An 88605-nucleotide genomic window follows, 5' to 3' on the forward strand; every position below is an offset into this window, starting at 1 on the left:
TCCCCGGGGCCCCGCACCCCTGTCTTACAGCCGGTTTACGCGCGTACGGGGCAGGATGGACACGCACAGTCAGTGCTCAGATCTTCAGTGGTCCGGCTCCGGACCACGGCTCAACGGGAAGGATCCACGCCGTGCGCGTACTCGTCGTCGAGGACGAGCAGCTGCTCGCCGATGCGGTGGCCACCGGACTGCGCCGGGAGGCCATGGCCGTCGACGTCGTGTACGACGGCGCCGCGGCCCTGGAGCGCATCGGGGTGAACGACTACGACGTCGTCGTCCTCGACCGCGACCTCCCCCTCGTCCACGGCGACGACGTCTGCCGCAAGATCGTCGAACTCGGCATGCCCACCCGCGTCCTGATGCTCACCGCCTCCGGGGACGTCAGTGACCGCGTCGAGGGCCTCGAACTGGGCGCGGACGACTACCTGCCCAAGCCCTTCGCCTTCACCGAGCTCACCGCGCGCGTGCGCGCCCTCGGCCGCCGTACGAGCGTGCCCCTGCCGCCCGTCCTGGAGCGGGCCGGCATCAAGCTCGACCCCAACCGGCGCGAGGTCTTCCGGGACGGCCGGGAGGTCCAGCTCGCCCCGAAGGAGTTCGCCGTCCTGGAGGTCCTCATGCGCAGCGAGGGCGCCGTCGTCTCGGCCGAGCAGCTTCTGGAGAAGGCCTGGGACGAGAACACCGACCCCTTCACCAACGTCGTCCGGGTCACCGTCATGACCCTGCGCCGCAAGCTCGGCGAGCCGCCGGTCATCGTGACCGTCCCCGGCTCCGGGTACCGGATCTGACGCGATGCCCACCACGTCAGCGCCCCACCCCCAGGCGCCCCCGAAGCCGACCTGGGACCCCCGGGACCCGGTCCGGCCCCTGCTGCGCCCGACCATCCGGATACGGCTCACCCTGCTCTACGGCGGCATGTTCCTGATCGCGGGCATCCTGCTGCTCTCGATCATCTACCTGTTCACCGCGCAGGCCCTCACCGACAGCGCGGCCCAGCTGCCCTTCAAGATCGTCAAGGGCGAGGTCCAGCCCACCACCTCCTGGTGCGAGCTGCCGAACACCGGCACCGGGGAGCAGTTCAACAACGCGGTCTCGGTCTGCCTCCGGCACCAGAGCGACCTGGCCCTGGACGACCTGCTGCGCCGCTCCCTCTTCGCCCTGCTCGGCCTCAGCATCATCGCCTTCGCCTTCGGCTACGCCATGGCGGGCCGGGTGCTGTCCCCGCTCGGCCGGATCACCCGGACCGCCCGCCAGGTGGCCGGCTCCGACCTGTCCCGGCGGATCGAGCTCGACGGCCCCGACGACGAGCTCAAGGAGCTCGCCGACACCTTCGACGAGATGCTGGACCGCCTGGAGCGGGCCTTCACCGCCCAGCAGCGGTTCGTCGCGAACGCCTCGCACGAGCTGCGGACCCCGCTCGCGATCAACCGCACCCTCCTGGAGGTCCACCTCTCCGACCCGGGGGCGCCCGTCGAGCTCCAGCAGCTCGGCAAGACCCTGCTCGCCACCAACGAACGCAGCGAGCAGCTCGTCGAGGGCCTGCTGCTGCTCGCCCGGAGCGACAACCAGATCATCGAGCGCAAGCCCGTCGACCTCGCCGAGGTCGCCGAGCGCGGCGTCGACCAGGTGCACGCCGAGGCGGCGGCCAAGGGCGTCGAGATCCGGGGCGAGCGGGAACCCGCGGTCGTCCAGGGCAACGGCGTCCTGCTGGAGCGGATCGCCCTGAACCTGCTCCAGAACGCCGTCCGGTACAACGTGGCCGAGGGAGGATGGGTGGAGGTGACCACGGCCACCGAGCACGGCCAGGCCGTCCTGGTCGTCTCGAACACGGGTCCCGTGGTCCCCGCGTACGAGATCGACAACCTCTTCGAGCCGTTCCGGCGCCTCCGCCAGGAGCGCACCGGCAGCGACAAGGGCGTCGGCCTCGGCCTGTCGATCGCGCGGTCCGTGGCCCGGGCGCACGGCGGCCGTATCATCGCGGAACCCCGCGAGGGCGGAGGTCTCGTGATGCGCGTCACTCTGCCGATCTGACACACTGCACGAGCCGACCCGGTTCCGTTCGCTTTGCGCGGAATTCCGAAGGCCCGCTCCTGAGGCGCTCATGTGTGATCGATCACAGGGGAGGGTGTCCGGGCATCCACTCTCCGTAACGGGGAAATCCCCGCGAAAACCCGGAAAAGTCCGGGTTTCCCGGGCCTGGAATGACGGGAAGTACACGGGGTGGCGCCTGTGAGGCGCGCCCCCAGGACCGTGTACGGTCCGGTTCGCCACCCGAAGCCGATCACTCGCGAGAGACCGGAACGGGTGTCGATTGAGTAACAGACCTTGATGTGAGGCAAAATCTCCGCCTCAGGTCGGGCACAAGTCCGACCTCTCACGCGTTACGTGCGCTGGAGACACCGCAACCACCCAGAGGGGGAGAGCGACATGGCAACGGACTACGACACCCCACGCAAGACCGACGACGACGTCGATTCGGACAGCCTTGAGGAACTGAAGGCCCGCCGGAACGACAAGTCGACCTCGACCGTCGACGTCGACGAGTTCGAGGCCGCCGAAGGCCTGGAGCTTCCCGGCGCCGACCTCTCGAACGAGGAGCTGGCCGTCCGGGTCCTGCCCAAGCAGGCCGACGAGTTCACCTGCATGAGCTGCTTCCTCGTGCACCACCGAAGCCAGCTGGCCAGGGAGAAGAACGGTCAGCCCATCTGCCGCGACTGCGACTGAGACCCTCGGTCGTGGCAGGCGACACACCGTCCCGGAAGCGGCGTCTACGGCTCCCTGGGAGCCCTTGGACGCACAAGGGCGGCTCGGGCCCGGCGGAGGGCGCCCAAGAGGCACCTGAGGCCGAGCAGACCGCCTCCCCGCCCTCCCTCGGCGGACGTGACGACGAGCGAGGCCTCCCGGCCTCGCTCGAGGTGGTCACCGAGCCGGACCCGGCGCACCCGCCGGCGGCGCGGGGAGCGGGGCGGCTCGACGTGCCGGACGAGACGGAGGACGACGAGACCCGGCGGGACGGACGCCTCGGCGCCGTCAAGCGGCTCGCCAACCCCACGCGCGCCCGGCTGGACAGGATCAGGATCGACTCCGAGCGGATCGACAACGTCCGGCGCGGCGTCACGCAGGGCGTCCGCAAGGGCGTGAAGCGCGGCGGAGACAGCGCCAGGGCCGGCATCGGACATCTGGCCGACCGCCTGATCGACCTCGCCCCGCGGATCCCCGTCCGCGATCTGGCGACCCTGCGCAAGCAGTTTCCCGGGCTCGGCCCGGAGGAGCTCGCCGACAAGCTCGTCACGGGCGCGGCGAACGCGAGCTCGACCGTCGGCGCCGGCGTCGGCGCCGCCGCCATGCTCCCCGTGCCCCCGGCCATGCCGGCGGAACTCGCGGCCGAGATCACCGGCGTCGCCGCCGTGGAACTCAAACTCATCGCCGAACTGCACGAGGTCTACGGACTGCGGCCGCCCGGCCGCCTCACCCAGCGTTCGGCGGCCTATCTGACCTCCTGGGCCGAGGAGCGGGGCATCGACCCCACCAAGCCCACCACGGTCAACGCGGCGCTCGGCGGACAGCTCAAGCGCGAACTGCGTCAGCAGATCATGAAGCGCATGGTGCGCAACCTGCCGAACCTCACCCCCTTCATGGTGGGCGCGGCGGTCGGCGCGGTCATGAACCGCCGCGACACCAAGAAGCTCGCGGCCCACATCCGCAAGGACCTGCGGGACCGCCAGGTCCCCTGGGACTCCCTCCGTGACCTGCCCCCGCTGGAGCAGCCGGAGAACCCCAAGGAGATCGGCTTCTAGCCTCCAGGACCCCGGACCCCGCCGCACGGCGCGGTCCGGACCCCGCGCCGGAGCCCGGCCCGAGGGGGCCGCCCCCTCAGCCCCGGGCGTCGGCGCGCTCGGCGTCCAGGGCCGCCACCAGCGCCTCCGGCTCACGGCTGGAGAGGTACACGTACGGGGTCGGGTCCGACGGGTCGACGACCTCGATCCGCACCGCCCGGGTCACATAGCCGCGCATCACCATGTACGCGCGCGGGTCCGCCTTGTGCGTGCGCCACGCGCGCGCCTCCTCCGCGTCCAGCGCCTCGGCCGCCCCCAGCGCCGAGACGGGGATCCGCGCGTCRCCCGCCACCAGCGAACCGGCCACCACCCGGATCCGGGCGGAGCCGTACGAGGAGACCGCCGCACCGGCCAGCACCGCCGCCACGATCAGACCGCCCAGCATCGGGACCGTGCCCAGCGGGAACATGATCAGCCCGCCGGAGAGCCCGAGCAGTCCGGCGATCAGCCACCAGGACCGGGGCGCCGTCAGCCGCTCGTCGAAACGCGGCGCGGCGGAGGGCGCGGGAGAAGGGGCGGGGGACGGCGCGGAAGGCTGCATGCGTCCAAGCTTGGCACGGCGCGACCCGCGCCCATCCGCGCGGGTAAGGTCTGCGGCTGTGACTGGAACATCTGCCGCCCTCACCCCGCCGGCCGACGCCATACCGCCGGTACGCCACCCCGACGCGCCGGCCCCTGGCGAGCTGCTCGGTGCCCACTACGAGCACTGCTTCGGGTGCGGCGGCGGGCAGCCCCACGGCCTCCACCTGGAGGCGCGCGCGGGCGAGGGCGTGACCGTCACCGCCGAGTTCACGGTGACCCCCGACCACCAGGGCGCCCCCGGCCTCGCGCACGGCGGCGTCCTCGCCACCGCGCTCGACGAGACCCTCGGCTCCCTGAACTGGCTGCTGCGGGTCATCGCCGTGACCGGACGGCTGGAGACCGACTTCGTCCGGCCCGTCCCGGTGGGCACCGTGCTCCACCTGGAGGCCGCCGTCACCGCCGTCCGCGGCCGCAAGATCTACTCGACCGCCGTCGGCCGGATCGGCGGGCCCGAGGGCCCCGTCGCCGTCCGCGCCGAGGCACTCTTCATAGAGGTCAAGGTCGACCACTTCATCGACAACGGCCGCCCGGAGGAGATCCAGGCCGCCATGTCCGACCCCGACCAGGTCCGGCGCGCCCGCGCCTTCGAGGTGAACCCCTGATGAGCAACCCTGTCGACGTACTGATCCGGCGCGTGGACCCGGACGTGCCGCTGCCGGCCTACGGCCACCCCGGCGACGCCGGGGCGGACCTGGTCACCACCGAGGCCGCCGTCCTGGCCCCCGGGGAACGCGCCGTGCTCCCCACCGGGATCTCGATCGCCCTCCCGGACGGGTACGCGGCCTTCGTGCACCCGCGCTCCGGACTGGCCGCCCGCTGCGGACTGGCGCTCGTGAATGCCCCGGGGACCGTGGATGCCGGGTACCGTGGAGAGATCAAGGTGATCGTGGTCAATCTCGACCCGCGCGAGACCGTGCGGTTCGAACGATTCGACCGGATCGCCCAACTTGTCGTCCAACAGGTCGAGAAGGTGCGCTTCCACGAGGTGGCGGAGCTTCCCGGCTCGGCGCGGGCCGAGGGGGGCTTCGGGTCCACCGGCGGTCATGCCGCCGTGGACGGCACGACGGGTGGGAATCGATACGCTTCGGTCGTATCCGACCGGGAAGGACAGTGACGTGTTCGGACGTCGCAAGAAGAGCGGTGCCGCAGAGGACGCGGCGGGCGAGGCCGAGCAGGTCGTCGACGCGGTGGACGGCGAGGACGCGGACGACGCGGCCCCGCGCCGTGTGAACCTTCCGCCGGCGCCCCGGCCCGACGGACCCTGGGACATCTCCGAGGTCTCCAAGCCCGAGGACGGCCGTGTCGACCTGGGCGGCGTCTTCGTCCCCGGGGTCGAGGGCATGGAGCTGCGGGTGGAGGTGGCGGGCGACGCGATCGTCGCGGCCACCGTCGTCCTCCGCGACAGCGCCGTACAGCTGCAGGCCTTCGCCGCCCCCAAGAACGAGGGCATCTGGGGCGAGGTCCGCGACGAGATCGCCACGGGCATCGTGCAGCAGGGCGGGGTCATCGACGAGGTCGAGGGCCCGCTGGGCTGGGAGCTGCGCGCGCAGGTCCCCGTGCAGCTGCCCGACGGCAACCGCGGTGTGCAGCTGGTCCGCTTCGTGGGGGTCGACGGCCCCCGCTGGTTCCTGCGCGGAGTGATCTCCGGGCAGGGCGCGGTCCAGCCCGAGGCGGCCGGCCTGCTGGAGCAGATCGTCCGGGACACCGTGGTCGTCCGCGGTGACGGCCCGATGGCCCCCCGCGACCCGATCGTCCTCAAGCTGCCCAACGACGCGCAGATGGTGCCGGACGGCGTGCAGCAGGAGGAGCAGGAGAACTCCCGCTTCTCCGGCGGCATGGGCCAGCTCCAGCGCGGTCCGGAGATCTCCGAGATCCGCTGACACCCCCTGCCTGAACCGATGGGCCGCCCCCGTACCCCGTACGGAGAGCGGCCCATCGGCCGTCCTCCCCGGGTTCCGCCCGAGGGCCCTGGCCCCGGGGCCCGGCCCCGGACCATACTGGCGGGGCACAAGGCCGACGAGGGGGAGCACAGGGTGAGTGAGAGCAGCACGCGGTCCGCGACGGCCGTCGCCGAGGACCCGGCCGGTCCGCCGATGGTCCGGGTGACGGACCTGCGCCGGTCGTACGGCACCGGCGACGCGGCCGTCCACGCCCTGCGCGGGGTCTCCTTCGACATCCCGCGCGGCGAGCTCGTCGCCCTCAAGGGCCGCTCCGGCTCCGGCAAGACGACCCTCCTCAACCTGGTCGGCGGCCTGGACAGCGCGGACGGCGGCTCGATCGTCATCGACGGCGTCGACCTCTCCACCCTCGGCGAGGACGGCCTCCTGGAGCTGCGCCGCGACCGGATCGGTTTCATCTTCCAGTCCTTCGGCCTCCTCCCGATCCTCTCCGCCGCCGAGAACGTCGGCGTCCCCCTGCGGCTGCGGAAGGCCGACCCCGCGGAACGCGAGGAGCGGGTGGCCCTCCTCCTCGGCCTGGTGGGCCTCGCCGACCACGCCGACCAGCGGCCCGGCGAGCTCTCCGGAGGACAGCAGCAGCGCGTGGCCATCGCCCGCGCCCTCGCCAACCGGCCGGCCCTGCTCATCGCCGACGAACCCACCGGGCAGCTGGACCAGGAGACCGGGCTCGCCGTCATGCAGCTGCTGCGCGCGGTGGTGCGCAGCGAGGGCTGCACCGCCCTGGTCGCCACCCACGACCCGCAGCTCCTGGGCCTGGCCGACCGGGTCCTGGAACTGAGCGACGGCGAGATCACCGAGCACTGACGCGGCCCGGCCGGCCGCACCCCCGCGGGCCGGCGCGGTCCCGCCATCAGAAACACGTCAAGACCGCCCCGGCGTACTCCCCGCGTACGGAATGTCCGATTGGCTGGACGTATGGTCGTGCCATGGGACGCGGCAAGCTACGGATCTACCTCGGCGCTGCGCCGGGCGTCGGCAAGACCTACGCGATGCTCTCCGAGGGCCACCGCCGGGTGGAGCGCGGCACGGACTGCGTCGTCGCGTTCGTCGAGCACCACGGGAGGCCGCGCACCGAGGTCATGCTGCACGGCCTGGAGCAGGTGCCGCGCCGCACCCTGGAGTACCGGGGGACCGCCTTCACCGAGATGGACGTCGACGCCCTCCTGGAGCGCCGCCCCGCCGTCGCCCTCGTCGACGAACTCGCCCACACCAACGTGCCGGGCTCCCGCAACCGCAAGCGCTGGCAGGACGTCGCCGAACTCCTCGCGGCCGGCATCGACGTCATATCCACCGTCAACATCCAGCACCTGGAGTCGCTGGGCGACGTCGTCGAGGCGATCACCGGCGTACGGCAGCGGGAGACCGTCCCCGACGAGGTGGTGCGCCGCGCCGACCAGATCGAACTGGTCGACATGTCCCCGGAGGCCCTGCGCCGCCGGATGGCCCACGGCAACGTCTACACCTCGGACAAGGTCGACGCGGCCCTGTCCAACTACTTCCGCCCCGGCAACCTCACCGCCCTGCGCGAGCTGGCCCTCCTCTGGACCGCCGACCGGGTCGACGAGTACCTCCAGCAGTACCGCGGCGAGCACAACATCCGCTCGACCTGGCAGGCCCGCGAGCGGATCGTCGTCGGCCTGACCGGCGGACCCGAGGGCCGCACCCTCATACGGCGCGCCACCCGGCTCGCCGAGAAGGGGGCCGGCGGCGAGGTCCTCGCCGTCTACATCGCCCGCAGCGACGGCCTGACCGCCGCCTCGCCCAAGGAGCTGGCCGTCCAGCGCACCCTGGTCGAGGACCTCGGGGGCACGTTCCACCACGTCATCGGCGACGACATCCCCTCGGCCCTCCTGGAGTTCGCCCGCGGGGTCAACGCCACCCAGATCGTCCTCGGCTCCAGCCGGCGCCGCTCCTGGCAGTACGTGCTCGGCCCCGGCGTCGGCCAGACCGTGGCCCGCGAATCCGGGCCCGACCTCGACGTCCACATCGTCACCCACGGCGAGGTCGCGAAGGGCCGCGGCCTCCCGGTGACCCGCGGCGCCCGGCTCGGCCGCTCCCGGATCCTCGGCGGCTGGGTCGTCGGCGTCGCCGGACCCGTGCTGCTCGCCCTGCTCCTCACCCATGTCGAGGCCGACCTCGGCCTCGCCAACGACATGCTGCTCTTCCTCGCCCTGACCGTCGCGGCCGCCCTGCTCGGCGGGTTCCTGCCCGCGCTCGCCTCCGCCGCGGCCGGCTCCCTCCTCCTCAACTGGTTCTTCACCCCGCCCGTCCACCGGCTGACCGTCGCCGACCCCAAGAACATCGTGGCGATCGCCGTCTTCCTCGGCGTCGCCATGTCGGTGGCCTCCGTGGTCGACCTGGCCGCCCGGCGCACCCACCAGGCCGCCCGGCTGCGCGCCGAGTCGGAGGTGCTCTCCTACCTCGCCGGCAGCGTGCTGCGCGGCGAGACCAGCCTCGACGCCCTCCTCGAGCGGGTCCGGGAGACCTTCTCCATGGAGTCCGTCGCCCTCCTCGAACGGGCGGACGGCATCGAGCCCTGGACCCGCGCCGCGAGCGTCGGCCCCCACCCGGCGGCCCGGCCCGAGGAGGCGGACGTGGACATGCCGGTCGGCGACCATCTCGCCCTCGCCCTGTCCGGCCGGGTGCTGCCCGCCGAGGACCGGCGCGTCCTCGGCGCCTTCGCCGCCCAGGCCGCCGTCGTCCTCGACCGGCAGCGCCTCGTGGGCGAGGCCGAGGACGCCCGCAAGCAGGCCGAGGGCAACAAGATCCGCACCTCCCTGCTCGCCGCCGTCAGCCACGACCTGCGGACCCCGCTCGCCGGCATCAAGGCCTCCGTCTCCTCCCTGCGCTCCGACGACGTGGAGTGGTCCGCGCAGGACCGCGCCGAGTTCCTGGAGGGCATCGAGGCCGGCGCCGACCGGCTCGACCACCTCGTCGGCAACCTCCTCGACATGTCCCGCCTCCAGACCGGCACCGTCACCCCGCTGATCCGGACCGTCGACCTCGACGAGGTCGTCCCGATGGCCCTCGGGGGAGTGCCCGACGGCAGCGCCGAGCTCGACATCCCCGAGAGCCTGCCCATGGTCGAGGTCGACAAGGGTCTCCTTGAGCGGGCCGTCGCCAACATCGTCGAGAACGCCGTCAAGTACAGCCCCGAGGGCACCCCGGTGGCGGTCGCCGCCAGCACCCTCGGCGACCGGGTCGAGCTCCGCGTCGTGGACCGCGGCCCCGGCGTCCCCGACGAGGCCAAGGACGGCATCTTCGAGCCCTTCCAGCGCTTCGGCGACGCCCCGCGCGGGTCGGGCGTCGGCCTCGGCCTCGCGGTCGCCCGCGGCTTCGTCGAGGCCATGGGCGGGACGCTCGGCGCGGAGGACACCCCGGGCGGCGGCCTCACGATGGTGCTCACCCTCCGGGCGGCGCGGGGCGGACCGCCGACGCCGGCCGCCGACCTCCCGGCGCACGCCGTGACCTGAGCCCGACGATCTGATCCGGCCCCCCACTCCCGTACTGTCCTGCCCCCGCCCGCACGGGCGACCGAAGAAGGAAGGCCCCCCTCCATGACCCGGGTTCTCGTGGTCGACGACGAGCCGCAGATCGTCCGTGCCCTGGTGATCAACCTCAGGGCACGGAAGTACGAGGTCGACGCCGCGGCCGACGGCGCCACCGCCCTCCGGCTCGCCGCCGAACGCCACCCCGACGTCGTGGTCCTCGACCTCGGCCTCCCCGACATGGACGGCGTCGAGGTCATCCGGGGCCTGCGCGGCTGGACCCGGGTGCCGATCCTGGTCCTCTCGGCCCGGCAGACCTCCGACGAGAAGGTCGAGGCGCTCGACGCCGGCGCCGACGACTACGTCACCAAGCCCTTCGGCATGGACGAGCTGCTCGCCCGGCTGCGCGCCGCCGTCCGCCGCGCCGAGCCCGTCGGCGGCGCCGACGACGGGGTCGTGGTCGTGGAGACCGCCGGCTTCACCGTCGACCTCGCCGCCAAGAAGGTCCACCGCGACGGCCGGGACGTCCGGCTCACCCCCACCGAGTGGCACCTCCTGGAGGTCCTCGTCCGCAACAGCGGACGCCTGGTCAGCCAGAAGCAGCTGCTCCAGGAGGTCTGGGGACCCTCGTACGGCACGGAGACCAACTACCTCCGCGTGTACATGGCGCAGCTCCGCCGCAAGCTGGAGAGCGACCCCTCGCACCCCCGCCACTTCGTCACCGAACCGGGCATGGGCTACCGCTTCGAACGCTGAATCGGCGCCCCCTCGGGGGCAGGTCCCCGCGACGGCGGTGGCCGGTACGCTTTCTGTATGAGTGCTGCACCGCGTACAGAGAAGCCGGCCGGCAGGTTCCGCCGGATGCTCGACCGGCTCTCCTCCTCCGCCGAGGACCTGGAGTCGGAGGAGCTCCAGGAGGACGCCGAGGCGACGGGGTGCACGCGCATCTGCGACTGCTCCGACCGCCAGATAGTCAAGGTGACTGGTACCTTGCGCACGGTCACGCTGCGTCCCCGCGCCGGCGTGCCCGCGCTGGAGGCCGAACTCTTCGACGGCACGGCACCGCTCGACGTCGTGTGGCTCGGCAGGCGCTCCATCGTGGGCATCGAACCGGGCCGCAAGCTGATCGCGTCCGGCCGGATCTCCATGAGCCACGGCCGGCGGGTCCTCTTCAACCCCAAATACGAGCTCCGACCGCTCGGACAGGAGTAGCCGGTGACGTCCCTCGACAAGCCGACCACCACGGACCAGGACGCCCGAGCCTCGAAGGAGGTCACCGAGGCGGCGCTGTTCGAGGCGTTCGGCGGCCTGCGGGGCATGATCGAGACGGTCGTGCCGGGCCTGCTGTTCGTCACGATCTTCACGATCAACAAGAACCTGCAGATCTCGGCGATCGCCGCGCTGGCGGTCTCGCTGGTCCTGGTCGCCGTCCGGCTGATCCGCCGCGACACCGTCAAGCACGCCTTCAGCGGGGTCTTCGGTGTCGCCTTCGGTGTCGTCTTCGCGATGATGACGGGCAACGCCAAGGACTTCTACCTGCCGGGCATGCTGTACACCCTGGGCCTGGCCCTCGCGTACATCGTCACCGCCGCCGCCGGGGTCCCGCTGATCGGCCTGATCCTCGGCCCGGTCTTCAAGGAGAACCTCTCCTGGCGCACCCGCAACCCGGGCCGCAAGAAGGCGTACACCAAGGCCAGCTGGGCCTGGGGCCTGATCCTGCTCGGCAAGTGCGCGATCCTCTTCCCGCTGTACTGGTGGGCCGACCCGACCAAGTTCGGCTGGGTCTCGGTGGCGCTCAAGATCCCGCCGTTCCTGCTCGCGGTCTACCTCACCTGGGTCTTCCTCGCGAAGGCTCCGCCGCCGATCGACGTCTTCGCCGAGATGGAGGCCGAGGAGCGCGCCGAGAAGGAGCGCAAGGCGGCCGCGCAGGGCCACCCGGAGGCCTGAGACGCCACACGAGAGGGCCCGGACCTGACGAACAGGTCCGGGCCCTCTCGTACGCCCTCCGGGGCCGTACAGGAAGCCCCTCAGGAGCCCCTCAGGACTCCGTCGGCTCGCGGCGGACCTGGAGCAGGTCCTCCAGCTGCTCCTCGCGGGCCTGCGCGGCCACGAACAGCAGCTCGTCGCCGGCCTCCAGCGTCTCCTCGGGGCTCGGCGTCAGCACCCGGGACCCGCGGATGATCGTCACCAGCGAGGTGTCCTGCGGCCAGGCCACGTCCCCGACCGAGGTGCCGGCGACCGCCGACTCCGGCGGCAGCGTCAGCTCGACCAGGTTCGCGTCGCCGTGGCTGAAGCGCAGCAGCCGGACCAGGTCGCCGACGCTCACCGCCTCCTCGACCAGGGCGGACATCAGCCGCGGCGTCGAGACGGCCACGTCCACGCCCCAGGCCTCGTTGAACAGCCACTCGTTCTTCGGGTTGTTCACCCGGGCCACGACCCGCGGCACGCCGTACTCGGTCTTGGCGAGCAGCGAGACGACCAGGTTCACCTTGTCGTCGCCGGTCGCCGCGATCACCACGTTGCAACGCTGGAGCGCCGCCTCGTCGAGCGAGGTGATCTCGCAGGCGTCCGCCAGCAGCCACTCGGCCTGCGGCACCCGCTCCACCGAGATCGCGGTCGGCGCCTTGTCGACCAGCAGGACCTCGTGCCCGTTCTCCAGCAGCTCGCCCGCGATGGAACGGCCCACCGCGCCCGCGCCCGCAATTGCGACACGCATCAGTGACCGCCCTCCTCGGGACCCTCGGCGAAGGCCTCCTCGACCTGGGCGATCTCGTCCGTACGCATCATCACGTGCACCAGGTCGCCCTCCTGGAGCACCGTCTGGGAGGTGGGCAGAATCGCTTCGCCCAGCCGGGTGAGGAACGCGACACGAACGCCGGTCTCCTCCTGGAGGCGGCTCACCTTGTGGCCGATCCAGGCCGGGGTGGTGTGCACCTCCGCGAGCTGCACCCCGCCGCTCGGGTCCCGCCACAGCGGCTCCGCGCCCGAGGGCAGCAGCCGCCGCAGCATCTGGTCGGCGGTCCACCGGACCGTCGCGACCGTCGGGATGCCCAGACGCTGGTAGACCTCGGCGCGACGCGGGTCGTAGATCCGCGCCGCCACGTTCTCGATGCCGAACATCTCGCGCGCGACCCGCGCGGCGATGATGTTGGAGTTGTCGCCGCTGCTCACCGCGGCGAAGGCGCCCGCGTCCTCGATGCCGGCCTCACGCAGCGTGTCCTGGTCGAAGCCCACACCGGTGACGCGCCGACCGCCGAAACCCGACCCCAGGCGGCGGAAGGCCGTCGGGTCCTGGTCCACCACCGCGACGGTGTGCCCCTGCTGCTCCAGGGTCTGCGCGAGAGCGGCTCCCACTCGCCCGCAGCCCATGATGACGATGTGCACGTCCCCTTACCCCGCACTCCTGATCGCCCTGCTGACCTGCGAAAACACCCTGCTCACAACTTTCCTCACCCGATGCGCCCGGGTCGCGGCGGGCGACACCCTGCCGGGTCACCCGGTCCGAGCTTATGCGGCAACGCTGGCCGGGACCGCATCCGAGCTGGTACTGAGGGAGATTCGGTGCGGATCGGGGGTGCCGGTGCGCATGGCTGTTTTCGAACGCTTACGATCCTCTGCGTGTCCAAACTGACCGACCTTCCCAAACGGATCCTGATCGGGCGGGCCCTGCGCAGCGACAAGCTCGGAGAGACCCTGCTCTCCAAGCGGATCGCGCTCCCCGTCTTCGCCTCCGACCCGCTGTCCTCGGTGGCGTACGCACCCGGCGAGGTGCTGCTCGTTCTCTCCGTGGCCGGACTGTCGGCCTACCACTTCAGCCCGTGGATCGCCCTCGCGGTCGTCGTCCTGATGTTCACGGTCGTCGCCTCGTACCGGCAGAACGTCCACGCCTACCCGAGCGGCGGCGGCGACTACGAGGTCGCCAACACCAACCTCGGACCGAAGGCCGGACTCACCGTGGCGAGCGCCCTGCTCGTCGACTACGTCCTCACCGTCGCCGTCTCGATCTCCTCCGGCATCGAGAACCTCGGCTCGGCGATCCCCTTCGTCGTCGAGCACAAGGTGGCCTGCGCGGTCGGCGTCATCGTGCTGCTCACCGTGATGAACCTGCGCGGCGTGAAGGAGTCGGGCTCGCTCTTCGCGATCCCGACGTACGTCTTCGTCGCCGGCGTCTTCCTCATGATCGCCTGGGGCGCGTACAAGGGCATCGTCCTCGACGAGACCATGCGGGCCCCCACCGCCGACTACGAGATCAAGCCGGAGCACCAGGGCCTCGCCGGGTTCGCGCTGGTCTTCCTGCTGCTGCGCGCCTTCTCCTCCGGCTGCGCCGCCCTCACCGGCGTCGAGGCCATCTCCAACGGCGTCCCCGCCTTCCGCAAGCCGAAGTCGAAGAACGCCGCCACCACGCTCGCCCTGATGGGCGGCCTGGCCGTCACCATGTTCTGCGGCATCATCTTCCTGGCCATGGCCACCGACGTACGGATGGCCGAGAAGCCCGCCGAGGAACTCCTGAACAACGGCGTCCCGGTCGGCGCGGGCTACGTCCAGGACCCGGTGATCTCCCAGGTAGCGGCCGCCGTCTTCGGCGACGGAACGTTCTTCTTCGTCGTCCTCGCCGCCGCCACCGCGCTCGTCCTCTTCCTGGCCGCCAACACCGCGTACAACGGCTTCCCGCTCCTCGGCTCGATCCTCGCCCAGGACCGCTACCTGCCGCGCCAGCTGCACACCCGCGGCGACCGCCTCACCTTCTCCAACGGCATCGTGCTCCTCGCCGGCGCCGCCGCCCTGCTCGTCTGGATCTACGGGGCCGACTCGACCAAGCTGATCCAGCTGTACATCGTCGGCGTCTTCGTCTCCTTCACGCTCAGCCAGACCGGCATGGTCCGGCACTGGAACCGCCACCTGGCCTCGGAGCGGGACCCGGCCAAGCGCCGCCACATGATCCGCTCCCGCGCGATCAACGCCTTCGGCGCCTTCTTCACCGGCCTCGTCCTCGTCGTCGTCCTCGCCACCAAGTTCACCCACGGCGCCTGGGTGGCCCTGCTGGGCATGGTGATCTTCTACGGCGTGATGAGCGCGATCCGCCGGCACTACGACTCGGTGTCCGAGGAGATCGCCGCCGCCGAGGAACGCCCCGACGAGTACGTACGCCCGTCCCGGGTCCGCTCCATCGTCCTCGTCTCCAAGCTCCACAAGCCGACGCTCCGCGCCCTGGCCTACGCCAAGCTCATGCACGCCAACGAGCTGGAGGCGCTGACCGTCAACGTCGACGCGGTCGAGACCAAGGCGCTCCGGGAGGAGTGGGAACGGCGGGGCATCAACGTCCCGCTCAAGATCCTCGACTCGCCGTACCGCGAGATCACCCGGCCGGTGATCGAGTACGTCAAGAGCATCCGCCGCGAGAGCCCCCGCGACGCCGTCTCCGTCTACATCCCGGAGTACGTCGTCGGGCACTGGTACGAGCACCTGCTCCACAACCAGTCCGCGCTGCGTCTCAAGGGCCGGCTGCTCTTCACCCCGGGCGTCATGGTCACCTCGGTCCCGTACCAGCTCCGCTCCTCCGAGGCCGCGAAGAACCGGGCCAGGAAGCGCCAGGAGTGGAACGCGCCGGGCTCGGTCCGCCGCGGTCCGGTGGAGAAGGGCCAGAAGGAACCGGCCGCGAAGAACAACTAGACTGGTGGGCTGCCGTGCAAACGGCGGCCCACGGTCGTTCCCCCCGTTCCTCCCCCTTGGAGTCTCCCCGCCATGCAGAACAGCCCTGTTTCGTCGTTGGTCGGGGAAGAGTACGAGGTCGAGGTCGGTCCGGTCGCGCACGGCGGCCACTGCATCGCCCGCACCGAGGCCGGTCGCGTCCTCTTCGTCCGGCACGCGCTGCCCGGCGAGCGGGTCGTCGCCCGCGTCACCGAGGGTGAGGAGACCTCCCGCTTCCTGCGCGCCGACGCGGTCACGATCCTCGACCCCTCCAAGGACCGCGTCGAGGCGCCCTGTCCCTTCGCCGGCCCCGGCAAGTGCGGCGGCTGCGACTGGCAGCACGCCAAGCCCGGTGCCCAGCGCCGCCTCAAGGGCGAGGTCATCGCGGAGCAGCTGCTCCGCCTCGCGGGCCTCACCCCGGAGGAGGCCGGCTGGGACGGCACGGTCATGCCGGCCGAGGGCGACAAGCTCCCGCAGGGCGAGGTCCCGCAGTGGCGGACCCGCGTCCAGTACGCGATCGACGCCGACGGCCACGCGGGCCTGCGCAAGCACCGCTCGCACGACGTCGAGGTCATCGACCACTGCATGATCGCGGCGCCGGGCGTCTCGGAACTGGGCATCGAGAAGCGGGACTGGGAGAACATGGCCTCGGTCGAGGCCATCGCCGCCTCCGGCTCGAACGACCGCCAGGTCGTCCTCACCCCGAAGCCCGGCGGCCGGCTGCCCCTGGTGGAGCTGGACAAGCCGGTCTCCGTCCTCCGCGTCGACGAGAAGGACGGCGGAGTCCACCGCGTCCACGGCCGCGCCTTCGTCCGCGAGCGCGCCGACGAGCGCACCTACCGCGTCGGCAACGGCGGCTTCTGGCAGGTCCACCCGAAGGCCGCCCAGACCCTCATGCTGGCCGTCATGCAGGGCCTGACCCCCCGCAAGGGCGAGACGGCCCTCGACCTCTACTGCGGCGTCGGCCTCTTCGCGGGCGCCATCGCCGACCGCGTCGGCGACCAGGGCGCGGTCCTCGGCATCGAGTCCGGCAAGCGCGCGGTGGAGGACGCCCGCCACAACCTGGCCGGCTTCCCGCGCGTGCGCGTGGAACAGGGCAAGGTCGAATCGGTCCTCCCGCGCACGGGCATCACGGAGGTCGACCTCATCGTCCTGGACCCGCCGCGCGCGGGCGCGGGCAAGCAGACGGTCCACCACCTGGCAACCCTGGGCGCCCGCCGCATCGCCTACGTGGCCTGCGACCCGGCGGCCCTGGCCCGAGACCTGGCGTACTTCGCGGAACGGGGCTACAAGGTCCGGACGCTGAGGGCGTTCGACCTGTTCCCGATGACGCACCACGTGGAGTGCGTGGCGATTCTGGAGCCGGTGAAGAAGGACGCCTGACCTGGGGTTTTACAGATGGTCGGGCCGCTCGACCTGTTTCCGGTTGTGCAACGGTTCGAGCGGACAGCCTGTCCATTAGAGGAGGTCTGACCTGCGACTTCACGCTGCAGCGGTGACCGGGCCGGCAGCGGTGTCATCCACTTCTCGGAATGTTGACGCTCAGATGACGCTCGTCCTGCGGGGTTTTCATCCCGGAGAGGCACCCATCGCAGGCTCATTTTCCGTGAGCGTGTGACTGCCATCAACGCGGCGGACGTCTTGTGGCGGAGATGCCGCAGGTGGCGGCAGGCCAATGCGTCAGCGCGTGGCCACGACCCACGGCCCTGCCTTCGGTAAGCGGCGTTCGATCACCGCCCGTAGCCCGGCGCGGACCTTAGCGACTTCATCGAGTCCCGGGACACCTCCAGCGCGATCAGCCTGACGTCGCATCGAATAGCGACAGCGGTTCCCGGTCGTCTTGCGGCTCAGGGACGTGGCGCAGTCCAGGGGCTGCGCCGATGTCCGGGTCGGCATCGGCCGTGGCATCCGCGGCTCACGGCGAGTGGGGGGCGCGGCGGTTCCGGAGGAGCGACTGCCCCGGGATGGTGAGCTCGTCGAAGTACGGGGTCAGAGCTGGGTCGTCGCCTGGGTGGACCCCGCCCGGCCTCCGACGGCCGCGCCGCGACGCTCATCCACCTCCAGCCCGTCGCCGACGGACGGTTCGGCGACACCCTCTCCGTCATTTGGGAGGTCGAGCCTGGCCGACACGTCCTTGACATCGGCTGGAACGAGGCCGCCGAACGCAACGTTGTCCGCGCTTTCGCCTCTCTCCTGCGCCGCCGATTCTTCGAGTACGACGAGTCCGAGACCCTGGTTGGGCTGCTGAAGAAGAACCTCGACGCGGGCGATGAGGTCACCGAGGCCCTCGGTATCCAGGTCCGCCAGGCCGTTGAGTAACTGGTGTACGCCCGGTGCTACTCGGCCCGCTTCCTGCGAACCGAGTTGAAGGCGCGGGTGAGTGCCGCCGCTGCCTCTCGTCGGCGGCGGTGGTCCTTGGGTTTCCGCTCCTCCACACGGCGTCTGCCGGATATCGTTCCTGCATGATGTTTGGGGGGAACGAGCGCACCGGCGTGTCACCTGATGTCACTCATGACGCCGTGGTCGTGGTGCCGGGGATCATGGGCAGTGCGCTGCGCGACACCGTCACAGGGCACTCGGTGTGGGGTCTGCGTGATCCTCGGTGGCTGGGTGCCTGGCTGCGTGACGACGGGACGCACCCGTTGCACATGGACGAGGACGAGCGGTCCGGCAAGTACGGCCGGGTGGAAGCCACCGGGCTGCTGCGCTTTCCCGTCTGGGCGCCGTTCCTGAAAGGGCTCGAGCCCTACAGCGCCCTGCTCGCCGCCATCGAGCGGACGGTCGCTGACCCGAAGGCCGTACTCGAGTTCCCGTACGACTGGCGGCTACCCGTCGCCGTCAACGGCGCACTGCTGGCGGAAGCCGCCCATCGTCACCTGATCCGGTGGCGCGCCAGTGAGGAGCACGATCGGGCACGCCGTCGGCATCCGGACGGGCGCGAGGCCCGCCTGGTGTTCGTCGCCCATTCCATGGGCGGCCTGGTCACCCGGGCCGCCTTCGCCCACGCCGTGTCCCAGGGCAGCGACCTGGCCCCTGACACCAGAGCCGTGGTCACCCTCGGCACGCCGTTCCTTGGTTCGGTCAAGGCGGCCGTCATCCTCAACGGCGACCGCTCCGGCCGTCTGCCCGCCCGGCTGCGACGCCGGATGCAGGCCCTGTCGGCGACACTGCCCGGCGTGCACGACCTGCTGCCGGACTACCGCTGCGTCGACGCGGGGACTGACGTGCACCGCCTGGGCCCGGCCGACGTGGCAGCCTTGGGTGGTGACGTAGAACTCGCCCGTGAGGCCCAATTGTTCCAGCAACGCATGCGTGAACGGGCGCCCGCCCTCCAAGGGCACCGCGCGCTCGTCGGCGTGGCCCAGCCGACGGCGCAGAGTCTGCGTCTCGACGCTGGGGTGGTGCACAAGCAGTACGTCGCGTTCGAGCGTAACGGAGACGGTGAACTGGCCCGCGACGGTGACCGCATCCCCATCCGCCGTGACCGGGCAGGCGACGGCACCGTCTACCGGGACGCGGCCCACCTCGCCGCGAACGAGCCTGTAGGACTCCCGTTGCAGCATGGCGGCCTGGCCAAGGACAGCGCCGCCGTCGAATATGTGCGAGCCGTGCTCACCGAGTACGACCACAACCGTGGTCCCGCACTGGGTGACGGTCACATCGGCCTGGATGTTCCCGACTATGTCGTGGCAGGTCGCCCTTGGTTGCTGCGGGTGCGTTCCGCGCCGGACTCGGGGCGGCCTGCGAACGCTGGGACGCGATGCACCGTCCACAACGCGGCAACCGATCAGCAGATTGCCAGGGCGGGCCTCCACCGAATCGATGGTGAACTCGGCGCCCAAGTCACCCTGCCCGCACCCGGTCTGTACCGGATCAAGGCCAAATCCGGAGGCAACTCACCCGTCACACAGCTCGTCCTGGCAGTCGATCCCAAGGATGACTGAGACGCGGCCGATGGTGACTGTTTCGGACAGCGGGAACGCCTCGGGGGCGCTGCAGTTCTTTCCGGTCGACATCGGTGTGTATGTTCACCATGACCATCTGGAGACGGAGCCGGAGGTGGCGGCCGTTGCCGCGCTGCTGGAACCGTTCGGTGCTCGCGTCGACCCCTGGGCAGTCCCCGCGGAGAAACGAGACGTCGGCGCTGTAAAGCAACGACTTGAAGAGTGGTCGGCCTCCCACGTCACTGGTGACACAGTCCTGTACTGGGTCGGTCATGGGTGGAGCAACGGGGGTCCCACGACGTTGCTCGCCCACGCCCTCAGCCCCGCGGAACTGACTCAGAACGGCATCGGGCCCGAGGACCTGCTGCAGTCCCTCAAAGCGCGGCAGTGTCAGGTCGACGCCGGCTGGGCCATCGTGATCATCGATGCGTGCTCCTCCAGTGACTTCGTGGATCGGATGCAGTCCAAGGCTCTGGATGACAAGGAAGCGCGCGACTACCTGCTGATTGCGACGGCCGCGGAGGGGAGCACCGTCCTCGGCGCTTTCCGGAGGGTACTGAACACCGTTCTGACGAGCACCTTCCGCACCGAGGACACGATCGACTTCTACGACCTCGCCAGAGAGCTCCAGCGGAACCTGAGCGGCTGTTCTGTCCACCTGCGTCCGGGTGACGGTGGTGCCGCTCTGCGCCGCGCCGTGCCCACGCTGGCGGGCCGCATGCAGGCGTCCCTGGACACCGTGACCGACATCGAGAAGGTCCTCGACAACCTCACGGACGACGAGCGTCTCCACTTCATCCCCAAGGCCAGTGGTGCCGAACTGGGGGAACAGAACTGGTACTTCGAAGGCCGTGAGGAAGAGCGCCGCCGGATCCTCGCATGGCTCGACAGCGCGGAAGGAGGGATGCTCGTCGTCACCGGAGCGGCGGGGTCGGGTAAGTCGGCGCTTCTGGGGCACATCGTGGTGCACTCCCGTCGTGAGCTCGCCGATATTCTGATTGAGCATCAGAAGCTCGGCCCCCTTCCCGAGGGCAGCGTCCCTCCCTACGACGTCTTCGACTCGGTCCTTCACCTGACGGGGGCGACGCCCCGGACTGTGGTGCAGCGTATTGCGGACTCGGCCGGGCTCGGCATTCCGCCCGACGCGGCGATCGGCGAACAGTGTGCCTGGCTGGTCGAGCGCTTTCGCGCGGTCGGCAGAGGCGCCGGCGAACAGCTCTCCAGGGCCGACGCCGACGTCCGCTTCACGCTACTGGCGGACGCGCTCGACGAGGCGCACCTACCTCTGCTGATCGCGGAACGGATACTCAGCCCCCTGGCGGACCTGGACGGTGTGCGCGTCGTTGTTGGCACGCGCCGGTCCACGGCCGAAGGACCCGATCTGCCGGCATTCGACGACGCGGACCTCATGGAGGCACTGGGAACGGATCGGAACGGCAACCGCGAGACACTGAGCGTCGTCCGCGACCCCGCGGCCATGCGCCAGTACATACGCAATCGACTGCACGCGGCACGGGCCCGGTTGGGCGTCGAGCCCTCACAGATCGACAGGACTGCGGAAGCCCTCAGTGATCTTGACCGGGAATTCCTCTACGGTCGTCTTGCTGTGCACGAAATCATCAGTACCCCTGACCTGGCCGCTGACCCGACCCCCCTGCTCGCGTGCGACCACCGACAGCTCTTCGCCCGGGCCGTCGAGCGGTTGAGTGAAAAGATCCCCTGTAATCGCCTCCTCCTCGAAGCGCTCGCTCTGACACAGGGGCGCGGCCTGCCCATCGCCGACGGCGTCTGGGCAGGCATCGCTACGGCCCTCGCCGACAGCCCTGACATTGCCGTCACCGATGACGACATCACAGAGCTGACGGACACAGCCGCGCCGTACCTCATGTTGGACACGGAATCGGGCCAGAGCGTGTACCGCCTGGCGCACCGGACATTCTCCGAGCACTTCACCCGGACGGTTCCGCCTTCTGCGCACGACGACCGGCACCGCCGTATCACCGAGTACCTGGTGGAACCCCCGAGCCCGGTGCTGGACCAACGACCCAACCCCTATGTCGTGAACCATCTGCCCACCCATGCCGGTCTTGCCGGGCCGGACGGATGGCAGGTCCTTGCGGACCGCCCCCAACTGCTCGACCGGCTGAGCCCCTCGGCGGTCGTCGCCAGCGTCATGCTCAGAGCCCTCGGGCGGTTCGAGCTTCCTCCCCCGGTGGCCGGAGTCCTGTTCGCATGGGAGCAACTCGCCACCGTGGACTCCCGGGACCGGCGAGGATTGCGGGAGCTCGCGAGTCTTCGCTGCACGCAGGAGAGCGTCGTGCAGCGCTTCGGCAGGAGAACTTCCGACCCTGATTCGGCCTGGTCCGTGCGCTGGGGACAACTGAAAGGCCACGCACCGCACTTGCGTCTTACCGGTCACAGGGGCTCGGTCCAGACCGTCGTGGCGTTCACGGACGCCTCAGGGAGAGTGCTGCTGGCGTCGGGCAGTGACGACGGGACGGTACGGTTCTGGGACCCGGCGCGGGGGGAAGCCGTGGGGGACCCGGTGACGCTGCACGACGCCGCCGTCCAGTCGATCGAGGCGTTCACGGGCCCGAAGGGGCGGACGCTGCTGGCCACCGGGGGAGCGGACGGCACGGTACGCATCTGGGACCCCATCAGGGGAGAGGCAGTGGGGGAGCCGCTGACCGCTCACGACGACTGGGTCCACTCCGTGGCGGCGTTCGAGGACGCCAACAAGCAGACGCTGCTTGCCACGGGAGGCGGAGACGGGACGCTGCGCGTCTGGGAGCCGCTGACTGGCAGGGAGCTGGCGGTGGGAGGCTTGGACGAGCCCGGGACGGAGTGGGACCCGGACACCGGCCGGGAAACCGATGTGCTCGTGGGGACCGGTCACGATGGCGACGTCTACTCGGTGGTGGCGTTCGGCAGTCTGGACGACCAGGACAGGCATGTGCTCCTGGCCACCGCGGGCAACGACGGGACGCTACGGATTTGGAACCCGGTCACCGGGGAGGAAATCACTGATCCCCTGACCGGTCACGAAGGAGCCGTCTTCTCCGTCGCGGCATTCGTGGGGCGGGAAGGGCAGACACTGCTGGCTTCCGGGGGTGAGGACGGGACGATACGGATCTGGGATCCGGATACCGGCAGGCAGACCAGGGAGCCTCTCACCGGTCACATGGAACCAGTCCTCGCGGTGGGAACGCTGGTCGAGTCAGGCGAGGACGGTGTACGGACGCTACTCGTCACTGCCGGAGCGGACAACAGTGTCCGACTATGGGATCCGGCCGGCGGCCAGCCGGTGACAGCTCTTCTGGCAGGCCACGAGGACTGGGTGAGGGCCGTGACGCCGGTGCCGCCCTTGTCCGGTGCGTACCCACTGCTGGCTACCAGCGGCGACGACCACACCCTACGGATCTGGGCACCGCTCAGCGGCCGACTGGCAGGTGTGCCCTTTCACGACGCCGCGACGACCACGCGGGCGCTGACGTCCTTCACCGGCGAAGAGGAACAGACGCTGATTGCCGCTGTGGGCGCCGACGCGGTGCTGCGGGTGTTCGACCCGGCCGAGGGCGAGCAGGTCGATGTGCTGCCGACCGAACGCGACGGAGACGTCCTCGCGGTAACCGCGGTCCGAGTCGACCGTGGCGATGGCAAAAGGCTCGCTTTCGCCACGGGTGGTGAGGATGGGGTGGTGCGGTTGTGGGATTTGGGTACTGGCGAGAAGGCCGGCGAGTTGGTGACGGATCACGCCGGTGGGGTGCAGGCGCTGTCGGCGTTCGTCGGGTTCGGCGGGCGGTCCTTCCTGGCCACGGGTGGTGAGGACGGGGTGGTGCGGTTGTGGGATCCGGGTACCGGCGAGAAGACCGGCGAGTTGGTGACGGATCACGCCGGTGGCATACGGGCCTTGTCCGCGTTCGTCGGACTCGGCGGGCAGTCTCTCCTGGCCACGGCGGGCGCGGACGGGGTCGCACGACGGTGGAACGTCATGACAGGCGAGGCCGTGGGGAAGTCGATCACCCATCCAGACCTGACCGCCATTGAGTCGTATCGGCTCCCGGACCACGAAGCCATGCTCGTCACGGGCGACAACAATGGAACCGTCCGCTTCTGGAACTCCGAGACAGGAGCAGAGGCGCTGAGTATCCCCCTGGGCCTTCCCGTGCACGACGTCGCCTTCGTCGACGGCGACTTGGCCCTCGCCACAACGGAAGGCCTCGTGCAAGTGAGCCTCGAAGCGGGATCGAACCTCACGGGCAAGCCCTGAACCGAGTGAGCACCGCCGGGTAGGCAGATATCTGGAAGCGAGGCTGCTCGTCACCGGCGGCACTGCTCCGCAGAGGGCCGCCGAAAACATCCGGACATTACGGCGCCGGGGAATTCTTGCACCGCTGTCCTGATGATTTCGCCTGCCTTGCAGCGCTGTTGTGGCCGCTTTCCCTGCTTGGCGGCACTGGGCCGGAGCAAGTGCGCGGACGAGTCTGGCAGCCGAATATCGGATACCAGACACAGGTGCGGTCACTGGTCTGAAAGAAGGGGCCGAAGATGGTGTCTCAGACCTTCCCGGTATCCTCGACAGCCCGGCCCGCCAGCCCCGCCGACTACGCTCCCCTCGCCCACCTTGCCATCCCCAACACCATCTCTACCGGCAGGTGATGCGCGCCTTCCTCGTGGTCGAAGAGCGGTTCGCGGTCCACCGGAGGGCTGTCCGCCGGTTTGAACGGCAGGGATGGTGTGCGCATCGCCACGTTCCCAGGGCGGTGCGTTCCCTGGCGCTGCACGCCCCCCACTAGCGAGCAGCGGCGGTGAAGACGGCCGAGGCGCTGGGAAGGGCGGGTTCTTCCGCCGCTACACGGCGCAGTGCCGTCGTCGATGTCGTGACGCTCGTTTGACCCTGGAGCTGGTGAAGGAGAACGCCTGGGCTGGGGTTTCCCGGATGAACGGGCCAGTCGGAACTCAGTTCACCGTTTGGCGGGGTTGGGGTTGCAGGGGCTCGAGCTGCTAGAAACGCGCTTCAGCTCCTCGGTGTACAGATATGGGCCTCGGGAGCCGAGCGGCAGGTTGATCGATTCGGGCGTCAAGATCTACATCCGGAGCCATTCGGCATTCGTTCCAGAACCCCATGGAGGAACGGACTGGGATGCCCGTGCCAGGAAACCCGGAGCGCTTCACGTGCCCGGGTGCAGGCGACGAAGAGCAGGCTCAATTCGCTCAGCAGATCCTCGCGATGCTGCTGAGCATCCACCTCCTCCGCTGTCACCGCGCTGCGCATCGGTACGACACCGTCGTTCACGCCGACCACGGCCATGCATCGGAATTCGAGGCCCTTCATCCGGTGCATGGTGCCGATTCGGACGCCGTCACCGGGTCCCGACGACGTGCTGCCGAGCACGGTCGCCGGGAGGCCGGCCCGCTCCAGGCCCTGAGCGATGTCCTTGCCCAGTTGAACGAACCGCACGGCGACGCCGATCTCGTGCGGCGAGACATCGGCCTGGGTCCATTCCTCGATCTGTGCCACCAGGTCGGCGATCTCCTCGGGCTTGGAGCCGGCGCCACTGGTCCGCGGAGGCGCCCCGTGGAATGCCGACCGATAGCCGTCGAATGAATCGTCGCCTCCGTCCATGTCGTCCACCCGCTCGCCGGTCAGCAAGTTGGTGGACCAGACGAGGATCTCCTTCGTGGTCCGGTAGTTGATACGCAGCCGAGTGGACCGGCCGGTCACCGAAATATCGAGGCTTCGCAGCGACACCTTGTTGCCGTAGATCCGCTGATGGGCGTCGCCGGCGATGAACAGGTCGTCCGGGCCGGGCGGGACCAAGGCCCTCAGCAATCGCCACTGGGCGGGATGGAGATCCTGGGCTTCGTCGATCACCACGTGGCGGAACGCGTGCTCCGCACGCCGTTCCGCCAGGAGCCGAGCGGCCTCGGCGCACACCTGGAGGAACGTCCATTCGCCTGCCTGTCGCAGCTCCTGCGTGAACGCCTCGACGGCCCGCCATACCTGGGCTCGCTTCAGCGGGCCGAGGGGAGTGCCCCGTCCGGTTCGGGATGCCTTGAGGTATGCCTCGGGACAACGCAGGTCCTGGGCGAGGATGACGTGCCGCCACTCCTGGTCGAGGAAGGCGTCGGCGAAGTCGATACCGAGTCGGTGTGCGATGCGGGACCAGCGTGCCGTGATCTCCTTCTGCCCTGTGACGAGCGAGAGCGGGGCACCGCGATCCTCCCGTACGAGTTGATGGGCGAGCGCGTCCACGTTGACGACGCGGATCTTTGCCCGCAACTCCACCTCCGGAATCAGCAGTTCGAGGCTGCTCCGGAGATCGGCCGCAAGATCCCGGGTGTACGTGGTGAGCAGGATCGACTCGTCCGGCGAGCCTGCCGGAAGCTGCCTTGCGAGATGCAGGGCACGATGCAGCGCGACCACGGTCTTGCCGGTGCCAGGGCCGCCGGCGATCCGGGCCGGTCCCTTGAACGACGGCCGGTATGCCACCTTCCGCTGGCTGGGGTGCAGGAACACCCGCCACGCGTCGAAGGGGCGCGACAGGATGTCCATCAGCTCGTCAGGTCCGGAGACGAGGGCGATCCTGCCCTGCGAGCGGGCCATGGCGGCAGAGAGCTCGTCCTGGCCGGCCGGAGAGTCCGATTGATCACGGTTCTCTGCCGTAGCGGTGTGCTGAGACGTACGGGCTGTGGGCTGTTCCAGCTGTACGAGCACGACCTCGCGCCAGACGTCCTCGGGTTCCATTCCGGCAGCGAGGCCTGCCAGTACGTCGTACTGCTGTTCCGGCAGGATCTTGTGCAGGGCGTCGAGATGAGCCTCGTCGCTGAGATGGCGAACGAGGGGGAGGAGGTCGGGGTCGATCCCGAGTCGGATCATCTCCTTGTCGGCGACATGCGCGAACAGCCTCTTGGAATCCTTCGGGGCGATCGCCCGGACGCCAGCGGTCGCCCGCTCCAGTGCGACATCGTTGCGCAACTCGATGCCCCGCGTGGCGGAGTTGACGGTCGCCCGGTGCTTGACGGCCCAGGCGATGGCATCGTCGTGAGGCATGACCTTGAGGAGCAGAAAGCTGTCTCCCGACTCCGGGGCCAGGACCACTCCCCGCATGAACTGGTTGATGCGGATGGTGCGGATACGAGGGTCCCGCGCCTTCTCCAGCTTCTCCAGGTGGAGCCCTGCATGCCGGTGCTCCTGGAACTTGTCGAAGACTTCCTCGACGCGCTTTTGGACCGGTTTCTCCAGCTTGGCGAATTCCCTGAGGAAGTCCTTGTGGATTCCCAGCGTCGCCATGCGTCGCCCCCAGTCGTGCGGTCCGTCGATTCTTCCGATCACCGTACCTGGATGGGGAAGAATGGCGGGTCGGCGTGGGCAACTTGGTGTGAGGGGGCGTTCGTGCAGGCTCGGGAGATCACGTTCAGCAAGCTGGTTCAGGGGGAGATGCAGTTCCAAGTACCTCTCTACCAGCGCACGTACAGCTGGCAGCGAGAGCAGCTGCGGCAGCTCTGGGACGACGTGCAGGAGCTCGTCGAGGACCAGCTGGAGAACCGTCCACCGGCCGCTCACTTCCTGGGATCGGTCGTGCTGGCCCCGGAGCGGGTCGTCGCCGGCGGGATGCAGCGCTGGCTCGTCGTCGACGGACAGCAGCGGCTCACCACCCTTATGCTGGCCTTCACCGCGCTGCGAGATCACTGGCGGGCGCGGGGATCCGACAAGAAGGCCGCTCGCATCCACGACCTGCTGCTGGTCAACGGCTACCAGGACGGTGACGACCACTTCCGGCTGCTGCCGACGCAGGCGGACCGCGCGGCCTTCACCGCATGCGTCCAGTCCCTCCCGAAGGCGGGAGGTTCGGGCAATATCGGATCCGCCTACCTGTTTTTCCTCGGAGCGCTGACCGAGGGCGAGGAGAGCGCCGGAGAGCAATGGACCGACGCCGTCGAGACGGTACTCGGCAACTTTCTCTCGATTGTCGCGATCACGGCAGCCGAGGGCGACAACGTCTACCGGATCTTCGAGTCGATCAACAACACCGGTGTCGGCCTGAGCCAGAGCGATCTGCTGCGCAACTACCTCTTCATGTACCTGCCGACCCGGGGCGAGGCGGTCTACCGCGACCTGTGGCTGCCCATGCAGGAGCTGCTCGGCCCGGACAACCTGGAACTGCTCGTCTGGCTCGACCTGGTGGTCGCCGGCAACAGTCGCGCCAAGCAGAGCGACATCTACCGCGACCAGAAGAAGCGGCTGGAGCGCCTGACCCACGACGAATCGGCGCTCCACGCCGAAATCGTCCTGCTCTCCGAGCGGGCCGGCCGGCTCATGCGGATCCTGGAACCCCAGCGAGAGACGGATCCCCGACTCCGAGAGGCTCTGGAGCGGCTGTCCAGGTGGGGAGGCCAGACCCACTACCCGCTGGCGCTTCACCTGCTCGACCTGGTTGACGCCGATCGTGCCACGGCGGCCGAGGCAGCCGAAGCGCTGTCCTACGCCGAGAGCTACATGGTGCGGCGTCTGCTCGCGGGTCTGTCCACCACCGGCACCAATCGCGTGTTCATGGAGATCCCCAAGGAGCTGGACAAGGACGGCTCGCCCGCCGAGGCCGTACGGCGGTTCCTGTCGAGGAACAAGACGGGCGCGCGCGCCTGGCCGGGCGATGATGCCGTCCGCGAGGCGGTCCGAACCCGGCCCTTCTACAAGACCGGCCGCAGCAATCAGCGTTTCCAAGTGCTCCGCCGCCTTGAGGAGAGCTATAGCGCGAGTGAGCCGGTCGACTACGCAAAGGCCCGGCTCACCGTGGAGCACGTAATGCCCCAGCGCCCCGCGCAGCAGTGGTACGACCTGCTGGCGGAAGAGGCTGAGGACGGCGAGAGTCCCGACGAGCTGCACGCCCTGCTCGTCCACACGCTGGGTAACCTCACGCTGTCCGGGGACAACGCCCGGTTGTCCAACCACCCCTTCCACCGCAAGCAGGAGATCCTCGACTCCAGCGCCCTGCGGATGAACCAGCGCATCGCGGCACAGGGGCGCTGGGGCAGGGCGGAGATCCTGGCCCGCGCCGACGAATTGGTGGAGCGGGCGACCCAGCTGTGGCCCGGGCCCATCGAGGAACTTGTCCAGGCGGACGACGAATGGGCCGGCTGGAAGGAACTGCGCGAAGCCCTCCTGGCGATGCCGTCGGGGACCTGGACCACGTACGGTGACCTCGCGGCCCTTATTGGAACCCATGCCATTTCGGTGGGCAACCATGTGGGAACCAAACCCGGTCTCCACGGTGCCTACCGCGTCCTGACGGCCGACGGCCGGATCTCGGCCGGCTTCAGCTGGACCGACGACCAGCACTCGGGCGATCCCCGGGTCCTCCTGGAAGCCGAGGGGATCGCTTTCGACGCCTCGGGCCGGGCCAGCCGCTCCCACCGCCTGACCACCGCGGACCTGGGAACCCTGCTGGGTAGGGACGCTTCCGACGAGTCGGCTCCCACGCGCGAGGCGGAGGACGACCAGCAGTCGGCCGCCGCCCGCTTCGAATCCCAGCTCAGGGACAACCAGACGCCCCAGACCGTGGACGGGGTGCTGAGCGCACTCCGCTTCTGGGAGCTGCAGGGTGGCTACCGCGCGTACGGCCGGGCGAACGAGACCAGCTGTTTTCCCACCGTCGAGGTGGGCATGCCACTTGCCGTGCGCACGCTGTGGCCCCTGGCCCTCTACCCGGAGACGGGTACGGTCGAGGTCGTCTTCCAACACCTGAAGCGCCGCGCACCCTTCGACGACGAGCCGCTGCGACGCGAGCTGTTGACCCGTCTGAACACGATCGAGGGCATCGACTTGGCCGAGGCGAAACTGGACCTGCGTCCCTCGTTCCCCCTTGAGGTCTTCGCAGGCCGCAGCGAGGAACTGAGCGCGGTCCTGGAGTGGTTCGTGCATACGATCGCCCTCGCCGAGGCCCGCCGGCCGCTGGACGAAGGGACCGAACCGGTCTGACGCAGGCAGACACCGTCCCCTCGGGGTTTCGCGCGCCTACGGATACAGCGGTCTCAGCACTCCCCGCCGCTGAAGTTCCCGTATGTGCTCGGCAGCCCTCTGAGGGGCGGTGCCACCCGTGACCAACACCCCCGCTTCCAGGTTCCTGCGGACACCTGACTCCGTCAGGTTCGCACTGCCCAGGAGCAGCACGCGCCGGTCGGCCACCGCCAGCTTGGCGTGCTGCCGAGCCTGGCGGTGGTCGCGCCGCTTGGGGTCCCAGTGCCACAACCGTACGCCGGGCACGGCCGCGAACGCCTCGGCCGGCTCCGGCCCGCCGAGCAGGCCCGCGGCTCCCGCCTTGGTCTCGACCACGACATGGACGTCGACGCCCCGCGCGATGGCCGCCCGCAGCGCGACGGCGAGCGGTTCATAGGGACGGGCCGAGTACGTCATGGCCAGCAGTTCCCGCTCGGCCCGGCCGACGACCTCGGCGAGGACCCGTGCGGTCGGCCGAACCGGCACGCCCGGTGTGGCGGGCCCGCTCCAGACCGTACTGACGTGAGCCTCGTCAGGCTGCCCCGCCAGCCCGGCGACGAAGCCCCGCAGATAGGCCGCGGCCTCCGGATAGGGGATGCGCTCCCGCCGTACCGACGCGTACACCTCCCGTATCGCCTCGCTCGCACGCGGATCCTGGACCGCGAGGAGCGCATGCTCCATTCCGCGCCCGCGGGCCAGTACTCCCGCCAGGTCCTTGGTGCGCGAGGATCCGAGGACCGCCGCGACCGCGTGCGCCGCGGCCTCGAACTCCTCGCGACTCACGGCCTCAGACCCACCGGCGTCAGGACCTGGTCCGTCTCGTCGCCCAGCGGGACGATGAAGCGGCGGTCGAGGAAGCGATTGCCGCGTTCACAGGTCGTCTCGGAGACGAACAGGCAGACGTGGCAGGCGGCTCCGTGGAGATAGTCGGCCGGATCGCGCGGCAGCCTCTCGGCGCACAGCGGATCGGAGGAACAGCGGGACGCGTCCCTCAGAGCCCGGCGCATGATCCGCTCGAAGTGCGGTTCCTCGGCGAGGGAGACGAGACCTCCCAGGGTGCCTTCGGAGTCCGGTACGGCCGTGTAGATGAGGATTCCGGTCGTCGGGCGTTCCTCGTCCCCGGCGTAGATGCGCTCGGCCAGGCTGGCCGAGCTGTAGCCGCATTCCAGGGCGATGGTCCGGATCAGGAGATGCGAGAGCGAGTGCAGGGCGATGTACCGCTCCCCGGGCCAGCCCCGCATGGGGTCAAACGAGCCCTGCAACCGGTCCGACTTGCGGTTGGTGCGGAAGCGGGCGAACGCCTCGCGGTGCGCCTGCATCGCGGGCGACTTGCTCATGCGCTCCTCCCACTCGGCCATCAGGTCCTCCCGCACCCGCAGGAAGATCCCCTCGCCCCGTACCTCGCTCGCGGGGACCCAGTTCTGGGACGTGCGGTCCAGGCGTACTCGTGTGGCGATCTCCGGCGCCTCCGGGTCCGGGGCGTCGAGCCTAGTGAACCCGATCAGCGCACGAGCCTCCCTCAGCCGCTGTACCTGCCGTACGTCCGCGAAGAGGTCGGTCAGGGCATCGGGCACCGGCATCGCTTCGAGGGCGAAGTCATCGGTGGCATCGGGCATGGGGGACGAGGACAGGACGGTCCATTCAGGGCTGAGCAGATCCGGCGGGGCAGCCGCTTCCGCCTGGGGTGTGTTCCCCTCCAACCGGTCCCTGTGGGCCTGGACGGCGGCGATGAAGGCTTCGGCGTCGTACCCCCTGAGATACGCGAACGAGGGGGTGGCGGCGAAGGCGTCGAAGACCACGCGTGAGGTGACCCCTTGCACTTCGACCCAGCGCTCCTCGACGAGTTCGCTGAGGTTGCCGTTCCTGCTCGGCGGGAGGGCAAGCGCGCTGAGTGTCATGGGGAACCACTGGTTGGACGCGCCCGCCACCATGAGGGTCGGCTCCTTGTCGCACCCGTCGCTCTGGTACGAACCGAGATGCGGGTGACGACCGCGGCACTGGGGCAGGTTGCGCCGGCCCCGGTCTCCCATCGCGTCGCGGATATTGCGCTTCTCACCGCAGGCGACGCACTCCAGGGTCACGTTGGCCGCCTGGTTGCCGCCGTGGTCCTTCATGCGGAGCAGAGGCCTGGGCATCTTCACGCAGTCGTTGCCGTGATGGACGAAGGGCGCGTACGGGAACTCGTCCAGGTGTCCGTCGGTGCAGACGAGCGTGAAGCGGGCCGCGACCGCGAGCGGCTTGCCGGGCTTGCAGTCGTGGACGAACTTCGCCTCGTGCGGAGTGCGCGGATTGTTGTTGACGAAGGTGAAGGCCTCCGCGTCGATGGGCGCCAGGATGTTGCAGGCCGTGCACCGGAGCCACTGCGGGAAGGGCGTCACCGGTACACCCACACCCTGCGCTGCCCGGTCCTTGGGTGAGCTGTCCGCACCCTCCATCCACGGGGCCGAGCGCAGCTCCTCGACCCGAGCGGCACCGTACAGCTGGAGCGAGCGGTTGACGGCAGTACGGAGCCTGGGCTCGTCGATCACGTAGTCCGTCAGGCCGCCGTGGCTCCAGGATTCGAGGCCCTTGACCAGGACGGAGAAGTTCGGCAGGTCGATCAGTGAGCCGACCCCCGCCGTGTACATCAGGTGGCTGGGGCGTGCTGCGCCGACGCGGCGGAAGTAGTTGGTGCTCATCGTCGTCCCTTTCCTGCCGCGCCGGAGGCGGCGTCCCCGTATTCGTCGGCGTCGACGGGTGCCGCCGTGTCGCCTGCGTCCTCGTCCCCGGCTGGTGTGAACCTCCAGTCGGGTCCACTGTGCGTGGCCTGGTCCACGAAGTTCCCGCTGCCGGCCAGCAGCAGGTTGAGCTCGTTCTCGGTCTCGCGCATCGACATGGGCACGGTGAGCTCGTCCCAGCGCGAGCCGTCGGCCCGGTGGAGCAGTCCGGTGACGAGGCTGGTCTTCTTCTTCTCCCTCCGGTAGCCGAGCACACCGCCGCGCTCACGCTGCTCGGCCCAGGAGTCCTTCAACGCCCTGATCCGCTCGGCGAGATAGCGCTGGGCGGTCGCTCCGCCCACCCGGTCGGCCCGGTCAAGCAGCCGCGCCTCGACTTCGGCGGCGATCGGCCCGTCCAGGTCGATGCTTTGGGCGTCGGTGTTGCGCGAGTGCTCGTGGGTGGCCTGGCGCAGTGCCGCGATGTACGTCGGCGCGGTACCCCGGTCGAGGGCACGACGGGTGAAAGGCGTGACGGAAAGGGCTTCGACCTGCCGGTAGAACGTGGCGTGGTAGTGACCGAAGTCCTCGAAGTGCGCCAGGTCCCGGGGGCGGGACCAGTTGTACAGGGTGACGACCAGGCCGGGGCGGCGGGCGTCACGGCCGACGCGCGAGGACGCCTGGATGTACTCGGCGGTGTTCTTCGGCTGACCGACGACGAGCATCAGGCCGAAACGCGAGACGTCCACGCCGACCTGGAGCATCGAGGTGGCGAGCACGACATCGACGGCCTGCCGCTGCAAAGGCGTCAGCTTGACCCTGGGTTCGCGCTTCTCCTTGCGTGCCACCGCATACTCCATGAAGAGGGCCCTGCGGCGCAGCGAAGTGTCCCGCTCGGGGTCGAAGGCGGTCTCCAGACGCTTGAGCGTGGCTCCGATGTCGGCGGACGAGATCCGTGACGTCAGCTCCTGGATGTTCAGCATCCCCGACTTGGTGACGATCCGGTCGGAGATCGTCCTGTGTCCCTTGCGACCGCCGTTCACCCGCACCCGGGTGGCGATGTCGTCGTCCATGTAGCGGCGCATGCCGGCGAGTTCGCGTGTGGCGTTGAAGTAGCCGACCAGCGTCATGTACGGATCGGCCGCCGCACCGTGCTCGTCGAAGAGCTGCTGCGCGCCGAGCAGCATGATCTCGGCGACCCGGATCTCGGCCGCCTTCAGGCGCGTGCCGTGCGCGCACACACCGAGGTAGCGACGGCCGGGGTCGGAACGGCTCAGCTCGACCTGCCGGGAGAAGAAGGTGTCGCCGACGTCCAGGACCTGGGGCGGGAAGACCGCGACCTGGCGGGCGAACACTCCCCGTACCTGGTCGGCCGCCCTCTTCGTCGTCGCAGTGGAGGCGACGATCTTCGGACCGACCTCGTGGCGGCGTCCGGTCTTGTCCGTGAACGACCAACTGCACAACTGGTCCACGGCGGCCTCGAAGAGTCCGACCGTCGTGCCCAGGGCCCCCGAGATCAGGTGCAGCTCGTCCTGGATGATCAGGTCCGGCGGGCGCAGCCGGGTGACGGGACGAGCGGCCACCGCTTCCAGCTTTCCCTTCTTCGTGTGCCTGCTGCGGCAGTCGGTCCGCTCGTCCAGGTCGGCATGGCGGTATCCGTGCCGCGCGCACCAGTCGGTGACGCGCCCGAAGAGAAGCCCCGCGTATCCGTTCCACGGCAGCTGCGCCAGCTTGTCCACGGTGGCGATGACCATCGCGGGGGCAAGCCGGTAGATCTCCTCGTCGACGGTGATCACCGGGATGCCCTCGCTGAACCCCTCGACGTTACGCGAGCCGAGCCGGGAGAAGGGGCAACGGCTCTCACCCTCGCCCCGCGGGCAGTAGAGCAGCACGCGGCGCCGGTCCGCGTCGTACTCCATGTTCGAGTGGGCGGTCAGACCTTCGCCGCACCACGGGCAGCTGAGTACCTGGATCACCCGCGCGTGCTTGTCGCTGGAGCTCTCCTTGGCGCCGGCGATCTGCTCCTGTGCCTCGGAGAACCAGTTCGGCGACACGGAGTTGCCGACCCACAGGCCAATACGGAACGGGGTGATGCCCCACCGTGCGTCCCGAGTGAACTCCTCGCGCCGCAGCACCTCGCAGGCACTGACGAGAGCGGCCGCCCGCTGGAACTGCTGGGCCGTCAGCAGACGCAGCGTGTAGCGCATGAGGACGCCGACACCGTCGCTGCCGTCCCGCGCCTCCGATCCGCTGCCCACCACGCCCTGAAGGCGGCGCAGCGCGAAGGTGTACGCGGCGAGGCCCAGATAGGCCTCGGTCTTGCCGCCACCGGTCGGGAAGAACAGCAGATCGACAAGGGCCTCGCGCCCAGTGCCGCGGTGCGGATGGCCAGGCTGGGTCAGCGAGGCCAGGTTGAGCAGGACGAACGCCAACTGGAAGGGGCGCCAACTGGCCGCTTCCTTGCCCCTGCCCCATACCTCGTCGTACGCCTGCTGGTACGTGACACCCTCCTGCCCGGTCCGAAGTCCGGCGATGGCCGTGTTGCGCCGCTGGAGGGCCATCGCCCGATTGGCGAACCGGAAGGCTTCGAGGGCGTCCTTGTCGGCGCTGAGCGCGTCGATGCCGAAGGCGATGCGGTGGCAGACCTCCTCTGCTTGGTCGATCGCGGTCTCGGCGGCGATCCGCAGGTCCTCGGGAAGGCCCTGTGCCTTCTGGCGCTGCTCCTCCAGCCACCTGCTGTAGCCGTCGGCGAGCGGGGCGAGAACCTCGGTCAGCTCCTTACGGCGCTCGGGCACGGCCAGGGCGGCCAGTTCGTCCATGCCGAGTTCGAGCCCGTCGAGGAGCGGCTGCTCGGCGGCGGTGGGCGCCGAGGTGGCCGGGACGTCGTAGGCCGGGAGCCAGGTGGTCTCCAGGCGGTGTGCCCGCCGCTCACCCTTGCGTACGTGTACCTGTACGGCGACGTTACGGCCGACCGCGTGCCGCAGGCTGTCCCGGTAGAGCAGCCGCAGCCGCCGCTCCTCCGCGTCCTCGGAGCCGTCGGCCGTGGTGGGGTCGAGCGGATCGTCGATGGGCAGGAAGACAGCGGCCCGCTCGTCGGGGAACGCCGTCACGGTGAGAGCGGCCTGGAACAGCCACTGGGTGTCCCGGCGATCGGTGTCGCCTTCGCGCAGCCGGTTGATCAGTGCGACCTCCACGACGCGCAGGTCCTCGCCGCCTTCGCCCGTGGCACGCTCGCGCACCTGGACGTCGAGGAGGATGCCCGAGGACTCGTCCCCTTCCAGGACGCGGCTCTGGTCACCGGTCCGCGCCACATGGACGTCGCTCTCGTGCTTGACGGGTTCCCGTCCCCAGACCTGCGCGGGGCGCCCGTCGTCGGTGAGTCCGCTGGTCTGCGAGTACCGTCCCCAGGTCGCCGCGACGGTCAGCGCGCCGACGGAGGCCGGGACGACGAAGGAGAGCCCCATGGAGGAGGCCCAGATCCGCCCGGAAGCCTGCGGAGTGAGCCGGTCTTCCAGGCCGGCCTCTTCCTTGCCGTCGTCGCTTCCGGGCTCGACGTCGGCGAGATGGGCGGCGTTGCGGGCGATCTGGGTCGCGGTATCGCTGCTCTCCGGGCGGGGCCCGAGCATGCCGACCAGGTAACGGTCGCGTGGTCCGGCCGAGCGGTGGGGGAGTTCCTCGGTGACCCCGTCCCACGGGCCGAGCAGGTCGTCACGGATGTACTTCACCAGGCCGTCGCGCACGTCATACGAATCACCGGGGAGGAATGTCTGCGGTACCTCGTCGAGGGGGTGCGGCACGCCAGGGGTGGCGGCGGCGGGCTGGGACGGCATGTGACGGGGCCCTTTCGTGCGAGGGGAGCCAACTGGACGAGGCTACCTGTGCGTGGCGCGATGCGACGGATGAAGGGAGGATGTCATGCGTTGACTGTGTTCACAATGACAGCTGCCTGTGGTGGGGAAGTTGAGACGTGACGGCTTCTCAGAAGAGGGTGTCCTCGCGGGGGAAGAGCCCGTCGTCGAACAGCCCCTCCTCTACTGGCTCCTCCGTGGGTGGCGTGATGCCGGGCTCCGGGGCGAGAAGCTCCGCCAGCTTGCGCAGGTCGCCACCCGTCATGGCGTCCAGCTGACGCAGTGCCTTGTCCCGCATGGCGAGGCGCAGAGCTGGGGGCAGGGGAACGCTGACCATGCGCAGCATGCGGAAGGTCTCTGTCGCATCGCACACCAGGAAGCCGAGCTGTGCACGCCCGGCGCGCGAGAGGATCAGCAGCTCGCACATCTGGCGTGCGTCGTCCTCGTCGTAGCGGAACCTCATGTGGAGGCTCTGTGCGTCAGGGTCATGGGCGGGGAACCCGACGAGCATGTCGTTGGGGTCGTCGAGGGTGCGATGCCCGATCCTTACCTGACCGTCGTGCTTGAACCGCAGGACCGCCGCCGACTCCAGGCCGGCCTCGGCCACGTACAGCCACCACGGCTGCGAACCGACCGTACAGGTCCAGCCGAGCTGCCCGGCCTTCGAGAGCACCTCGCCCACCCTGCCCATCCACTCCGGAACGATGGCGCGGGGTCGTTCGGCGGGCCTGAGGGGCGCGTAGTCCTCCTCCGTGAAGACAGGAGTCGGCAGAGCCGTGACCCCCGGCGTGCACCAGATCTCCGAGAACGTGCGCATGTACGCCTCGCATCGCGCGTCCTCGGCCGAACCGAGATCGAGATGTGCGAGCTCCAGTGGAGTGAGGCCCGCGATGAACTCGTCCTCCAGCCAGCGGAGATACGCTCGCCCCGTGTCGCGCATCGACTCGGCGGCAGCCTGAAGTTCCGGGGGGAAACCGCCTCCGCCAGCCGCCTTCAAGTTTCCCTCGATCACCGTGGTGAGTGAGGTGGCAAGCGTCCGCTCCCCGTGGATGGTTCGCAGATGGGGTGCGTCGGCCAGCTCGGCCGCGCACTCGGCGGCGAATGCGTCGATCTCCTCGGCCAGTCCGTCCATCCGAGCGAGCAGCATCCGGGCGAGGTCCACCTCCTGGTCGTGCGTGTTCGCCTCCAGGAATGCGAAGTACCCGCACCAGTCGTCGTCGCCTGGCCCGTCGGTGGGCATCAGGCCGCGCCGCCAGATGCCGTCGTTGTCCAAGGACCACCGCTCGCGCAACTCCTGATGTACCCGCGGCCATCCCACTTCCTCGGCCCTGGTCCGAGCCCAGTACGCGAGAAACCCCTCAGAGACGGGCTCCAGCCACCACGACCGCAGGATGGGGAGGGTCGGCTCCCGCAGTGCGAGCCACAACTCCTCGATCTCTCCCACCCGCTCCGGCTCCTGGGTCGTGCGAGTCCCCGCCAGGCGTACGAGATCCCCCGCGACGAAGGCGATCTCCCGGCGTGCCACGTCGGCATGTGCGACGCGGGTGAGGAAGGTCGCGGCGACGAGGTCGCGGGGGCCGAGGTCGTAGGGGAGGGAGCGGTGCACATCCGGGGAGAGATGGGCCAGGAGATCTGACAGATGTGAGGCCGCGTCCTTGAACCAGGCGTGGCGAAGGGAGTGGAATTCGGTGGAGTACCCCGTGGTGGCCATGCGTAGACTCTAGGTGTGTTGACTCAGTTCACACAAGGCCGCTGGATGCTTAGAGGATGACATGCTGTTGATGGCGAGGGTGAGCCGTCTCGTCCAAGTCACACCCCACCCGTCGGGACACCTCGGCCCAGACTGTCTTGATGTAGGGGGCACGCGCTTCACAGCCCCACTGGTCGGCGAAGGCGTCGACGAGGAGGAGGCCGCGACCGGTGACGGCATGCTCGGGTGGTCGCGCAGGGGCATCGCCGGAAGCCTGTCGGGGCGGGTGTCGCTGACTTCGACACGGAGGTGATCGGTGGAGCGGAGTAGCCGCACGGCGAAGTCCCTGCCGGGACTCCGGCCGTGGGTGATCGCGTTGGCGGAGAGTTCCGCGGTGATGGCGACGAGCGCGGCGGAGGTGGGGTCCGTGGGGGCGAGTCCCCAGTCGTCCAGCTGCCGCTCGACGAGGAGGCGGGCGAGACGCGCGCCGCGCCGGGTGGAGCTGAGTTGGACTCTGAAGTGGGTGGCGGGGGCGGCGATTTCTGACTTCATGGTGTAACCGTCCTGTCACGCCCATACGCTGACCAGGTCGGATGGACGTACCCGAGCACGCTGTACGGGTCGGGTACGGGTTTGTACGGGGCGTCGGCCGTTACCGGGGCGGGGCGTACCGCGTTCAACTGGGAACTGTATGGCGGTACGTGGGCGCATCGGGGTGTGGTGGTGCATGGGCGAGGGGCAGCTGGCAGGACAGGGGAAGAAGCGGACGGGGGAGGAGGAGTATCCGGCGATCTGGGTTGCGTACGGGAAGCTCGTGAAGCTGTTCCGTCGGAGGGCCAACCTGACGCAGCAAGGCCTCGCGGACGCGACCGGTTACTCGTATGAGCAGGTGGCATCGATCGAGCAGGGGCGACGGCCGGCGAAGGCGGCGTTCACGGAGGCGGCGGAGCGGATGCTGGAGGCGGGGGGAGTGCTCCGGGAGCTCCAGGAGGAGGTGGACCGGGCCAAACTGCCAAAATTCTTCCAGGACTTCGCGCTGATCGAGACGGAGGCGGTGAGTCGGTTCGCTTATGACCCGTTGGTGGTGCCGGGGTTGTTGCAGACGCCGGAGTATGCGAAGGCGCTGTTCTCCGCGCATTGCCCTCCCCTGGACGAGGAGACCATCGAGCTGCACACAGAGGCCCGACTGAACCGGCAGCGGCTCCTCACCAGAGCACCGATCGTGCAGCTGTCGTTCATCATCGGCCAGGCGACGCTCGTCAACCCGATGGGTGACGAAGCGCTGATGCGGTCTCAGCTGGAGCACTTGCTCAAGATTGGTGCGATGCGCAACGTCGAGCTGCAAGTGATGCCGGAGGCTCCTGGGTACCACCCGGGTCTCAACGGAGCGTTCGTCCTCCTGGAGACCCTCGAACACCGCCACTTCGGCTACATCGAGGCCCAGGAGGTCGGCATCGTGATCAGTGACCCAGCAAAGGTCAGCGCCTTCGGTCTGCGATATGGCAAGCTGCGCTCGCAGGCCCTCAACGTCGAAGAGTCTGCGCGTCTCGTCGAACGGCTTGCAGGAGCAGCATGAAAATGGAGCGGGCTACCGAACACGACGGACTGCTGAACTGGCGCAAGAGCAGCTACAGCGGATCGGGCGGTGGCGACTGCGTCGAGGTTGGCGTCACGTCGGCCGAGATCCACGTACGGGACTCGAAGAACCCGGCAGGCCCCAGGCTCACGCTCGCACCCACCACGTGGACCACGTTCCTGGGGTATGCCGGGGCGCAGCCGCTCAACTGACCGACTCCGCGGGAGGTACCAGGCGGGGTGGCATGGGGCGGGGAGGAGTCGCGTGTGCCGCGTAGGCCCGCTCCTGCTCTCGATGCCAGATGGCCTTGAGCGCCTGGTCGGTCTGTGGCACGGCGAGTCCCAACTCGTTGAGGATTTTGCGGAAGAACAGCACAGGTCCGCCCGCAGGTGCCGTGACGAGGGCCGAGAGCAAGGGGCCGTCCGGGCCTGCGTTGCGGTCCACGGACACCAGCCTCATGCGCAGAGTGGCGTCTGGAAGAGTTATGCCACCTTCGAGGTCGAGGAGGTGGACCGTCTCGCCGCGAGACGCCGCCCTGAGTAGTTGGCGGGTCAGCCGTGCTTCCGATGTCGACGTGTCGGTCGAAGCCGCCGGCGCAGATGAGAACTTGGTGGGGATGGGGGCCGTCTTCTCTGCCTTCGGGACAGTCGACTTCTGCGCGTCCTGATGGCGCGTGAGGAACTCTGATCCGGCGATATCTGTACGAGCAGCGGTGAGGGCGTTCTCCAGAGAGCTGACGTGATGTTCGCGGCTCTGGGCAGCAGCTCGCGCCCTGGCGGGGACGCGTTGCATAGGCAGAGTGCCGAGCCATGCCTCGGCTCCACGGATCGACCGGTTGACCCGCTTCCGAACCGATTTGGTGAGGCGCGATCGCACTTCTCTGAGCTGGGCGATCAGTTCGCTCATTCGTGCATCGGTCCGGGCATGCTGCTTGGGCTCGCTTCGCCGCACCGGTGTGAGCACCTGGACGGACTTCCGAGGGCCCGGGGTTTTGGTGAGCAGATGCCTTTGAGCGGGGGCCAGATTCAGGCGCGCCCCCATGGCTCGGGCCGGCTGCCCGTACGCGGCGTAGGCGCGATCCCGTTCGACCACGGCCCACTGCCGGATCTGGGAGGAACCCTTCGCGTAGGGGACGCCGAGGCGATCGAGGATGTCCCCGAGGTACGGAAGCGGTTTGGTGCCCTCACGGAGTAGGGCGGATCTGACCGGAACGTACTCGGACAACGGCGAATCCACTTCCACGAGCAGATCACGGCGATCGGCGGCGGAGAGTTCCGCCGCGTCGAATCCGATCTGTTTGGCGAGAGCTTCCCAGGTCGTGGTGGCACCCAGCCGGGCGCGCTCCGCGAGCGCATCACGCAGCCGAACCACCAGGTCGTCCTTGGTGAGGACCGTCGGCTTGGCTGGGCGCTGCTGCATGCGAGCAGGCTCGGGCGGGGATACCTGTGCCTCGGTCGGCTGCTTGGGCTGAGACGGCGGGCGCGTGGCCGGTACAGGTGCGGTGCCTGCCATCGGGGGCGGAACCCAGAGGCCGGTGCGCTGGGCCTCGTTGACGTTCAGGCGGACATAGCGGTCGGTGTGCACCGCCCAGCCGCCGCCTTCGGTGACCAGCATGTGAGCCGAGTAGGCGGCGCGGTAGACGTGGTCAGCGGGCGGTGGGTCCGTATCTCCGGGGAGAGAGAGCAGGGCGCGGACGACGGGGCTGTCGACCGGCTTGACGTCGGCCACGATGAGGTGCCGATCGTCGTCGACAAAGGGCGAGTTGGTGGGGGCCGAGGCCTCCGGGACGGGTACGAAGATCACCCCTCCCGCGAGTGGGAAGGTGAACGGCTTCGGACGAGGCTGCGATATGCGGATCGACTCGACGCGTGGGGTGATCAGGCCGGTCGGCGTCAGCTTGCACTCTTCGAGCGGGGTCCACTCGACCGTCCGGTCCTGTGTCTCGGCGCCGATGTGGACGCGACGCTCACCGCCGACGGTTTCGAGACGGACGCGGAGGCAGAAGCCGTGCCGGCCGACGAGTTCGCGGGTGACGGGGGTGTCGGGGCCGAAGACCCAGTCGAGGTCGTCCACGCCCTCCTCGGCCAGGTCGTCGGCGGAACGCCGCCAGGCGCGGTAGTCGAGGTTGCCGAGCTGGAATCGGAGCCTGCGACGGGCTCCGGGCAGGTCGACATCGACGGCGTCGCCGGGGCCGGTACCGAGGTCCCGGGTTTTGACCCTGCCACGTACCTGCTGCCTGCTGAGCAGGTGTTGTACGCCGCGCTTGATGAAGAGGTGGTCAGCGCTGGATTCGCCGTTCGCGGTGCGGTGGCAGACGGCGTTGGGGTGGTGGGCGAAGTGGCATACCTTGTTGGTGTAGCGACGGTCGCTTAACTCGCCTCCACAGCCACCCAGTTGTGTGCCGCACCAGTAGCTGTAGGTGGGGTGGGCTCTGCGCCACAGGTCCAGCTCGTGGGCGGCCATCGGAAGGATGACCGGGTGGTCGGAGTCCTTGTGACGGATGACGCCGGTCTGTACGAGCCGGTGATCGTGTCCGTACGGCGACATGAGACCTCGCGGTGAGGGTCGGCGCGGTGCGCGTGGGGTCGTCAGGTACGCCCGTCTCCGTACCGGGGCGTTTCGCCATCGGTACGGAGACGGGTTGTGCGCTGTGCGGAGGGGCGTCGCTCTAGAAGAGGCTTCCCTCGGGCCGGAAGAGTCCGTCGTCCTCGAAGTCGACCCTAGTGGTCTTCCGTGACTGCTCCGCCTTCTTGCGGTGTGCCTCGGGAGAGGGCGGGGGCATGTCCGGGTGCTTCTTGGGCTTCTTGTGCAGCCCGAGGAACACCTCGTCGGCGTAGGCCTGGTGGTTGAGCTGACGGAGCCGGTCGATGATCTCGGTACGGGCGAGGAGGCCGATGGTGTAGCGGGTGCCCTGATCGGTTTCGTGGAACCCGTGGTCGAGGGGGACGGTCACGTGGGTCGGGTCGGCGGCCGGCGTGGCTCCGGTCTCGTCCAGGAGGTCGTGCCACTCGTAGGCCTCGACGGTGGCCTTGTCGACCTCCTCGTGGATACGGCGGAGTTCGACGATGTCGGCATCTTGGCAGGTCGCGTCGTGGACGAGGTTGTAGGTGGCGGTCAGGCCGATGTTGCGGCGAATCATGAGCTCGCGGCGAAACTCGTCGAGATGGCTACCGGCTGTGCGCATCCTTCCGGTGAGGTTAGGAGTCGGGAAAGCCTCAAAGCCAGAGGAAATCGAATAGTTGGTCCGAGTTTCCAGCGTTGATGAATACTCGATGACCCACCAGAGATGGGGGGAGCTACTCAACGCTGCGAGCATCGCACGGTCTTCGGATGCGACAATGACAAGCATCTGGTCGAACACGTGCCGGGTCGGCATCATGACGGGTAGAGCGTACTTGCTGATCCTCGGGATGGAGATGCAGTTGCTGATCTTGCCGAGCTTATTCGTTAGAGCCGGTCTCTTTTCGGCATACTGCCACCAGTGATCGCGGTATACTTTTCGATTGTTTTGTTCGCGCTCTGGTTTGACGAGATCTACGACGCGCTGGAAAGGTTGCTTGTATTCGGCGGCGCGCGAGGAGGGCCAGTCGTGGAAGTTGATGATCCATCGACCAGAGTCGAGTGTGGGGATATTTACTAGATCCTGACCGCCTACGTAGGGGTAGAGCACGTCCGAATTTCGCCCATCGGTGGCAATCCATGCGCGAGCTTCGGCTTCAGTTACTACGAAGCCAAGACCGACGATGTTGCTTCCCTGGAAGCATTGGTTGCGGTTTGATTCGAGCGACTCGACCCATCGAAGCTCCCGAGTGCCGGGGTTGAGTGCTGGCGTAATGCCATTCGCTACCTTTGTGCCGTCCAAAACAACCTCAGCAAAGTCGCTGATCGGCGATTTAGTTGCCCAGATTGCGCAATATTCAAGCGCTGCGGAATTTGACTTCCAGGGTGCGCTCTTGATGGCCCGATAAATGGTCACGCCCGCAGCGTGTAGTTGGTCGAGGCCAACGCTGCGCGATTCGCCTTGTGCGAGCGTATTCGTCGCTACCAATCCGGATTTTCCGTGTTTGCTGGTCAGTGTGTGAGTGCGTAGCTGAAAATAGGCTACTAGATCCGCACTACCCCGCTTGCCCCATGCAAGGTAATCCACCATGTACTCGCGATAAGCCTCGCCCATCGCGCCGGTCAGCTTCTGTCCACCCAAGAACGGAGGATTCCCCACCACCGCATCAAACCCACCCCTCTCCGCAAACACCTCCGGAAATTCCAGCGGCCAATGTACCGGCACCCTCCGCAGCCCGCCCTCCGGCAGCTCGCTCGCTAGCCACTCCGCCGCCTGCTTCCGCGCCTCCGTCACCACCACTGACTCATCCGCAACCGCCGCCGGCACCACGTCTCGAGCCAGTCGCGCCGCCGTCGGGAACAGGTCCCTGACCCGCTCGCCGCCCTCGTCCTCGTACCAGGCCACCCGGCCTGACGCGCAAGTCGCCAGTGCCGCGCCCGCGATCAGGTCGCCGACCAGCCTCAGCTTCGCCGTCTTATCGCGGACGCCCCGCAACAGTTCGCGCTTCTGGGCCAGTTCCTCTGGGCTGTCGCCCAGCTCCGTGATGGCGTGCCGAGCAGCAACCACCTCCGCCACCAGCGTCTCCGTGTCTGCCTCCGCGCCCAGCAGGTCGCCCTTCGCCACGTCCAGGTGGACCGCCGTCAGCTGGTCCATCGACGAGACGCCAAGCAACGAGTCTCCCGCCACCAGACGGTCGTCCAGGAACGTGAACGGGCGCTCCGGGTCCATCGAGACCAGCCACAGCGACAGCTTGGCCATCTCCACGGCCATGGGGTTGATGTCCACCCCGTACAGGCAGTGCTCGATGATCTGGCGGCGCGCCTCCACGACCACCGGGTCGGACTCCGCGTCCACCGACGTCACGGTGTCGACGCCCCGACCGGCGGCCCGGTACGTCACCGCGTCCTCGCGCTCCTCGCGCGCCCACGCTTCGATGAGGCGGTCGGCGAGGTACCGGCACGCCGCGACCAGGAACGCCGCCGAGCCCATCGCGATGTCCGCGACCTTCAGGTCCAGGATCTCGCTCGCGGACTTCGGGACCCAGGCCGACTCGTCCGCCGTCTGGAGCGGGCCCGGCTCGTACACCAGGGGCTCCAGCGCGTGCCGGACGACCTCCTCCGCCAGCGACCGCGGGGTGTAGTGCGTGCCGGTGTTCTTCCGGAGTGAGGACTCCGTGACGAACAGTGAACCCGCCCTGATCACCACCGGGAGGTCTCGCAGATCCCTCCGCAGCAGTCCGAAGAACGGCAGCAGCCGCTCCGTGAGCCCCGCGTCCCGTGAAGCAGCCTGGATTAGCCGCCGTGCCTCCGCGTCGGACTCGCCCTTCGCGCCCTTTGCCGGGGACAGCAGCTTCTCCAGCCTTGTCGCGTTCGCCGGCGGCTTGGGGTCCTTCCACTGCTCGAAGATCTTCTTCGCCAGCGTCTTGACGTTGCCGTTCGACTGCGCCGCAAGGGACTCCAGCTCCCGCAGCGGCACTTCGTGTTCCATGCCCGCGGGGCCGATCAGGCCCACCATGGTCTCGACGGCGCGCTCGCCGTCGTACGAGAGCAGGCCCTCGTACACGTAACCGATCTGCTCGACGTCGAGCGCGCGGAAGCTGAGCGTTCGGGTCTCGCGCTGCTTGCCCGTGCCGACGCGGACTTCCTGGACGGATTGGAGCATGTGCAGGACCGTGCGGTCGTCGATCGGCAGGAGCCCGGACTGGGACTCCAGCCAGGGGTACGTGCTCGGGTCGAAGATCGAGCCGTCGTACGCCGGCAGGACGAGCTCCGGGTGCTTGACGCCGCCGTGCACCGCGTGGAACAGCGCGATGAGCCGGTGCCAGGCCGCCGTCGTGTGCTCCAGGGACGCCTCGCCCTCGGCGTCCGCCCGTGCCTTCAGCTCAGCCCGTAGGAAGCGGGCCGAATAGGACTTCGCGTACACCTCGTTGTCCGCCGGAAGGAGCCCTCGTTCCTCGGCGAAGAGGAGGAAGACGACGCGCATCATCACCGCGACCGCGCCCCGGTAGACCTCGCTCGCTGCGACGCCGTCGGCGCGCAGGCCGGGTGCGCCGTTCTCCATCGTCCGGGCGTCGGCACGGCCGATCGCGTCGACCAGGAGCTCGACCGCCTGACGGACCTGGACGCCCAGGGCGTCGGTGACCTCGTCGCCCGCGTCCAGGCTCTTCCTCAGCAGGCCGACGAGGGTCTCGGACTCCTCGTACTCGAAGAAGCGCCGGCGGCGCAGCAGGGAGACGAAGGCGCGGACGACGTTCCGATCGGCGGCCGCGTTCCAGTCGATGGAGTCGAAGACGGCCGTGGTCGTGACGCCGCCGATCGGCGCCCAGACCAGGCACCACCAGCGGCCGTCGGTGAGTAGGCCGAGCGGGATGTCGTGGTGGCGGAGGAGGCGGGCCAGGCGGTCGGCCGGACTGGCCGCCCAGTCGCCGCCCCAGTTCGCACGCGCTGTGGGGGCGGTGCCGCTCGGCACGGTCATGCCGAGCACACGGACCCGCTTGGCGGCCGTGGTCGCATCCGGTTCGGCGGCGAGGTCCGCGCCGGGCTCGACCAGGGCGAAGTCGGCGCGCAGACGGGCGCCGTGCTCGGGGACGTCCAGCGTGAAGCGGTCCAGGACCAGGTCCGGTACGTCCTCGCCCTCCCCCTGCCGCAGGGCCAGCGCGTCGCCCCATTCAAGGAGCGAGCGCAGGATGTACGCGACCCACTCGTCCCGGCCTGCCGCGGTGTTGGTCTGCCAGTCGGCGTGCTGGGCGCGCAGACGGGCGCGCTCGTCCTTGTCGAGGGCGTCGAGCTGGGGCCAGGTGTGGAGCAGTACCGGCATCGTCAGGAAGGGGCCCGAGACCTCGGTGAGGTCGAGCCACTCCTGGTGCTGGGAGCGGCCGTCGAGCGCCTTGGCCCGGGCGGCGGCGAGTCCTCGGGAGGCGGCGGGGCGGGGGCTCATCGGCGGGCTTCCTTTGCGGGGATCACGAAGACGACGGCGACGGGGAAGAGGTGGGAGCGCGGCTCGTGGTAGCGGGCGGCGATGGTGGCGCGCTCACGCTCCCGCTCGGCAGACAGGGACTCGATACGCGCCTGCCAGCGTTCGCGGTCCTCGCGGTACTGGCGCTGCTCGGCGGTGGACACCTCGCGGGTGCCGAAGAGCGCGATCTGCTCGTTGTCGTCGTCGCCCTCCTCCTTGAGCTTGGCGCGCAGGGTGGCCTCGAAGCGGTCGAGGGTGGCCTGGATGCGGGCCTCCTCCTCGGCGCGGCGGCTGTCGAGGGCGTTCTCCAGCGAGGCGCGCCGCTCGCGGGCGCGGGCGGCCAGAGAGTCGTACAGCGGGTCCTTCAGTTTGGACCAGGCACCGGTGAGCTCCTGGCGCAGGGCGGGCGCGGCCTCGGTGCCGTCGGTGAGGGCGCGACCCAGGGCGGCACCTTGGGCGCCGACGGAGTCCCAGCGGCGGAAGCGACCCGTGTCGCCGAACCAGCCGCCTGCGTAGAGGATCTCCTCGTGCAGGCGGGTGCCGTCCGCGCCGACGAGGACGTACCGCGCGTAGGCCGAGACGAGCGTCGTCTGAAGAGCGGGGTCGTCGCTGACAACGGCCGCGACGCGGTGCAGGCCGACGCTGTCCGCGTTCCAGACCGCGGCGGTGAGCAGCCGGGTGGAGAGCGCGACCAGTGGGTGCTTCAGGTGGGCGAGCACGATGTCGTCACGACCGAGCGCGGCGATCTGCGGGTCGAAGGTGACGGGGCGCTGCTCGGCAGGGCGCAGCTTGTGGGCCAGGCCCCGGGTGGCGCGCTCCCACGTGCCGGACAGCGGCGGCACGTCGTACAGGCCGCCCTCGAAGTCCACGCTGTGGTGGGGAGCGAGGGGCTGCTGGTGGTCGAGCGCGAGCGCGGTGTCGACGACGCGCTTGATGTTGGCCGGGGTCAGGCCGAGGGTGTCGACCGTCTCCTGGTACTGGTCGGCGAGACGCTTGGCCTGCGCGGTCACGTTCTGCTCGGCGGCGATGTCGCCGCCGGTCTTGCGGCCGGCGATCTGCCTCGGCTTCGCGTTCTCGATGTCCACGGGCATCTGGTCGCCGGTCATGCGCCGTTGTACGGCCTCGGCGATGACGGCGTTGACCGAGCCGAGGTCCTGTTCCATCTTGGCGACCTTGCGGGCGACGCGGGAGAGGAACTCGAGGTCGGCCTCGTAGGAGCCGGCCTTGGCCTTCTCCCAGCCGGCGCCGATGAAATGGGTGATCTCCGGATCCGTGCGCTGGCCCCAGCGGTCGATCCGGCCGATGCGCTGCTCCAGCTTGTTGGGGTTGAACGGGATGTCGTAGTTGAATAGCCGGTGGCAGTGGTTCTGGAGGTCGATGCCCTCGCTGGCCGCGTCGGTCGCCAGCAGGATGCGGACCTTGCCTTCCTCGGTGGCCGGATGGGCCTGGAAGCCGAGCCGGATCTCCTCGCGCTCCTCGGCGTTCAGCCCGCCGTGCAGCACGGCGACCCGCCCGCCGTCGGTGAGCTGATGCTGCTGGAGCAGGCTGAACAGCCACTTCTGGGTGTCGCGGTACTCGGTGAAGACCACGACCCGCTCGTTGAGCCAGTGCTGGTCGGGGCGGCAGATCGCCTTGAGCTCATTGATCAGCGCGTCGGCCTTGGAGTCGGCGGCGGCCTCGTGCATGAGAGCCCAGCGCTCCATCTCCCGCAGCAGCGTCAGCTCGTCCCCGTCCTCCTGCGGCGTCAGGCTGGTGGAGCGGGTGAGGGCCGCGTCCTCGGCGTCGGCCAGGCCGAGGTCGTCCAGGTCGGCGGCGAGGTCGGCGAACTCTTCCAGCCACTCGGGGACTTCGGCGGCGGCGGAACGCGTGCGGCCGTGTGTGTCGTCCAGGTGGGAGAGGTACACCTTGACGGTGTGCAGGAAGGCGGCGGGGGAGGAGAAGAGGCGCTTCTTCAGCAGCAGCGTGACGAGGTCGGCGGCACGGCGGCCACCGCGCGCCTTCGGGGCCATACGACGCTTGCGCAGGTCGGCGAAGCTGCCGAGCAGGCCGTGGATCTCCCGTTCCAACTCGGTGTATTCAACGGGGAGCTCGTGGGTCTGGCGGATACGGAAGCGCTGTGTACCGTCGGGGTTGGTGACGTTGACCTTCAGACGGCGTACGACCGTCTCGTCCCGGGACTGCTTGTCGGGTTCGACACCCCGGGCGAACTTCTGGTTGTCGATGAGTTCGAGCAGCGCGGTGTACGACTCCGGGTAGCCATTGTGCGGGGTCGCGGAGAGGAACAGCCGGTGCTCGAAGTGCGGCACCAGGCGCCGGATCAGCTTGGTCTGCTGGGAGTCGACCGCATACACCTGTTTGGGTGCGGCCGGTGCGACATGGTGAGCCTCGTCCAGGACGAGAAGGTCGAAGAAGCGGCGCTGCTGGGACCCGTCCTCCTGGTTCTCCTCCCGGGCCGGGACCACTTCGTCCAGTAGCCGCTGCGCCTTCGGACCGCGCAGCCAGGGGAGCGAGATGATGGTGAGCGGGTGGACCCGGAACGGATTGGCCGCCGTGCCGTGGGTCCGGCGCAGCCGTGCGCAGTGCTCGGAGTCGACGATGGTGAAGGTGAGACCGAACTTGTCCTGCAGCTCGTCCCGCCACTTCAGGGTGAGGCCCGCCGGGCAGACCACCATGACCCGGTGCGCCCTGCCGCGCAGCAGCAGCTCCTGCACGACGAGACCGGCCTCGATGGTCTTGCCGAGACCGACATCGTCGGCGAGGAGAAGGTTGACACGCGGTGCGCCGACAGCACGGGAGACGGGTTCGAGCTGGTACGGCTCGACAGCGACGCCCGAGCGGAAGGGCGCTTGGAGGGTCTTGACGTCGGCGGAGGCGACCGCCGACCAGCGGACGGCGTCGAGGAAGGCGGCGAGACGCGAGGGCGGGTCGAACTGGCAGGCGGAGGCATCGGGCAGCGAGCCCCGGTCCAGGACCCTGCGCCCTGGCTCGACCTCCCATATGACGGAGAGCGTGTCCCCGAAGCGGCCGTCGGCCACCGACTGGAGGTGGACCAGAGTGGCGGCCCGCCCACCTTCGGCGGGCGCCGCATCGACACCGGCGACGACCCAGCTCTGGCCGCGCACCTCGACCAGCTCGCCCTCCTGGGGCAGCTGCTCCGATGCGTCCGTGCCGCGATCCCGCCGGGCCGCCTGCGTCATGCTGTGCCTTCTCTCTGTGACGGGGCCGCGCCCTCGCATACGGCATCGACTTTACGCAATTCAGGACACGGAACGGGAAGCCGCCGTGGGCGGTATGTTAACCGAGGGATTCTGTTGTGAACATAGTTCACGCGTGATGGCTCGGATCGGGACTACGTGGAGCGCCGCTCGAAGCGATCGAGTCGTCCGAGGAGCGCCGCGGTCCTGGCGTGCCGGGGATCCGTGCGTGGCAGGACGCGCTGCTGGTCGGCGTCCAAGCCGGTCAGCTGGGCCTGAGCGCTCTCGATCTGGCCCCCGCGGGCGGTGAGCGCGGCGATCTCGTACCGGGTGTCGAAGACGGCCCGGTCCATCGGCCCGAAGACATGTTGCTGGACGGGGAGCAGTGCCTCGTACTCGTGCCGCGCCTCAGGAGTGCGGCCGAGTTCCGAGAGGCATCGGGCTGCGCCCGCGCGACACGCAAGGACATCCCGGTCTGTTGCCGGACGGTGCTGACGCAGGGCGCCCCCGAGGCTGAAGAACACCTCGTACGCGGTCGTGAACTCCTCGGACTCGATCAGCAGCGCGGCGTAGGTGAGACGCAAGGGCAGCACCTCGGTGTCGTCGAGCCGTCGGCGCGTACCGCAGAGGTGTTTCTCCAGGAGGGCCGCGGCGGCGACATGCTCCCCCCGCGCCGCCAGCGCGCGGACCTCTTCGGAGAGGGACGCCGCCGACTGTGCGCCTTCCGCACCCGACGCGGACCGCGTCTGCGAGCTCGCGGGGGCGGGGCGGTCTGCCGACGGCGTGCGCGGGCCGGGGATCGTCTGTGGCTCCAGCCAGGTGCGAGCCACTTCCCGTACTTCCCGTACCGAGGGGCGATCCGCGGGGTCCTTGGCGAGCAGTCGCATGACGAGGTCGGCGAACTCGGACGGCAGGTCCGCTCGGTGCTCGGTGACGGGAGCGGGCTTGTCGTGCATGTGTTTGAGGAGCAGGGCGAGCGGCACGCCACCCTGCAACTCGAAAGGCGGCTTCCCCGCCAGGATCTCGTACAGCACGCAGCCGAGGGCGTACAGGTCACTCCGTGCGGTTGCCGGCTTGCCCAGTCCCTGTTCGGGCGAGATGAACCCCGGCGTACCGAGGAGATCGTTCGTCCCGGTGAGCCGTGGCGCGTCGGGATCGTCCTGCCGGGCGGCGGCGATGCCGAAATCGAGAACCTTCAGCGTCCCCTTGTCTGTCAGCATCAGATTCGACGGCTTCAGGTCACGATGGATGACAGGGATCTGATGTGCTTCGGCGAGCACCTCCACCGTCTGCACCGCGACGCTCGCGGCCAGCGTCACCGGGAACGGGCCGTGCTCCTTGAGGCGGTCGGCCAGGGTCTGGCCATGGACGAGTTCCATGGCGATGTACAGAGCGTCACTCTCGTGCCTGCCCGTGTCGTGGATCACGGGTACACCCGGGTGCCCGAGGCGGGCAAGGAGGTCCGCTTCCTGCTCGAAGCGCCGCTCCAGTCGGCTACTGCCTCCGCCGGTGCCGTCCAGGCGCAGCAGCTTCACCGCGACGAGCCGATTGAGCCGGAGGTCCTTCGCCTCCCAGACTTCGCCCATGCCTCCCCGGCCGATGCGTCGGATCAGCTCGAAGCGTTCCTGGATGACTCGTCTCACACGCTCCCCCGGCCCCTGAATTGCGTTTGCCCCCGCTGGGTGCTCAGCATCCTCTCACCGCACCAGGGCGACGGAACGATCGTGCGTCGGAATCCGTCACACCGGATACGGTCCCTGGGGCAGGACGAAGGGGCGCCGCGGATCCTCGGGGCCGAAACTGCGCAGTGTGGCGGGCCCGGCGGCCGGGGTGGGCAGCCAGGGGCCCAGGGTGCCGTACACGTCGGCTGCCGATTCCGGCCGTTCCGTGCGCTCCTTCGCGAGCAGGGCGAAAAGCAAGGCCTGGAGCTCGTTCGGCACCTCCACTCCGTACTCGCCGAGAGCCGGCGGGGCCTCGTACAGGTGCCCGCTGACGACGGCCAGAGGGGACGTGGAGGGGAACGGCGGCATACCCGAGAGTAGATGGTGCAGCAGGCAGCCGACGCTGTAGAGGTCGCTGCGGGCGTCGAGTGGTGCGCCGTTCCCGGAGATCAGCTCGGGGGAGGCGTACAGGAGATTTCCCGGATGCTCGCCCGTGGCTGTCAGTCGCGAGCCGTCATCCACCACCAGCTTCACCAGGCCGAAGTCCAGGACCTTCACCACGCCGTCGCGGCGGATCATGACATTCTCCGGCTTGAGGTCCCGATGGATGAGGCCGGCGGCGTGTGCCACCGAGAGACCCGCGCAGATCTGCGCGCATACGGCCGCCGCCGAGGCCACGTCGAGGCGCTCGCGTTCATCCAGGACCATGCCGAGGGTCGCACCGTCCACGAGCTGCATCACGAGCCAGTGGAGCTCGCCCGTCATGGCGGCGTCGTAGACGGTCGCCACGTTTGCGCTGTCGAGTGCGGCAGCGGCCTTGGCCTCCCGCTCGAAGCGTCTACGGAACCGGTCGAGGTCTTCCTCGCTCGTGAGATCGTCCGTGGTGACCGTCTTGACGGCGACAGGGCGCTCCAGGTGAAGATCGTGTCCCTGCCACACGCGCCCCATGCTCCCGCGGCCGAGTGGACGGTCCAGCCGGTAGCGATTGCCGACTACGGTGCCATGGCCGATGGCGCGCATGACCCTTCCTTCCCGAGCCCAGGTCGTGGGGTGTGTGGGGCGATCGTACGGGGGCAAAGGCTTGGTGAATGAGCGGTGCGCACCTGTGAACAAAGTCAACGGGCGTAGTAGCCTGACGGTGGGGTGCGTGGGTGGTGGCCTGTTTTCGTGCTCCGGAGTGCCGATGATCCGGCTTTGAACCGTATATACGCTGGGAGACCGGATGACCTCATCACGCGCTGTGCCAGTGACCTTGGCCGAAATCGCGCGACTCGCGGGGGTGGGGCGCGCTGCTGTGAGTAACTGGCGGCGGCGGCACGAGTCGTTTCCCACGCGGATCGGTGGCACGGACGGGAGCCCGCAGTTCTCCTTGACCGAGATCGAGGCATGGCTGCGGGACAACAACAAGCTGAGGAAGTCCGCAGGTCGCGACTGGCTGTGGCCGCAGTTCGAGGCACTGGGTAACCGCGACGAGACGGGGCTTGCGATCGCGGCCGCCGGATGGTTGCTGAGCGGACGCGGTACGGGCAAGGGCGCCGAGTACCCCTCCGAACTTCCGGCCGCGGCACGGAAACTGGTTGCGGAGACACTGGAGCTCGGACGGAGCGAGGGCCCTAGCGAGACCTTCGAGTTTCTGCTGCGGCGCTGGCTCGACGTACATGTGCGCCAGATCAGCACGACTCCCGAACCGCTGGCCGCGATCATGGCCGACCTCGCTCTACGCTTCCGGGTCAGGCAGGGTGACGGGACGGACAACGGCCTGGTCACGGTCCTCGACCCCGCCTGCGGCACCGGACATCTGCTGGTCGCAGCCGCGGGACACCCCGGGGTGGTTCCGCTCGGCTGCGACAAGGACCCGGTGCTCGCAGCCCTTGCGGACGCTCGCCTCGCGCTCGCATCGCCCTCGGCACAGGGAGCGCCGAACCCCGAGGTCAGAAGCGGCGACTCCCTCCGTGCCGACCCCTTCGCGGGCACTCGTGCGGACGTGGTGCTCTGCAACCCTCCGTTCAACGAACGTGACTGGGGCTACGAAGAACTGGCCACGGATGCTCGATGGGCACACGGAATGCCGCCACGCACCGAGCCTGAACTCGCCTGGGTCCAGCACTGTCTCTCCCAGTTGCGCCCTGGAGGGGTTGCCGTCCTGCTCCTCCCGCCGGCCGTGGCGAACCGCAGAGCGGGACGCAGAATCCGAGGATCACTTCTTCGTACGGGGGCGCTCCGGGCCGTTGTGGCGCTGCCGCCCGGGTGTGCGGCGCCACACAGCGTCTCGCTGCAGCTCTGGGTGCTGCGACTGCCCACGGCCGGAGCCGAACCGCAGGGCCCCGGTGAGCTGCTCCTCGCCGATGGCGCCGCGCGCTTCCCCCGAGCCTCGGCAAGGGACTCCGGGCCGGACTGGGAGGCACTCGGCTCCTTCGTCCGAGCCGCTGTTGACGCCGCGGGGAGCGTCGCGACGGACAGCGGGGCAGCCGCCCGGCCGGAGTACGTCAGCAGCGTGCCCGTCATCGATCTGCTCGACGACGAGGTCGACCTCACACCCGGCCGTCATGTGGCTTCGGGGGCCTTGGGTTCCGCTCCTCCGCTCGGCGAATCCTGGAACGAATTCAGCGGACTGGTCTCCGATCTCGGTGTCACGGGCGGGCGCCTGGCAGCGCTGACTCTGTCGGACGCTGAGGAAGGCGCCCAGCCCACGACAACCGTGGGCGAGCTCGCCCGGGCCGGCGCGCTCACACTCAGGGCAGGCCAGCAGCCGACGAGCGGAACGGTGATCGACAGTCGGCCGGACGAGGGCGGGGTAGCGCTGCTCACCATCCCCGACCTGCTTCTCGACGGTGAGCCCGGCAGCTGGCTGAGCCATTCGGATGCCGAGGTGGAGGGAGCGGTCATCGTGGAGCGGGGGGATGTCGTGGTCGCGGGTGTGGCCAGGGCGTTCTCCGCTTGGGTGCATCAAGGCGACGCCATGGCGCTCGGGCCCCAGCTGCACGCGCTGCGCGTGCACCCGGAAAAGCTCGACGCCTGGTTCCTCGCCGGGTCGCTGCGGGCACCTGCCAATGCCCGGCAGGCGGGTACACACGCGTCGAGCTCCTCACGAGTCGATGTGCGCAGGTTGCAAGTGCGCCAGGTCTCGTTGGAAGAACAGCAGGTCTACAGCGAGGCGTTCAAGCAGGTGGTCTCGTTCGAGAGGCTCGTCACGCGGCTGAGTTCCCTCGGTGTCGGTCTCGTGCGTGGCCTCAGCGATGAGCTGGCGGCGGGGCGGTTGTCGCGTAAGGCGTGACGAAGCTGCTGGCCCGCGCGGCAGCGAGGGAGTGTCGGTGTAGGCGGGCGCAGGCCGGGTGCGGCCGGCACGCTACTCCTGAGGGATGTCGGGCCCGGCGAGCCGTTCGGTGAGATCGAGGTCGACCTCGCGCCGCACCTCCTCCACTTGCGCGGCCAGCGGCGCAGGCAGCCCTGCCGCCAGGTACCCCGCCTCCTCGACCACCCTGATCGCCGCCTCGATCTCGCCGAACGCGAGACGGCATTCGGCGACGCGGAGTCGCAGAACGGTCTGATCGGCCCGCTCCCGCGGCCCCTCACCGCGGGCCAGATCGTCGGCGATGGACTCGTAGAGATGCGCCGCGCCGCCACAGTCGCCGGCGATCCGCAGCCCATCGGCGGCCAGGTCCCAGACCCGGCGGACAAGGGGGCGCCGGGCGCCCCACTCCTGCCGGGCCCGGGGGGCGAGCTGTGCAAGGCGTCGCACGGCCTCGTCCGGGTCACCCTCCTGAATCTCCTGCTCGGCCGCATCGCAGAGCCGCTCGACGGCACGTACGTCCAGCCATTCGTCGTCTGCTTCGAAGACGGTCGGAACGGGCTGAGGAGTCGTCGCCGATGGCCCATCGCCCGGTTGGTTCTTCGGAAGACGAAACGGGGCCGTGGGGTCGTAGCGCAGCCGGGGGCGCGGTTCAGGTGAGCCAGGACGAGGTGTCAACGGGCTCAGGACATTGAGTACTTCGTCGATTGCAGGCCGCTGCTCGGGATCCTTGGCCAACATGCGGAGCAGCAGATCGTCGAGGGCATCGGGGATTCCGGCCGCGTAAGTGCTCGGCGGCAGTGGATCCTTGTGCAGATGCTGCTCGATCAGCCCCTTCTCCTCGCCGAGGATGAAGGGGGCGCGGCCTGCGAACAGTTCGTAGCAGACGCAGCCGAAGGAGTAGATGTCCGTGCGCGTGGTGGGCTCTCTCTCCAAGATCTGTTCGGGAGCCTGGTAACCGCGGCTTCCGAGCGTCGAGCCGTGCCTCGTGTAGTGAGTGACGCCGACGCCGATCGGCTTCGCGATGCCGAAGTCGAGGAGGACGACAACCCCTTCGTCGGAGACCATGATGTTGTGGGGCTTCAGATCCCGGTGTACGACGGGCAGTGTGTGCGCGCAGGCCAGGGCGTCCGCTGCCTGCGCGGCGACGGCGGTGGCCACGGTCAGGGCGAGCGGGCCGTTCTCCGCGAGGAACTTGTGAAGGGTCACCCCGGGGACCAGGCGCATGGCGAGATACGGCATGCCGTCGTGCGAGCCCCGGTCGTACAGCTCGGGGATCCCCTGGTGGGCCAACTGGGCGAGGAGGTTCGCCTCGCGGCGGAACCGGGCGCGGAGCATGTCGAGTTCGGCCAGCCGCTCGTGAGTGTCGAGCTGATGGAGGTCCTCGGTGTCCGGACGGAGAAACTTGACCGCGGCATCCCGCCCGGTCCGAAGGTCATGGGCGCGCCAGACCTGGGCCATGCCGCCCTTGCCGATCGCGGCGACGAGCCTGAAGCGCCCGCCGACGGTCTGTCCTGTCCGGATCTCCTGTGAGCCCATGTCCACCGTTGCGCCCCTCCGTACGCCTGCACTGCCTGGCGCACGCCAGCGTAGCGTGAAGTCGACCAATGATGGTCCGTGTGTGGACTTAGTTCACAGCTCCATGTCATGCTGGTGACGTGCTCAGGGCCTTGATGTGGCCGAGTGCATCCTGTCCGCGCTGCCCTCAGCAGGGGGAACCATGGAGAATCCGCCCGGGACCATCGGCCCCGGCTGGTTGATCAAGGTGAGCTCCAGGACGGCCCGTCCTGATCCCGGGGCCTGTCCGACCCATCTGCGCACCGCTGTCAGGCCATTGGTCGCCGCCGAACCGCCGGCGCCGTTCCGGCGGGCACCGCGTGAGGACTTCGCGCCCGGTCCGCTGTTCGCGGCCCTCGATCTGTGGGAGCAGGACGGCTGGCCGATCGGGCGGGTGCTCGATGAACTGCGCGGTATTCGCGGCGCCTTCCGTGGCCGAAGTGCGCCTGCGCATCCCTCCTTGATGGCCTGGACTGTTCAGGCGTTCGAGCGGTATGCAGCGGCCCGCGGTGAGGAGCAGGCCGCCGCGCGAGCGGCGGGTCTCCCGCCGACCGTACCCGTGCGGCTGGGATGGACGGCGCGTTCCAAGAAGAAGGACGCTCCGGACGCGCGCGGGGGTCAGCAGTACGAGCACACGGCATGGGGTCGCCAGTACGCTTCGGCGGACGGCTTCGTACGGGACCTGTGGATCCCCAGTCTCGGCCGGGCCAAGGCGGACCGGGCCGCTGCGGAGAAGGCGGCCATCGCGCATGTGATGGCCAACGGCGCGCCGACTCCGCGTCGCCGTCGTGGAGACACGCCGCCGAAGGATGCCACCGCCAATACGCGGCTGCCCGAGAGAGTGCGCGTCTTCGACTTCGGCTGTGCCGACGGCAGTGTCACCCCGCTGCTCGACTGGCACCGCACCGAAGTCCAGAACCGGTTCATGGCCGATGCGGCGCCCGCGTTCGTCGCCGCTGCGACCGGTGCCGGCACCCGGCCGGGCGCGAGCTGCGTCGACTGCAAGGCCATCAGCGGGTGCGCCGCACTGCACCGGACTCCGAGGCTTTGGGGCGCTGCTTCCACGGCGCCCATGCGCGGTCGCCGGTCCGTCTCGGCCTGGGACCTGCGTCTGCACGGCGAGTGCCCGGCCCAGTACCACCTGGTGCGGCAGTTGCATCTGAACGACCTGTCAGCGGAGAACGACGGCGCTCGCCGAGGCCGGGCCGTGGACACCTGGCTCAATCAGCGACACGCGGATCGTCCGGTACGAGGATGCCGCGACCTGCCGATCCCCGACGCCTCTTCGCTGCCCGCCGCCCACCCTCTGGAGGGCCCGCTCGCGCACGTGGCCGTGCGGATGCTGACGGAACATCGCGTGCTGTGCCCCTTGAACGGGATCGGGTCGAACGAACAGGTGCTGGTTCAGCACCGGGTGACCGCGTACGTACCCGAGCTCGACGTCGTCGTCTTGGCCGTACCAGACCTGCTCTACACCCGGCGAGGAGACTGGATCTGGCGGGAGACGAAGACCGCGTCCAGCCCTGTGTGGGAAGGCCGTTCACTGCTGCGGTCCTATCCCCAGCTCGCGCTGGCGGTGCTGCTGTTCTCGGCGGGCGCCCTGGATGCTGATCCGCGACGTTCCTGGGTGGAGTTCGAGCACCTGAGGGAGGGGCGCGGGGAGAGCCGTCTAGAGCGTATCGACCCCAGTCAACCGGTGGTTGTCGCCGAAGCCAGGGAGATCATTGCCGATCTCGCACAGCCTCTTCTGGACGACGCCTCGTACGAGCCCACGACCGGTCGACACTGCCACGGCTGCCAGGCGCGTACGTGGTGCAAGCCGGGCACCGCGTACGTCGCCGAGCACCCGCAAGGCGTCGGCCGCCACCCGGACGCCGCCGAGGCCGACCACTTCGCCGACCGGGGGAGCATTCATGCCTGAGCAGCCGCCGGTGCCGGATTGGCTCCTGCACCGCGATGTGGTGCTCCTGCGTGCGGTCGCCACTGCCGTCGTTCGCCTGGACGGGGTCACTCGTCTCGACTCGTTCTCGCTTCCCTACCCGGCTGAGGCACAGCGGGCCCTCGACGGGCTGGTGCTGGCGTGCCTTCTCAGTGGGGCACGGCCACCCTCGGGGATTCCGGAGCTGATGCGCTGGTGCCGGGCAAGACCACTGGGCAGCTGGCCCCTCGACCGGCTTCCCGAGGGGCTGTTCGCCGCCGAGGACCGTCTGATCGACGAGGACTCGGGACGGCCGACCCAGCTCTGCGACGAGCTCGCCGTCAAGATGCTCGGAGACAGCGCCGGACGCCAGTACGACAGGGTCGTCATCCAGGAGGCCATGCGTGCCTGTCGCGATGCCTCGTCCCCCGAGTCGTACACCGCCTTCCGTCGACTGCTGGTCACCCGCCCCGTTCTGACCGAGTCGGACTGGCTCGACATCGGCGCCGACCTCTATCTCGATCCGGTGAGGTTTCTCATCGACGAGATCTACGGCCCCGTGCCGGCCGGATCTCGCCGGGACGGCCTCCACCTCACGTGCGGGAGGTGTCTGACGTTGCTCACCCCGGTGGCCGGAGGCGGCTGGTGGTGTGAACGCGACCAGTGCCGGTTTCAGGGAGTCCCGCCCCACGGTCGAGTCCTGCCAGCCGCCGATGTGGGGGACATTCGGCAACTCCGCAGACCGCTGCGCCAGTTCGTTACAGGACCCGGACGGGCCGAGGCCGATCTGGAACAGGAACTTCGAGGCCTCGGGCTCGCCGTGGAGATGTGGCCGGGCTTCGACGCGTACGACCTCCGGGTCACCTTCCCCGACGGTCATGTGTGGGCGATCGACGTGAAGGACTGGGCGCATCCGGGCCTTCTGGGCAGGTCGGCCAAGGCCGTGCGACCCGACCCGCCCTACGACGAAGCCTGCTGGGTCGTGCCGCGCTTCCGGGTGCGGACACGGCGCGACTACCTGGATGTATTCGCACGAGAGCGTGCCCCGCAGGCCGGTGGCCTCAGGCTGCTGTCGGACGACGAGCTGGTGAGGACCGCTCGCGCTCGACTTCGCGGCGAGCGCGGGGCCACCGCACGGATCACGCCGCAGATCACGGAAACGAATGGAGCGAAGGATGCGTGACCGCAGCAGCTGGTACAAGCAGCTTGCCCGCGATCTGAGCCCCTGGCCCGAGGAGCACGCCGCCACGAAGCCCGCGATGCTCTGCCAGGTCGAACTGGGACTGCGCCTCCTTGAGAACCTTCAACCCGGGCGCGACGCCGCCGGAGTATGGGTACTCCTCGGCGGGTACCCCTTCGCCCAGGCCGCCGGGCTCGTCACCGGCCCCGACGACCGCGTGGCGCTGACCGCTGCGCGCCACCTGCTGTGGCCGATGCGGCGGCGGCGGATGTGGGAGCAGAGCCTGGAGGCGTACCTGGAGCTGCCGGAGCGGCTGCGGGCCTACCGGGTTCCGCCGGGCGGCGGCCCGGCCCGCAGGGTGATCCCGCCAGCGGCTTCCCACCGTTTCGCCGTGTACGACGCTGCGCTCGGCAGCTTGCCCGAGTTCTCCACGAACCCGCTTCCGCAGGCCGAGGCGGGCACCTACCGGTTCATGGACCGGCGCAGGTATTCCTCTGTCACGGTGCCGGCGGAGCTTGTGCTGGAACCGGCACCAGGACACGATCTCCGCGCCGGGAGACCCGGGCCGTCCGGCCCGATCGAGATTCCGCTCACCGAACTCGCAGCAACCGCCGAGTGGATGGATGAGGAGGAGCGCCGACGCACTCTCGCACCGGGCAACTGGGCGAATCGGCTGGACAGATTGGAGCTCGATACCCGTACTGCCGGGGGGGTGGAGTTCGCGAAGGCCGACGCGCTTCCGCTCGATCAGCTGACTCATCTCGTCGGCATGGTCGGGGCCGGGAAGTCGACGCTCATGACGCTGATCGCCGTATGGGCTTACCACCGTAAGCTGCGCATCACGCTGGTTGTAGGTGACGTCGCCGAACAGCTCACGCTGACCGAGTTGTTCCGTGGCTTCGGGCTCCGGGCCGCGCTCGTGCAGGGCGGCACCACCCGTCAACAGCACACCCAGCGCCTCCACCGTCGGATGGCCGCACGGGGCAAGCACTCCCTGCTTGCTCACACCGACCGGGCCTTCGCTCACCTCAGCACGGCCTGCCCCCTGGATGCGTTGCGTGGTCTGGAGGCGCCCGAGCCGCTTCGCCATGCCGACGCACCCTGTGGCGCACTGCATCCCGCACATCAGCGGACGGCGGTGCCGGAAGAGGCCGCCGCCGCGCGGGCGACCCGGGAGCTGGAGCGAGCTCGTGGCCTACGGCCCCATGACCGAGGCACTGAGACGCCGGAGGACGAGGAGCTGCGAGACCCCCATGCCTGCCCGGTCTGGAGCGCCTGCCCCCGTCACTCGGCGGCACGCGATCTCGTGGACGCGCTCATCTGGGTGGCCAACCCGGCGAGCCTCGTGCAGACGGCGGTGCCCAGGCAGCTCAACGCGGAGCGCCTGCGCTATATGGAGCTCGCCTGTCTGCGGAGCGACATCATGATCGTGGACGAGGCCGACCGGGTTCAGATGCAGCTCGACCAGATGTTCGCCCCCTCGGCCACCCTGGTCACCACAGGACCGGAATCCTGGCTTGATCAACTACAGACACACGAGATCGCGGAGCTGGCGCGACAGGGCCGGCTGCAACTGTCGGACAGGGACGTCGAACGATGGTCCGCGGCACTCGACGTGGTCGGCTCCGCTGCCGACCGGCTGTACGCCATGCTCATCGGGGACGAGCGCCTGCGGGACTGGGTTCAGATCGACTACTTCAGTGCCTGGACCCTTCAGGAGAAGCTGCTCCACGCCTGGTACCCGCTCCACAGAGCACCCTCGGATGGGGACTTCGAAGCCGATCAAGGCATCGAGGACGAGGACGAACTCTTCGAGGACGAAGAGGGTCTCGGCTCGCGCACGGCCGAAGCCGAGTCCGCCGCCGACGAACCATGGGCGGCCCGCCGTGACGAGGTGACCAAGCTGTTCGATGTCTTCCGCGACGATCCCCTCGGCGATCGCGGACCTCATGGAACGGTCGCGGACGGCCTGGCCCACCTTGCCCACGACCTCCTGCACACCCTCAACGAGAAGCTCACACGCAGGCGGGTGCGTGTACTCCTCGACCGCCTCCTTGAGGGGGCTCCGACGCCGGCTCAGCGTTCCATGCCGCGGCCCCCGGAAGGAAGGACTCCCGACCCTGAGCAGATCCCCTTCAGCGAGGAGTGGCTCGAGCTCAACGCGTTGAGACTGGAATTCACGCTCGTTCTGGCGGCCCTCCACCAGCGCCTGGACCGTGTGACCTTCCTTTGGCCCCAGGTGGAAGCGGCGCTCCGGCTCGACGCGGGCGGGCACGAACTCACCAGACGCCCGCCTCTCGACTACGCTCCCCTCCTGCCCGAGGCGCCGATGGGCAACGTGCTCGGCTTCCAGTACCTGCTGGACGAGCGGGGACGCGCCCCCGACCGTGAGGGACGTCGCACGGGCACGCTGCGCTTCTTCCGGTGCGCCGGCGTAGGCCGCGAGCTGCTGTTGTCTCTGCCCCAACTCGGCGCCGATCCCGGACGGCACAGGTCTGGCCCCCACGTTCTGCTGATGTCCGGCACCAGCTGGGCGGGCACATCGACCCGCGCCCATGTCCTCGCACCCGTCCAGGCGGTGCTCAAGCCCCAGCCGCAGGCGCTGGACTCCATCCGCAGGACAGTGTTCCGAACCGAGTTCCTGTACGACGACGCCGGGCAGCCGATTCGCCTCTCGGGGCAGGACCCCGAGAAGCGCCCCGACGTCCTGCGGCTTCTCGTCCACAAGCTTGCTCGCCCGGGCCGGGATGGCAGCCCCAGTCCCCTCCAGCACGAACTCGCTCAGATCGCCGACGAGCGTCGGCGGCGGGCACTCCTGCTCGTCGGGAGCTACCGGGAAGCATCGTCGACGGCCGATCTTCTGGACGAGATCCCCAGGTGGCGTGGCCGGGTGCGCGTGCTCGCTGCTGACGATGCCGAACTCGATGCCGCCATCAACGGCGAGGTCCCAGCCGGAACCCCGGCCACCGGGGCCGGAGCGGTGCGCCGCGGAGATCTGGCGTCCTTCGCCGACGACCCTGAAGCCGAACTCCTCGTGGCGCCCCTCCTCGCTGTCGAGCGAGGCCACAACATTCTGACGGTCCCACAACGGCCGGGCGAGGAACGAGTCGCCGCATTCGGAACGGTGTTCTTCCTGGTTCGCCCGCACCCGCGTCCGGACGACCTTTCCCTCGCGGTTTTCGCGATCAACGACTGGGCCACCCGCTTCGTTCGTGACCAACCGGGCCTTGCCCAGGGCACCTTCAGCGAGCTGGTGGGCAAGGCGGACGATCTCGATGAAGCGGGGGGCGCCTTCCGGACGACCGCGCGCGGAGTGTGGCGACATCTGCTGTCGCGGCCCTACATCTACTCGATGCTGTCCGACGCCGAGAAGAGGTCCTTCGCCTGGGACCAACTGGTCACCATTTGGCAGGTCATCGGGCGACTGGTGCGTGGCGGTGTACCCGCTCGGGTCGTCTTCGTCGACGCGGCCTTCGCGCCCCGGCTCGCCGCGTCACGAGCCCGCGCGACGTCATCAGGCCGCCGCCCGCGATGGCACAAGGATCCCGGGCTCCTCGTAGCGCTGCGCGGTGTGCTGGCTCCCTACTTCAGCGCGGACCGTGCCCACCAGGTGTTCCCTGACCCTGCTGACCCCTCGCTGGTCAGGCTGCTCTATCGCCCGTTGTACGAGGCGTTGTGCGGCATCGAAACCGACTGCTGAACCGAATCCCCGACCCCGAAGCCACGACAGCATTTGGAGAACCGACATGTACCAGAGCATTCGGCGCGCCGCGTTCCATCTCGCCGAGGGCGCCGCACCGTGGACCGCAGACTTCCGCGCGCTCCGGTTTCCCGAGCACTGGCATGAGGGGCTCCTCGAACTGCACAACCATGGACGCACGGAGGAGGGGCAGCACAAGAACATTCCCACCCGGCGCCTGGACGCTGTACTGCAGACCCTCGCGCCCGACGTGATCGTGAGACCGCGCCCACGGCCGCCCGTCGGGGACGGCCCCATGCCCGCCGAGGATTTCTGGATGTACCTGCCTGCCGATGTCTCGGACCCCCTGCCCCCCGACACGCTCGGGAAGCTCCTGGACGCCTGGCTGCGGACCCTGGGCCCCAGGGAAGCGGCCGAGGACCCGAAGTTCCGTTCCCGCCTGCTTGATTGCAGTGCTGAGCTGAAGCGGAACCTCCCGGGGTGGGAAGCGGTTCCGGGAGTGGATCTGCTGAATACCCGTGCGACATCAGGTGGAACTGCGGCGCCCGAGGCCAGGCAGTTCCAACTGGCCACCGATGCACTGGCGCGTCGCATCCTTGCTCTCGACCCCTATCCGTTCGACGGCGGCGAGCTGCGTTTCCGGGCCCTGTCCCGAGGCCCCCGTGATCAAGGGGCAGAGCTGATGTCCCAACCGCTGCAACGCACCATCAAGCGCCAGGACTGGTGGTTCTCCATCGTCCTCAACATCTCCTTGCACACCACCCCGTTCGATCCCCGGCCCCGGCTTCACCTGCACTGGGGTGTACGCCGCTGGGCCACGCACACCAGGTCCGACAACGGGCGCCTGCCTCTTCCGTACCGCGAGGCCACCACCGTCTACCTCCGGCCCAAGATTCCCTGGCTGCCCGGAGCGCCGGCCACCCAGCGATATGCCCTGGCCCGTCTGAAGCGGGATCGCGCCACCGACACCTACTCGTGGGTCGGGAACGACCCGGCGGGCATCCTGCACAGGCTCAGCGTTGCCGGGCATTTTCCTGACCCGGACCAACTCCTCAAGGATCCGAGCGTGTGGATCGGCGACGGTACCGGTGTCAGGGCTGCCGTGGTCCACAGCGCGCGCATGGGCGTCCACGAGGTCGGCCGTGGCATCATGCCTAACCAGACGGCCGAGCTGACCGCATGGGCGGAACAGGCTCTGCCCGAGGGGGTGGCACGTATCCCTGACCTGTTCCGTGGCCGGGGCAAGGGCATCGGTGCTCCTGAGAACCGTCGGCCGAAACCCAAGGACACGGAGAAGAAGGCGGAGGAACTGCGAGCTGCCCATGCCCGGCGGACTGCGCTCGCTGCCTTGTCCCGCCTCACGGGACTCGCCACCGAGCGGGACGGTCTGCCAGTGGTGGAAGCCAGACTCTTGTGGCAGACAGCAGAGCTGCGGCGTGAGGCCGTGGAGGCATTCGCCGGTGTCCTTGGTCTGGACGGTGATGGGGGAGTGAGTGGAGCGGCGGCGGTGGACCAGGCGTTCGACGACGCGCGGCCGGGTGCACCTGTGGTCCTGGAATGGCAGACGCCAGAGCTCGTACTGAGACTGCGCTGCCTTCCCCTGGTCGATGGGCTCGGCGACCGTCTGGCCTTCGACACAGCCGTCAAGGGCAAAGGAGCCCGAATTGCCGCTGCCGTCACGGTGCGGCGTCGCGACCTCCGCGAGTGGGTGAGGGGAGACGGCGCCGATCCGTCCTGCCCCGGACTAGCTCTGGTCGAGATCGCACACCGCAGCACCTTCCGACCGAGAGAGACGGATCCCAAGTTCGCCATCCGGCTCGGGTGCGCCGACGCGGGGTTGCTCACCCAGTTCGTCGTCACCCCATCCACGGACCGGCAGATCAAGAACGCCGACAATCTGGAGCACCGTGCCCAAAATGCGTGGCTCGACGGACTGCGCCAACTCGGCGTTCGCGTTCTGCCCCAGCACACGCTGGGCGGTGACCTCCCGGAGGGACTGCAGTACGCCGCGGTGTGGATGGTCAAGCGCCGTAAGGACGGTCCCACCCGGCTGCCGAAGCATCTTCCGGTTGCGGTGCGCGTTACTCCGATTCCTGCGACGCAAGGGCTCGCGGTCGTTCGCGGCTGGGACGACGACGCCTGTGACTGGATTCCCTATCCCCGTTTTCTCCTGGGGCTGGTGAGGAAGGCGGAGATCGATACGGATGCGTACACCGATCCTGATCCGATCATCCCCGGTCAGCGCGATGTCACGAGTACCAACGGGACTCCCGTCACGGTCAAGCAGTGGCGCACCAATCTGGCGGAGCAGCGTCGAGAGACCGCGAGCTTTCTTCAACGCATGCTGCACTCATTGCGGGGAGATCCCACGGTGCTCATCACCCATGCCCAGAACAGCAGGCTTCACTGGCCCTGGCTGCAAGACGGTCAGACAGTCCGTGACCTTCTCAAGACGGGTCACGCGCCGGCCGCGCGCTTCGACAACGAGCTCCGCCTCGTGCGAGTACGAGGACGAGGCGGCCGGGAGACCGCGCAGTGGTGGGGCTTGGCTGCGCCGGGCAAGCCCCATGGTCAGCCGGCCGGCTTCTGGGCGGAAGTGGTGGGCGACGGTGAGCGGCGGTCACCACACGAAAGGGTCTTCTACAGCACGACAGAGCGCCCTGGCTCGTTTGCGATCTCACCGGCGCTCGACCGTGTCGCCACGCGGATCAACGCCGCTGGACATCTGACGTCTCAGGCGGGGACCGGGGCCTGGAACCCGGCACTTGTCGAAATTGCCGTACTCGGCTGTCACCCGGGTGAGGACGCTCCTGGGCCGGCTTCCGACGGGCCTGACGAACCGGAAGCAATTGCCCTGGCGATGCACCAACTCCGCCAGGCCCCGGACTACCCAGTGGCGCTGTCCCTTCCGTTGCCACTCCACCTTGCGGGCCTTGCCCAGGCGTACGTGTTGCCGATGTTCTCGTCGGATGACCCCGGCGTGGAGGAGCCCGGGGACGGATCCACGGTGGCAGCTACGGACGGGGACAACGACGATCGTTTGCATGACGCGGATCCTGACCTCACCGAGGCAGCTGGATTGTCTGCCGAACCTGACGAACTCGAACAGCTCTCGCTCTTTTGATCTCGGTTTCGTGCCCCGGCGGGACGTCTCTCGCCGGGGTTCTCTCTGGGGGTACGCCAAGCCACATCTCTGACTCTCTCGGCTTTCCCCACAACACCGTCCCGGCGGGGGCGACGGATGCCGATGCCCGACACGCCTCCGCCGCCACGGAGTACCACCCCGGCCCGGTGTCGACGACAGAGCCTTTCCCTGGACCTCACCGTGTATAGCGCCGCTCTCTATCGGCTATGAAGGAGGTGTTGTCCGCTTTCAGCCCGCTGGGCAAAGGATTCTTGGCCGATGCCATCACCAGCACCACGTCCTTCGCCGACTCCGACCTTAGAGGCAGCCTCCTGTGGTTCACCGAGCGGGCCCGTACCGCGAACCAGGCTCTCGTCGATCTGCTGTCGGCCATCGTCCGACGCAAAGGCGCCACCACCGCGCAGATCGCACTGGCCTGGCTGCTCGCCCAGCCCCCCTCGATCGTGCCGATCCCCGGCACCACGAAGATCCACCGCCTGTAGGAGAACATCGTCGCGGTTCACATCGAGCTCACCCCGGAGGACCCGAAGGAGATCACCGAGGCCGTGGACCGGGTCGACATCCGCGGGGATCGCTACCCCAGAACACATGCAGCGATGGGCTAATTACTCATACCGGTCCCGCAGCCGTGACGCTCGTGTGACGCTCTGGGGGCTAAAGTAGCAGGACGCGAGGACCAGAAAGCGGTCTTGACCAGGGGTTTCTCCCGTTCCGTCTCCTGCGACACCTTTCCGATGACGCACCACGTGGAGTGCGTCGCGATCCTGGAGCCGGCCTCAAAGGGATCCTGACCTGCCGTTTCTCCGAGTGTGCGTGATGGGCGTTACGTGCGTGAGGCGCGATATCTTGACGCAGATTCGACGCACGTGACGCACGTTTGACGCACGAATGGCGCGGCGTCTGATGGGTCGTCATGCGGGGCACTGGCTGCTGAGCTGTTGGCTACCCCGGCCTCATTCGCTTCTCGGTAGTGACGTTCCGTGACGCTCGGTGGGGTGTCCGGTGCGTGTTCCGTCAGAGGCCGTAGGGACTCCAGTCCCCGAGAAGCGGCCTGAGATCGTCGACTCGCGGTGCGGGGATGTCGGGGAGCGGGGGCGGTGTGTTCAGGGGGTTGAGGCGCTCCACGCGTGCTGTTGGCCAGTCGATCCATGCTTCGGCTTCGGTCCTGGTCTGACCGGGGGGCATGGCCTCGCGGCCCCGTGGCCGAAAGGCGCAGAGGGTGACCGAGATGCGTCCAATGCCCACGGCCTCTTGGAGCGCGCCGGGACGCGACACGCGCCGGGCGCCGCCCCCGGTACCCGCATGGTCAGACGGGACATCGGTGCGGTCGGGTGTCCAGACGGTCCGGCGTCCCGCCTCCGCGTTCCATCGCAATCACCCGAAAGTGATCTTGCCAGCCCTTCCCTGTCTGTGACTTGCTGGATTCGTACGATGACCGCTTGTAGTTGGCGGTCGCCGACCGAAGGGACGACCATGGGGACTCCCCAAGAAGACGCAAGCGGCGAGGACTTCGCGCCTCCCGTCACCACAGTCGCAGGGACGGGAACCGCAGGGTCCGCGGGGGACGGCGGGCCCGCCGTCGCAGCCCAGTTGAACCGCCCCTACGGCATCGCGGTGGACAGCACCGGAACCCTGTACTTCTCCGACTACAGCGGCCACCGGGTCCGGAAGATCACTACGGACGGGAAGATCAGCACGGTGGCGGGGACCGGGACGGCGGGCTTCCGGGGTGATGGCGGCCCCGCCGAAGCGGCCCAGCTGCACGCACCGCGCGAGGTGGCGGTGGACGGTGCCGGCGCCCTCTACATCGCCGACTCCAACAACCACCGGATCCGGAAGGTGACGGCCGACGGGAAGATCAGCACGGTCGCCGGCACGGGCGCCGCGGGGTTTAGGGGCGACGGCGGCCCCGCCACCGCCGGCCAGCTGAATCTTCCGTTGGGGGTGGCGGTGGACAGCACCGGCAACCTCTACATCGCCGACTACTACAACCACCGGGTGCGGAAGGTGGCGGCGGACGGGACGATCAGCACGGTCGCGGGGAACGGGACCGCGGGTGCCAAGGGAGATGGCGGTCCAGCGGTCGCTGCCCAGCTGAACGGCCTGCACGGAGTCGCGGTGGATGGCGCGGGCGAGCTCTACATCGCCGACAACAAGAACCACCGGGTCCGGAAGGTGACGGCGGACGGGAAGATCAGCACGGTCGCCGGCACGGGCGTCGCGGGCTTCGGCGGTGACGACGGCCCCGCTGTCTCAGCCAAGCTGCACTTCCCGGTAGGGGTGATGGTGGACAGCGCCGGCACCCTCTACGTCTCCGACTACAGCAACCACCGGGTGCGGAAGGTGACGGCGGACGGGAAGATCAGCACGGTCGCCGGCACGGGCGTCGCGGGCTTCGGCGGTGACGACGGCCCGCCCGCCTCCGCCCAGTTGAACGGCCCGCGCAAGATGGCGGTGGACTGCGTCGACACCCTCTACATCACCGACCACCTCAACAACCGGATCCGGAAGATCGCGTCGGTGAGGACGGCCGGGCTGCCCGACTCGGGCACGGTGGTCTCCTGGGCCAACGTCCGCAGCAGGCTGCGGATGGCGGTCCACCGCGAATCGACCAAGGACGGGGCCGAGATCCATCAGTCCCTCGCCGTCCCCAGGGACCACCAGCGGTGGCGGCTGGTCGCGGCGGGGCAGGAGGACGGCGATGTCCTGTACCGGATCGAGAACGTGCGCAGCGGGAAGGTCCTGGAGGTCCTCGGAGCGCAGGAGATGGCCGGGGCGGTGGTCGCGCAACGGGCCTACGAGGGCGGTGACGCCCACCACCAGCACTGGAGGCTGATCCCGGTGGCCGCCGCGAACGGCACCCCGGCGGTGTACGAGATCGCGAACCGGCACAGCGGTCTGCTGCTGCGGGTCGACACCAATGCCCGGACGGCCGTAAAGCAGCACGGGTCAGAGGGCGACCACCGGGAACGGCAGTGGCAGCTGCTTCCCGTCTAGCGCCCGCGTGGGGGCAGGGACGGTCTCGTCCCTGCCCCCACGTGCCGCTCCGGCCCTCCCGGTGTGGGTCAGGACGGCTCTGGCGCGGTCGCCTTGGGCGCCTTGGGTGCCTCCGGGGCCTTGGGTGCTTCCGGGGTCTTGGGCGGCTTGCTGAAGTCGGTCTTCTTCGGCCTGCTCTCCAGGTCCTCGTCCTTCTGGAGGTCGCCGCGTTCCGTCACCGTCGCGCTCGCGTCCTGCATGCCCGCGGAAGCCGCCTTGGTGACTGAGCCGGGGTCCTGGGCGTACTGGGCCTGGTCGCCGGCGGACGCCTGGGTGGTCTGGATGAAGGAGCCGAGGAAGCCCAGGACGGCCCGTGCTTCGGGTGAGGTCTCCTGCACGATCTTCGCGCGGGAGGAGGCGCCGTGGATCGCGTTGTTGAACAGGCTGGGGTTCGTGTCGTCGTAGGTGCCGTCGTCGGAGTCCTCGAAGTCGACGTCCTCGCCCGGCTGGGGTTTCGTGCTGTCGGTGGTCACGGAGAAGAGCCCCGCGCCCTTGCCCGCGGAGTGGAAGATGTTGTCGAACACCACGGTCGTCACCTCTGGTCGTTGTGGCGGCGGTGCCGCGCGGTCAGGGCTGCTTGTAGAGCGTCTGCTGGCTGACGGACAGGCTTTCGACGTCGAGCAGGGTGTGATGGACGTCGAGGGCGGAGACGACCTCGGCCAGCCCCCGCATGCGGAAGCCGCCGGGTGCCAGGTCGATGTCGTTGATGTCGCGGGCGACCATCCGGCTCAGGCCGGGATAGGTGCCGGGCTGCGGCGGAGACAGGACCTTGACCGGCACCGCGTACTCCACCGCGAGCAGTCCCGAGAAGCTCACCGGGATCTCGTAGGTGTACTGCCTGCGGGTACGCCGCTGCGAGACGATGGTCTGCACGCGGGAGTTCGCCGGCACCTTGCCCGAGATCTGCGACTTCGAGGCCCAGCTGGTGTTCAGGGAACCTCCGACGGTGGCCGCGATGCCGAGGGCCAGTTGCGCGTTGAGCGACGCGTTGCCGGTGGCGCTTCCGGAGGTCGTGAAGCCCACCGAGTTGGTCATGGTGTTCGACGAGGAGTTCGTCGCGGAGCTGCTCGCGGACGTCTCGCTGGTGGTGGCGACGTCCGTGCCGATGCTGTCCTTGCTGTTCTTCTTGGTGATGGTTTCCCCGTTGCGGTTCGCCGTCCCGTTCTGGGAGGACGCGGCGAGCTGCGACTGCAGGTCCAGTCGGAGCTGGTTCTGCAACTGCAGTTGCAGCGAAGCGCCGACGCTGCCGCCGAAGGTGAGTTTGGCGTCCCCGTGGAGCGACCAGGTGACGCCGTTGGAGACGGTGAAGTCGACCGCATCGGAGAAGCTCATCTCGGACTGACTGCGGTTCACATAGGTACGTGAGGAGAACGTGTCGGGCGGAGGCTGTCCGATGTCGCCCCGCACCTCGATCAGCGGCTCCCCGAGATTCATGTAGGCGAGCCAGCCCAGCTCGAACGCGGTCCCCGTGAAGGTTCCGAAGCGCGACTTGTTCACTGAGAACCCGACGGGCTTGTGCTTCACACCGGAGGGGTCGACGTAGACCAGGTTGGGATGGTTCAGGATGGCCTGCCAGGTCTGCTCGATGTTGAGTTCCCGCAGGTTCTTCTTCGTCAGCGGCTGACGCTTGGCGTCTACCAGGCTGTATGCGGTGGAAGGCATCTACCCGTCCTCGACTAATTCTGGCCGAACCGCGCTCGGTGAAATGTGAACAGAAAAACCGCATGTTCCTCCGGTCGAAATTAACACGGCCGTTGCGAGCCCGAGAAGGTGAGTTACATCGCCGCACTCAATCGAGTGATCGATTTTCGGAAATTGAATCCGAAACGCCGATGAAGTGACCTTTCTTCGCTGCCCGTCACTCCATCGATGAGTTTCCGGCTTCCTTGCCCGTGGGTACCGTAAATTCGGGAATTACCGTGGGCTGCATTCATTTCGGCCATTGGCTGCGGCATTGTTCTCCCCTTCCGAACAGGTGAGGTTTTCGAGATGTACACGCAAGAGCGCACGGCTATGTCCAATCTGGTGGTCGGCGGCCCGGTGGCGGTGAACAGCTACGACAACGCGATCGTGGCGGCGCTGGTCGAGAACCGGCCGGTCATGCTCGTCCACGCCTTCAACGGCGGCTATCTGCGGCCCGCGGAGCTGAGTGGGGAGAGCCACGACAAGGGCGTCCAACTCGCCACCGCCCTCGACCCCGCCACCAAGGAGGCGAAGGGACACCTCTGGTACCTCACTCCCGCCGGCTTCTTCGGTCAGCGGCCGCTGTACGTCATCGAGAGCGCCGCGGGGCAGGTCTCTCCCAAGCCCGCCGGTGCTGGCGACGCCGACGCCGGCCGCGGTGACGACGGCGCGCCCAAGCCGCTGCGCAGGCGCATCACCGTGCACCAGGACGCCCCCCAGAGCACGGCCGACACCGTTCAGGTGGGTCTGCCCGACAAGGTGGGCGAGAAGTGGCGCGGGAAGAACGGCGCACCCGAGGACACCCAGCTCTGGGTCGTCACGGTCACGCCGTGGGGCGGGATCACCTTCGTCCCCATCACCCATCCCGACGCCATCCTCGGCTTCAAGGACCACGCGGTGACGGCCAACAACGAGGTGCGCCTCACCTACAACTGGGGCGGGGACTTCACCGGGACGGTCATCAACACCTTCTACCCGCGCCTTCCCAGCGAGTGGAACGTCCCGTACCACCACGTCTTCACGTGATCCGCGGTCGTCGCCGTACCCCCTCCGTCCCGAGTCAACGTCCCCACCGCCTGGAAGAGGCACCACGATGCCCGTGCCCACAGAAGAACTGAAACTGGAGATCGTCAACGCCGCCACGGGGAAGACCCTCGACGGCAGGGCCGCACCGGGGCAGAGCGGGGCGCTGGTCGTCCGCGAGCTCCCCGAGGACGGCCCCGACCCGGAGCAGTGGCAGATCGCCCCCGTACAGTCCACGCAGGGGGAGCGGGTGTACGTGATCCGCAACGCGGTCGGCAGCAAGGTGCTCGAACAACCCTCAGCCGCGGGCGGCGGCGTCCGGCAGGGGGACGCGGCCGACGGAAAGAAGAGCCAGCAGTGGCGCATCGTCCCCGTCGACGGTGAAGCCGATCTCTTCTTCCTCGAGAGCGGGACCGACGACACCGTCCTCGACGTCGACCTCGACGCGTCCACCGAGAGGGGCATCCCGGTCGTCCTGCGCGCGTACGACGAGGACGCGGAGAGCCAGCGGTGGCGTCTCGTGCCGGCCGAGCCCGAGCGCGTCAGCGACGCCGTACTGCGCTGGGCACGGCTGGGGCACTGGAACGGCCGGCGGTCCTGGCGACTGGCTCCCTCCCCGGCGCTGCGGCCCGCGCCCGACGCGACACCCTCGTTCAGCGACCTCCTGATGGTCCTCGACAGGTTCGGAACCGACCAGGGCGCCGGCGGCTGGAAGAGCGAAGGGGCCGCGCCCCGTATTGGCGGACAGCCGGGCTGGTGGGCCGGTCTCGGCGCGCGGTTCCTCGCCGAGACCGCCGGTAAGGCGCCGGCGGACATCGTCGCGCTCAAGCCGGCCAAGGGGGCGGTGACGGCGGCCGCGCGAGGTGACGGCACGTTCGAGGACGAGGAGCGGCTCCTGCACCCGCCCGCACCCTCCCCGAGCCCAGCGGACCTGTGGACCTTCGCGGACCTCACGGGCGAAGGCCTGCCCGGCATCGTGATGCTGGCCGGCGACGGTGTGCGGGTGTCTCCACAGGAGGAGGACGGGACGTTCGCGCCCCCGGGCGGCGACCCGGCCCTCAAGGCGTTCGGCCACGGTGATCAGGCCGGTAGGTGGCTGGCCGACAAGCATCCTCGCTTCCTCGCCGACACCACCGGAGACGGCCGGCTCGACATCGTCGGCTGCCACGACGACGGCGTCTGGCTCTCCCTCCAGGACGAGGAGGGAAAGTTCGCGCCGCTCCCCGACGAGCCCGCTCTGCGGGCGTTCGGGCACGACGAGAAGGCCGGTGGGTGGCTGGCCGACAAGCATCCTCGCTTCCTTGCCGACACCACCGGAGACGGCCGGCTCGACATCGTCGGCTGCCACGACGACGGCGTCTGGCTCTCCCTCCAAGGCGAGGACGGCGGATTCGCCGAGCCCCTGTATGTCCTCGACGACTTCGGAACCGACCAGGGATGGTCCTCGGTCGAGGAGCATCCCCGGTTCCTGCTGAAGACCACTGGCGACGGGGCGACGGACCTCATCGGCTTCGGGCCCCACGGCGTCGTCGTCGCACGCGGCCTCGACGACGGCACCTTCGAGCCCTCGAAGCTCGTCCTGAACGACTTCGGCACCGCCCAGGGGTGGACGGCCAAGAAGCACCTCCGCCTCCTCGCCGACGTCACCGGCGACGGCAGTCCCGACGCCGTCGGCTTCGGCGACGAAGGAGTCTGGGTGGCCCACAACCGCGGCGACGGCACGTTCGAACAGGCCCAACTGGTCTGCCGCGGCTTCGGGTACCACGACGACGCCGGCGCCTGGCGCGTCGGCCACCACCCCCGCTTCCTCGCCGACGTCACCGGCGACGGACGCGTCGACATCGTCGGCTTCGGAGGACCGGGCGTGTATGTGGCCCGCAACCTCTACCGCCGCTTCCGGACCCGCTGACCGGGGGTGCGGGCCGGGGCCTCCCGTACGCGTGAGGCCCCGGGACCGCTCACCTCGCACGGGCCCGTCACCAGGGCCGCCGTCATCCGCCGATCCCTTCGCTTCGCCACAGAGGACACCGTCCTACGCGGGCAGCACTTCGCCCGGCCGGTGCGGAACCGGCCGGGCGAAGTGCTGCATGTCCTGTGTGTCCGGCGGGCGGTGCTACCTCTTGCGTGCCTTGCTCACCAGGAACGCCACCCCGACGATGACGATCAGGGCGATGGCGATGATCCAGAAGGGCGGAGTGCCTTCACCGGCGCCCTTGGCCAAGAACTGGCTGTACGACATGTCGTCCTCCATCTGATGTTCGCCGGTTTCGCTGCCTAGTTCAGGACGCTGGTCGCGGCCTTCTCGCCGAGTTCGCCCGCCCCGTATCCGATGCCGAAGCAGGTGGCACCGACGGCGAGTCCGCCCACGCCCGCGGTGGGTGCGCTGACCGCGACGGCGACCGCGCCGCACGCGGCTTCGGCGGCGGCGCCCGCCGCCATGCCGGCTCCCGTGGCCAGGGCGTCCTTGTAGTTGCCCTCGGACACGTCCTTGGCCATGCTGCCGATGTCGTAGAGGTCGAAGCCCTTGCCGACCGCGTCGAAGAACGCCAGTCCGGTCGGGTCGATGCGGTTGACGGGGTCGCCCTCGGCGTAGAGGTAGGGGTTCTTCTCCTGGCCGGAGGGGTCGGTGCTGGTGAAGCGGCCGACGTTGGGGTCGTAGTAGCGGGCCGCGAAGTGGTAGAGGCCCGTCGGGTCGTGGTAGCCGCCGGCGAACTGGTAGGGCTGGGGGACCTGTTCCGAGCTTCCCGCGCGCCGGACTCCGCGGGGGCTGTAGGAGTAGGTGTTGACCTTCGTGCCGGCCTCGTCCGCGAGCGCGACCACCGAACCGAGTGCGTCGGTGAGGTAGTAGTACGACTTGGCCCCTGTGGTCATGGAGTTCAGGGTGCCCCCGGGTTCCCGATTGAATCCCATGTCGACGCCGCCGATGCTCTTCGCGGACAGGCCGAGCGGCCCGTTGTGGAAGAACGTGTCGCCGAGCTTGATCCGCTCGCTCTGGTCCGTCGAGCCGTACTGTCCGGCGTACGTCTTGCCGCCCACGGTGATCGACTTCATCTGGGAGTAGTCGGACCAGGTCTCACCGGTGCGGGTGCCCTCGGGGGTGGAGGCTCCGGCGGTCTCGTTGCCGACCTTGTCGTACGACCAGTTCGTCGCGACGCCGTCCTTGGCGGTGATCTGCTGGGCGTCGTTGACGGTGTACGTGGTGCCGCGCGGGCAGCCGGGGTCCACGCCCTGGGAGGTGAGGTTACCGGCCAGGTCGTAGCAGTACTGCCAGGACGAGTTGAGGGTGGTGCCCTTCTCCTCCTTGGCGTAGGAGAACCGGCCCGCGTCGTCGTAGGTGTAGGTCGTCTTCATCCCCGCGACCCCGTCCGTCCGGGTGCGGATCTTGCCGCCGTCCCTGAGGGGGGTGGTGGCGCTGGCGTCGTGGTCGTAGCCGTAGGTGTAGGCGAGGTCGACCAGCGTGCCCTTCGGGGACGTCGCCCGGATCTTCTCCGGCCGGTTCGAGGTGTCGAGCGTGACCTCCTGGACGGTGCCGCCGGGGTACGTCGTCTTCGTGCGGACGTCGTTGTTGTTGTAGGTGTACGCGGTGACCTTGCCGGTCGGGTCCTTCAGCTGCGTGAGCTTGTTGACCTGGTTCCAGGTGTAGTCGGTGACGCCCGCCGGGTCCTCGTACGTGTCCACGTTGCCCGCCGGGGTATAGGTCAGGCGGGTCTGCGAGCCGTTCTGCAGGGTGCGTACGGTTTCGCGGGACAGCGGGTCGAAGGCGTAGGCGGTGACGCCGGTGCCGTCCGAGCGCTGGGTGAGGTTTCCGTCTCCGTCGTAGGAGTAGGTGACGGTGGCGTAGCCGGAGGTGTCGACCTTGGTGATGCGGTCGCGGTGGTCGTAGGTGTAGAGAGTCGTGACACCGCGGGCGTCCTTGGCGGTGGCAGGCCGCCCCAGGTCGTCATAGGTGTACCTCGTCACGCCGAGGGGGGCGGGCGGGGTGACCTTGGTCAGGTTGCCCTGCGCGTCGTACGTGAAGGACGTGGAGACCGACTTGGTCGACGACATCTTCGTCGTGACCTTGCAGCGCTGGCCCTCGAACCCACCGCAGGTGGCGGTGGCCGGGTTGTAGTCGAAGGACTGTGTCCCGCCGCCCGCACCGGACACGGCGACCGACTTGGTGTTGCCGGCGGTGTCGTAGGTGTAGTCGGTCTTCTCCCCGTCGACGGTCGTCATCGAGCCGGGCAGATCCGCGCCCGAGAGCGTCTGGTAGCCCGCCACACCGGCAGTGGCTCCGGTGGGCAGCTTCGCCGAGGTGAGGTTGTTGCGTGTGTCCCAGCCGTAGGTGGTGACATTGCCGCTGGCGCCGCCGACGCCCATCGCGTCCGTCGCGGTCTGCACGTTGTTGTTCGCGTCGAAGGTCTTCGAGCGGGAGCGACCGAGCGCGTCGGTCACCTTGCTGACCTTGCCTTCCGTGTCGTGCTCGTACTTCGTGGCGTTCTGCTCGGGGTCGGTGACGGTCGTCGTGCCCGCGTCGGAGGGATACGTGCCCGTGTAGGCGTAGGTGTACGTGGGGCCGGTGTGTCCGGAGCTGCCGGTCTGGGTCGCCCGCAGCATGGAGGTGACCCGGTTCTCGGCGTCGTAGCCGAAGACCGTGACCCGCCCTTCCGGGGTCGTGATCTTGGTGATCCTGCCGTTGCCGTCGAAGGCGTAGGAGGTGGTCTTGCCTTCGGTGTCCGTGGTGCGCGAGAGGTTGCCGCCGGCGTCGAGATCGAAGACGGCGGTCCGGCCGGTGTGGTCCTTGGCCTGCCACTGGTCGGGATACGTCTTGAGCAGGTCGACCCAGCGGCCCGAACGCGTCTCGGTCAGCTTGAAGCCCTTGTGCTCGGCGGTCTCGTCATGCTGGTCGACCGTGATCGTGCCCTTGTTGCGGTCGGTGACCTTCGTCAGCGTGCCGTTGGCGTCGTAGGTGTCCTTCACGCCCGACTTGCGGTTGGTGAGTGTGTAGGTGCCGTCGGCGTTCCTCACCAGGTCCTGCGAGTACCCCTTGGGCGTGGTGAAGGTGCCGTCGGCCTTCTGCGTGAAGCTGACCGAGGCGCCCGTCGCGTCGTAGAGGACGACCGAGTTCGCGAAGACATGCAGGTAGCGTTCGTACTCCTGCCACCAGCGGTTCGAAACCTTCCCGTAGGGCGCCTCCAGCGAGTTGTACGTACGAGACAGGCGCAGCTTCTGTCCCACTCCAGCGACCTCGAAGTCGGTCGCGGCCAGCATGAGGTTGCCGTTGGACAGGTTGATCCGCGCGACCAGGGAGTCGGTGATACGGAAGTCCGAGATCTGGTGCCAGGGCACCGAGCCCTGTCCCGTGGGCACCCACACAAGGGTTCCGGTCTCGCCGGCCGTGCGGTCGGCCGTGGCCCGTCCCTTGTCCGCGGGGATGTCCCCCGTGCGGGCGCGTTCCTTCTGCGCTGCCCGCCAGGCCGCCTCTTCCTTCGACGGCGCCGCTTCGGGTTCGGCGGGTACGGGCCTGGTCGATCCCACCTTGACCGGCGGGATCTCCAAAGGCGCCGCCTCCTTGCCCCAGACCGAGCCGGGGCCCGGACCGGCCGCAGGCGAGGCGGCGAGAGCCGGCAGCGCCGAGGCGCCCAGCGCGAGAACCGCGATCGCCGCGGTCAGTGAGTGTCTTGCCGATATACGGGCACGCCGAGAAGGCGTGCCGGAAGCACGCGAAGTCATGAACTTCCCCCCACGAGAAGAGATGTCACAGTGGCCCCCATCAGCCACTGGAGCCGCACACGTTGCCACAGCCGCTTCCCGACCAGCCGGTGACTGCCCGCGATTCAATCGCACACACGAGCGAGAACAAGCCAAGTATGCGACCGGCCTTTCTGCCTCAAATCATGTCGCAGGACAACACTTGCCGTGTCGCCAGGCGCTTCTCCTGAGAGGCAGGCTGACCGAAAACCCTTCCCCTACGGCGGCGGCGATCAGAGCGGCCGCGCCCTTCCGTTGACGCACCCCGCGGAGCCCCCGGACGCGACCGGACCCCGACCCCCGAGAGACGGGGTGCGGGGTCCAGTGGAGTCGGCTTCGCGCGGAGCCGGGGCGCCTAGTGGCGGAGGTTGTCCTTGATGTCTTCCTTCGCCTGGCGGGCGTTGCCCTTGGCCTGGTCGGCGTGGCCTTCGGCGGTCATCCGCTCGTTGCCGACGGTGCGACCGACGGTCTCCTTGACCTTGCCCTTGGCCTGCTCCGCCTGCGCCTTGGTCTTCTCGGTGCCCGACATCGGGACCTCCTCGTTGTTGTACCGGATTGGTCGTGACCACCTCCTGCTCACGATCTCCGACCGTAAACACGAACAATCCGCAGCCACCTTCGAAGGAGCTGTGACCCGCCGGCGAGCGGGACCGTATGCCCGCCTGTTCGAATAAAAAACAGATAAGTTTTGCACGCATGGCCGGAAGGATGCCGGGCACCTTTCGTTGCGGAGGTTGATAATCATGGTTCCCCTGCTTCTCGTTCTTCTGCTCATCCTGATCCTGTTCGGCGCGGGTTTCGCACTGCAGGCCCTTTGGTGGGTCGCCGTCGTGGTGCTGGTCCTGTGGCTGATCGGTTTCGTCGCACGGCCCAAGGGCGGCAGCGGCCGCTGGTACCGCTGGTAGCCGACCAGCCCCGGAGCGGTCCGGGGGCGGTCTGAAGGATGACGGTGGCCTCCCACCCCTCACCGGGGTGGGAGGCCACCGTCATGTCCGGCCGCGGATCGATTGGTTTTCCCCTTACGGATGAAATCGGATGAAGCGGGTACCAGGAGGGGCGTCGGGGCGGCTGCCGTGACGCAGCAGGGAACCTGCTCACCTCCAAGGATCGGCGGCCGTCCCGGCCCGGCGGAAAAATCGGATGTGTAGCCGTGTTGATGCGGGGCAGTCGGATTTCAAGCAGGAAAGCAATTCATTCCGTTGGCATGAAGCGTGTAGGAGAGATCGGTCGAGGACTTTCTTTCCCGGCTGTTCTTCCGTTTACCGGAGAGGATTTCCAGATGACTGAGAACGTGTGGGGCTACCGCGAGACCTCCGGCCGTCTGGCCGGCGGCGACCTGACCGGCTACAAGGTCGAGGCGACCGACGGCAGCATCGGCAAGGTCGACAAGCACTCCGACGAGGTGGGCTCGGCCTACATCGTGGTCGACACCGGCCCGTGGATCTTCGGCAAGGAGGTCCTGCTGCCGGCCGGCACCGTCAGCCGCGTCGACTCCGAGGAGAAGAAGATCTTCGTGGACCGCACGAAGGAGCAGATCAAGGACGCTCCGGAGTTCGACAAGGACAAGCACCTCGGCAACGCCGAGTACCACGAGCAGGTCGGCGGCTACTACGGCGGCCCGCGCGGTTTCTGAGACGCGCCGAACGACCGTACCCGGGGCGGGGCGGCAGCCACACGGCTGCCGCCCCGCCCCGGCGTGGTGCGTGGGTGCGGGTGTGACAGGCTGCGGGTGCCACGGGCGCGTTGGGGCCTGCGGAGGCGAAGCGCTAGACTAGGGATTCAAGGTAGGAGACTTGAGACCCTAGGGAAGCATGTGAGAAAGCGCGCGGGCCTCACCGTCGAGAAGATCACGCAGGCCGCTGCCGACCTGGCGGACGAGGTCGGCATCCAGGCCGTCACCCTCTCGGCGCTGGCCCGCGACTTCGGGGTCAAGGACGCCAGTCTGTACGCGCACGTCAAGAACCTCCAGGACGTGCGGACCCGGGTGGCGCTGCTCGCCGCCGAGGAGATGAGCGACGAACTCGCGGCCGCCATCGCCGGCCGGTCCGAGGAGGGCGCTCTCACCGCCTTCGCTGACGCGTATCGCGCCTACGCCCTGCGCTGTCCCGGACGGTACGCGGCGACCCAGATCGGCCTGGACCTCGACGAGATCTCCGGCGCCAAGGGATTCGTCCGCAACATCGAACTGACGTACGCGGTGCTCCGGGCCTATCGGCTCGAGGAGCCCGACCTGACTGATGCCGTCCGGTTCATGCGCAGCACCTTCCACGGCTTCATCACCATCGAGGCGACCGGAGGTTTCGGGCACCCCCGGGATCTCGACGGTTCCTGGCACAGGGTGGTCGCGGCGGTGCACACCGCGCTTCGGCAATGGGCGCAGGGTGCGGCCTGACGCCTCGGTGGTGCCGGTGCCCGCGGCGGTCCGCGTCCGCCCGGTGGGCTGTGTTCCCGTAGTCAGTCGGCGATGAAACCCTTGAACACGGCGTCGCGCATCTCCAGGTAGCGCTCCATCATGTCGGCGCGTTCCGTCAGGACGTCGGAGATGTGCTGCACGCCGAAGAACGCGGACACGACGACGCGGGCGAGGGCCTCCGGGTCGGTGTCCGGGACGAGTTCTCCCGCCTCCCGGGCCTCCGTGATCAGGGCGGCGAGCATCTCCCGCCACCACTCGTAGGGCTTGGGCAGGTTCGCTCCGATCAGGGAGCGCTCGATCTGCAGCCGTGCGCCGGCCCGGACCATGGTGTCCCCCCGGAACGCCTCCGCGGTGCTGTCCAGCACGGCGAGCAGCGTGTCGAGCGGGCTCTCCTTCGTCGCGCGCACCCGCTCCACGAGTTCGGGCCAGCGCTGGTAGTGCTCCTCGACGACGGCGATGGCGAGCACGTGCTTGTTGGCGTAGTGGAAGTACACCGCGCCCTTGGTCATGCCGACCCGGTCCGCGACGTCCTGGAGGGTGACGGTCGGGTATCCCTGTTCGGCGAAGACCTCGGCCGCGGCGTTCAGGATCTGCGCCTTGGTGCGTCGCGCACGCTCCTGTTTAGGCCGGCTGGTGGCCGGTTGGGTCGTGCCTGGGGTGCTGTTCGTAGCGTGCATCGAAGCCCGCCTCCCTCGTCGTGTGAGCCCCACGGGAGCGCCTCTGAGGGCCCGTGGCTCCCACCCTTGAAATATCCCTTCGGGAATGTATATTTTCTCGAGTCGATCATAGTCCCATTCGCCGGGGCTGCTGAGGGGGAAACATGGCGATCGGTCTCACCGAGGACGTCCGGGCCACGGACGTGTCGGGGCACTCTCTTACCTACGATCAGACGGTGTCGCGCGCCCTGGTGCACCGCGCCGCCGTGTCCGAGGTGTTCCTGACGGACGGGTGCAGGTCGGCAGAGACCGAACGCATCCTCATAGCCGCCCAGTGGCCACGCAGCCAGGCGCTGTACCAACCGGACGCCGCGGGATTCAGCGACCCCGTCCTCCTCGTCGAGACCGTGCGCCAGGCGGCCGTCTACGCCGCACACCGCTTCCACGACGTCCCCCTGACCCGACGCTTCATCTTCTGCGACCTCCGGCTCGACATCGAGGCCCCCCACCCGCTGCGCGTGGGGGCGACGCCCCTGCACGTGGTGCTCGACGGGCGGTTCGAGCCCGAGGGCGACCTGGCCGCCGAGCGCTTCGGCGCGCGCTACTCCACGACCGTCCACGCCGGCGGACAGTACTGCGGACGTGCCTCGGTGAGGCTTCTCGCGGTCGGCGACGAGCTCTACGACGCGCTGCGCTACCGCGTGTCCACCCCGGTCGGCGGACCCCGGCAGGCGCGGCCCGGGACGCTGTTGTCGCCCACCGAGGTGGGGCAGGTCCGACCGGAGAACGTGCTGCTCAGCAGGGAGGGAGCGGGTCGGTACGGCATGCATCTCGCCACCGGGCACCCCGGCTACTTCGAGCACGCCTGCGACCATGTCCCCGGGATGGCCCTCGTCGAGGCGTTCCGCCAGGCCGGTCACCAGACGCTGCGCCGGTCCGGAGACCTCCGGTCCCACCTGATGACGGGCTGCGAGGTCCGCTTCGACGCCTTCGGCGAACTGGACGTGCCCGTCACGATCCTGGCCCAGGAGCAGCCCGCGCCGTCCGTGGGTTCGGACGACCTGCCGGTCCGTCTGACGGCGTTCCAGGGGGAGGTCGTCCTCGCCCGGGCCACGACGACGTACCGCCCTCGCCCCACCTGTCAGCCGGCCGCCGCCGTCTGACGTCCACCGTCGCACGGCCAGAAGGGGGAGCGTCGTGGAGATCCATCAGCTGCGTGTCTTTCGCGAAGTGGCACGGGAGGCGAGCTTCACGCGGGCGGCCAGGAACCTGCACTGCGCCCAGTCCACGGTCACCGGTCAGATCAAGAGTCTGGAATCGTCCCTCGGCGTGGTCCTCTTCCTGCGGCGGGGCCGCTGCCCCATCGAGCTGACGCCCGCGGGATCGGTGCTCCAGAGCCGGGTGGACCGACTCCTCCACGAGGTCGAGACGATGGGCCGCGAGGTCAAGTACGCGGCTCGGCAGGGGGAGCTCGGGCACCAGCGCTGCCCTGTCAAGAGCGCTCATGCGGTCTGACCCGGCGGTCGGCCCCTTGTGCGGGCGCGCCCGGACGGTCGCCCGTCCCCGCCGGCCGTCCCCCTCGGCTGGTCACCCCGGCTCGACCAGCCGCACCGTCACGAACTGCCGCCGCCCGGAGCCGGAGGCGGCAAGGACACCATGAACGACCCCTCCACCATCGTCGCCTTCTTCGACGTCGACGAGACGCTCATCAACGTGAAGAGCATGGCCGACTTCCTCGCCTTCTACTGGCAATGGTCCGGCGAGGACCCGAGTCGCTTCGCGAGAGCGCGCGACGAACACCTCGACCGGCAGGCCGCCGGGGCGTCCCGGGCCCAGCTCAACCGGGCCTTCTACCGGAACTTCCGCGGCGCTCCCGAGGAGGAGCTGCACCGGGCCGGCCGCGACTGGTTCGCGGCCGAGCAGGCCCGCGGGGATCTCTTTCACCCGCCCGCAGTCGAGGCCCTGCGGACCCACCGGCGCGCAGGCCACCACATCGCACTGGTCTCCGGATCCTTCCTTCCCTGCCTCGCGCCGGTCGCCGACGTACTGCACGCCGACACGGTGCTCTGCACCGCCCCCGTGGTCCGCCAGGGAGTGCTGACCGGGGAGGTCGGTCCGCCGGCGATCGGTCCGCGCAAGGCCGAGCTGGCGCGACGGACGATGGGGGAACGCCGCGCGGACCCGGCGGGCTGCCATGCGTACGGCGACGACTCCAGCGACGCGGACCTGCTCCGCGCGGTGGGTCGCCCCGTGGTGGTGGGCGAGGACCCCGTACTCAACGCTCTTGCGCTGCGTGAGGGGTGGGCGACCCTTCCGGGAGTTCCGCGGGGGCGGCGCGGCGCACTGGTGGCAGCAGCATCCGCCACATCTGCGGGGAGTCGTCGCCCTGGGCCTCCGGCGAGCCCGCGCTGAGGTGTCGCAGTCCCAGGAGGACGGCGAGCAACAGCCGGCTGAGTACCTCGGGCCGGTGGGACCGGTCGACCATGCCGCCTTCCTGTGCGACGGCCACCAGGCGCAGCAGGAGTTCCTGGAGCTCCTGCACCTGCTTGGCGCGCAGCCCCTCGGACCACGCCCTGTCCATCACCAGGCGCAGACCGGCGCCGAACAGCGCGTCGTTCCGGACGTGGTCCGCGAGGTTCGTGAGCAGCGCGTCGAGCACCTGGACCGGGGCCGAGTCGGAGTAGGCGGCCGCATCGAGCGCCTCCTGCCATCGCTGCTCGAACCGCCTGGTCAGTTCGGCGCTCAGGGCGGCCTTTGACGGGAAGTGACCGTAGAGCGCCCCCTTGGTGAGACCGGTACGGCGGGCGATGGTCTCCAGGTTGGCTCCCGCGAATCCCTGGGCGGCGAACTCCTCGGCCGCCGCGTTGAGGACCAGCGCGTAGGTACGTCGTGCCCTGTCCTGCTTCACCATCGCGTGGCCCCCACCTGGACGTCCTTCCAAGAGATTCCTTCGTGACGGAATTTTTTACGATCCCGCCTCCCGACGCAAGTGGTCACGGACGGTGAAGTCAGGCCACTTCTTCAGGTACGGGTAATGCCCGCATAGAGAAAGAGTAAAAGATGACCCTCCTCGAGCACCCCTCCCACTACCCCTCCTCGTCTCCGTACGGGGTCCCCGTCCGGGCCGCGGCCGTCCTCGGGGCGCACCATGCCGCGGAGTCCGAGCTCGCCCGAAGGTTGCACCCGGCCGTGGCCGGAGCGCTGACCGAGGCGGGATTCCCACGCCACTTCGTCCCTGCGGAGTTCGGCGGAGAGCCGGGAACGTTCGCCGAACTCGTCGAGTCCGTAGCTCTGCTGGGGGAGGGGTGTACCTCGGCCGCCTGGTGCGCAGCGCTCCAGGCGGCCCACGGCAGACTCGCCGCCCATCTGCCGCGGCGGGGGCAGGCCGACATCTGGGGCTCCGGCCCGGACGTGCCGATCGCGGCGGCCGTGGTGCCGCCGGCCGGGGAACTCACCGAGGAGCGCGGCGGCTACCGGCTGACCGGGCGGTGGAACCTGGCGAGCGGCGTCGACCACGCCGACTGGATGCTCCTGGCCGCGCCCGAGCCCGGCGGTGGCGACCGGAGCCCGCGCGTCCTCGCGCTGCCCCGTGCCGACTTCCTGGTCGAGGACACCTGGCGCAACAGCGGCCTGCGGGGGACCGGCAGCAACTCCGTGACCGTCGCCGGCGTCTTCGTGCCCCGGCACCGCACCATGTCCCGCGACGTGCTGGCCGCCGGCCGTCCCGAGGAGGACGCGGCGCGCTGTCACCGCGTGCCGTTCCCGCTGGTGGCCTCGCTCATGTTCGCCGCCCCCGCGCTCGGCGCGGCCCGCGGAGCGCTGGCCGCCTGGAGCAGGGTGGTCGGAGGGGCGTCGGGTGACGGCGAAGGGCTTCCGGGCGACGGCGTCACGCAGCAGGTGCTGGCCCGCTCGTCCGCCGAGATCGATGCCGCCCACCTCCTGTTGCGCGGCGCGGCCGAACGCGCAGATCACGCCCCGCTCGACCGGCTGCCGGTGGCCCGGAACATGCGGGACGCGGCCGTGGCGGTGGAGATGCTGGTCGCCGTGGTGGAGCGGCTCTTCCGCAGCGGGGGGACGCGGGTCCAGTCCGAGGCGGAGCCGTTGCAGCGGTTCTGGCGCGACGTGCACGCGTTGGCCGGTCATGGAGCCCTCCGTTTCGCCCCCGCGGCTGCCGCCTATGCGCGTTCGGTGGCCTCGGAGGGAAGGTAGGCATGGGCCCGCCGACCCGGCCGGACCAGGGGGCATTCAGGACCTCGCCGCCGAGAGCCGGCTGGAAGGGGGCGAGGGCCCTCGGCGGCGGCCCCGGCCGGGAGCGGTGCGGGGTCGCGGCGGCTCCATCGGGATCTCCGATGGAATTTGAAACCTTTGCGAAGGAATGATTTTCTCCTCATGGGACACCTTGTGGCCTCCGAGGAGTGAAGGGGAGACGGGTGCCCGGCCGCGAGCAGGCTTCTCCTGCTCGGCATCGACCGAGAATGGATGATTCCCGTGACCATGTATCCCGGACCGTCTGCCGTCCTCGCCGCCGGCCGTCGACCCCACCCGGCCGACCGAGGCGACGGCTCGTCGTGCCAGCCCGCCTCCCGAGAGGCCTACGCGGCCCCGGGCGGCGTCGATCGGCGCGGCGCGGGCTTCGCACCCAGGGTGCCCGCCGGGCCGGTGAACCGCGTGCCGGCCGAGGCGGTCCGCGGCCCCGGCGCCCGCGAGGCGTCCGCGCAGGAGCTGGCTTGGTGGCAGCGCACCGAGGAGCTGCGATGTCGCTTCGAGCGGGCGCTGACCCGTGAACTCAGCCGGCTGGGGTTGTCCCCCTCGACGTATCTCGCGCTCGAACAGCTCGCCCTGCACGACGGGCAGTTGCGGATAACCGAGCTCGCCCAGGAGGTACGGCTCAGTCCCTCCTCCGTGTCCCGCGTCGTGGACCGTCTGGTCCGCGACGATCTCGCGGTGCGCATGCCGAGCCCCGGAGACCGGCGCACGGTGCACGGCCGGATCACCCAGCGGGGCATGGCGGTCTACGAGAGGGCGCTCCCCGCCTACCGCAAGGCCCTCGCCCTGGCGCTCGACGACGCGCCGCGCGCCCAAGGCGAGATCGAGGGCCCGTACGCGGCGCCCGGCCGCTAGAGAAGCGCGTTGAGGAAGCCGGCGAACTTGGCGCGCAGGCGCTCGACCTTCTCGTCCACCGTCAGCGACTCCTTCATGCGGCCGCCGGGCTGAGCCCGCTTCTTCCCTCGTACGTACAGGGAGCACGCGAGGTCGCTGCAGATGTACTCGCCCACCGTGTCGTCGCCGTGGCCGCTCTGGCGCGCCCGGCGTGCGGTCATCAGTGTCACCCCGCTCGCCGTGTGCGTCGTCAGGCAGATCGAGCACATGGACTGGTGGCGCACGCCGCCCCGCGGCGACGGCAGACGGAAGGAGAGGCCCACGAGGCGGCCTTCGTGCTCGGCCACGATGTAGCTGCGCTGGGGTGCGGCCGGGTCGCGCCAGCCGAGGAAGTCGAGGTCCGCCCAGGGCAGTTCGGGAAGATCCCGCGGCGTCGTGAGGCGGGAGGCCTCGCCCTTGCTGCAGTTGACGAACGAGGCGCGGATTTCCGGGTCGGTCAGTTCCTTCATGATCCTGACCGTAACAGTCCCTATGTATAGTAGGCAAGTGCCAAGGGCTCCTAGGTAGAAGCCCATGCTCCCTTGCATCCATCGCGCAGAGAGAGGCGAAAGCCATGTCCGAGGAGATCAGCATCACGAGCGCCGAGGAGGGGGCACCGGCCGAGCCGGCTCCGCAGCCGGAACGTTCGCCCGTCGTCGTGGCGCTCGTCCTCGCCCTGGGCGCGTTCGTCGCCCTCCTTGACACCACGATCGTCGGCGTGGCCATGCACTCGTTCACCGAGTACTTCGACGTCGGACTCGCGGACGCCCAGTGGGCGTCCACCGCCTACCTGCTCGCGATGTCGTCGGTGATCCCGGCCACCGGATGGGCGGCGCAGCGCTTCGGTGCGGCCCACACCTGGATCGCCTCGCTCTCCGTCTTCCTGCTCGGCTCGCTCCTGTGCGGCGTCGCCTGGTCGATGGGCAGCCTGATCGCGTTCCGGGTCGTGCAGGGCCTCGGCGCGAGCATGCTCTTCCCGCTGATGCGCATCATCGTCGTCGAGGTCGCGGGCCGGGCCCAGATGGGCCGCATGATGACGATGATGGCCCTGCCGCTGCTCGTCGCCCCGGTACTCGGTCCCGTGCTCGGAGGCACCCTCATCCAGGAGTTCTCCTGGCGGTGGGCGTTCTTCCTCAACGTGCCGATCGTCCTCGCTGTGGTCGTGCTGTCGGCGCGCAACCTCCCCAACTCCAAGGGGCAGACGCCCGGTCGCCTCGACGTCGCCGGACTGCTCACCATGGGCGGCGGCCTCGTCGCCCTCATCCTCGGTTTCAGCAACCTCGCCAAGGGCGCCGCGGGGACGAGCGCGCAGGTACTTCTGCCCGCCGTGATCGGCGTGGCCCTGCTCGCCGCCCACGGCATCCGGGCCGCCCGCTCCCTCGCTCCCGGTGTCGTGGACTTCTCACTCTTCCGGGACCGGGCGTTCACCGCGTCCACGTCCATCTCGCTGCTGAACAACTTCGGCCTCTACGGTGTCGTCGTCCTCGTCCCGCTGTTCTTCCAGCAGGCAGGAGGCAAGGGGCCGCTGGGCGCTGGAACGATCATGGTCGCCCAGGGGCTCGGCACGGCGGTCGCCGTCCTGCTCGTGGGCCGGGTCATCGACACCAAGAGCAACCCGCGCGCACTCGTGCTCTGCGGACTCCTGCTGGTTGCCGCCGGCCTGACCACCTTCGCGGTGGCCGACACGGGAGAGGTGAGCGTCCTGCTGCTCGTCGCCCTGTTCGCGCAGGGCGTCGGCCTCGCTCTGGCCTCCTCGCCCGTCATGGTGACGCTGTACCACTCGCTCCCGGCCGCCAGCGTGCCCGCGGCGACCACGGCGAACGCCGTGTCCCAGCAACTCGGCGGCGCCGTGGGCACCGCGACGATCGCGCTGCTCCTGCAGCACTACGTCTACGTGGCCGGCGGCGCCGCGGCGGACTTCGGCACCGTGTTCTGGTGGGCTCTGCTCTTCGTGGGCCTCACCGCCGTCCCCGCGCTGTTCCTCCCCCCGGGGACGTCACAGCAGCAGGCGTGACCCGGCCTGGTGCGCCTGGGGCGCCGACCCGCCCCGGGCGCACCGGCTTCCCCCCAGCCGTACAGGAAAGAACTCTCATGTCTGTCACCACACTTGACCTTGCCAAGGTGCGCAACATCGGCATCATGGCTCACATCGACGCGGGCAAGACGACCACCACCGAGCGGATCCTGTTCTACACCGGTGTCTCGTACAAGATCGGTGAAGTCCACGACGGCGCTGCCACGATGGACTGGATGGAGCAGGAGCAGGAGCGCGGCATCACGATCACGTCTGCCGCGACGACCTGCCACTGGCCGCTCGAGAATGTCGATCACACGATCAACATCATCGACACGCCGGGTCACGTCGACTTCACCGTCGAGGTGGAGCGCAACCTCCGGGTCCTCGACGGTGCTGTCACCGTGTTCGACGGTGTGGCCGGCGTCGAGCCCCAGTCCGAGACCGTCTGGCGTCAGGCGGACCGCTACGGCGTGCCGCGCATCTGCTTCGTCAACAAGCTCGACCGTACGGGCGCCGAGTTCCTCCGCTGCGTCGACATGATCGTGGACCGCCTCGGCGCCGTCCCGATCGTGATGCAGCTGCCCATCGGTTCCGAGATGGACTTCCAGGGCGTCGTCGACCTCGTCCGTATGAAGGCGCTCGTCTGGTCCGCCGAGGCGACCAAGGGCGAGATGTACGACGTCGTCGACATCCCGGCCTCGCACACCGAGCTCGCCGAGGAATGGCGCGCCAAGCTGGTCGAGACCGTCGCGGAGAACGACGAGGAGCTCATGGAGCTCTTCCTGGAGGGCGTCGAGCCCACCGAGGAGCAGCTGTACGCGGCTGTCCGTCGTATCACCATCGCTTCCGGCAAGGGCAACGGCGAGAAGACGGTCACCCCCGTCTTCTGCGGTACCGCGTTCAAGAACAAGGGTGTTCAGCCCCTGCTCGACGCGGTCGTCCGTTACCTGCC

At 69.2% G+C, this 88605-nt stretch carries 59 protein-coding genes and 2 pseudogenes; 39 read left to right on the forward strand and 22 right to left on the reverse strand.

Annotated features, from left to right (window positions below; genetic code table 11):
• Positions 1-131 precede the first annotated feature (131 nt).
• The 4 genes from EAO70_RS33625 (at position 132) to EAO70_RS33645 (ending at position 3794) form a co-directional block, all read left to right on the forward strand.
• On the forward strand, positions 132-785 hold the full coding sequence (locus EAO70_RS33625) for a response regulator transcription factor (RefSeq protein ID WP_148006514.1): 654 nt from the start codon (positions 132-134) through the stop codon (positions 783-785).
• Between the two features lie 4 nt (positions 786-789).
• Entirely contained in the window at positions 790-2028 is a 1239-nt protein-coding gene (locus tag EAO70_RS33630; protein ID WP_148006515.1) for a sensor histidine kinase, read from the forward strand.
• Positions 2029-2424: 396 nt separating this feature from the next.
• Complete coding sequence (locus EAO70_RS33635) at positions 2425-2721, forward strand: DUF4193 domain-containing protein (protein ID WP_003955561.1); 297 nt, start codon at positions 2425-2427, stop codon at positions 2719-2721.
• A gap of 11 nt (positions 2722-2732) precedes the next feature.
• Positions 2733-3794, forward strand: a complete 1062-nt coding sequence (locus tag EAO70_RS33645; protein ID WP_187284127.1) for a hypothetical protein — start codon at positions 2733-2735, stop codon at positions 3792-3794.
• Positions 3795-3870: 76 nt separating this feature from the next.
• Here the strand turns inward: EAO70_RS33645 and EAO70_RS33650 are convergent, their stop codons facing one another.
• Positions 3871-4374 carry a DUF3093 domain-containing protein gene (locus EAO70_RS33650; protein WP_148006516.1) on the reverse strand — a complete coding sequence of 168 codons (504 nt, stop codon included), beginning with the start codon at positions 4372-4374 and terminating at the stop codon, positions 3871-3873.
• Between the two features lie 58 nt (positions 4375-4432).
• On the opposite strand from EAO70_RS33650, the gene EAO70_RS33655 reads away from it, so the two are divergent.
• From EAO70_RS33655 to EAO70_RS33690, 8 genes are all read left to right on the forward strand, one after another.
• Complete coding sequence (locus EAO70_RS33655; RefSeq protein ID WP_148006517.1) at positions 4433-5017, forward strand: PaaI family thioesterase; 585 nt, start codon at positions 4433-4435, stop codon at positions 5015-5017.
• Positions 5017-5529: a dUTP diphosphatase gene (gene dut / locus EAO70_RS33660; RefSeq protein ID WP_148006518.1), complete on the forward strand. Its 513-nt coding sequence runs from the start codon at positions 5017-5019 to the stop codon at positions 5527-5529. The genes EAO70_RS33655 and dut overlap by 1 nt, the downstream gene beginning before the upstream one ends.
• Position 5530: 1 nt before the next feature.
• Positions 5531-6295 carry a DUF3710 domain-containing protein gene (locus tag EAO70_RS33665; protein WP_015036724.1) on the forward strand — a complete coding sequence of 255 codons (765 nt, stop codon included), beginning with the start codon at positions 5531-5533 and terminating at the stop codon, positions 6293-6295.
• A gap of 213 nt (positions 6296-6508) precedes the next feature.
• Positions 6509-7177, forward strand: coding sequence for an ABC transporter ATP-binding protein (locus EAO70_RS33670; RefSeq protein WP_261993176.1), 669 nt, complete (start codon positions 6509-6511; stop codon positions 7175-7177).
• A gap of 122 nt (positions 7178-7299) precedes the next feature.
• Entirely contained in the window at positions 7300-9846 is a 2547-nt protein-coding gene (locus EAO70_RS33675) for a sensor histidine kinase (RefSeq protein ID WP_148006520.1), read from the forward strand.
• 84 nt (positions 9847-9930) lie between these two features.
• Positions 9931-10617, forward strand: coding sequence for a response regulator (locus EAO70_RS33680; RefSeq protein WP_148006521.1), 687 nt, complete (start codon positions 9931-9933; stop codon positions 10615-10617).
• Positions 10618-10674: 57 nt separating this feature from the next.
• Entirely contained in the window at positions 10675-11073 is a 399-nt protein-coding gene (locus EAO70_RS33685) for an OB-fold nucleic acid binding domain-containing protein (protein WP_148006522.1), read from the forward strand.
• Positions 11074-11076: 3 nt separating this feature from the next.
• A complete protein-coding gene (locus EAO70_RS33690) occupies positions 11077-11808 on the forward strand; it encodes a DUF3159 domain-containing protein (protein ID WP_148006523.1) in 732 nt (243 codons plus the stop codon).
• 91 nt (positions 11809-11899) lie between these two features.
• Here EAO70_RS33690 and EAO70_RS33695 read toward each other — a convergent pair whose 3' ends face one another.
• Positions 11900-12577 (reverse strand): potassium channel family protein, encoded by a 678-nt coding sequence (locus EAO70_RS33695; protein WP_148006524.1) that lies wholly within the window; start codon positions 12575-12577, stop codon positions 11900-11902.
• Positions 12577-13245 carry a potassium channel family protein gene (locus tag EAO70_RS33700; RefSeq protein ID WP_148006525.1) on the reverse strand — a complete coding sequence of 223 codons (669 nt, stop codon included), beginning with the start codon at positions 13243-13245 and terminating at the stop codon, positions 12577-12579. Before EAO70_RS33700 ends, EAO70_RS33695 begins: the two co-directional genes overlap by 1 nt.
• Before the next feature lie 234 nt (positions 13246-13479).
• On the opposite strand from EAO70_RS33700, the gene EAO70_RS33705 reads away from it, so the two are divergent.
• The 5 genes and pseudogenes from EAO70_RS33705 to EAO70_RS33725 all read left to right on the forward strand — a co-directional run bounded on the left by EAO70_RS33705 (position 13480) and on the right by EAO70_RS33725 (position 23763).
• Positions 13480-15531, forward strand: coding sequence for an APC family permease (locus EAO70_RS33705; RefSeq protein WP_148006526.1), 2052 nt, complete (start codon positions 13480-13482; stop codon positions 15529-15531).
• 72 nt (positions 15532-15603) lie between these two features.
• On the forward strand, positions 15604-16932 hold the full coding sequence (locus EAO70_RS33710) for a class I SAM-dependent RNA methyltransferase (protein WP_148006527.1): 1329 nt from the start codon (positions 15604-15606) through the stop codon (positions 16930-16932).
• Between the two features lie 523 nt (positions 16933-17455).
• A pseudogene (locus tag EAO70_RS40515) lies at positions 17456-17865 on the forward strand (hypothetical protein); the annotation flags it as partial.
• Between the two features lie 146 nt (positions 17866-18011).
• Positions 18012-19493: a lipase/acyltransferase domain-containing protein gene (locus EAO70_RS33720; RefSeq protein ID WP_254047311.1), complete on the forward strand. Its 1482-nt coding sequence runs from the start codon at positions 18012-18014 to the stop codon at positions 19491-19493.
• Positions 19486-23763: a WD40 repeat domain-containing protein gene (locus tag EAO70_RS33725; RefSeq protein WP_079041927.1), complete on the forward strand. Its 4278-nt coding sequence runs from the start codon at positions 19486-19488 to the stop codon at positions 23761-23763. Before EAO70_RS33720 ends, EAO70_RS33725 begins: the two co-directional genes overlap by 8 nt.
• An 810-nt stretch (positions 23764-24573) precedes the next feature.
• Here EAO70_RS33725 and EAO70_RS33730 read toward each other — a convergent pair.
• On the reverse strand, positions 24574-26787 hold the full coding sequence (locus EAO70_RS33730) for a UvrD-helicase domain-containing protein (protein WP_055600063.1): 2214 nt from the start codon (positions 26785-26787) through the stop codon (positions 24574-24576).
• Between the two features lie 102 nt (positions 26788-26889).
• Here EAO70_RS33730 and EAO70_RS33735 point away from each other — a divergent pair, with 102 nt between their 5' ends.
• Positions 26890-29472, forward strand: coding sequence for a DUF262 domain-containing protein (locus tag EAO70_RS33735; RefSeq protein WP_055600062.1), 2583 nt, complete (start codon positions 26890-26892; stop codon positions 29470-29472).
• Positions 29473-29508: 36 nt separating this feature from the next.
• Here EAO70_RS33735 and drmC read toward each other — a convergent pair whose 3' ends face one another.
• From drmC to EAO70_RS33755, 4 genes are all read right to left on the reverse strand, one after another.
• Positions 29509-30273, reverse strand: a complete 765-nt coding sequence (drmC, locus tag EAO70_RS33740) for a DISARM system phospholipase D-like protein DrmC (protein ID WP_055600061.1) — start codon at positions 30271-30273, stop codon at positions 29509-29511.
• Positions 30270-32168, reverse strand: a complete 1899-nt coding sequence (gene drmB / locus EAO70_RS33745; RefSeq protein ID WP_148006529.1) for a DUF1998 domain-containing protein — start codon at positions 32166-32168, stop codon at positions 30270-30272. The genes drmC and drmB overlap by 4 nt, the downstream gene beginning before the upstream one ends.
• Positions 32165-36013: a DISARM system helicase DrmA gene (gene drmA, locus EAO70_RS33750; protein WP_173861540.1), complete on the reverse strand. Its 3849-nt coding sequence runs from the start codon at positions 36011-36013 to the stop codon at positions 32165-32167. The genes drmB and drmA overlap by 4 nt, the downstream gene beginning before the upstream one ends.
• Positions 36014-36161: 148 nt before the next feature.
• On the reverse strand, positions 36162-37742 hold the full coding sequence (locus tag EAO70_RS33755) for a hypothetical protein (RefSeq protein ID WP_055600059.1): 1581 nt from the start codon (positions 37740-37742) through the stop codon (positions 36162-36164).
• Between the two features lie 706 nt (positions 37743-38448).
• Here EAO70_RS33755 and EAO70_RS33765 point away from each other — a divergent pair.
• Positions 38449-39297, forward strand: coding sequence for a helix-turn-helix domain-containing protein (locus tag EAO70_RS33765; RefSeq protein ID WP_055600073.1), 849 nt, complete (start codon positions 38449-38451; stop codon positions 39295-39297).
• Positions 39298-39299: 2 nt separating this feature from the next.
• Positions 39300-39509, forward strand: coding sequence for a DUF397 domain-containing protein (locus tag EAO70_RS33770; RefSeq protein WP_254047310.1), 210 nt, complete (start codon positions 39300-39302; stop codon positions 39507-39509).
• Here EAO70_RS33770 and EAO70_RS33775 read toward each other — a convergent pair.
• The 5 genes from EAO70_RS33775 to EAO70_RS33795 all read right to left on the reverse strand — a co-directional run bounded on the left by EAO70_RS33775 (position 39502) and on the right by EAO70_RS33795 (position 52187).
• A complete protein-coding gene (locus EAO70_RS33775; RefSeq protein WP_148006530.1) occupies positions 39502-41844 on the reverse strand; it encodes a hypothetical protein in 2343 nt (780 codons plus the stop codon). The two genes, EAO70_RS33770 and EAO70_RS33775, sit on opposite strands and share 8 nt — an antisense overlap.
• Before the next feature lie 121 nt (positions 41845-41965).
• Positions 41966-46294: an Eco57I restriction-modification methylase domain-containing protein gene (locus EAO70_RS33780; protein ID WP_261993158.1), complete on the reverse strand. Its 4329-nt coding sequence runs from the start codon at positions 46292-46294 to the stop codon at positions 41966-41968.
• The gene (drmD, locus tag EAO70_RS33785; RefSeq protein ID WP_055600055.1) at positions 46291-49509 is read right to left on the reverse strand and encodes a DISARM system SNF2-like helicase DrmD; all 3219 of its coding nucleotides are present in this window, start codon (positions 49507-49509) and stop codon (positions 46291-46293) included. Before drmD ends, EAO70_RS33780 begins: the two co-directional genes overlap by 4 nt.
• A gap of 152 nt (positions 49510-49661) precedes the next feature.
• On the reverse strand, positions 49662-51149 hold the full coding sequence (locus EAO70_RS33790; RefSeq protein WP_055600054.1) for a serine/threonine-protein kinase: 1488 nt from the start codon (positions 51147-51149) through the stop codon (positions 49662-49664).
• Positions 51150-51245: 96 nt separating this feature from the next.
• Positions 51246-52187 (reverse strand): serine/threonine-protein kinase, encoded by a 942-nt coding sequence (locus tag EAO70_RS33795; protein ID WP_148006532.1) that lies wholly within the window; start codon positions 52185-52187, stop codon positions 51246-51248.
• A 202-nt stretch (positions 52188-52389) separates the two neighbouring features.
• Here EAO70_RS33795 and EAO70_RS33800 point away from each other — a divergent pair, with 202 nt between their 5' ends.
• Positions 52390-54441: an N-6 DNA methylase gene (locus tag EAO70_RS33800; RefSeq protein WP_055600053.1), complete on the forward strand. Its 2052-nt coding sequence runs from the start codon at positions 52390-52392 to the stop codon at positions 54439-54441.
• A 72-nt stretch (positions 54442-54513) separates the two neighbouring features.
• On the opposite strand, the gene EAO70_RS33805 is transcribed toward EAO70_RS33800, so the two are convergent.
• A complete protein-coding gene (locus tag EAO70_RS33805) occupies positions 54514-55995 on the reverse strand; it encodes a serine/threonine-protein kinase (protein ID WP_055600071.1) in 1482 nt (493 codons plus the stop codon).
• 181 nt (positions 55996-56176) lie between these two features.
• Here EAO70_RS33805 and EAO70_RS33810 point away from each other — a divergent pair, with 181 nt between their 5' ends.
• From EAO70_RS33810 to EAO70_RS33835, 6 genes are all read left to right on the forward strand, one after another.
• On the forward strand, positions 56177-57934 hold the full coding sequence (locus EAO70_RS33810; RefSeq protein WP_261993159.1) for a PD-(D/E)XK nuclease family protein: 1758 nt from the start codon (positions 56177-56179) through the stop codon (positions 57932-57934).
• A complete protein-coding gene (locus EAO70_RS33815; protein ID WP_055600070.1) occupies positions 57927-59114 on the forward strand; it encodes an HU-CCDC81 and SPOR domain-containing protein in 1188 nt (395 codons plus the stop codon). The genes EAO70_RS33810 and EAO70_RS33815 overlap by 8 nt, the downstream gene beginning before the upstream one ends.
• On the forward strand, positions 59107-62811 hold the full coding sequence (locus EAO70_RS33820) for a hypothetical protein (protein ID WP_055600052.1): 3705 nt from the start codon (positions 59107-59109) through the stop codon (positions 62809-62811). The genes EAO70_RS33815 and EAO70_RS33820 overlap by 8 nt, the downstream gene beginning before the upstream one ends.
• A gap of 46 nt (positions 62812-62857) precedes the next feature.
• On the forward strand, positions 62858-65935 hold the full coding sequence (locus EAO70_RS33825; protein WP_055600051.1) for a pPIWI_RE module domain-containing protein: 3078 nt from the start codon (positions 62858-62860) through the stop codon (positions 65933-65935).
• A gap of 227 nt (positions 65936-66162) precedes the next feature.
• Positions 66163-66438 (forward strand): aldo/keto reductase, encoded by a 276-nt coding sequence (locus EAO70_RS38585; RefSeq protein ID WP_261993160.1) that lies wholly within the window; start codon positions 66163-66165, stop codon positions 66436-66438.
• 991 nt (positions 66439-67429) lie between these two features.
• Entirely contained in the window at positions 67430-68953 is a 1524-nt protein-coding gene (locus EAO70_RS33835; RefSeq protein WP_148006533.1) for an RICIN domain-containing protein, read from the forward strand.
• Positions 68954-69021: 68 nt separating this feature from the next.
• Here EAO70_RS33835 and EAO70_RS33840 read toward each other — a convergent pair whose 3' ends face one another.
• Positions 69022-69519 carry a hypothetical protein gene (locus EAO70_RS33840; protein WP_148006534.1) on the reverse strand — a complete coding sequence of 166 codons (498 nt, stop codon included), beginning with the start codon at positions 69517-69519 and terminating at the stop codon, positions 69022-69024.
• A 40-nt stretch (positions 69520-69559) separates the two neighbouring features.
• Positions 69560-70654 (reverse strand): hypothetical protein, encoded by a 1095-nt coding sequence (locus EAO70_RS33845; protein WP_148006535.1) that lies wholly within the window; start codon positions 70652-70654, stop codon positions 69560-69562.
• 327 nt (positions 70655-70981) lie between these two features.
• Between EAO70_RS33845 and EAO70_RS33850 the strand changes: the two genes are divergently transcribed.
• The gene (locus EAO70_RS33850) at positions 70982-71701 is read left to right on the forward strand and encodes a hypothetical protein (protein ID WP_148006536.1); all 720 of its coding nucleotides are present in this window, start codon (positions 70982-70984) and stop codon (positions 71699-71701) included.
• A 67-nt stretch (positions 71702-71768) separates the two neighbouring features.
• Positions 71769-73607, forward strand: a complete 1839-nt coding sequence (locus tag EAO70_RS33855) for an FG-GAP-like repeat-containing protein (RefSeq protein WP_148006537.1) — start codon at positions 71769-71771, stop codon at positions 73605-73607.
• Between the two features lie 204 nt (positions 73608-73811).
• On the opposite strand, the gene EAO70_RS39775 is transcribed toward EAO70_RS33855, so the two are convergent.
• The 3 genes from EAO70_RS39775 to EAO70_RS33865 form a co-directional block, all read right to left on the reverse strand.
• Positions 73812-73937, reverse strand: coding sequence for a hypothetical protein (locus EAO70_RS39775; protein ID WP_261993161.1), 126 nt, complete (start codon positions 73935-73937; stop codon positions 73812-73814).
• Positions 73938-73972: 35 nt separating this feature from the next.
• The gene (locus tag EAO70_RS33860; RefSeq protein WP_148006538.1) at positions 73973-77410 is read right to left on the reverse strand and encodes an RHS repeat-associated core domain-containing protein; all 3438 of its coding nucleotides are present in this window, start codon (positions 77408-77410) and stop codon (positions 73973-73975) included.
• Between the two features lie 373 nt (positions 77411-77783).
• Positions 77784-77957, reverse strand: coding sequence for a CsbD family protein (locus EAO70_RS33865; RefSeq protein ID WP_148006539.1), 174 nt, complete (start codon positions 77955-77957; stop codon positions 77784-77786).
• Between the two features lie 214 nt (positions 77958-78171).
• On the opposite strand from EAO70_RS33865, the gene EAO70_RS33870 reads away from it, so the two are divergent.
• The 3 genes from EAO70_RS33870 (at position 78172) to EAO70_RS33880 (ending at position 79820) form a co-directional block, all read left to right on the forward strand.
• On the forward strand, positions 78172-78333 hold the full coding sequence (locus tag EAO70_RS33870) for a hydrophobic protein (protein ID WP_148006540.1): 162 nt from the start codon (positions 78172-78174) through the stop codon (positions 78331-78333).
• Between the two features lie 374 nt (positions 78334-78707).
• Positions 78708-79061: a PRC-barrel domain-containing protein gene (locus EAO70_RS33875; RefSeq protein WP_148006541.1), complete on the forward strand. Its 354-nt coding sequence runs from the start codon at positions 78708-78710 to the stop codon at positions 79059-79061.
• Positions 79062-79241: 180 nt separating this feature from the next.
• Entirely contained in the window at positions 79242-79820 is a 579-nt protein-coding gene (locus EAO70_RS33880; protein ID WP_148006542.1) for a TetR/AcrR family transcriptional regulator, read from the forward strand.
• Between the two features lie 62 nt (positions 79821-79882).
• Here EAO70_RS33880 and EAO70_RS33885 read toward each other — a convergent pair whose 3' ends face one another.
• On the reverse strand, positions 79883-80518 hold the full coding sequence (locus EAO70_RS33885) for a ScbR family autoregulator-binding transcription factor (protein ID WP_148006543.1): 636 nt from the start codon (positions 80516-80518) through the stop codon (positions 79883-79885).
• A 143-nt stretch (positions 80519-80661) separates the two neighbouring features.
• Between EAO70_RS33885 and EAO70_RS33890 the strand changes: the two genes are divergently transcribed.
• The 3 genes and pseudogenes from EAO70_RS33890 to EAO70_RS40520 form a co-directional block, all read left to right on the forward strand.
• Positions 80662-81660, forward strand: a complete 999-nt coding sequence (locus EAO70_RS33890; protein ID WP_148006544.1) for a ScbA/BarX family gamma-butyrolactone biosynthesis protein — start codon at positions 80662-80664, stop codon at positions 81658-81660.
• A gap of 34 nt (positions 81661-81694) precedes the next feature.
• Positions 81695-82012: a LysR family transcriptional regulator gene (locus EAO70_RS33895; protein ID WP_148006545.1), complete on the forward strand. Its 318-nt coding sequence runs from the start codon at positions 81695-81697 to the stop codon at positions 82010-82012.
• Between the two features lie 207 nt (positions 82013-82219).
• A pseudogene (locus tag EAO70_RS40520) lies at positions 82220-82708 on the forward strand (HAD family hydrolase); the annotation flags it as partial.
• 64 nt (positions 82709-82772) lie between these two features.
• Here EAO70_RS40520 and EAO70_RS38595 read toward each other — a convergent pair.
• Positions 82773-83408 (reverse strand): TetR/AcrR family transcriptional regulator, encoded by a 636-nt coding sequence (locus EAO70_RS38595; protein WP_222723497.1) that lies wholly within the window; start codon positions 83406-83408, stop codon positions 82773-82775.
• Positions 83409-83557: 149 nt separating this feature from the next.
• On the opposite strand from EAO70_RS38595, the gene EAO70_RS33910 reads away from it, so the two are divergent.
• Positions 83558-84706 carry an acyl-CoA dehydrogenase family protein gene (locus EAO70_RS33910; protein ID WP_148006547.1) on the forward strand — a complete coding sequence of 383 codons (1149 nt, stop codon included), beginning with the start codon at positions 83558-83560 and terminating at the stop codon, positions 84704-84706.
• Between the two features lie 450 nt (positions 84707-85156).
• Positions 85157-85618 carry a MarR family transcriptional regulator gene (locus EAO70_RS33915; RefSeq protein WP_187284128.1) on the forward strand — a complete coding sequence of 154 codons (462 nt, stop codon included), beginning with the start codon at positions 85157-85159 and terminating at the stop codon, positions 85616-85618.
• On the opposite strand, the gene EAO70_RS33920 is transcribed toward EAO70_RS33915, so the two are convergent.
• Complete coding sequence (locus EAO70_RS33920) at positions 85615-86106, reverse strand: FBP domain-containing protein (RefSeq protein ID WP_148006549.1); 492 nt, start codon at positions 86104-86106, stop codon at positions 85615-85617. The two genes, EAO70_RS33915 and EAO70_RS33920, sit on opposite strands and share 4 nt — an antisense overlap.
• 104 nt (positions 86107-86210) lie before the next feature.
• Here EAO70_RS33920 and EAO70_RS33925 point away from each other — a divergent pair, with 104 nt between their 5' ends.
• Entirely contained in the window at positions 86211-87650 is a 1440-nt protein-coding gene (locus tag EAO70_RS33925; RefSeq protein WP_148006550.1) for a DHA2 family efflux MFS transporter permease subunit, read from the forward strand.
• A gap of 77 nt (positions 87651-87727) precedes the next feature.
• A partial coding sequence (locus EAO70_RS33930) for a GTP-binding protein (protein ID WP_148006551.1) occupies positions 87728-88605 on the forward strand: 878 nt, incomplete at its 3' end.

The sequence above is a fragment of the Streptomyces sp. adm13(2018) genome (assembly GCF_008042145.1).
Classification (GTDB): domain Bacteria; phylum Actinomycetota; class Actinomycetes; order Streptomycetales; family Streptomycetaceae; genus Streptomyces.

What these genes read in the sequence shown, in the direction of transcription:
- EAO70_RS33925 (WP_148006550.1), top strand. Translation starts at nt 86,211, where the DNA reads ATGTCCGAGGAGATCAGCATCACGAGCGCCGAGGAGGGGGCACCGGCC.
- EAO70_RS33845 (WP_148006535.1), bottom strand. Translation starts at nt 70,654, where the DNA reads ATGCCTTCCACCGCATACAGCCTGGTAGACGCCAAGCGTCAGCCGCTG.
- EAO70_RS33670 (WP_261993176.1), top strand. Translation starts at nt 6,509, where the DNA reads ATGGTCCGGGTGACGGACCTGCGCCGGTCGTACGGCACCGGCGACGCG.
- drmD (WP_055600055.1), bottom strand. Translation starts at nt 49,509, where the DNA reads ATGACGCAGGCGGCCCGGCGGGATCGCGGCACGGACGCATCGGAGCAG.
- EAO70_RS33720 (WP_254047311.1), top strand. Translation starts at nt 18,012, where the DNA reads ATGATGTTTGGGGGGAACGAGCGCACCGGCGTGTCACCTGATGTCACT.
- EAO70_RS33805 (WP_055600071.1), bottom strand. Translation starts at nt 55,995, where the DNA reads ATGGGCTCACAGGAGATCCGGACAGGACAGACCGTCGGCGGGCGCTTC.
- EAO70_RS38595 (WP_222723497.1), bottom strand. Translation starts at nt 83,408, where the DNA reads ATGGTGAAGCAGGACAGGGCACGACGTACCTACGCGCTGGTCCTCAAC.
- drmA (WP_173861540.1), bottom strand. Translation starts at nt 36,013, where the DNA reads ATGCCGTCCCAGCCCGCCGCCGCCACCCCTGGCGTGCCGCACCCCCTC.
- EAO70_RS33875 (WP_148006541.1), top strand. Translation starts at nt 78,708, where the DNA reads ATGACTGAGAACGTGTGGGGCTACCGCGAGACCTCCGGCCGTCTGGCC.
- EAO70_RS33810 (WP_261993159.1), top strand. Translation starts at nt 56,177, where the DNA reads ATGGAGAATCCGCCCGGGACCATCGGCCCCGGCTGGTTGATCAAGGTG.
- EAO70_RS33770 (WP_254047310.1), top strand. Translation starts at nt 39,300, where the DNA reads ATGGAGCGGGCTACCGAACACGACGGACTGCTGAACTGGCGCAAGAGC.
- EAO70_RS33910 (WP_148006547.1), top strand. Translation starts at nt 83,558, where the DNA reads ATGACCCTCCTCGAGCACCCCTCCCACTACCCCTCCTCGTCTCCGTAC.
- EAO70_RS33765 (WP_055600073.1), top strand. Translation starts at nt 38,449, where the DNA reads ATGGGCGAGGGGCAGCTGGCAGGACAGGGGAAGAAGCGGACGGGGGAG.
- EAO70_RS33850 (WP_148006536.1), top strand. Translation starts at nt 70,982, where the DNA reads ATGTACACGCAAGAGCGCACGGCTATGTCCAATCTGGTGGTCGGCGGC.
- EAO70_RS33820 (WP_055600052.1), top strand. Translation starts at nt 59,107, where the DNA reads ATGCGTGACCGCAGCAGCTGGTACAAGCAGCTTGCCCGCGATCTGAGC.
- EAO70_RS33780 (WP_261993158.1), bottom strand. Translation starts at nt 46,294, where the DNA reads ATGAGCCCCCGCCCCGCCGCCTCCCGAGGACTCGCCGCCGCCCGGGCC.
- EAO70_RS38585 (WP_261993160.1), top strand. Translation starts at nt 66,163, where the DNA reads ATGAAGGAGGTGTTGTCCGCTTTCAGCCCGCTGGGCAAAGGATTCTTG.
- EAO70_RS33920 (WP_148006549.1), bottom strand. Translation starts at nt 86,106, where the DNA reads ATGAAGGAACTGACCGACCCGGAAATCCGCGCCTCGTTCGTCAACTGC.
- EAO70_RS33725 (WP_079041927.1), top strand. Translation starts at nt 19,486, where the DNA reads ATGACTGAGACGCGGCCGATGGTGACTGTTTCGGACAGCGGGAACGCC.
- EAO70_RS33800 (WP_055600053.1), top strand. Translation starts at nt 52,390, where the DNA reads ATGACCTCATCACGCGCTGTGCCAGTGACCTTGGCCGAAATCGCGCGA.
- EAO70_RS33795 (WP_148006532.1), bottom strand. Translation starts at nt 52,187, where the DNA reads ATGCGCGCCATCGGCCATGGCACCGTAGTCGGCAATCGCTACCGGCTG.
- EAO70_RS33815 (WP_055600070.1), top strand. Translation starts at nt 57,927, where the DNA reads ATGCCTGAGCAGCCGCCGGTGCCGGATTGGCTCCTGCACCGCGATGTG.
- EAO70_RS33635 (WP_003955561.1), top strand. Translation starts at nt 2,425, where the DNA reads ATGGCAACGGACTACGACACCCCACGCAAGACCGACGACGACGTCGAT.
- EAO70_RS33890 (WP_148006544.1), top strand. Translation starts at nt 80,662, where the DNA reads ATGGCGATCGGTCTCACCGAGGACGTCCGGGCCACGGACGTGTCGGGG.
- EAO70_RS33630 (WP_148006515.1), top strand. Translation starts at nt 790, where the DNA reads ATGCCCACCACGTCAGCGCCCCACCCCCAGGCGCCCCCGAAGCCGACC.
- drmB (WP_148006529.1), bottom strand. Translation starts at nt 32,168, where the DNA reads ATGAGCACCAACTACTTCCGCCGCGTCGGCGCAGCACGCCCCAGCCAC.
- EAO70_RS33835 (WP_148006533.1), top strand. Translation starts at nt 67,430, where the DNA reads ATGGGGACTCCCCAAGAAGACGCAAGCGGCGAGGACTTCGCGCCTCCC.
- EAO70_RS33685 (WP_148006522.1), top strand. Translation starts at nt 10,675, where the DNA reads ATGAGTGCTGCACCGCGTACAGAGAAGCCGGCCGGCAGGTTCCGCCGG.
- EAO70_RS39775 (WP_261993161.1), bottom strand. Translation starts at nt 73,937, where the DNA reads ATGTCGTACAGCCAGTTCTTGGCCAAGGGCGCCGGTGAAGGCACTCCG.
- EAO70_RS33695 (WP_148006524.1), bottom strand. Translation starts at nt 12,577, where the DNA reads ATGCGTGTCGCAATTGCGGGCGCGGGCGCGGTGGGCCGTTCCATCGCG.
- EAO70_RS33825 (WP_055600051.1), top strand. Translation starts at nt 62,858, where the DNA reads ATGTACCAGAGCATTCGGCGCGCCGCGTTCCATCTCGCCGAGGGCGCC.
- EAO70_RS33855 (WP_148006537.1), top strand. Translation starts at nt 71,769, where the DNA reads ATGCCCGTGCCCACAGAAGAACTGAAACTGGAGATCGTCAACGCCGCC.
- EAO70_RS33775 (WP_148006530.1), bottom strand. Translation starts at nt 41,844, where the DNA reads ATGTCGCCGTACGGACACGATCACCGGCTCGTACAGACCGGCGTCATC.
- EAO70_RS33680 (WP_148006521.1), top strand. Translation starts at nt 9,931, where the DNA reads ATGACCCGGGTTCTCGTGGTCGACGACGAGCCGCAGATCGTCCGTGCC.
- EAO70_RS33755 (WP_055600059.1), bottom strand. Translation starts at nt 37,742, where the DNA reads ATGGCCACCACGGGGTACTCCACCGAATTCCACTCCCTTCGCCACGCC.
- dut (WP_148006518.1), top strand. Translation starts at nt 5,017, where the DNA reads ATGAGCAACCCTGTCGACGTACTGATCCGGCGCGTGGACCCGGACGTG.
- EAO70_RS33870 (WP_148006540.1), top strand. Translation starts at nt 78,172, where the DNA reads ATGGTTCCCCTGCTTCTCGTTCTTCTGCTCATCCTGATCCTGTTCGGC.
- EAO70_RS33860 (WP_148006538.1), bottom strand. Translation starts at nt 77,410, where the DNA reads ATGACTTCGCGTGCTTCCGGCACGCCTTCTCGGCGTGCCCGTATATCG.
- EAO70_RS33675 (WP_148006520.1), top strand. Translation starts at nt 7,300, where the DNA reads ATGGGACGCGGCAAGCTACGGATCTACCTCGGCGCTGCGCCGGGCGTC.
- EAO70_RS33885 (WP_148006543.1), bottom strand. Translation starts at nt 80,518, where the DNA reads ATGCACGCTACGAACAGCACCCCAGGCACGACCCAACCGGCCACCAGC.
- EAO70_RS33865 (WP_148006539.1), bottom strand. Translation starts at nt 77,957, where the DNA reads ATGTCGGGCACCGAGAAGACCAAGGCGCAGGCGGAGCAGGCCAAGGGC.
- EAO70_RS33730 (WP_055600063.1), bottom strand. Translation starts at nt 26,787, where the DNA reads ATGGCGACGCTGGGAATCCACAAGGACTTCCTCAGGGAATTCGCCAAG.
- EAO70_RS33710 (WP_148006527.1), top strand. Translation starts at nt 15,604, where the DNA reads ATGCAGAACAGCCCTGTTTCGTCGTTGGTCGGGGAAGAGTACGAGGTC.